Genomic DNA, 114,307 nt, shown 5'->3' on the forward strand with positions numbered 1-114,307 from the left:
GTGCTGGCCACCGGTAACAGCATGCGCCCGATGCCGGTGGCCGGCGCCGATGCGCTGCCTGCCGACGATGTGATCGAGGCCTGGGACTACGACGGCGTACGCACCCTGGCCGGTGAGCAGGCGGTGGCCATTGTCGGTTCCGGCCTGAGCATGGCCGACACCGTGCTGGCACTGGTCGCCGCCGGCCACAGCGGACCGCTGCACGTGATCTCGCGCCATGGCCTGCTGCCGTTGCCGCATGCCCACGGTGGCCTGCCCAGCTTCGACCCGGCCACGTTGCTGCCGATGAACCTGCGCCAGCGCCTGCGCGCATTGCGCCAGTTTGCCGGGCAGGCACAGGCCGAAGGCATGCCGTGGCAGGGCGTGATGGACCGCATCCGCCCGCACGGGCAGGCACTGTGGTGCAGCCTTGATGAGGCCGACCAGCGCCGCTTCCTGCGCCATGTGGTGCGCTATTGGGACGTGCATCGCCATCGCATCGCCGAAGAAGTGGATTCGCAGTTGCAGGCGCTGCAGGACAGCGGCCAGCTGCGCATTCACCGCAGCCGCCTGCAACGCGTCTGGCGCGAGGGCGGCGCCGTGCAGCTGTCCGGCCGCGATGCCTCGGGCAATGAACAGCAGTGGACGATCGGCGGGGTGATCAACGCCACCGGCGTGGAAACCCGTGCCAGCGCGCTGCGCAATCCCTTGCTGCAGCAGCTGCAGACCGATGGGCTGGCCCGCCCTGGCCCGCACGGGCTGGGCCTGGACAGCACAGTGCCGGGTGATCGCCTGTGTGCCACCGGCGGCCAGCCGCAGGCACGATTGGGCGTGCTCGGCAGCCTGCGCATCGGCAGCTTGTGGGAAAGCCTGGCCGTGCCTGAACTGCGTCAGCAGGCGCACGCACTGGCCACCCAGGTGGTCGCAGGAGCCGCGACGGCGATGCCGTAAAATGGGGGCATGGATGTCTCCCACCTGCTTGATGGCCTGAACCCGGCCCAGCGCGAAGCCGTCTCCGCTCCCCCCGGCCACCACCTGGTGCTGGCCGGTGCCGGTTCCGGCAAGACCCGCGTACTCACCCACCGCATCGCCTGGCTGCATGAAGTCGATGGCGTGCCGACCCACGGCATTTTCGCGGTGACCTTCACCAACAAGGCGGCCGGCGAAATGCGCCACCGCATCGACGCGCAGCTGCCCAACGGCAGCCGCGGCATGTGGATCGGCACCTTCCACGGCCTGGCCAACCGCCTGCTGCGCCTGCACTGGCAGGACGCGAAGCTGCCCGAAGGCTTCCAGGTGATGGATTCGGACGACCAGCTGCGGCTGGTCAAACGCGTGGTGCAGGCGCTGGAACTGGACGACGGCAAGTATCCGGCCAAGCAGATCGCGTGGTGGATCAACGCGCAGAAGGACGAAGGCCGCCGCCCGCAGCACATCCAGCCCGAACCGAACGACGCCTGGCTGGAAACCATGCGCCAGGCCTACATCGAGTACCAGGCGCGCTGCGACCGCGCCGGCCTGGTCGACTTCGCCGAGCTGCTGCTGCGCGCGCATGAGCTGCTGCGCGACAACCCGGCGTTGCTGTCGCATTACCGTGCCCGCTTCCGCGAGATCCTGGTGGACGAGTTCCAGGACACCAACGCCATCCAGTACGCCTTCGTGCGCGTGCTGGCCGGTGATTCCGGCCACGTGTTCGTGGTCGGCGACGATGACCAGGCCATCTATGGCTGGCGCGGTGCCAAGGTGGAGAACGTGCAGGGCTTCCTGCGTGACTTCCCGGGCGCGCAGACCATCCGCCTGGAACAGAACTACCGCTCCACCGCCAACATCCTCGGCGCCGCCAACGCGGTGATCGCGCACAACCCCGACCGCATCGGCAAGCAGCTGTGGACCGACAGCGGTGACGGCGAGCCGATCGACCTGTATGCCGCGTACAACGAGATGGACGAGGCGCGCTACATCGTCGAGCGCGCGCGCCAGTGGGTGCGCGACGGTGGCAGCTACACCGAAGTGGCCGTGCTCTACCGCAGCAATGCGCAGTCGCGCGCGCTGGAAGAGGCGCTGCTGAGCGAACAGGTGCCGTACCGCGTGTACGGCGGCATGCGCTTCTTCGAGCGTGCCGAAATCAAGGACGCACTGGCCTACCTGCGCCTGCTGTCCAACCGCAACGACGACGCGGCGTTCGAGCGCGCGGTCAACACCCCCACCCGTGGCATCGGCGACCGCACGCTGGACGAAGTGCGCCGCGAGGCGCGCGCGCAGGGCATTTCGCTGTGGGAAGCGACCATGCTGGTCACCCAGGGCAGCGCGCTGGCCGCACGTGCGCGCAATGCGCTGGCCGGCTTCCTGGTGCTGGTCAACGAGCTGCAGGCGCAGACCCTGCACATGACCCTGGCCGAGCGCGTGGACCACGTGCTGGCCCGCTCGCAGCTGCGCGAGCACTGGAGCAAGGAAAGCCGCAACGCGCTGGACTCCGAATCGCGCACCGACAACCTCGACGAACTGGTCTCGGTGGCTTCGCGCTTCGTGCGCCGCGCCGACGACATCGAGGAAGTGGGCGAGGACATGGACGAGCTGGTCGCGTTCCTGGCCTATGCGGCGCTGGAGGCCGGTGAGGGCCAGGCGCAGGCGGGCGAGGACGGCGTGCAGCTGATGACCCTGCACTCGGCCAAGGGCCTGGAATTCCCGCTGGTGTTCCTGGCCGGCCTGGAAGAAGGCCTGTTCCCCAGCGCACGCTCGCTGGAGGAAAGCGGGCGGCTGGAAGAAGAGCGCCGCCTGGCCTACGTGGGCATCACCCGCGCGCGCCAGAAGCTGGTGCTGAGCTACGCCGAATCGCGCCGCATCCATGGCCAGGACAACTACAGTCTGCCCTCGCGCTTCCTGCGCGAGATCCCACGCGAGCTGCTGCACGAAGTCCGCCCGAAGGTGCAGGTCTCGCGGCCGGCCTCGTTGGGCAGCAGCCGGGTGATGGGCCATGCCTCGATCGAGGCACCGCCGCTCAAGCTTGGCGCACTGGTCACCCATCCCAAGTTCGGCGAAGGCATGGTGACCGACTACGAAGGCAGCGGCGCACACGCCCGCGTTCAGGTCGAATTCGCCGACGCCGGCAGCAAGTGGCTGGTGATGGCATATGCCAACCTGACGGTGATCTGATCACCGTCCTGCTTCATCTGTAGAGCCGAGCCATGCTCGGCTGCTTGCAGCGGGAAAAGTCAGTCGAGCACGGCTCGACTCTACAAAAGCGAGTATCCATGACCCGCAACGTGCTCTTCCTCTGCAGCCAGAACCGCCTGCGCAGCCCGACGGCCGAGCAGGTGTTTGCCGATTGGCCGGGGATTGAAACCGCCTCGGCCGGGCTGCTGGCCGACGCCGATGAAGTGCTCAGCCCGGAGCTGCTGCAGTGGGCCGACCTGGTGTTCGTGATGGAGCGGGCCCACCGCAACCGGCTGTCCAGCCGCTACAAGGCATGGCTGAACGTAAAGCGGGTGATTTGCCTGGATATCCCCGACGATTACGACTACATGGACCCGGTGCTGGTGGAGCTGCTGAAGCGCAAGGTGACGCCGTTCCTGCGCTGAGCGCGGGAGAAAGCAGTCGAGCAAGCTATGCCGGTCGTCCTGACCGGCATCCTTCGGGCCGTCGCAAGCGACGTTGGCAGCGGCTCCTGCCGCTACCTTGGACTCTACAATGGGGCCTGACATCTTCCAGGAACGCCCCCATGACCGAACCCACGCTGCACGTCACCGTGAAGTTGAACGCCCGGCTGCAGCCGGAGCACCGCCATGAACTGTTCGAGGATCCGCTCGATGCGCTGCTGCAGGCGGCCCAGGTGGGCGAGCTGACCGGCGGCGGGACCGCGATGTCCGACCTGGGTGAGGTCGAGTACGGCGATATCGAAGTAGCGCTGGTCGATGCCGCCGGCGTACCGAAGCTGATTGATCTGCTGGAGCAGCTGGGTGCACCGAAGGGCTCGCAGCTGCAGGGTGCGGGCGAGGCCGACCGCAGCTTCGGCGTGACCGAAGGCCTGGGCATCTACCTGGACGGGCTGACCCTGCCGGACGAAGTCTACGAGCAGTGCGATTCCAACCACGTGTTCGAACAGCTGTCGGAGAGCATCGACGGCCTGGGCGAGATCTGCAGCTGGTGGCAGGGCCCGACCGAGACCGCGCTGTACATGTATGGCGAATCGTTCGAGGCAATGCGTGACGCGATCGCTGGATTCGTGGCCAGCTACCCGCTGTGCCAGAACGCACGCGTGGTGCAGATCGCCTGAACAAAGCAACGGTAGAGTCGAGCTTGCTCGACTGCTTCTACCCGCAAAGAAAGCAGTCGAGCAAGCTCGACTCTACGGCAGCCCGTTAGCGGCCGGCCGCCTGCCGCGCGTTGTCGCGCAGCGCCATGTCCTTGCCGATCTGGTAGCCGCCGAACAGCACCGCCAAGGCGATGATCGCGGCGATCAGGATGGATTTCTGGGAACTCCAGGCGGGCGGTTTGTTGTCCTGCATGTCGGTCGTCCTTGAGCGCGGCAGTGCGCCGCCCGCCGAGCATGCGCCGCACTGACCGGCGCGTGCAAGCGGGCGATGCGCACACGCCGCTGCGCGGCGCCGGATTGATCCTGCTCAAGGCACGGCCTGCACATCCGGTGTGCAATGGTGTCGTTCCCATCTGGCAGATCGCTACGGAGCCCCACCATGTACAAGCGCATCCTGATTGCCACCGACGGGTCCGAGCTGGCCGACAAGGGCCTGGCCAAGGGCCTGGAGCTGGCCAAGGACCTCAATGCCGAGGTCGATATCGTGACCGTTTCCGAGCCGTGGGCCGTCGGCATGTACGACGCCATGGGCTGGAGCGTGGGCTACATGAACAGCCCCGAGTACAAGGCCGACCGCGAGGAAGGCGCGCAGAAGGTACTGCAGCCGGCGCTGGCCAAGGCGGCCGAACAGGGCATTACCGCCAATCCGGTGCATGTGCTGGACCGCTATGCGGCCGACGGCATCATCGAGACGGCGGGCGAGCGCAACAGCGACCTGATCGTGATGACCTCGCATGGCCGCCGTGGCGTCACCCGCGTGCTGCTGGGCAGCCAGACCGCCGAAGTGCTGGCGCGCAGCACCCTGCCGGTGCTGGTGATCCGCTGATCCACACCCGTTGATTCAAGCGTTCCCGGGGAGGGGACCCGACGCCGGCCGCAGGATGCGCGCCGGCGTTGTTTTTTGTGGGGGATCGGGAGGGTCATATCCACGCATGGCGTGGATCTACTGAATCGCGGGGATCCGCCCCCCGGTCACATCACCAGCTGTACAGCTTCCAGTACACCGGCGAGACGCCGTCCTTGTCGTTGTCGAAACGGCCGTCGCCGTTCTTGTCGTACATGTAGTACGGCGCGCCGCGCGACGGGGTCACCTTGACCATGCGCAGCTGGCCGGACACGCGGTATTCCTCGATGGTGTCACCGTTGTCCATGGTGCGCTTGGAGACATCGGCGCCCTTGACGTCCACCGGGGGAGCACCTGCACCACCCATGCTGGCGCAGCCAGCGAGCAGGAGCACGGAAGCCAGCATCAGGGTCTTCATCGGCGGGGGCCTTTGCCTGGATAGAGCCCTGATTATGCCCCATCGCCGGGTGCGTGCCGTGTCGTCGCGGTGCAGGCACGGGCGCGTAGAATCGGCGCATGAGCAGATTAGTCCTGATCGACGGGTCCAGTTACCTGTACCGCGCGTTCCACGCGCTGCCGCCCCTGTCCAATGCACAGGGTGAACCCACCGGCGCGCTGTTCGGCGTGGTCAACATGCTGCGCTCGACGCTGAAGGAACGCCCGGCCTACGTCGCGTTCGTGGTCGATGCGCCCGGCAAGACCTTCCGCGATGACCTGTACGACCAGTACAAGGCCAACCGGCCGCCGATGCCCGACGAGCTGCGCAGCCAGGTCGAGCCGATGTGCCGCATCGTCGAGGCGCTGGGCATCAGCATCCTGCGCATCCCCGGCGTGGAAGCCGACGATGTGATCGGCACGCTGGCCCTGCAGGGCCTGGCGCAGGACCTGAAGGTGACCATCTCCACCGGCGACAAGGACTTCGCCCAGCTGGTGCGTCCGGGCATCGAGCTGGTCAACACCATGACCGGCAGCCGCATGGATTCGGACGCGGCAGTGATGGACAAGTTCGGCGTGCGTGCCGACCAGATCATCGACCTGCTGGCGCTGATGGGTGACACCGTCGACAACGTGCCGGGCGTGGAGAAGTGCGGGCCGAAGACCGCCGCCAAGTGGCTGGCCGAGTACCAGCACCTGGACGGGGTGATGGCGGCCGCGCCGACCATGAAGGGCAAGATCGGCGAGAACCTGCGCGCCGCGCTGGAGCGGCTGCCGCTGAACCGCGAGCTGGTGACCATCCGCACCGACGTGGCGCTGGACGCCAGCCCGACCACGCTGGCGCTGCGCGAGCAGGACGTGCCGGAGCTGACCGAGCTGTATACGCGCTACGGCTTCACCCAGGCGCTGAAGGAACTGGGAGCACCGCTGCCGGCGCCCACCGCTGCCAGTGAGGCCACCCCGAGCCTGCGCGGTACCGCCGCCGGCTTCGCCCGTGGCAGCGCCGAAGCGCCGGCCGCCGGCACGCTGGACCCGGCGCTGGCCGCGCCCGGTGAATACGAGACGGTGCTGACCAGCGAGCAGCTGCAGGCCTGGGTCGAGCGCCTGCAGCAGGCCGACCTGATCAGCTTCGATACCGAGACCGATGCGCTGGACGCGATGCGTGCGCGCCTGGTCGGTGTCAGTCTGGCCGTCGAGCCGGGCAGGGCCGCCTACGTTCCGGTCGGCCACGACTACCCGGGGGCGCCGGCGCAGCTGCCGATGCAGCAGGTGCTGGACGCGCTGCGCCCGGTGCTGCAGGACCCGGCGAAGAAGAAGCTGGGCCAGCACGGCAAGTACGACCTGCATGTGCTGCGCCGCCACGGCGTGGACGTGCAGGGCTACCACGACGACACCATGCTCGAGAGCTTCGTGCTCAATTCCACCGCCACCCGCCACGACATGGACTCGCTGGCCCTGCGCTACCTGGGCTACAGCACCATCAAGTTCGAGGACGTGGCCGGCAAGGGCGCCAAGCAGATTCCGTTCTCGCAGGTGGGCATCGACGAAGCCAGCCGCTATGCGGCCGAGGACGCCGACATCACCCTGCGCCTGCACCACGCGCTGCAGCCGCAGCTGCTGGCCGAGCCGGCGCTGGACAGCGTGTACCGCGACATCGAGATGCCGCTGGTGCCGGTGCTGGCCAGCATCGAAGCCAATGGCGTGCGGATCGACACCGACGAACTGCGCCGGCAGAGCCAGGACCTGTCCTCGCGCATGCTGGCCGCGCAGCAGAAGGCCACCGAGCTGGCCGGGCGCAGCTTCAACCTGGATTCGCCCAAGCAGTTGCAGGCGGTGCTGTTCGATGAGCTGAAGCTGCCGGCGGTGGTGAAGACCCCCAAGGGCCAGCCCAGCACCAATGAAGAGGCGCTGGAGGCGATTGCCGAGCAGCACGAGCTGCCGCGGGTGATCCTGGAGTACCGCGGCCTGGCCAAGCTGCGCAGTACCTACACCGACAAGCTGCCGGAGATGGTCAACCCGGACACCGGCCGCGTGCACACCAGCTACCACCAGTCCGGTGCCGCCACCGGCCGCCTGTCCTCGTCGGACCCGAACCTGCAGAACATCCCGATCCGCACCGAGGACGGCCGCCGCATCCGCCGCGCGTTCGTGGCGCCGGAGGGCTGCCAGCTGCTGGCGGCCGACTATTCGCAGATCGAGCTGCGGATCATGGCCCACCTGTCCGAGGACCCGGGCCTGGTGCGCGCCTTCGAGCAGGGCGCCGACGTGCACCGTGCCACCGCCGCCGAGGTGTTCGGGCGCACGCTGGAGGAAGTGACCCCGAACGAACGTCGTGCCGCCAAGGCGATCAACTTCGGCCTGATGTACGGCATGAGCGCGTTCGGCCTGGCCCGCAACCTGGGCATCGACCGTGGCCAGGCGCAGGACTACGTGGCGCTGTACTTCAGCCGCTACCCGGGCGTGCGCGACTTCATGGAGCGGATGCGCCAGCAGGCCCGCGACCAGGGCTATGTGGAAACCCTGTTCGGCCGCCGCCTGTACCTGAACGATATTCATGCCCGCAACCAGGGCCTGCGCGCGGGGGCTGAACGCGCGGCGATCAATGCGCCGATGCAGGGCACCGCCGCCGACATCATCAAGCGCGCGATGGTGGACGTGGACCAGTGGCTGCGTGACAGCGGCGCACCGGCACGGATGATCCTGCAGGTGCACGATGAACTGGTGTTCGAAACCGAAAGCAGTTTCGTCGAAGACTTGCGTTTGCAGGTGGTGGAACGCATGTCGCAAGCGGCCAAACTGCGGGTGCCGCTGGTGGTCGATACCGGTATCGGCAGCAACTGGGACGAAGCGCACTGACCCCGTTTCAGGCCGAAAACGACGTGAATTTGTTCATCAGTCGGAGGTTTCTGACTCGATCATGAATGTTCCCCCGATTGAAGTTCATTAAATTGGGCCCCTTCACGAACCGTTAGTGTTCGGAGTGCTTCTATAACTCTCGACAGGCGCAATGCCTGTTGTGGATCTCTCCCATCCCCTGGAGCAGATCTCGGAACGGGGACTCCTCCCCAAGTGCCCGTTCCCCGGCCCCGTTGACCTCCCCCTGGTCAGCGGGGCTTTTTATTTGTGCCGTTGCCAGACGCAATCGTCTGCGCCACGCTGGGCCACCGCTCCGCAGGGGAAAACGATGCCCGATCTGTTCGCACTGGCGATGCCGTGGTGGGAGTTCATCCTGCGCGCGGTGGTGGTCTATGTCGTAGTGCTGGGCATGGTCCGGCTCAGCGGCAAGCGCGCGCTGGGGCAGATCACGCCGTTCGACGTGCTGCTGATCGTGCTGCTGGGCAATGCCGTACAGAACGCCCTGCTGGGCACTGACACCTCGCTGGGCGGCGGCCTGCTGCTGGCGGCGACCCTGATCCTGCTCAACTACGGGGTGGGCTGGGTCAGTACCCGCAACCGGCGGATCGAGCGCCTGGTGGAGGGAGAGCCGGTGGTGATCGCGCGCGATGGCCGCCTGTTCGACACCGTGCTGCGTCGCGAGCAGGTCACCCGCGCCGATTTCGAGGCGGCCATGCGCCAGCAGGGCTGCCTGGGTGTTGAGGATGTCGAACTGGCCCTGCTGGAGATCAACGGGCACATCACCATCATCCCCAGGAAGAGCACCTGACCTGGTAGCGCCGAGCCTGGGCCCGGCTGCACGGTGCATCAGCCGGGCGGGGGACCGGTGCTACCCAGCCCCGGTCATGGCGTGCAGCGGTCGTTGCCCGCCGCAGGCTTGCGCTCGTAGTAGGCGAAGCGGTTGCCACCGTCGATACCGGCCAGGTTGCCGTTCTGCAGCAGCTGCAGCACGAAGTCGCTGCCGAGTTCGCGATGGATGAGGATGCGGCCGTCGCGCAGGCTGGCGCGTAGTGGCTGCTCGCGGCCCCCGGCTTCGACCACGCCATCCTGGAGGAAGCGCAGCTGCGACAGCACGCTGCGTTCGGCTTCAAAGCTGCCGCAGGGCAGCGCGCTGGCCGTGACCGGTGCCAGCGCCGTGCCGGGAGCGCTGGCCAGCACGCCGAGGTCCTTGGCCGGCCTGCAGGCCGGGGCATCCGCGCGCTGCGCACACGACAGCTGCAGCGCCTCGCGGGCCTGCTGCAGGCGGCCACTGCTCCACAAGGTCTCGGCGGTGTCGGCGCAGAACGTTTCGCCCTGCTGCACGCGGCACAGGGCGATCAGTTCATCCAGCTGTGCCGGCGGCAGCGGCGCATCCACCGAATGCTGCAGGCCGAGCAGGGCCTTGCCCATCATTTCCGAGGCGACCTGCCTGGCCACCGCCGTGCAGCCCTCGGCGTCGAACGACGGTGACTCCTCCTTGCAGATCTCGGGCATCGGCGGCTCCGCCGGGCCCGGCGAAGCGTCCTCGGCCTGCTGCTGGTAGGTTTCCAGCAGGCGCATGCAGGCGGCGCCCACGCCCTCGGCGCACCAGGCATGCAGCTTCTGCGGCTCGGCTTCTGGCAAGGCCTCCAGGCACTCGAAGGTGTTCATCACGCAACCGTCTTCGATGGGCTCTGGCATCACCTTGCATGCGGCGGAGCGCTCACGGGTGAACTCGCGGTACGGGGTGCTAAGGGTGCGGTCGTTGTCGGAGAAGTACCAGTTCTCCAGGCGGCCCGTGGACAGGTTGCCGGTGCCGAGCACGTCGTCCTGGCGGGCGATGCGCAGTTCCTCGGTGGCCTGGTAGGGGCCGGACAGGAAGCCGTGGCCCTCGCTTTCAAGTGTCAGCGTGGTGTTGCCGCTGCTGTCCTTGTAGGTGCCGCAGGCCATCGATTGCGCGGCGGCCGGCAGGCTGGCCGAGGCCAGCACGAGCAGCAGCAGGGAGCGCCAACCCGCAGCGCCAACCCGCAGCGCGGGGACGAAGGGAAGCAGACGCGGGCATGACATCATCCTTGAGGAAAAAAGACGATCTGTCCGGTGCACGACGCACTGCAGGCGTGGGGATGGCACCACGCGTCAGGCGTGGTGCCGGAAGATCAGAGCCAGTCGCGCGGCACCAGGTAATCAGCCAGGCGTGCCTCGGCACTGCCGGCGTCCGGGTTGAAGCCGTATTCCCAGCGCACCCGCGGCGGCAGGCTCATCAGGATGCTTTCGCTGCGGCCACCGCTCTGCAGGCCGAACAGCGTACCGCGATCGTAAACAAGGTTGAATTCCACGTAGCGGCCACGGCGGTACAGCTGGAACTCGCGTTCGCGCTCGCCATGGGGCGTGTCCTTGCGCTGCTGCACGATCGGCAGGTACGCCTCCAGGAAGCCATCGCCGACCGCGCGCAGGTAATCGAAATCGCGCTCGAAGTCGCCATGCAGGTCGTCGAAGAACAGGCCGCCGACGCCGCGTGTTTCGTTGCGGTGGCGCAGGAAGAAATACTCATCGCACCAACGCTTGTGCGCGGCGTAGCGTTCCTCGCCGAAGGGTGTGCACAGGTCGCGTGCGACCCGGTGCCAGTGCTGCACGTCCTCGTCGAACGGATAGAACGGGGTCAGGTCGAAGCCGCCGCCGAACCAGCTGGCCACCACTTCGCCGTCGCGCTGTGCCTGGAAGAAGCGCACGTTGGCGTGGGTGGTCGGCACGTAGGGATTGAGCGGGTGGAACACCAGCGACACGCCGGTGGCGCGCCACGAGGCGCCAGCCAGTTCCGGGCGGTTGGCCGAGGCCGACGGCGGCAGGCGGCTGCCAGCCACGTCGGAGAAGCCGATGCCGGCCTGTTCGAACACCGCACCATCGCGCAGCACGCGGGTACGCCCGCCGCCGCCCTCGGCCCGCTGCCACAGGTCTTCCTGGAAGCGGGCCTGGCCATCGACGGCCTCGATCGCCGCGCAGATGCGGTCCTGCAGGTCGGTGAGGTAGGCGCGCACGCGCTCGAATTCGTTCATGGCGCGTACTTTACCGCAGCGCCCGGCCAGGCAAGCTCCCTTACTGCTTGTGGTTGGGGGTGCGTGGGGTGGGGCGGGCCTGCCCGTCGTCAGTGGAGGACTCCCGCAGGGCACGTTCAAGGGCCTGGGCTGCCTCAAGCAGTTCCCAATTGCGGGTGGCCAGCACGTCGCACGCCACGTGGCGGCCACTGCCATCCGCTTCACAGAGCGTCTCAAGCATGGAGCGGACGTTCACGCGGCTGCTGTTTTCCATCACGCTGGCCAGGTTTTCACAACCTTCGCGGATGCCGGCCCGGCAGACCTTCTGGTAGTGCTCGCTGGCCTCGACCCACCTTCCGCTCAGGCCGGCGCGACTGCCCAGCACGTTGCAACCCTGCATCCTGCCCGCCGCGCAGCAGGCTTCGGCTTCACCGTCGATGGGCGCACGCGGGCAGTCCTGTGGGAACGGTACTTCATTGAACTCCCGCGGCGCACTGCACTGCGCATCGCCCGGCTGCCGCTGGAAGCGCTCGAAGCGCATCGATTCGTCCAGCCCAAGCAGATCGCCGTTGGGCAATGACTGCAGCACGTAGTCGCCACCGCGCTCGTGGCGCATGCGAATCTGGCCGTCCTGCACGCGCGCACGCACCCGCGAGCCGAAGCCCACCTCCACCATTCCACCATCGCCGAACGTCAGTTCGTCCAGCAGCCCGCCGGAGGCCACGTAATGGCCACAGGGTACAGCGCTGGAGGCCTGCGGCACCAGGTCCGCGCCCAGCTGCAGCAGCGCAGCTGCCTGCCGACACGAACTTCCGTCGCCGCCGTCGCAAACCATCTGCAGGGCCGCCCGGCCTTCCTGCAGATGGCCGGCGTCCCACTGCAGCGTGGCGACCTCCATGCAGAAGCCACTTTCACCTACCTGCGTGCACAGCTCCTGCAGGCGCTGCAATCGCGCGTCGGACAACGCGGGCTTGGCGGCAGGCGAGAACACTTCAACCATGCTGGCCGCCATCGAGGCCGTGCGAATGGCAGTGGCGACGGCCTCGGCGAGCTCCGGCCGCTCTTCCAGAATGGCCATGCAGGCCTCGGCATCGGCCGCAGGGTCATCGTCGCGACACTGGCGGGGGAAATCCACCTCGGCCATCGCCTTTTCCATGGTGGCTTGTATCACCGCGATCTGTGCTTCGGTCGGCGTATCGCTGCCGGGGGCCTGGTCGGCCTTGCGATAGCGATCGGGCAGGCGCTGGCAGAGGTGCGGAACGCCTTCGGCGCAGCCCGATTCCAGTGCCGGAAGGCTCAGCTCATGGTGGTTGTAGAGACACTGCCGGGCGTCTGCCAGGCAGCTGCCGGGTGCATGCTCGACCGGGGGCAGGCACGCGGCCGGCTGGGTCAGGCGGTAGCGTCTGCTGTCCTTCTGCAGGGCGCGACCCTCGCGCTGGACCTCCAGTTCAGAGACGAGGCCGAAGGTGAGATCAACCAGGCTGAGGCTGCCTTCGCTGCGCTGGACAACGAAGGGCCGATCGGAGATGTAGCTGCCTTTCTCGACCCCGCGGTCAGGCCCATCCACGCGCAGCTGGTTGTCGCCGCCCTCGGCCTCGAAAACGCCACAGCGTGGCAGGCCGGATGCGGCCGCGTGCTGGGCGCAGGGCAGCAGCAACACCAACGTGATGAAGGCAGCAATCAGGCGGCGCGGAGCGAAAGCGGACATGTCGGGGCCACAGCAGAAAGACGCGGGCCACGATAGCCGGCCCATGCCGATCCGCAATCAAACCCGCCAGAACGCGCGAGCTGTCGTGGCGGCTTCAGCGCCGGGCAGGTCGTTAGCGACAAAACTGTGGCGTGCCCGGCGTGCGCCGGTATCGCTGGTACCCGGTCCATGCGTCCAGCCCCAGCAGATCGCCATTGGCCAGCAGGCCCAGCGCGTAGTCGGCGCCATTGTTCTGGCGCAGCTGAAGAGTGCCGTCCTGCAGCAGCGCCCGCACGTCCTGCGTACCGACCCTGGCCCAGCCGGCATCGCCGAACGTGAGCGTGTCCAGGCTGCCACCGTCGGCCTGGTAGCGGCCACACGGCACCCGCTGCAGCGGCACCAGGCGCAGATCGGTACCGAGTTCACGCAGCGGCGCGGTACGTTCGCATGCACTGACGCGGCCGCCATCGCAGGTGACCTGCAGGGCCTGCACCGCCAATGCGGGCTCCAGCGCGATCAGCTGCTGCGCGGCCACTTCGACGCAGAAGCGGCCACCCCGGTGCTGCAGGCACAACTGCTGCAGGAGATCGCGTGCAGCGGCCGGAAGCGGCGAATCCAGCGTATCTTCGTCTTCCTGTGCCAGCCGTTGATCCACCCGCCGCATGGCGATGGCCAGTGCATCGTCGGTCATGGCTTCGCAGGCCTGCCGATCGTGCCCGCCGGTGTGCTCGCGGCACGGCGGCGGGCGCTCGAAAACGGCCGGGGCTGCGTCATCGGCTGCATCCACCGCACCACCCTCACGCATCAGCCGCAGCAGCGTCGAGCAGCCTGCACCCACGCTCTCGTCGCAGGCGCGCCGGGCCTGGCCGGGCGAGGCCGTTGGCAGCTGCACCATGCAGTAGCTGCCAGCGGCGCGGCAGCTGCCGGCCACCGCGCTGGGTTCGGCGGTGCAGGCCCGGGACTGGCGCAGGGTGTAGACCACCGTCACGCTGTCCTCGATGCGCTGCCCATCGGCGCTGATCCGGATCGGTTCCGCGACGCCATCGTCGAGCATGACCAGGCGGGTCTGTTCCGCACTGCGATCGACCCACAGCGGCTCCGGCTCACCGATGCCGTTGTGGCGGTAGCCGCTGCTGGGGCTGGTGAACACCAGTGCCATGCCGTCATCGAGGCTGCGATACTCGCCGCAGCGCAGGGCATCGGCGCTGGCAGGCAGCGCGGCGAACAGCAGCAGGGCAGGGAAAAGAGCCAGCAAGCGCATGCGACGGTCCTTGTCGTGCGAGAAGGGGGATGGGGCTCAGCGGAAGCGCGAGCGGATATCGGGCCGCAACAGGCGCCAGGCCAGCCAACCCTGCAGGCCCAGGAACAGCACTGAAGTGCCGAGCAGGGTGAAGGTCATCATCCAGCGACGCGGCTGCAGCGACTGCTGCATCTCCGGCCCGTCGGCGAGCAGCACGATCATGTCGCGCATGAACACGTCCCACCACCAGGTGATCGCGAAATTGGCCAGCGCGCTCAACAGCAGCATCACCACGAAGCTCCATAGGCCCCAGTAGCGTTCGCGCAGCAGCCCCCAGCTGGCCACGGCCGAGACCAGGCAGAGCAGTGCGGCGATCATCGAGGCAACCACCGGGTGCGCCAGCAGCCAGGCCAGGCTGTGCATCTGCCGATGCTGTGCTTCACCCGCCAGCAGCTGCCAGAGTGGAACGTCGTGCAGCGGCCAGGCCAGCAGCCCCTGCAGCACGAAATAGCCGGCCAGCAGCGCGGACAGCCAGAACGACGCCTGGACCAGTGGCCGGATCCACGCGTGGTAGGGCGAAGGCTGCAACGAGGGCGGCGGGAGCGGCACTGACATCCGGTGTCCTTGCAATCGGCACCCGCGCGGTCAGCGGGCCGTCACCCGGGTGGCGACGGCCGGCAGGATATGGTGTTCGCTCAGCGGTGCCAAGGGCAGGCCGTGTGGCGGCTGCAGCGGCACCCAGGCCAGTTCGGCAATCTCGGCGCGCGCCTGCGGGGTACCGTCCACCTGCACCCACCACGCCTGCGCCCGCACGCGATGGCCGGGCTCGTTCACCGCCCAGTCTTCGAAGGCGCCCAGCGCGAGGGCGGCATCGGCGCGCAGCTGCACGCCCAGTTCCTCGTCCAGTTCGCGGGCCAGCGCCTGCAGCGGCGCTTCGCCGGGTTCGGGCTTGCCGCCCGGCTGGATGAAGCGGTGGGCGCGGTGCTTGCGCACCACCAGCGCCCGGCCACGGTCATCCAGGATGACCGCGGCCACGATCTCTATCGTGGCCGCGGCAGTGCTCACTTCAGGTTCTGCTCGAACAGCTTGAGGATGCGCTTGTACTGGTCCAGCCAGGAATCGGCACGGACATAGCCGTGGCGCTCCAGCGGGTACGGCGCGATCGACCAGTTGTCCTTGTGCAGTTCGATCAGGCGCTGGGTGAGGTTCACCGAGTCCTGGAAGAACACGTTGTCATCCATCATGCCGTGGGCGATCAGCAGGTTGTCCTGCAGGTTCTGCGCGTACTCGATCGGCGAGGAGACGCGGTACGCCTCCGGATCGATGTCCGGGGTGTTGAGGATGTTGCTGGTGTAGCCGTGGTTGTACTGGTGCCAGTCGACCACCGGACGCAGCGCGGCGCCGGCCTTGAAGGTGCCCGGCGAGCGGAACAGCGCCATGAAGGTCATGAAGCCGCCGTAGGAACCGCCGTAGATGCCGGCGTGGTCGCGGTCACCCTGCTGGGTGTCGACCAGCCAGTCCAGGCCGTCCTTGTAGTCTTCCAGTTCCGGGTGGCCCATGTTGCGGTAGATCGCCGTACGCCAGTCGCGGCCGTAGCCCTCGCTGCCGCGGTAATCCATGTCCAGCACGATGTAGCCCTTCTGCACCAGCAGGTTGTGGAACATCTGCTCGCGGAAGTAGGCCGGGTAGCGCTGGTGCACGTTCTGCAGGTAGCCGGCGCCGTGCACGAACATCACGATCGGGTACTTGCGGCCCGGCTCCTTGTTTTCCGGTTCGTAGTACTTGGCCCAGACCACGCCGGCGCCATGCTTGGACGGCACCGCCACCAGCTTCGGCTGGATCCACTGGCGGGCCTTGTAGTCGGCGGTGCGGGTATCGGTCAGCACGCGCGCCTGGCCGCCGGCACTGGGCAGCACCGCCAGCTGCGGCGGCAGGTAGGCGCCGGAGTAGCGCACCAGCAGCTGCTGGCCATCCGGCGACAGCGAGAAGTCTTCCACGCCGTTGAGGCTGGTCAGCTCGCGCACCTGGCGGCTGCCGGTGTCGACCGCGCAGACTTCATAGTCATGCGGGGCCTGCTGGTTGCACAGGAAGTAGAAGCCCTTGCCATCGGCCGACAGCACCGGTGCCGAGGTCTCCCACTTGCCGCTGGTCAGCGCCTGCGGCTTGGCGCTGCCGGCCTGGGTGTACAGATGCGAGAAGCCCGATTCCTCGGACAGCAGCCACAGCGTGCGGCCGTCGGCCATCCAGCCGAAATCGTTGAAGCCCCAGTTGATCCAGGCGTTGTCGGTCAGCCGGTGGCGGTTCTGCACGCGGCCGTCGGCGGCATTGACGCTGATGATCCAGCGGTCCTTGTTGTCGTTGGCACGCAGCATTACTGCAGCCTGCTGGCCGTCGGCACTCCAGCGGATGCCACCGCCCATGAAATCGCTCATCACCTGCAGGCTGCGCTCGCCCTTCAGCGCGTCCTTGCCGGCCTTGCGGCGCAGCTCGGCCAGCGGATCGGTGTTGATGCCGGGCAGGCCGGCCAGCGAGAGCTTCTCAACCTTGCCGGTGCGCACGTCGACGTACCACAGGGTGTGCGGCTCGAAGCCGTTGCGGCCAACGCGGGTGCGGGTGTCCTCGGTTTCCTCGTAGCCCGATTCGGTCACGTACAGCGGCATCTTGCCGCCACGGCCGTCGTCGAAGTCCTTCGGCTTGGTCACCACGATCAGGTGGCCCAGGTCCGGCGACAGCACGCTGTCGGCAATTTCCACATCGGCGCCCAGGTACACCGGGCCCGGCGCGCGGGTCGGGTCGGCCTGGCGCCAGCGCTGGTCCTGGTCCTTCAGCGCCTCGCGCTGGTCGCGGTCGCGGCGCAGGGTTTCCAGCGTACGCAGCTGCTGGTCGCGCAGCACGTCGGCCTTCGGCGGCGTACGCGGGTCCTTCTCGGCCTTCAGGCTGGCCACCTGCTGCACGCCACTGGCGGCAGTCCAGTGGAACCAGTTCTGGCCGACGCGCCAGATCACGCCGTTGTCGGCCGCGAAGTTCACGTTGCCCGCGCGCTCGTTGCTGCGGGTCAGCTGGGTCAGCGCGCCGCTGCGCAGGTCGCGCACGAACACGTCGCCATTGCGGACGAACGCACTGCGGCTGCGGCTGCGGTCGTAGACCGGCTCGGCCACGTCCAGGGTGCCGCGCTGGTCATCGGCCACCTGCGCGGCCACGCCACCGGCCACCGGCTGGCGGAAGGTGTCGCGCACCGGGCTGCCGTTGCGCTTGAGCTGGTACTCCACCTGCTGGCTGTTCCACGACCACCAGGCCTTTTCGACCGGCGGCCCGATCCAGTCCGGGTCGGCCATGGCCTGTTCGATGGTGATCGGCGTCGGCGCGGCATGCGCGGCCGGTGCGGCCAGCACGGCCGACAGCAGGAGGGACAGGGGCAGCACTCGGGACATGGGCGGACGGCACCGGAAGAGGAAACCGGGCAAGGGTAGCAGCCGCCCCGGCTGCGGGCAGGGGCCACAGGTCATGGCAGCGGAATCGGCAAACTGCTGCAACCGGTTGCCGGGCTCGCGCATCCATTGTCCTGAACCCGCATCATCCACCGAACAGGAGCCCGACCATGCAGGAACTGATCCCGATCACCCTCTTCATCTGCATCGCCTACGCGATCCATGCCATTGCCGATGCCCGCGCCCGCAGCAAGCTGGTGGCCCCGCACGTGCCGGAGGAGGTGATCCGCTCGCTGGCCGTGCTGGAAGAAGAGCGCCGCCGCCAGGGCGCGCTGCGCTGGGGCATCAGCCTGGTCTGCCTGGCGCTGGCGATGGCCCTGCTGGAAGCCATCGGCGCCCGTGACCTGACCTTTGGTGCCGCCGCCGCGCTGGTTGGCAGCGCCGGTCTCGGCCAGCTGCTGGCCTGGCATTTCACCCGTCCTGCGGCGCGCAAGGGCTGAGCAGGAACATGCCACGGGCACCGGGGGCGCCCCGTAGATGAGCCTGCTCGGCGAAGCATTGTCGGCACTGCGGGGCCGTCGCCGCCAGAACATGGCGGCGATCGCAGCGCCTGCCGAGCCACTGGATGCGGATCAGGCCCTGGTGCGGGCGATCATCGATGGCTCGCAGGCGGCCTTCGCGCACCTGGTGGAGACCCATCAACGCACCTGCGCGCATGTGATCGGGCGCATGGTCGGCGACCGCGACCAGGTCGCCGACCTGCTACAGGAGACCTTCCTGGCGGTGTTCCGCCAGCTGCACCGGTTCCGCTTTGAATCCTCGCTGCGTACCTGGGTTTCACGGGTGGCCTACACCACTGCGTTGCAGCACCTGCGTCGGCGGCGGCTGGAGGCGCAATGGATGGTGGCGGTGGAGGTGCCCGAGGAACTGGGCATCGGCGATGAAGGCCCCGGGCCGGCTGAATTCAGCGAATCGCTGCAGGCCGGTCGCCAGCTGGGCGCGGCACTGGAGCGATTGAGTGCGCCGCAGCGATTGATTGTGGGCCTGCATTATCTGGAGGACTTCGATCTGGCCGAGATCGAGCAGGTCACCGGGCTGGCGCGCGGTACCATCAAGAGCCACCTGTACCGCGCGCGGCAGATCCTGAAGCAGGAGCTGACGCGGCACGCCACCGCCGGAGAACTGCTGTGAGCCAATCGACCGACCCTCGCGATGCGGACGAGCGCGCGCTGGCACAGGCGTTGCGTGAACAGGAACAACGGCACGCCGTGCCTGATGTGAGCGAGGCGCTGCAGCAGCGGCTGCACGCGGAAACGCACGACAGCGGTGTGCTGTACGTGGTGGTGCAGGTGCTGTTGTTCGGGGCGCTGCTGGCTGCCGCGGCCTGGTATTTCTGGCTCTGACAGCCCCCGCCGGGCATGGGGCGCGCCAATCGCTGTTGGTAGATGCCGACCTTGGTCGGCGCTTGGACGCGTGCCAACCAAGGTTGGCAGCTACCAGAGCGGTTGATCCCTGCGACAAAGTGAAGCAGCGCGTCACCCGGTCGCATCCCGGCTTAACCAAATCCTCCTAAAGTGGTCCGGTATCCCACCGGTCGCAGGCAGGAGGCGTCCCTTGGACGCGTTGTTGTTGTCCCGGATCCAGTTCGGATTCGTCATCAGTTTCCACGTGCTGTTCCCGGCCTTCACCATCGGCACGGCCAGCTGGCTGGCCTTCATTGAATGGCGCTGGCTGCGCACGAAACTGCCCGTGTGGCGCGAGCTGTACTTCTTCTGGCAGAAGATCTTCGCCGTGTCATTCGGCATGGGCGTGGTCAGCGGCATCGTCATGGCCTTCCAGTTCGGTACCAACTGGCCGCGGCTGAGCGAAGTGGCCGGCACGGTCATCGGCCCGCTGCTGACCTATGAAGTGCTGACCGCCTTCTTCCTGGAAGCCAGCTTCCTCGGCGTGATGATGTTCGGCTGGGGCCGGGTGTCGCCGCGCCTGCATTTCCTGTCCACCTGCATGGTGGCGTTGGGCACGCTGTTCTCCACGTTCTGGATCCTGTCGTCCAACAGCTGGCTGCACACGCCGGCCGGCTACGAGATGGTCAATGGCATCGTGCACCCGGTGGACTGGTGGCAGGTGGTGTTCAACCCCTCGTTCCCGTACCGCCTGGCGCACATGGCGCTGGGTTCGTTCATCACCACCTGTTTCGTGATCGGTGGCGTCGGCGCGTGGTACCTGCGCAAGGGCACGCACGTGGAAGCCGGCCGGCGCATGCTGGTCGCGGCGGTAGCGTTCGCGGCGCTGACGGTGCCAGTGCAGATCTTCGTCGGCGACATGCATGGCCTGAACACGCTCAAGCATCAGCCGATGAAGATCGCGGCGATGGAAGCGCACTGGCATGAAACCAGGGAAGGCGAGGGCGTGCCGCTGGTGGTGTTCGCGCTGCCCAACGAAAAGGAAGAGCGCAACGATTTTGAAGTGGCGATCCCGAAGCTGGGCAGCGTGATCCTCACCCATTCGCTGGACGGCAGCTTCGATCCGCTCACCTCGGTGCCCGCCAGCGAACGGCCGCCGGTGACGCCGGTGTTCTTCGCCTTCCGCATCATGGTCGGGCTGGGCACGCTGATGCTGCTGCTGGCCTGGGTCTCGGCATTCCAGCTGTGGCGCCGGAAGCTGCTGGATTCGCCGTGGCTGCTGCGCGGCTGGAACTGGATGTTGCCGAGTGGCTTCATCGCACTGCTGTCCGGCTGGTTCGTCACCGAAATGGGGCGCCAGCCGTGGGTGGTATATGGCGTGCTGCGCACCGCCGATGCGGTCGGCCCGCAGAGCGCGTGGATGACCGCGCTGTCGCTGGGTGTCTACGTGGTCGGCTATGCCTTCGTGTTCGGCTGGGGTATCTGGTACCTGGTGAAGATCCTGCGCCATGGGCCGCAGCCGTATGCCGAAGGGCCATCGCTGGACCACGGCAGCCACACCCCGGCGCGCCCGCTGTCGGCAGCCGACGAACCGCTGGAGGATCGCTGACATGGACCTGATGACCTGGCTGCCGGTGGCGTGGTTCGCGGTGATCGGTTTCGGTGTGCTGATGTATGTGGTGCTGGATGGCTTCGTGCTCGGCATCGGCATCCTCGCGCCGTTCGCCGAAGACGAGGAGCAGCTGGACCTGATGATGAACACCGCCGCGCCGATCTGGGACGGCAACGAAACCTGGCTGGTGCTGGGTGGCGCCGGCCTGCTGGCGGCGTTCCCGAAGGCGTACGCGGTGCTGCTGTCGGCGCTGTACCTGCCGGTGCTGCTGCTGGTGGTGGCGCTGGTGTTCCGTGGCGTGGCCTTCGAGTTCCGCTTCAAGGCGCACCGCTCACGCCGGTTGTGGAGCGTGGCGTTCGCACTGGGCTCGCTGCTGGCCACCTTCGCCCAGGGCGTGATCCTCGGCACGCTGGTGCAGGGCCTGCCCCTGCAGGACGGCGTCTATCACGGTGGCCCGTTCGCTTGGTTCAGTCCGTTCGCGATGTTGACCGGCGCCGCGCTGGTGGCCGGCTACGCGCTGCTGGGCAGTACCTGGCTGATCCTGAAGACCGAAGGCCGGGTGCAGGCGCTGGCGCGGCAGATGACCCGGCCGCTGGTGGTGGCGGTGATCGCGGCGATGGGCCTGGTCAGCAGCTGGCTGCCGTTCCTGCAGTCGCGCCTGATGGACCGCTGGTTCAGCGATGGCAACTTCTGGTGGCTGTCGCCGGTACCGCTGCTGACCCTGGCGGTGGCGGCCGCGTTGTGGCGCAGCGCCACCCATCCGCGCCGTGACCTGCCGCCGTTCCTGCTCAGCCTTGCCCTGTTCGTGCTCGGGTTCCTCGGCCTGGTGCTGGGCATGTGGCCGTACCTGCTACCGCCATCGATGACCTTGTGGCAGGCCGCTGCGCCGGCATCATCGCTGGGCTTCACCCTGGTCGGGCTGGTGATCCTGCTGCCGGTCATCCTCGGCTATACAGCGTGGTCCTACCGGGTGTTCCGCGGCAAGGTACACGCCGACGCCGGCTATCACTGAGCACCGGGCCAAGGCTGAACGCCGTCGCCACATTGCTGAACCTCGTCGGGGAAACACCGTCGATCACGCCGCCATCGTCGGCTGACGGCTTTCCCCGGTGTCGGCTTTCCGACACAATCATGGCTCTTCCCGGGTTATTGTCCCGCGGACATGCACGCCTACGTCTATAAAAGCCAACTCAAGCCGGACACCTACGTCTACGTTCCCCGACGCGAAGATTTCAGCGCGCTGCCTGCGCCGCTGCTCAAATCGCTGGGGACGCTCACTTTCGTGCTGGACGTTGCCCTGGATGCCCAGCGCCGCCTGGCGCAGGCCGACCCGGACAAGGTCCGCAGCGAAATGAGCGAACGCGGCTTCTACCTGCAGGTGCCGCCGTCGGTGGCCAGCCTGATGCCGCGGCACTATGACTGATCCTTCCCGTCCGCGCGCGCTGTCGATTGCCTTCACTGTTGGCGCCGTGCTGGCGCTGGGCGCTGCCGTGGGCGGCGTCCCGGGCGCCCTGCTTGCCGCACTGGCGCAGCCTGCGTTCGCGCTGGGCGTGTCGTGGTGGCGGCGCAGCCGCGCGCTGCTGCCGTTGAAGGTGGTTGCGCGCCAGGACCTGCCCGCGCTGCTGGCGCTGTGGGCGGCCGCACCGGTCCTGCTGGCGCTGCTGCTGGCCTGGCCGCTGGCCGCGCTGCGCGATAGCGGCAGCCTGGCGGCGGTGCTGGGCCTGAGCGTGCTGGTCAGTGCCGGCCTGCTGGCGGCCTGGCGCACCTGGCCGTTGTGGAACGATGTCGAACGCCTGGATGGCAGCCTGGCCCAGCACTGGCAGGCGCTGGCCGGGCGCGACCTGACTGCCTGGCGCGGCCTCGGCGTGGCCGCGCTGGTGATCGCGCTGGCGGCACTGGTGGTGCTGCCGGCCTGGCCCGACCTGCTGCCTGAAAGTGCTCGCTGGCCGGCCGCGCTGGCGGTGGTGGTGCTGTCGCCGCTGCTGCACCTGCTGCTGCAGCGGGTGGCGCCCGCACCGCTGGTGTCGTTGCGTACTGGCGCGTTGAACGCGACCAGCCACGAACACGAACCGATGTTCGCCGCCGCGGCCGAGACCGCGCCGCTGGAGGCGATGGCGCCGCAGGAACTGACCCCGGCCCTGTACGAAGCCGCCCGCCATGGCCGCATCGACCGCGGCCTGCAGCTGCTGCAGGCCGGTGCCGATCCCTATGCATTGCCGGACCCGAACTGGCGCGACCAGCGCAGCCTGGCGGTACTGGCCGCGGTGCTGCCGGACCTGCGCCTGCTGCGTGAGCTGATCGCCCGCGGCGTCGACGTGAACGCGCCGCACCGCGGCATGACCCCGCTGCTGGCGGCGACCCGTGACAGCTGGCATGGCCGCCCCGAAGCGGTGATGACCCTGCTCGCCAACGGCGCCGATTCGCGCGCCACCGACAGCGACGGCAACACGCCGCTGCACCATGCTGCGCGCAGTTCCGACCCGGGCGTGGCGGCGCTGCTGCGCGATGCCGCGGCCGAAGTCGATGCGCTGAACAGTGATGGCTGGTCGCCGCTGGCAGTGGCCTGCCAGGTCGGTAACTGGCGCCTGGCGCGTTTCCTGCTCGAACGCGGTGCCCGCAGCGAGCCGGCCGAGGGCACCCCGGTGCTGCTGGCTGCCGCCGCCACCGAGGACGACGATCCGGCCGGCGTGCAGCTGCTGCTAAAGCACAAGGCACGCGCCGACGCGCGTGATCGCCAGCGCCGCAGTGCGCTGCACGAGGCGGCATTGGCCGGCCACGTGGAGATCATCGGCGTGCTGCTCGGTGCCGGCGCCAACCTGGAAGCGCGCGATGCGCTGGGCCGTACGCCGTGGCTGGAAGCGGCCCGTGCCGGTCGCGCTGCGGTGATCGAGCACCTGCTGCCACACAAGCCGGACCTGGTCGCCGTGGACGGCGAAGGCCGCAACGCGGTGCAGCTGGCGGTGATGGCCGAGGATGTCTCGCCGCTGCTGATCAAGCGCCTGGTTGAGCTGGGCATCGCCGCCGATGCCGCCGATCCGGTCGGCCGCCGCGCGGTGGACTACGCCGCCGAAGCGGGCCGCTGGGCAATCGTGGCCCTGCTGGACCCGTCCTATCCGTTGCCGGCCGCCGTCAGTGATGGGCTGGCCGAGCGCGGCGAAGCGGCCATGGCCAGCGGCCTGCTGCCGGACCGTCCGCCGCTGACCCTGCTGCGTGAAGCGTTGGGCTTCGGCAACACCGAAGGCATGGCCGCGCTGGCGAGGCTGTGCCAGCCGGAAGAACTGGGTGGCCTGCTGCTCGATCCGGAGCTGGCGCTGGAACCGCGTGCGGTCGACTGGCTGCTGGGCCACGGCGCCGATCCCTATGTGCGTGACGCCTGCGCCGACACGCCGATGTTCGCCCTGCTGTCGCGCGGCATTGATGCGGTGCCGGCGCTGCAGGTGATGCTGCAGCGTGGCCTGTCGCCGGCCGGGCGCGGTGGCCTTGCGCGCTTCCTCGCCGCCTGCGCCCAGCACGACCAGGCCGCCCGAGGGCTGGAACAGCTGGCGCTGGAATTGCTGGAACGCGGCGCCGATCCGTTTGCGGCCTCGCCGGCCGGTGATCCGCCGCTGTCGCTGGCGGTACGCCTGGGTTGGCTGCGCCTGCAGCAGGCCCTGTTGAAGGCTGGCGTCGATCGCGAAGCGCGCGACAGCCACGGCATGACCGCCCTGCATCTGGCCACCGCGCTGGCTCGCGAAGGTGCGTTGAAGCTGCTGGTGCAGCACGGCGCCTCGCCGGAAGCACGCGCCGCTGATGGCCAGACGCCGCTGGGCGTGGCGCTGTCGATTGGACGCCGTGACCTGGCCGACTGGCTGGACTGGCGGGTGTGGCCGTTGCCACGCCGCACCCTGCGCGAGGCCGATCTACCTGCCGCCGCGATGGCCGGTGATGTGGACGCCGTGCGCCGCCTGATCGATCTGGGATTCGCCGTCGACGCCGTCGATGCACAGGGCTGCACCGCGCTGCTGCGTGCGGCCGGTGGTGGCCATCTGGCAGTGACCGATCTGCTGCTGGCGCGTGGCGCCGATCCGCAGCACGCGGCGGCCAGTGGTGCCACGCCGTTGTCGGCGGCGGTCAGCATGCGCCAGGTGAACATCGTCTCGGCCCTGCTCGATGCCGGTGCCAAGCTGGAACATCGCCTGCCGGGCGGAGTGACGGTGCTGATGCTGGCCTCGGCGCTGGGCCTGCCGGACATCGTCGCGCGCCTGCTCACCGCCGGTGCCGACGTGCACGCCGGTGACGCGCAGCAGCTGGGTCCGCTGCACTGTGCCGCGCTGTATGGCTTCAGTGCCCGTGACCGCTCGCGCCTGCTGGCCCTGCTCGACACCCTGCTGCTGGCCGGTGCGGAACCGGACCAGGCTGCTGCCGGTTCGGTTACGCCGTTGCTGCTGCTGCTGGGCGCACGCGCCGAGCCGGGTACCGCCTGCGACGAGCAGGTGGTGATGGCTGCGGTGGAGCGCCTGCTGGATGAGGACGTGAGCCTGGACGTGCGCGACCCGCGCGGCTTCGGCCCGCTGCACCTGGCCGCCCTGCACGGTTTGCCGCTGCTGGTGCAGCGCCTGCTGCGTGCCGGTGCCGATCCGGAAGTGCGCGACAGCCTCAACCGCAGCCCCCGCGAGATCGCCGTGATGCGCGGTTTCATCGACGTGGCCGGTGAGTTCGAGCCGCGCGTGCCGGGCGTTTCCTCGATGGCCCGGTTCCTGCGCGACAACGGCTGATCCCTGGAAATGGGTAGTGCCGGCCGCTGGCCGGCAACTGATGAAATCACCGGAATTCCGAGGTTGCCGGCCAGCGGCCGGCACTACCGGGTTCGCCATCCATCGGGTGGGTGCCGACCGTTGGTCGGCACGCCTACGTGTCGTCGCTTTCCGCGTCGGCCTCGAACAGGTGCATCAGGTCGTTGCGCGCATCGCGCGAGGTCTGGATCACCGCCGCCTCGTCGTCGTAGACCAGGTACTGGTCGCGCAGCAGCTGTTCGTCATGTTCGCGGAAGCGCTGCACATGGCGCTCGGCCACGTTGGCCGCAATACCCAGCGCGGTCAGCACACGCCCGCTCATCTCCAGGCTGGTGCCGAATACTTCGCGGAACGGCTCGGCCGACATGTCCATCAGGCGCCACGCATGCTGGCGGTTGCGCGCTCGCGCCAGCACCGTCGCATCCGGATACAGCCTGCGCACCATGCGCACCGCGCGCAGGTTGGTCTCCGGGTCATCCACGGTGATCACGAACACATCGATGTGCTCGCCACCGGCCGCGCGCAGCATCTCCGGCCGGGTCGGGTCGCCGTAGTACAGCTGGTTGCCGAAGCGGCGCAGGTCGGCCACGGTGTCCGGGTTCGCCTCCAGCGCTACGAACGGCACCTTCTGCGCGGTCAGCAGGCGCGCGATCACCTGGCCGAAGCGGCCCATGCCGGCGATCAGCACCTTCGGCCGGTTGTCCGGTGCCACCTTGTCAGCCTCGGCGGCCTGGCGCGGTGCGGCCTTCTCCTGGCCGAGCAGCTTGAGCAGCGCGATCATCAGCAGCGGCGTGATCGCCATCGACAGGCCGACGATGGCCACCAGCCGGTCATGGTTGGCGTTGCCCAGCAGGTGCGCGCGCTGCGCTTCGTTGAACACCACGAAGGCGAATTCACCGCCCAGCCACAACACACTGCCCAGCAATAGCGACTGCCGCGAACTGAGCCTTGCGATACGCCCGATCACGTACAGCAGGCCGAACTTGACCACCAGCAGGATGCCGACGCCTGCAGCGATCAGCCACGGTTCGGCGGCGATGCGGTCGAGGTCGATGCCCATGCCCACCGCAATGAAGAACAGGCCCAGCAGCAGCCCCTTGAACGGCTCGATCTGTGCTTCCAGTTCGTGCCGGAACTCCGAATCGGACAACAGCACGCCGGCCAGGAAGGCGCCGAGGCTGGGGCTGAGGCCCGCTTCCTGCATGAACCAGGCGGTGCCCAGCACCACCAACAGGGCGGTGGCGGTGAACACCTCCGGGCTGCGGGTGCGCGCAATGATGCTGAACACCCTGCGCAGCACCGGCCGCCCGCACAGGATCACCACTGCCAGCGCGCCCAGCGCCACGGCCGCGTCCTCCCAGCGCAGCGTCTCGTTCTTGACCCCGCCCAGCAGCGGGATGGCCGCCAGCAACGGGATCGCGATCAGGTCCTGGAACAGCAGGATGGCAAAGCCCAGCCGGCCATGGTCGCTGTTGATCGCCTTGTGCTCGGACAGCAGCTGCAGGCCCACCGCGGTGGACGACAGCGCCAGCGCCACACCCACCACCAGCGCGCTTTTCCACTGGAAATGATCGAGCAGCAACAGCCCGCCCAGTACCAGCCCGGACAGCGCGACCTGCGCCGCACCGGCACCGAACACCGAGCGCCGCATCACCTTCAGGCGTGCCGGTGACAGTTCCAGGCCGATCACGAACAGCAGCATCACCACACCGATCTCGGCAGCGCCGAGGATGCGGTCGGCGTCCTGCACGAAGCCCAGCCCGTCCGGGCCCAGCACCACGCCGGCCGCCAGGTAACCCAGCACCGCGCCAAAGCCGAACTTCTTGAACACCGGCACGGCGATGACCGCCGCCAGCAGCAGTACCAGCGCCAGTTCCAGACCGCCGCTATGCATGGGAATACCTGGTCATCGGGGAAACCGGCCGCGCGTCCGTTCGGAGGAGGAAAGGCATGGCGAACGCCACCGCGACATTATGCGCGCCGGTACGTGTACGCACGAGGACACGCGTGCGGGCAACGCTGCCGGCTGGCCCTGGGTTGACCTGCATGCCCGGCAGGTCCAGACTCCCCGCCGCTGGCGGCGCGTCCGCCGGCACACGCATCCCGGAGTCCCCAACCCATGTCCAGCGACAGTAGAAGTCGACCTCGTTCGACGCCAGCGATGGCCACCGCCTGACATCGGGACGGTTTGCCTGCGTTGGCGTTGCGCGAGGTCGCACCCCACAAGGCAGAACCGATGAACCAGAAGCAATTGCTGCGCGCAGGGGCCGATGCTGCTGCCCTGGCCGCACCCCTGGCGAACTACAACACCGCCGACGCGGTGGAGTTCCTCAATACGCTGGAGCTGACCCGCGCCGCGGACACGCTGGCGGCGCTGCCGTTGCCGCGTGCGGTGAAGATGCTCGAAGCGCCGGAACTGCACCGCAGTGGCGAGCTGGTGGCCGCGTTGCCGCCGGCGCGCGCCGCCGCCCTGCTCGGGCTGATGGCCGACGACCGCGCCACCGACATCGTGCACGAGCTGGACGAGGACGAGCGCGCGCGGCTGATCCCGCTGCTGGGCACCGATGCCCGCCAGGCCATCCAGAAGCTGCTGAGCTACCCGCCCAACACCGCCGGCGCGCTGATGACCACCGAGTACGTGGCGGTGCCCGCCAGCTGGACCGTGGCGCAGACCCTGCAGCACATCCGCCAGGTCGAGCGCACCCGCGAAACGGTGTACGCGATCTACGTGCTGGACCCGGCCAGCCAGCACCTCCAGCAGGTGGTGACCATGCGCCGGCTGATCACCGGGTTGCCGGAGGAATCGATCCTGGACGTGGCCCAGGTCAATCCGCCGGTGACCGTTGACGCGCTGATGGACCAGGAGGAAGTGGCGCGGCTGATCCGCCGCCACGATTTGCTGGCGATCCCGGTGGTCGATGCGCAGCAGCAGATGCTTGGCATCGTCACCGTCGACGACGTGCTGGATGCACTGATCGAGGAGTCCACCGAGGACGCGCACAAGTTCGGCGGCATGGAAGCGCTGGACAAGCCGTACATGCAGATCGGCTTCCTCGAGATGCTGCGCAAGCGCGCCGGCTGGCTGAGCGTGCTGTTCCTGGGCGAGATGCTCACCGCCAGCGCGATGCAGCATTACGAGGACGAACTGGCGCGCGCGGTGGTGCTGACCCTGTTCATTCCATTGATCATGAGTTCGGGTGGCAACTCCGGTTCGCAGGCCACCTCGCTGCTGATCCGCAGCCTGGCGCTGCGCGAACTGCGCCTTCGCGACTGGTGGAAGGTGGCCCTGCGCGAGATCCCGACCGGCATGGTGCTCGGCGCCATCCTCGGCTGCCTGGCCATCGTGCGCATCGTGATCTGGCAGCTCGGTGGCCTGCACGACTATGGCGAGCACTGGATCCTGCTGGCGATCACCATCGGTGCGGCGCTGGTCGGCATCGTCACCTTCGGCTCGCTGTCCGGCTCGATGCTGCCGTTCATCCTGAAGCGCCTCGGCTTCGACCCGGCCAGCGCCTCGGCCCCGTTCGTCGCCACCCTGGTGGACGTGACCGGCCTGGTGATCTATTTCAGCATCGCCGCGATGATCCTGCACGGCACGCTGCTGTAAGCCGGAACCACCGTGCTGCGGTAGGTGCCGACCTTGGTCGGCACGCAGAACAGAAAGGGGACGGAGGGGATTAAGTCGTTTGTGGCACAAACGACTTAATCCCCTCCGTCCCCTTTTTGGGTACCGTAGGCGCATGAGTACCTACCATCTGCAGTCTGTGTTCCGTCCGCAGTCGGTCGCGGTGATCGGTGGCAGCCCGCGCGAGCGCTCGGCCGGCCGTGCGGTGATGCGCAACCTGCGTGGTACCGGCTTTCCCGGCAAGGTGGCCTGGATCAACCCGCGGCATGCCGAGATCGATGGCATCCGCACGGTCAAACGGCTGAAGGACCTGGACTGGGTGCCTGACCTGGTGGTGATCACCGCGCCGGCGACGATCGTGCCGCAGGTGGTGCGCACCGCGGCCGAACGTGGCGTGCAGGCGGCGATCATCCTCACCGCGCACCTGGGCGAAGGCCCCGGCTCGCTGTCGGCGCAGGTGGAGGCGGTGGCGCGCACGCATGGCCTGCGCATCCTTGGCCCGCACTGCCTGGGCGTGATCGCGCCGCATGCACGGCTCAACGCCAGCATCGCCGCGCATTTCCCGCAGGCCGGCGACCTCGCGCTGATCTCCGAATCCTCGGCCATTGCCGCCGCACTGGTGGAATGGGGCGTGGCGCGCTCGGTCGGATTCTCTGCCGTGGTCTCGCTGGGCGACACGATGGATGTCGACTTCGGCGATCTGCTCGATTACTTCGCCACCGACTACCGCACTCGCGCCATCCTGCTCTATGTCGAGCAGATCAAGGACGCGCGCAAGTTCATGTCGGCCGCGCGCGCCGCCGCCCGTGCCAAGCCAGTGGTGGTGGTGAAGTCGGGCCGCGCCGAACGCGTGCAGCCGGGCAGCCGCGATACCCACGTGCAGGCACTTGCGCGCGCCGACGATGTCTACGGCGCGGCGTTCAACCGCGCCGGCCTGCTGCGCGTCGGTGCGCTGGACGAACTGTTCACCGCCGCCGAGTCGCTGGGCCGGCTGGGCACCTTCCCCGGCCGCCGACTGGCCATCCTCAGCAACGGCGGCGGTGTCGGCCGCCTCGCGGTGGACCAGCTGATCGCACTGCGGGGCACGCTGGCCAACCTGTCCGACAGCACCATCGAGAAGCTCGACGCGGTGCTGCCGCAGGGCTGGTCGCGCAGCAATCCGGTCGACATCGTGGTCGATGCCGACGGTGACCGCTACGCCTCGGCCATCGAAGCGCTGCTGGCCGACAACGAGAACGACGCGGTGATGGTGGTCAACGTACCGACCGCGTTCACCTCGTCCGCCGATGCAGCGCAGGCGCTGACCCGCACGCTCGGCCTGCGCCCGCGCCATCACCGCGACAAGCCGGTGTTCGCGGTGTGGCTGGGCAACGACGACCAGGCTACCGCCACGCTCAACGCGGCGCGGGTGCCGACCTATCCGACCGAGGCCGAGGCCGTGCGTGGCTTCCAGCATCTGGTGCGCTACCGCGAAGCGCAGAACGCGCTGATGGAAACGCCGCCCAGCCTGCCACAGGATTTCAACGTCGATGCGGCGGCTGCGCGCGCGCTGGTCGATGCCGCGCTGGCCAACGGCCAGCAGTGGCTGGACCCGCTGGCCACCCACGAACTGCTCAAGGCCTATGGCATTCCGTCCGCGCCGGTGATGCACGCGCGCGATGCGCACGAGGCGATGGACCTCGCGCAACCGCTGCTGGAGCGCGGCGCCAGCGTGGCGTTGAAGATCCTGTCGCCTGACATTCCGCACAAGTCGGAAGTGGATGGCGTGCGCCTCAACCTGGGCACGCTGCCGGCGGTGCAGAGCGCGGCCAATGCGATCCTGTCGCGTGCCCGCCAGCTGCGGCCGGACGCACGCATCGATGGCCTGCTGGTACAGCCGACCATTGTCCGCCCGAAGGCACGCGAGCTGATCGTCGGCATCGCCGACGACGCCACCTTCGGCCCGGTGATCGTGGTCGGCCGTGGCGGTACTGCGGTGGAAGTGATCAACGACAAGGCGCTGGCGCTGCCGCCGCTGGACCTCCGCCTGGCCCACGAACTGATCGGCCAGACGCGTGCCTCGCGCATCCTCAAGGCCTACGGTGACGTGCCGGCCGCCGACGAGCGTGCACTGGCGCTGGCATTGGTGAAGCTGGCCCAGCTGGCCGCCGACATTCCCGAAGTGCGCACGCTGGACATCAATCCACTGCTGGTCGATGGCAAGGGCATCCTCGCCCTGGATGCGCGCGTCGCCATCGCGCCCTCGCGCATCCTGCACAAGGGCCGCGGCCATCCTCGTTTCTCGGTGTTCCCGTATCCGAAGGAGTGGGAGCGCACCATCGAACTGTCCGACGGCGGCCGCGCCTTCGTACGGCCGGTGCGGCCGGAAGACGACGCGCTGTTCCGCGCGTTCTTCGCCCGTGTCAGCGACGAGGACCTGCGCCTGCGCTTCTTCCAGTCGGTGAAGCACTTCAGCCACGAATTCATCGCGCGCCTGACCCAGCTCGACTACGCGCGCTCGATCGCACTGGTGGCGATTGAACCGCGCAGCGGCGAAATGCTCGGCGCGGTGCGCCTGCACGCCGACGCCGATTACCACCGTGGCGAGTACGGCATCCTGATCCGGTCGGACCTGAAGGGCCACGGCATCGGCTGGCGGCTGATGGCGATCATGATCGAGTACGCAAAGTGGCTGGGCCTGGATGTGGTCGAAGGCCAGGTGCTGCGCGAGAACAGCACCATGCTGGCGATGTGCCAGAGCCTGGGCTTCAAGACCAAGCTGGACCCGGACGACCCGACGGTGATGATGGTGACCCTGCCGGTGCAGCAGGTCGAGGTGCCGGCGGCACCGCTGTAGAGTCGAGCTTGCTCGACTGCTTGTCATCCAGGAACAGTCGAGCAAGCTCGACTCTACGACCAGGTTACCGCAACGGTTCCACCACCACCGCCGTGCCGTAGCACAGCACCTCGGTCAGCCCGGTCATCACATCGGTGGCGTCGTAGCGCATGCCGATGATCGCATTGGCGCCCAGTTGCCGTGCGTGCTTGACCATGTCGCGGTAGGTTCCTCGCGGGCCTGTTCGCACAGTTCGGTGTAGATGGTGATGTTGCCGCCGAACAGGGTCTGGATGCCGCCCAGGAAGTTGCCGACGATCGAGCGCGAGCGCACGGTGATGCCACGCACCACGCCGAGGTTGCGCGCCACACGGTAGCCGGGCAGCTCGAAGGCGGTGGTGACCAGCGAATCGTCGAAACGCAGCGCCGGAGGGGAGGGGATGCCGCTGTTGTAGGGGTCTGCCATGGTCGCGTCCGTGTCGTAGAGTCGAGCTTGCTCGACTGCCAGCCAGACAGTCGAGCAAGCTCGACTCTACGGCGGGAAGCAGTCGAGCTTGCTCGACTCTACAACCCAACGGCCCGATGCGGCATGGCTCTGTCACCGTACTGGCGCGACAATACCGCCATGACCGACCGCATTCCCTTGCTGCTGCTACCCGGCCTGCTCAACGATGCCGAGCTGTGGCGCGCCCAGCTGGCCGACCTGGCCGATATCGCCGACTGCACGGTGGGCGACCAGACCCGTGGCGAAACCCTGCAGGCGGTTGCCGAAGACGTGCTGGCGCAGGCACCGGAGCGGTTTGCGCTGGCCGGCTTCTCACTGGGTGGTTTCGTCGCCCAGCAGATCCTGCGTATCGCTCCGGAGCGGGTACTGCAGCTGGCATTGATCGACACCTCGATCCATGCCGATTCGCCCGAGCGCGCCGAACAGCGGCGCAGCCAACGTGCCAGCGTGCGCCTACCGGGGAAATTCCATGGCTTCGGTGATGCACTGATGCGCAGCTACATCGATGCCTCGCGGCTGGACGACTACGTGCTGGTTCAGCGGGTGCGCGACATGACCGCGCGGCTGGGCGCCGAAGTGTTCCTGCGCCAGAGCGCGCTGGAGCGCCGCGATGGGCATGACGTGCTGGCGAGCTACCGTGATCCGTTGCTGATTGTGTGCGGTGCCAACGATCGCATCACGCCGCTGGCAGTGAGCGAGGAAATGCACGCGCTGGTGCCGCACTCGCAGCTGGTGGTGGTGCCCGATTGCGGGCACCTGGCGCCGATGGAAAAGCCGGATGAAGTGAGTGCCGCCATGCGCGGCTGGTTGTTGCAGGACGAGGGATAACCCCGCCTTCGGTAGGTGCCGACCTTGGTCGGCACGCCGTGTCATCGACCGACCAGAGGCCAGCGCCGACCAAGGTCGGCACCCACCGATTCGGTGCCGCAAACACGGTCGGGATCAATCCCAGGCCGGGGCGATACCTTCCGGATTGGCCAGTCGATGGCCGCGGTCGAGCTTGGCGATCTGCGCCATGTCTTCGTCGGTCAGGCGCACGGCCGCCGCTTCAAGGTTGGCCGCCAGGTTGTCGCGCTTGGTCGACGACGGAATGACCGAGAAGCCCTGCTGCAGCGCCCAGGCCAGCGCAACCTGCGCCGGGGTGGCCTGGTGGCGGCCGGCAATGGCCTGGATCACCGGGTCCTTCAGCACTTCGCCATAGGCCAGGCTCATGTAGGCGGTGATGTGGATGCCATTGTCCTGCAGGAACTTCACCAGCAGACGGTTCTGCAGGTACGGATGGATCTCCACCTGGTTGGTGGCGATCGCCTCGGCACCGACGATCTCGATCGCCTTGCGGGTCTGCGCGATGGTGAAGTTGGAGATGCCGATCTCCCGGGCCAGCCCCTGCGCCTTGGCTTCGGCCAGTGCCGGCAGGTATTCCTCCATCGGCACGTCGACCTTGTCGTTCGGCGACGGCCAGTGGATCAGCGCCAGGTCGACGCGGTCGGTGCGCAGTTTTTCCAGGCTGGTGCGCAGGCTGGCCAGCAACGCATCGTGCTTGAACTCGGTGATCCACACCTTGGTGGTCAGGTACAGATCGTCGCGCGGCACACCCGATTCGGCGATGGCCTGGCCGACTTCGGCTTCATTGCCATAGATCTGCGCGGTGTCGATGGCGCGGTAGCCGACCTCCAGCGCGTTGCGCACCGAGTCGATCACGGTCTGGTCCTTCAGGCGGAAGGTGCCGAGACCAAAGGCGGGGACAGTCATGGGAAGCTCCAACGGGGGGAAGGGAGTAGCAGGAGAAGAGGGTAGGGCAGGCACCGTATGCATGCCGGCAACGGTGCATTGCATGGATCAATGCGCGGTGGCGGCAATGCCGTCGGCGCGCGGATCGATACCATCGCGACGGTCGAGGCGACCACTGAGCGCGGTCAGCGCATAGGCGCCAACCACCACCAGCGCACCCAGCCACGGCGTATGCATCAGGCCGATGTGCTCCACCACCAGCCCACCCAGCGAGGCGCCCAGGGCGATGCCGATGTTGAACGCGGCGATGTTCAGGCCCGAGGCCACATCGGTGGCCTGCGGCGCATAGCGCTGCGCCTGCTTGACCACGTAGACCTGCAGGCCTGGCACGTTGCCGAAGGCCACGGCCCCCAGCGCCAGCACCGTCAGCAGCATCAGCACGCTGTTGGAGGCGGTGAAGGTGAGCACGAACAGCACGATGGCCAGCAGCGCGAAGATGCGCTTCAACGCCGGTACCGGGCCCAGGCGGTCGGCCAGTCGACCGCCCCACAGGTTGCCGATTGCCACCGACACGCCGTACACCAGCAACACCAGGCTGACCGCATTGGCCGAGAAGCCGGTGACGTCCTGCAGGATCGGCGCCAGATAGGTGAAGGCCAGGAAGGTGCCGCCGTAACCCAGTGCGGTCATTGCATAGACCAGCAACAGGCGCGGCTGGCCCAGCACCGCCAACTGCTGGCGGAAGCTGGCCGGTGCGCTCTGCGGCAGGTTGCGCGGAACGAACAGCAGTGCGCCCAGCAGGGCGATCACGCCGAGGGCGGCCACGGCCAGGAAGGTGGCGCGCCAACCCAGATGCTGTCCGATGAAGGTACCCAGCGGCACACCGGTCACCAGCGCCACGGTGAGCCCGGTGAACATGATCGCGATGGCACTGGCGGCCTTCTCCTTCGGCACCACCGCGGTGGCGATGATCGCGCCGATCGAGAAGAACACGCCATGTGCCAGGCCGGTGAGGATGCGTGCGGCGATCAGCGAGCTGTAGCCCGGTGCCATGAAGGCGATGACGTTGCCGAGGGTGAACAGCACCATCAGCGCCACCAGCAGGGTCTTGCGCGGCACGCGGCCGGTCAGCGCGGTCAGCACCGGCGCACCGATGGCTACGCCCAGTGCATACAGGGAAACCAGCAGGCCGGCCGAGGGCAGGCTGACCTGCAGGTCGGCGGCGATGGTCGGGATCAGGCCGACAATGACGAATTCGGTGGTGCCGATGGCGAACGCGCCGAGGGTCAACGCCAGCAGGGCGAGGGGAATGCCACGGATCATGACAGGGTCCAGCAGGGGAAGAGGCTGTGCAGTCTGCGCCGCCATCTCTGGCCGAAAAACCGGTCTTCACGCCAATCACTCTTGCCGTACAGTCAATAATGGCGGCATGAAGACGACGCTTGATGAAATGCAGGCCTTCCTGGCGGTGATCGACAGCGGTTCGATCAGCGCCGCCGCCGAGCAGCTGGGGCAGACGCCGTCGGGCGTGAGCCGCGCGCTGGGGCGGCTGGAGGACAAGCTGGGCACCACGCTGCTGACCCGCACCACCCGCCGCCTGCACCTGACCGCCGAGGGCGAGGCGTACCGGCGCCATGCGCGCGCGATCATCGATGCGGTGGAGTCGGCGGAGGAACAGATGGCGGCGCGCCGCGAGCGCCCGGCCGGGCGCCTGCGCGTGGACGCGGCAATGCCGTTCGTGCTGCACGTGATCGCGCCACTGGTGGCGGGTTATCGAGAGCGCTACCCGGACGTGCAGCTGGAGTTGAACAGTTCCGACCGCTACATCGATCTGCTGGAGAGACGCACCGACCTGGCGATCCGGATCGGGCCGCTGGCCGATTCCACCCTGCATGCACGGCCGCTGGGCCGCTGCAGGCTGCGGCTGGTGGCCAGCCCGGCCTATCTGGACAGGCTGGGCGAGCCAAGCACGGTCGCAGCGCTGGGCCAGCACACCCTGCTTGGTTTCAACGAGCCGGAATCGCTGAACCGCTGGCCGCTGCCCGGGGAGTCGGAGGGATTGCTGCTGGTGCGACCGGACATCGCCGTGTCCAGTGGCGAGACGCTGCGCCGGCTGGCGGTGGAAGGGGTGGGCATCACCTGCCTGTCCGACTTCGTCACCGATCGCGACCGTGCCGCCGGCACGCTGGTGCCGGTGCTGGCCGCGCAGACGCTGGAGGTGTACCAGCCGATCCATGCGGTGTACTACCGCAACACGGCGGTGTCGGCGCGGATCAGCTCGTTCCTCGATTACCTCGGTGAAGCGATGGCGCAGAGCGATTACCTGCGCTGAGCGTTGCCGCCGGGTTGCCGGCCAGCGGCCGGCACTACCGCAGGCTCCGGTGGGTGCGGACCGTGGGTCCGCACCGATCCTTCCGTCGCCCGACCCACGGTCGGGCGCCACCCGTGTCCGCGTTCCACGGTAGAGCCGGCCGCTGGCCGGCAACCGGATCAATCAGGCCGCGTGTTGCAGCGCATCCTTCGCCGCCGCCGTGGTCGACAGATCGAACACATCCACGGCATCGATCAGGCGGTTCGCCTGCTGCTCCAGGCTGCGTGCAGCGGCGCTGGCCTCTTCCACCAGCGCAGCGTTCTGCTGGGTGGTGCCATCCATCTGGATCACGGTCTGGCTGACCTGCTCGATGCCCGCGCTCTGCTCCTGCGACGCGGCGGAGATCTCGGCCATGATGTCGGTGACACGCTGCACCGAGGCCACGATCTCGGCCATGGTGTCGCCGGCCTCGCGCACGCGCTGCGCACCGTGCCCGACCTGTTCCACCGACGCTTCGATCAATGACTTGATTTCCTTCGCCGCAGCGGCCGATCGCTGCGCCAGCGTGCGCACCTCGCTGGCGACCACGGCGAAGCCACGGCCCTGTTCGCCGGCACGCGCGGCTTCCACCGCAGCGTTCAACGCCAGGATGTTGGTCTGGAACGCGATGCCATCGATCACGCTGATGATCTCGGCGATCTGCCGCGACGAGGTCTCGATCGCGCCCATCGTCGCCACCACCTGGCCAACCACGCTGCCGCCCTGCGAGGCGACGCTGTGCGCGCCAATCGCCAGCTGGTTGGCCTGGCGCGCGTGCTCGGCGTTCTGCCGCACGGTGGAGGTCAGTTCCTCCATCGACGCGGCGGTCTCTTCCAGGTTGGCGGCCTGCTGCTCGGTACGACGCGACAGGTCGTTGTTGCCGGCGGCAATCTCCGCCGCAGCCGTGTGGATGTTGCCGGAAGCGTGCTTGATGTCGGTGACAATGGTCGCCAACTGCGCGGCGGTGGTGTTGGCGTCGCCGGCGATGCGGGCGAACACGCCCTGGAAATCGCCGTGCATGCGTGCGCCGAGGCGGCCATCGGCAATCGCGCGCAGCATGCCGGAGACCTCACCGAGGTTCAGTTCGGTGGCCTGCATCAGGCGGTTCAGGCCGTGGACCATCGCGCGGAAGTCATGTTCGAAGCGCGCGCTGTCGCCGCGCTGGCTGAAGTCGCCGGCGGCGGCAGCTTCGGCCAGGCGGCGGATCTCGCCATTGATGGTGCCCAGATTGGCCTTGGCGGTATCCAGCGCTTCGGTGATCACCGCCTTCTCGCCGGGCAGGCGTTCCATGTCCTGGCTGAGGTCGCCGATGGCATAGCGGCCCATGATCGCGATCGCGCGCATCTTCACCTGGATGTGCGCGTCCACCAGCGCATTGCTGTCGGCCACCATCTCGCCGAACGCGCCGGGGAAGGCGCTGGCATCCATGCGATGGCTGATGGTGCCGGCCTCGTGCGCCTGCGCCATCGCGCCCTGTGCATCCAGTACGCCGCGCAGCGTGGATTGCACCGCCTGCATCGCCTGCGCAAGGCGGCCGATCTCATCGCGGCTGCTCACCCGTACCACGTGCTGCAGGTCGCCAGCGGCGACCGCGCGTGCGGCAGCTTCCACCGCCAGCACCGGCTGCACCACCGCACGCCGCAACCACCAGGCCAGGCCGATCAGCAGCAGCACCGCGGCCAGCACGGTCAGCGCCGCGCACAGCAGCAGGGTCTGCCGCGCCTGCTGCGAACGTGCCGCCAGTGCCACTTCGGCCACCTGCGTGGCCTGCGTGCTCAGCGCATCCAGTGCGGTGGCCACCGGACGATCCTTGCCACGCACCAGGGTGTCGCCAGCGGCGGGATCGTAGCCGGCGGCGGCGAACGCCTGCAGCGCGGCGTGATAGTCCTTCTGCAGCTGCGCATGCAGTCCGATGAAGGCCTGCGCCTGCTCGCGCGTGCGCGCATCCGGGCTGCTGGCGAGGCCCTTGGCCAGTTGTTCGACCAGACGGCCTTCGCTGTCGAAGGCCTCCAGGTGATGCTGACGCAGCGCGTCGTCATGCCCGCGCAGCAGTACGTTCTTCCATTCCTGCACCTGGCCGCGGAACTCGCGCTGCAGGCGCTCGGCATCGCGGCTGTGCGCGACTTCGGGCGGGACATCGGTGGACAGCTTCAACCAGGCGGAAGCAAGACCTGCCAGGGCGCACAACAGGACTACGGCCAGGCCAACGGAAACCGCGCCGAGCAGCTTGGACTGCAGGCGGGGTGCACGGACAGACGCATTCATCGGAAGGGGCTCTCGGGAAGGGGCGATGCGGTATCGACCGGTTTCGATCACCTCTGAAGTGCGACGTTGATCACATTCGCGTTTCGTTTAGCGAAGTGAAGGAAACATTTCATAGGACAAATGTGTCCATATGGAACGAAAGCAGACTCTGGACAGGGGATTTAAATGTAACTATTGTTGTTACATGAAGTCCGCGAACCCGCTTTCCGATGCCCTGCACGTGATGGCGCACCTGGTCGGCCAGAGCGCACCGCGCACCTCCGAACAGCTGGCGTCGTGCCTGCCGACCCATCCGGTGGTGATCCGGCGCCTGCTGGCGCAGCTGCACAGGGCCGGCCTGGTGCACACCGCACGCGGCCACGGCGGCGGCAGCCAGCTGGCCCGCGACGCCGCCACCATCACCCTGCACGACATCTATCTGGCCGTAGGCGCGCCGCCGCTGGTACAGGTCGGTGCCCGCGATTCCGGCGGCGGTTGCCCGATCCAGCACCTGGTCAACAGCGCCCTGCTGGAGGGCGCGCGCGAGGCCCAGCGGCTGCTCGAACAGCGCCTGCAGGCAGCCACGCTGGACCAGCTCGGTGCCGAATTCGCCCGCCATCTCGCCCATCACCGTTCCCTGGAAGGTCAGCATGAATCCTGATGTGCTCATCGTCGGCGGCAGCTATGCCGGCATCGCCGCCGGCCTGATCCTGGCCCGCGCCCGTCGCCCGGTCACCGTCATCGACGCCGGTTCGCCGCGCAACCGCTTCGCCAGCCATTCGCATGGCGTGCTGGGGCTGGATGGTGTCAGTGGCGCCGAGCTGCTGAAAACCGCACGCCAGCAGCTGCTGGACTACCCCAGCGTGCGCTGGGTGCACGCCGAAGCGGTGCATGCCCGCAGCACCCGCGATGGGGTTGAAGTGGAGACCGCCGACGGCCAGGTGCTGGCCGCGCGCAAACTGCTGCTGGCCAGCGGCATCGCCGATCAGCTGCCGGAGCTGCCGGGCCTGGCCGAGCGCTGGGGCAGTACCGTGCTGCACTGCCCCTACTGCCATGGCTATGAAGTCGGTGGCGGTGCGATCGGCCTGCTCGGCGGCCACCCGATGTCGGCCGCCAAGGCGCCGCTGTTCGCCGACTGGGGCAATGTCACCTTCTTCAGCCAGGGCCTGCCGATCACCGATGACGAACGCGCCGCCATGCAGCAGCGCGGGGTGCAGATCGAGACCTCGCCGGTAATGGGCGTGCAGGGCGACCAGCCGAGCTGGCTGGAAGTGGAACTGGCCGATGGCCGTCGCGTCGCGCAGCGGGCACTGTTCGTTCCGGCCACCCAGGCGATGGCCACGCCGCTGGTGCAGCGGCTGGGCTGCACGTTGGCCGAGAGCCCGCTGGGCGTTCTGATCGAGGTCGATGCGATGAAGCAGACCTCGGTGCCGAACGTGTATGCCGCAGGCGATGCGACCACGGTCGGCAACATCACCCTGGCCACCGCCGAAGGAGTGCGCGCGGGAATCGGCATGCATCATGCGCTGGTGGCCGAAGACAGCGTGCCGCGCTGATCGGGCTTGTTCTGTAGAGGCCGACCCTGGTCGGCGCCGCTGCATCCACGCATGGCGTGGATCTACTGCAGGGTGGTCGGGCACCATTGAGGCACGGTGGGTGCCGGCCTTGGCCGGCACCGTTCCCTCATCCCTTCACGCACAGCACCTGGTGCAGGGTGTGCACCACGTCGACCAGGTCCAGCTGTGCCGCCATCACGTCATCGATCGACTTGTACGCCGCCGGTGACTCGTCCAGCACGCCGCTGTCCTTGCGGCATTCCACGTGCGCGGTGGCTTCGCGGTGCTGGGCCAGGGTGATCTGCTGGCGTGCGCTGCCACGGCTCATCACCCGGCCGGCGCCGTGGCTGCAGCTGTGGAAGCTCTCCGCGTTGCCCTTGCCACGCACGATGTAGCTGCGCGTGCCCATGCTGCCGGGAATGATGCCCAGCTCGCCTTCGCGGGCACTGACCGCCCCCTTGCGCGTCACCAGCAGCTCCTGCCCGTTGTGCGTCTCCTTCTGCACGTAGTTGTGGTGGCAGTTCACCGCCATCGCCGCCAGCTGGAACTTCGGCAGCCGGTGGCGCATCTCGGCCAGCACCCGCGACATCATCGCCTCGCGGTTCTGCCGGGCGTAGTCCTGCGCCCACGACACCGCCTCGACGTAGTCATCGAACAGCGGCTCGCCTTCCATGAAGAACGCCAGGTCCTTGTCCGGCAGGTGGAAGCCGAGCACGCGCCGGGCCAGCTCCTCGCGCGCCTTCTCGATGAAGTAGGTGCCGATCAGGTTGCCGGTGCCACGCGAACCGCTGTGCAGCATCACCCACACCGCGTCCGTCTCGTCCAGGCACAGTTCGATGAAGTGGTTGCCGCCACCCAGCGTGCCCAGCTGGCGGTCAAGCTTGTCGGTGCGGATCCGGTGGTGCTTGTCCTTGATCTTCTCCAGCCCGGCCCCCAGCCCGGACTGCACCAGCCGGGTGTGGATGCTGTCGGGCATGCGCTGGTGCTCGCCGCCGCGGCCGTTGCCGACCGGGATGCTGCGCTCGATGCTGTTGCGCAGCTGCCGCAGGTCATCGGGCAGGTCATTGGCGCGCAGCGTGGTACGCACGGCGGCCATGCCACAGCCGATGTCGACGCCGACCGCGGCCGGGATGATCGCGCCGCGGGTCGGGATCACCGAGCCCACGGTCGCGCCCTTGCCCAGGTGCACGTCCGGCATCACCGCCACCCACGGCCCGACGAACGGGATCGCGGCGATGTTGCGCAGCTGCTCATGCGCCTGCGCTTCCAGCGGCACCCCGTTGACCCAGCCCTTGATTGGCGTGGTGCCCTCGGCGTGCAGCCATTGATAGTTGTGTTGAGTGTCCATGTCTTCGTGTATGTCCTTGATGGGCCGGTGGCGCGTCCCTGCGCCACTGCTACCCCTTACCTGATCGTCACCAGCTGCTTCAGCACGCCGTCCAGGCCGCCGAACACGGTGAGCGTGTCGATCTTCTCGGTGACCTTCTCCAGCGCCTCCAGCTCCTTCAAGCGCATCAGCACCGGGTTGTCCTCGATCAGCTTTGCGGTGTTGAGCTGCGAACGCGTGGCATTGGCCTCCTCGCGCCGGCGGAACACGCTGGCCTGGGCCTGCTTCTCGGCCAGCACCACGCCATTGAGGATCTCCTTCATCTCGCCCGGCAGGATCACGTCCTTGATGCCGACGCCGAGCAACCGCACGCCGTGGCCCTCGATCGCCGCCTGCACATGCGCGGCGATCTCGCCGTCCAGTGCCGCCTTGTCGCCCAGCAGCTCGTCCAGGCTGCGCGCGGCGATCGCCTGGCGCAGGCCGAACTGCAGTTGCCGGTAGACGAACTCGTCGGCATTGCTGAGCGTGCGGTGTGCGCGCACCGGGTCAACCACCTGCACGGTCGCGGCCAGGTTCACCCGCAGGGTCACCTTGTCGCGGCTCAGCAGTTCCTGGCCGGACACGTCCAGCGAACGCGCACGCAGCTCCACGCGCTCCACCGACACATTGCCGTTGAAGTTCCAGAACGCGTGCAGGCCGGCGTCCAGCGTCTGCCGCAGCGTGCCATCAATGAACAGCAGGCCGACCGACTCGCTCGGCACGGTGCTGATCACCGCTACACGCGGCAGCACGCCCAGCTGGCCCAGGCGCTGCTGCACGTCCGCCGCAATGCGCGGCTCGTCACCCAGCGCCATCACGCGCACCTGGGTGTCGACCGAACCCCGCCAGTACAGACGGCGGCTGCCCGGCGGCAGGACTTCATCGATGCGGCCATTGCGCAGCAACAGGCCGACCTCGGCAGCACCGACGTTGGCCAGCACGAAGTGCGTGTCCAGCCGTGCGCCCAGTGCCTCGATCAGGCTGTCCTGGTCGCTGCCGGTGTAGGCCGCGCCCTTCGATGCGGTGTGGATGTCCACCTGCGGGCGGCCGCCGAAGGGCGACAGGCGGTGCACGCCCGGCAGCAGGATCTGCTGGAAACGACGGTTGCGATACACCAGGCCGCGCTCGCCGTCGCCGATCACGACCTTGATGGTCCAGAACATGGGATTCTCTCCTTGTATGGCTCTGGTGGTTCGACCCGATGGGATGAAACGTCATGACCCGGGCCGATCAGGTCGTGGCGTGGCCGGCTGCACAGCGTGTGCAGCCCGCGGAAGAGGGCGGCCATCGCCGGACGGTCCGCACGCGGAGCCTGCGGCGCGTCATCACCCGTGCCATCGTCGTTGCCGGCAGGCAGCACCGGTGCGGAGCGGGGCAATGGGTGGCGACGGGCCAGGGCCCGGCGTGTGGTCCGTTGCCTTCCTGGCCGCGCCCGAAGGCGGTGGCAGGGACGGCGACGATGGCCGCTGGGGCTTGCGCCCCGGGTGTTGCTTCAAGTCATGACGTGACAGGTCATGTGGTTGGAGTGGGAATCGAACCCACGACAGACGGAATCAGGATCCGTTGCTCTGACCAAGCTGAGCTATCCAGTTGGGAACCGCGCGGAATCGAACCGCGTACCGGCGAACCGGTGCCTGCGTCCAGCAGGCGATCCAGGCGATGGCCTGTCCGCGACCTCCGGCATACGCCACGGCAACGCCGCGCGCACCAGCCCGTGGTGGAAACGGGACCGTTGGAAAATCGAGGGTGCAGGCCGCCGACATTATCGCGAGCGATAATGTTTGGGTGCGATGCAGATAATGTCCAGGCGTCGCCGTTCGCGCGAAGTAAATCCTTCGGCGGGGCGGAAAAACCTGGGTCAGTGAGCGGCGGGTTGCCGCGCGGGGTGCAGTTCTGGCATCGCGGGTCCTTGTGCCGACGCAAACGAAAACGCCCCCGGGACTTGCGTTCCGAGGGCGTCGTCAGGCCTCGGAGATCGGGGTGGCCGATCTCCGCAGGGCGGGTATCAGGCCGTTGTCAGCTGGACTTCCTTGCCGAACGCGCGCGCCAGCACGTCCATGCGCAGGCATGGCAGCAGTTTGGCGGTGGCGACGGAATGCGCGTTCAAGGGAAGTTTCCAGTGGTTGTTGAAACGAGGTGCGCACGATAAACCACGATTTAGTCGTGCGCAACCATTTTGTTCAATTATTTTCTTCGCTGTTGTGCGATGCCGGCCAGCGGCCGGCACTACACCTCAGCCCTCTTTGCTGGCGGCATCGAGTTGCGCGACATCCTGCAGGCTCAGCGACACGTTGGCCGCCGCCAGCAGGTCGTGCAGCTGCTCGACGCTGGTGGCGCTGACGATCGGCGCGGTGATCGACGGCCGCGCGATCTGCCAGGCCAGCGCGATCTGCGCGGCGCTGGCGTTGTGCTTGCTGGCCACGTCATCCAGTGCTTCCAGGATGCGCAGGCCGCGCGGGTTGAGGTAACGCTTCACCACGTTCTCGCCCCGCGCCGGGCTCTTGGCCGCATCGGCCGGTGTGCGGTACTTGCCGCTGAGGAAGCCACTGGCCAGCGCGTAGTAGCCGATCACGCCGATCTGCTCGCGCTGCACCAACGGTTCCAGCTCCTTCTCGTAGCCGGCGCGGTCGTACAGGTTGTACTCCGGCTGCAGGGTTTCGTAGCGCGGCAGCTTGTAGTCGGTGGACACCTTCAGCGCATCGGCCAGGCGCGTGGCGCTGTAGTTGGAGGCACCGATGGCGCGAACCTTGCCGGCTTCGATCAGGCGGCCGAACGCGGCCAGCGTGGCTTCCAGCGGCGTCGACTCGTCATCCTCGTGGGCCTGGTACAGGTCGATCACGTCGGTCTGCAGGCGGCGCAGCGAATCCTCGATGGCAGCATTGATGTTGTCCGGGGTCAGGCCGGGGCGCTCGGCCCACTTGGCCACCTTGGTCGCCAGCACCACCTTGTCGCGCTTGCCGCTGCGGGCAAACCATTTGCCGATCAGCGTTTCCGATTCGCCGCCGGCATTGCCCGGCACCCACGCCGAGTACACGTCGGCGGTGTCGACCAGGTTGAAGCCGGCGTCGACGAAGGCATCGAGCAGGGCGAAGCTGGCCTTCTCATCGGCGCTCCAGCCGAACACGTTGCCACCGAAGGCGAGCGGACGTACATGCAGGCCGGAACGGCCCAGTTCGCGGGTTGCCGTCATGGGCACGGACTCCTTGGGGGAAGTGCTCCAGAATAGAACGCGTTGTGTGACCGCGCTGCGGCGGCGACCACAAAACAGTGTTCCGCCGCACGCCTCCGGCTAACGTTTTGTGAACACCTGGGGCGCTGCGACTGCTAGTCTCGCCGCATCTTCCGCTGGAGTCGCCCCGATGATGCCTGCTTCGTCCCTGCGTGGTTGCCGCCTGCTGCTTGCCTCGGCCCTGCTCGCCGCTGTTCCCGCATTCGCCGCACCGGCCACGGTGGCGCCGGCGAAGATCCAGGTTTCTCCGGCCATCGATGCGGCGGTGAAGGCGCCCACCCGCGATGCCAACAACGTCAAGCGCGACACCTATCGCCATCCGGCGCAGACGCTGTCGTTCTTCAAGGTCGCGCCTGACAAGACCGTCATTGAGATCACCCCCGGCAATGGCTGGTACTCGGAAATCCTGGCGCCGCTGCTGCACGACAAGGGCCACTACGTTGCCGCCGTGGTCGATCCGATGGCGGTGCCCGAAGGCCGCGGCCGTGACTACCAGCAGCGCAGCCGCGACAGCCTGGAAAAGAAGTACGCCGCTGCACCGGCAGAGTTCGGCAAGACCGCCGTGGTCGCCTACGATCCGGCCAAGCCGGTGTTCGGCCCGGCCGGTTCAGCCGACGTGGTGCTGACCTTCCGCAACGTGCACAACTGGCGCAAGGCCGGCCAGGCGCAGGGCATGTTCCAGGGCTTCTTCAACGTGCTCAAGCCGGGTGGCGTGCTGGGCGTGGTCGAGCATCGCGCCAAGGCCGATGTGGCCGACGACGATGACACCGGCTACGTCGGCCAGCAGCAGGTGATTGCGATGGCCGAGGCGGCCGGCTTCAAGCTGGATGCACGCAGTGAGGTCAACGCCAACCCGCGTGACACCAAGGACCACCCGAACGGGGTGTGGACGCTGCCGCCGACCAACCAGCACGACAAGGCCGACGACGCGAAGTACCAGGCGATCGGCGAAAGCGACCGCATGACCCTGCGCTTCATCAAGCCGTAAGGCGGCACGCCGCATTGCCCGCGCGGAGTGCCCACCATGGAGCCGGGCCCATGCCCGGCTCACCGCGCGCGCCGGGGTTCAATCGCATTCAAGGACATGGACTGTTGAAGAAGATCCTTTACATCGCCGTCGCGGTACTGGTGCTGACGCGGCTGATCGATTTCGTGTTCTACGGCGGCCACGCCCACGACCTGGTCGGGACTGTTGGTTTCGGAGTGCTGTTCGCCGGCGTCCTGCTGGAGGATCGTGCACGCAGTGCCCGCCCGCCCTCCTCACGCCTGCGGCGCCGCGCCAACATCATCGCGGCGTGCGGCATCGCGCTGGTGCTGGGGTCGTTCCTGCTGGAATGGAAGGTGTTCGGCTGAGCCGGCGGTGATCGCGGCGGCGGCGCGGGAATGGGACAATGTCGTACCCGCCGCCTGCCGCACCCGCAATGCTGATTGCCTTCAACAAGCCCTTCAACGTGCTCTGCCAGTTCACCGACCGCAGCGTGCCGCCGCGGCCGACCCTGGCGGGATTCGGCCTGCCGCCGCGGGTGTATGCCGCCGGCCGCCTGGACCACGACAGCGAAGGCCTGCTGCTGCTGACCGACAACGGCACGCTGGCGCACAAGCTCACCGACCCGAAGCACAAGGCCGACAAGACCTACTGGGTGCAGGTGGAGGGAACGCCCAGCGACGAGCAGCTGCAGCAGCTGCGCGACGGCGTGCTGCTCAATGACGGGCCGACCCTTCCGGCGAAGATCGAACGCCTCGATCCAGCACCTTCGCTGTGGACACGTGATCCGCCCGTGCGCTTCCGCAAGACCGTGCCCGATGCGTGGCTGGCGATCACGATCCGCGAGGGCCGCAATCGCCAGGTGCGGCGGATGACCGCGGCGGTGAACCTGCCGACACTACGGCTGGTGCGGATGGCGATGGGGCCGTACCGGCTGGACGACCTGCAACCGGGGCAGTGGCGGCAGATCGGCTGAACACACCCGCAGAAACGGAAAAGGCCGGAGCGCCTCCCGTGGAAGCGGTCCGGCCCTGGCAACGCGCAATGCCTCAGGCGTCGCTGCCGATATCGCTATGCTCGTCAACCACGGTGGCATTGCGGCGGTCACGTGCGCTGATGCGCTGCGCCTGCCCATTCACCACGTGGCCATTGGCGGCCTTCTTCTTCTGCTGCTTGCGGTACAGCGCATAGCCCAGCAGGCCGACACCCACCGCGGCTGCGGCCACGGCCACTGCCGGGTTGCGGCGCACGAACTTGGTGGCGGCCTTGCCGCCGGTCTTCACTGCGCCGATGGCGGCACCGGTCTTGATCCAGTCCGCATTGCGCAGGCTGCCACCGGCGCTCTTCAGGCCATCGCCGGCGGTGTGGGCCAGCTCCAGGGCGCGCTCCAGGGCGCGGTCGGTGATTACAGTCAGCTTGCTCATGCGGGGGTCCTTTGCCTCGGGTCGAAGTCCAGTGTCGCGTGTTGCCCGTAAACGGTATGTCAGGTGGGGCGGTGCGTGGCGTGACTCCAGCGCAGCCATTCAGGATCAGGAAGGGTCTGCAGCCGGCACGACCGGTCAGGTCCCGCGCGGCTTGGCCCGGTGCGTCGCGGTGGCCGTCCATGGATCATCCGGCCACGGATGGCGCGGGTAACGGCCCTTCATTTCCTTCTTCACTTCGGCGTAGGTGTTTTCCCAGAAATTGCGCAGGTCCTGGGTGACCTGCAGTGGGCGGCCGCCAGGCGAGAGCAGGTGCAGGGTCAACGGCACGCGGCCATCGGCGATGCGTGGGGTGTCGGCCAGGCCGAACAGTTCCTGCAGTTTCACCGCCAGCACCGGCGGCAGCGGTTCGCCGTTCTCGCTGTCCAATGCATAGGTGATCGGCCGCTCCAGCCCGGAAGGCACGGTGATGCGGGTCGGCGCATGACGTTCAACCAGTTGCCGCTGCGACCACTCCAAGGGCGACTTCAGCGCCTCGCCGAAACTGGCCTCGTCCAGCGCATCCAGGCGGCTCTTTCCGGCGAACGCGGGTTGCAGCCACTGCGCGCGGTTGGCCAGCAGGGCGGCGTCGCTGCAATCGGGCAGTTCCAGTTCCGGCATCCAGCGCCGCAGCGATTCCACCCGTGCCTGCCACTGGCGCAGGCCTTCGGTCCACGGCAGCGCCTGTAGGCCGAGCTCGGCCACCGCGTCGGTCAGCGCTTGCGCAGCCTGCTGCGGATCGACACGGCCGGCCGAGCGGCTGTCCAGCACGATGCGGTCGAAACGGGTCTCGCGCAGCGCCACCAGGGCGCGACGCTCGCTGTCCCAGCGCACTACATCTTCGGTCACGAAGCGTTCCGGCCACGCCGTGCGCAGCTGGCCTTCATCCACCGGTGCAGCACGCAGCAGCAGCGCATCGCGCGCCTCGAAGCGCAGCTCGCTGGCTACCAGCCAGGGCTCGCCGCGCAGGCCGCTCAGTTCGTGCAGGCGTGCACTGCGGCCATTGGCCAGCAGGTAGCGCAGCGGATCGTTGGGGTGCTGGACGCCAATGCGGTCTGGGAAGGCATGCGCAAGCAGGTCACCCAGTTCATGCGCTTCGATGCTGGAGGGCGGGGTGGCCTCGCAGCGCAGGCGTCGGCGCCACTGCTTGGCGGCCACATCGATGGCGGCCAGCCCGCTGCGGTTGGCATCGCCCGGCGCACGGCCATTGCGGAACGCCGCCAGCGCCCGCCAGCGTGCCGCCAACGCGTCACCGCCCTGGCGCAGCGGATCGCGTGCCTCCAGCAGTGCGGCCAGATCGGCGGCCAGCGCCTGCGCACGTGCATCCGGCGCGGCCAGCAGCATCGCCGCCATGCGTGGATGCGTGCCCAGCGCCAGCACCCGGCGACCGAGCGCGGTGATCGCGCCGGACTCGGACAGCGCGCCCAGTCGTTGCAGCAGTTCGCGTGCCGCGCCCATCGGGCCAGCCGGCGGCGGGTCGAGGAAGCGCAGGTCGCTGCTGCCCCAGGCTGCCAGTTCCAGTGCCAGCCCGGCCAGTTCCACCTGGTCGATCTCGGCGCGACGCTGTGGTTCCAGCCGCTGCGACTGCGGCCACAGCCGCCAGGCCACGCCCTCGGCCACGCGCCCGGCACGGCCGGCGCGCTGGTCGGCCGAGGCCTGCGCAATGGCGACCACATCCAACCGGGTGAAGCCGCTGTTGGGGTCGTAGCGCGGTTCGCGTGCCTGGCCGCTGTCGATCACCACGCGCACACCGGGCAGGGTCACCGAGGATTCGGCCACGTTGGTGGCCAGCACCACGCGGCGGCGGCCATCGCTGGCGGCCTGCAGTACGCGCGCCTGCTGCTCCACCGGCAGTTCGCCGTGCAGGGCCAGCACCTCGATACCTGCATCGAGAGATTCCTGCAGGCCGGCCTGCACCCGCGCGATTTCGCGCTGGCCGGGCAGGAACACCAGCAGGTCACCGGGATGTTCTGCCAGCGCCTGCTGCACCGCACGGCGCACCTGCAGTTCCAGTGCTTCGTCGCGACGCGCCGGGAAATGGCTGATCGCCACCGGGTAGCTGCGGCCCTCGCTGCTCAAGCGCGGTGCATCGAGGAAGCGCGCCAGTCGCTCGCCATCCAGCGTGGCCGACATCACCACCAGGCGCAGGTCGTCGCGCAGCTGCGCCTGCACGTCCAGCGCCAGTGCCAGGCCTAGGTCACCACTGAGATGGCGTTCATGGAATTCATCGAACAGGATCGCACCGACGTCTTCCAGCATCGGGTCGTCCTGCAGCATGCGGGTCAGGATGCCTTCGGTGACGACCTCGATGCGGGTGCGCGCCGAGACCTTGTTCTCGAAGCGGATGCGGTAGCCGACCGTGCCGCCCACCTCTTCACCCAGCTGCCGCGCCATGAACAGCGCCGCGCTGCGTGCGGCCACCCGCCTCGGTTCCAGCAGGATGATCTTCCGCCCCTGCAGCCACGGCGCATCCAGCAGCGCCAGCGGCACCTGGGTGGTCTTGCCGGCGCCCGGCGGGGCTTCCAGCACCAGCCGCGGCTGTGCGGCCAGGTGCTGCTGGATCTGTGGCAGCAGTGGGGAGATCGGGAAGAGCGGGGCGTTCATGTGCAAAGGATAAGGGGCCACGACGGGCGCAGGTACAATGCGCGGGCACTTTTCTCCCGCGATGACCATGCACCTGATCGATATCGGCGCCAACCTGACCCACGACTCCTTCGACCGCGACCGTGACGCCGTGCTGGACCGCGCGCGCCAGGCCGGCGTGGTGCAGATGGTGATCACCGGCGCCAGCCGCGAGCACTCGCCGCTGGCCCTGCAGCTGGCGCAGCAGCATCCGGGTTTTCTGTATGCCACCGCCGGCGTGCACCCGCATCACGCGGTGGAGTACACCGAAGAGTGCGACGCCGAGATGCGCGCGCTGCATGCCCATCCGGAAGTAGTGGCGGTGGGCGAGTGCGGGCTGGACTACTTCCGTGATTTCTCGCCGCGCCCCGCCCAGCACCGCGCGTTCGAACGCCAGCTGCAGCTGGCCGCAGACAATGGAAAGCCATTGTTCCTGCACCAGCGCGACGCGCATGCCGATTTCATGGCGCAGATGAAGAACTTCGAGGGGCGCATCGGCCCCGCGGTGGTGCATTGCTTCACCGGCGAACGCGATGAACTGTTCGATTACCTGGACCAGGACTGGTACATCGGCATCACCGGCTGGTTGTGCGATGAGCGCCGGGGCGCGCACCTGCGCGAGCTGGTGAAGAACATCCCGGCCAACCGCCTGATGATCGAAACCGATGCACCATACCTGCTGCCGCGCACGCTGAAGCCGCTGCCCAAGGACCGCCGCAACGAACCGATGTTCCTCTCGCACATCGTGGAAGAACTGGCACGCGACCGAGGCGAAGACGTGGTGGTGACCGCCGCAAATGCCACCGCCGCCACGCGGGCTTTCTTCCGCCTGCCCGACGCCGGTTGATCGGGTGGTGCCGGCCGCTGGCCGGCAGCAGCATGAACGCCGCAAACATCGCGCGATTGCCGGCCAGCGGCCGGCACTACCGGAGCAGGTCGCGCAGGCCCTCACGGTAGCTGGGGAAGCGCGGCTCCCACCCCAGCGCTTCACGCGTGCCACGGCTGTCGATGCGCTTGTTGCCTTCGTAGAAGCGCCGCAGCGTCGGGCTCAGCGTTGGGTCGTCCCACGCCACGGCAGGCGGCATCGCAAACCCGCCCAGCTGCGCGGCGAAGGCCAGCACGTCCTGCGGCGGTGCCGGCTCGTCATCGGCCGGCAGGTACGTGGCGTGGGGCGTGGGCCGTTGCATCGCAGCGATGATCGCCGCCGCCAGGTCCTGCACGTGCAGCCGGTTGAACACCAGGCCAGGTCGCACCACATGGCGGGCACGTCCTTGCGCCAGCTGCAGCAGCGCATTGCGTCCAGGCCCATACAGGCCGGGCAGGCGCATCGCCGCCGACGCGATGCCGCGTTCCTCCGCAAGTGCACGCCATTGCGCTTCGGCGAGCCGGCGCTGCACGCCCGCGATCCCCGTGGCGTCCGCTATGCTGGTTTCGTCGATCCAGCCGCCGGCCCGGTCGGCGTACACCGAGGTCGACGACAGATAGCCAACCCAGCGCAGCGCAGGACTGGCCTGCAGTGCCGGCAGCAACAGGCGCAGTGCAGGATCGCCTTCAGCATCGGGTGGCACGCTGCACAACACGGCGTCGGCCTGTGCGACTTCGTCGAGCAGGGCCGGTGACAGCGGGGCATCGGCCCGCAGCTGAAGCCGGTGCACGCCGTCGTGCGGCGCCGACGCCGGATCGCGCACCGTGCCGGCCACGTGCACGCCCCGCGCCTGCAGCTGCGCGGCCAGCACGCGCCCGCTCCAGCCCAGCCCGAGGATCAGCACCCTGGTGGGCAAGGCACCCGCAGGCGAGGCGAGGCTCACGCGCTGCGCAGCGCCTGGTAGGCCTGCAGGCTGCTGTAGGCGACCTGCAGCAGCAGGGCTTCCTGGTCGGCCTTGCGTGCGCGCGCCAGCATGTCACCGACGATCTGTTCGGCTTCCACCTGCTGGCCGGCTTCCAGGTCGCGCAGCATCGATGCCTTCAGCGCTGAACCGGCCTGGGTCAAGGTGCCGCGCGCTGTCTCCTGCGCAGCATCGGGAACCGGCTCACCGGCCGCTTCGGCCACCGCCAGGCATTCGTCGTACAGGCCACGTACGATGGCCTGCCCATCATCGGTGGCAACGATGCTGCCGATATCCGCGCGCAGCAGGCAGGTGGCCGCGGCCAACGCGGTCAGGAAGGTGTACTTGATCCACTGCTCCTGGCCGATGTGCTCGCTGGCCAGATGCTCGAGGCTGGCCTGCGCACAGGCGGCGGCGAAGGCCTGCACGCGCGCGGAGATCGTGCCGCCATCACGCTCGCCGAACGTCAGCTTGGCCGGCTTGCCCAGATGCAGCACCGCGCCATCGGGCGCCTTGGTGGCGCTGATGAAGCAGAGGCCACCGAGTACCGCCTCGCGACCGAAGCGCGCGTCGAGTGCGTTGTAGTGATGCAGCCCATTGAGGATCGGCAGCACGGTGGTGTCTGCGCCCACCGCAGGGGCGATCGCGTCAATCGAGCTGTCCAGGTCGTAGGCCTTGCAGCTGAGGATGACCAGGTCGAACGGTCGTTGCGCGGCGAGCGCGGGCAGGGCATCGGCAGTGACATGCTGCACCGGGAAACTGGCATCGCCCAGCGGGCTGCGGATGACCAGTCCGTCGCGGTCCAGCTGGGCGGCGCGTGCTGGGCGGACCAGGAAGGTCACGTCCACGCCAGCCTGGGCCAGCCGACCGCCGAAGTAACCGCCGGTACCGCCGGCACCGAGAATCAGGATGCGCATTGCACGTTCACCGTTTCTGGGGGAATCAGGCCTGCGATTGTGCCGGAGATTGCAGGAAAAAAGAGCCGAGCATGGGCTCGGCTCTACGGGTAATGCCTTGTCCACGCAGGACGTGGATCCATCGTGTCGACCAAGGTCGACACCCACCAGGAGCGTGTCATGCCATCCAGAGAGGTTGCGGAGACATGCCATCCAGACAGATCGCAAAGAACTGTCGAAGGCGGGGTGGGTCCGGTTGCGGGGGCGTGAGCCGCATGGATGCGGCGACCGAGCTTACATGGACGTACTTGCAGCGCCCCCCGCAACCGGACCCACCCCGTCATCCCACGGATAGTCAGCTTTTGCCGTTGCCGTTGAAGTTGATTCGGCGGGTGCAGGGCCGCAGGCCCTGCGCGCAGAACTCAACTACGCATGCCCACGCCACGGCGCAGCAGCCACAGCGCCAGCGCCGTCAGCACCACCACGAAACCGATCATCAGCCCGTAGGCCATCGGCAGAGGAACGTCGCTGCTGCCCAGCAGGCCATAGCGGAACGCATTGACCATGTAGAAGATCGGATTCGCGTGCGTGGCCGCCTCGGCCCAGCCCGGCAGCAGTTTCACCGAATAGAACACGCCACCCAGATACGTCAGCGGGGTCAGGATGAAGGTCGGCACGATCGCCACGTCGTCGAACTTCTTCGCGTATACCGCGTTGATGAAGCCGGCCAGCGAGAAGATCGTCGCGCCCAGGATCACCGTGGTCAGCATCACGATCGGGTGCGGGATGCGCACCGGGGTGAAGAACATCGCGATGATCAGCACGATCACGCCCACCATCAGGCCGCGCAGCACGGCACCGGCTACGTAACCCCACAGGATCACCCAGTTCGGCATCGGGCTGACCAGCAGTTCCTCCACGTGGCGGCCGAACTTGGCGCCGAAGAACGAGGAGCTGATGTTGCCGTAGCTGTTCTGGATCACGCTCATCATCACCAGGCCCGGCACGATGAACTGCATGTAGGTGTAGCCGCCCATGTCACCCACGCGCGACCCGATCAGGTTGCCGAAGATCAGGAAGTACAGGGTCATGGTGATCGCCGGCGGCACCAGGGTCTGGCCCCAGATGCGCATGATGCGGGCGACTTCGCGGCGCACGATGGTCATCAGCGCGACGCGGTTGCGCTGGCCGTCGGTCAGCTCGGTGGTGCTCATGCGGAGGTCTCCAGGTTGCCGGTGAGGCGCACGAACAGCTCCTCCAGGCGATTGCTCTTGGTACGCATCGAACGCACGCGGATGCCGGCCTCGTTGAGCGTGGCGAACACACGGTTGAGGTCCATCGCGCGCGGCATGTCGATGTCCAGCGTATGCGGGTCCGGTGCGGTCAGGGTCGCGCCCTCGATCACCGGAAGCTGCGCGGGCAGCTCACCGTCGATGTCCAGCAGGAAGCCTTCCACGTCCAGTTTGGCCAGCAGGGCGCGCATCGGGCCCTGCTCGACGATCTGGCCGTGGTTGATGATCGCCAGGTGGCGGCACAGGTACTCGGCTTCTTCCAGGTAATGCGTGGTGAGGATGATCGTGGTGCCGGCCGCGTTGATCTCCTTGAGCACGCGCCACATGTCGCGGCGGATCTCGATGTCCACGCCGGCGGTCGGCTCGTCCAGGATCAGCAGGCGCGGGCGGGTCATCATCGCGCGCGCGATCATCAGCCGGCGCTTCATGCCGCCGGACAGCGTGCGGCTCATCACCTGGGCCTTCTCCCACAGGTGGGCCCGCTTCAGCTCCTCTTCGGCGCGCTGCTCCGCTTCCTCGCGCGGCACGCCATAGAAGCCGGCGTAGTTCACCAGGATGTCGAAGGGCTTCTCGAACAGGTTGAAGTTGATCTCCTGCGGCACCAGCCCGATCAGGCGCATGGTGGCGCTGCGGTTGCGCACCAGGTCGCTGCCGAACACCTCCACCTGGCCCTCGCTGAGGTTGACCAGGGAACTGATGATGCCGATCAGGGTCGACTTGCCGGCGCCGTTGGGGCCGAGCAGGGCGAAGAAGTCGCCCGGGGCCACTTCCAGGGAAACCCCCTTCAGGGCCTGGGTGCCGTTGTCGTAGGTCTTGCGCAGGTCGCGCACGCGCAGGGCGGGCGCCATATCGTTCTGGGATGCCAAGCTCGAAGCCTTCGCGCCCATGGGCTGGCGCTGGAGAGGGGGCGGGGAGGGGCTATTATAGAAGACCCCGAGGGCTTGCCCCGGCTACACACTGTCCCGAAAAGTCGTGCCTGTTCAATTCCCCCTCAAGCTGGTCGGCCGCCGCATGCTGGCCCCGACCGTCGGCCACTACCAGTTCGTGCGTGATGACGGACAGCCGCTGGATTTTCAGCCCGGCCAGTTCATCCAGGTCCATTTCAGCTACGCCGACGGCACCGAGACCAAGCGCAGTTATTCGCTGGCGACCATCCACGACCACGCGCTGGGCCCGGGCGAGGCGGTGGATATCGCGGTCAGCTTCGTGCCCGGCGGCGCCGCCACGGCCCTGTTCGAGGCACTGGAGGACGGTGGCCAGATCAGCGCGTCCGGCCCCTACGGCCGCTTCTGCCTGAATCCCGGTGACCACAACGGCCGCTACCTGCTGATCGCCACCGGCACCGGCGTCACCCCGTACCGCTCGATGCTGCCGCTGCTGGAAACGGCGATGGCCGAGCGCGGCGTGCAGATCGTGCTGCTGCAGGGCGCGCGCAGCCCCGGCGAACTGCTGTACAGCGAAGATTTCTACAGCTTCGCCGAAAAGCACCCGAACTTCCGTTATGTTCCGTGCCTGTCGCGCGAACTGCCGGCCGATCCGCATCCGGACGTGCAGCACGGTTACGTGCAGCAGGCGCTGGCTGGCTTCACCCCGGACCCGGCCACCGACATCGCCTACCTGTGCGGCAACCCGGACATGGTCGATGCCTGTGCCGAGCTGCTCAAGGCCGCCGGCCTGGGCAACCCGCAGATCCGCCGCGAGAAGTACGTCAGCAGCAAGTAAGTAAGGTAGTGCCGGCCGCTGGCCGGCAACCTCATGGCGCCTTGAAATGCCCACCGGAGGCGGCATCACGCCGCCCCCGGTGCCGTGACTCAGTACTCGATCCAGGCATCACGCCAGGCAGAGCCGGTGCCCGGACGGTAGGCCTCGGCATTGATGTTGCACCAGGCGCCTTCCGGGAACGGGCGGCAGGCGTACAGCTTGCCATCGGTGCCCTTCACCACGGTCTGGCCGGGGATGTAGCTGCCAATACCCGCCGGGTACACGAAGTCGTAGTCGCCCGGCGGCGGATCGACCGGATCCGGATCCGGCACCCGGGTATCGAGCTGGAACAGATGGCCTGGCGTCAGGTACACGCGGTTCTCGGTAGCCGATGCCACCGGCGTGATCACGCCATTCTTCAACACACCCACGCGGGCATGCTGGGCGCTGGCGTTGACCTTGCGGGCCAGGGCCAGCGGCCACTGCGTCGCGCCGGTCTGGCCGGCAGCCAGGGTGATTTCCGGGCGTTCGAGGTCGTTGCCGTTGCCATTGAACACGCGCAGGGTCAGGGTCGTGCCCACTTCCAGCGCGCCACGGGCGGTGACCGGGCCGGCGTCCTGCCACTGCGGGGGCGGGGTGACGCCGCCACCGTCTTCAAAGCGCACATCCATGCAGGTGTAGAACGCTTCGGTCGAATCGGAGCGCTGCCAGGTGTTGTAGATCACGTGCTGGCCGCTGCGCTTGGGCAACGGGCAGTCCAGCTTGTAGACGTCGCCGGAAATCGGCACGTTGCCCAGCGTGCAGAACTCCTGCAGGTCGGCCCAGCGCAGCGGGCTGCCCGGTTGCCAGCCTTCGCGGGTGACGAAGAACTTCCAGTCCCGGGTGGCGTGGGGTGCCGGCGCCTTGAATTCGAAGGTATAGCGACCGCGCGCGTCGGCACGGATCGGTGAGGTCTGCCAGTCAGTGCGGTTCAGGTCCAGCCCGCGGTACTTGCTGTTGCCACCGCTGCACAGCTCACCATCGGGCACCACGGCCTGGTGGTTGCCATTGGCGTCGGCCTGGTTGATGCCGGCCCAGTCGTAGAACGGCTGCGCGCCCCCGATGGCCTTGGCCGCCGCACAGGCTGGATTGGTCGGGTTTTCGGGGTTGCCCTGGTAACAGGAATAGACGCGGCTGGAGGGTTTGGACATGGTGCCGTGGGCGAACGCGCTGCCTGAAGCGGCTACGCCGGCGATCACGGACAGCGCGAGGACGGCCCGGTGGGACAGATGCATGGAGATCTCCTGTGGGTGGTGGAACCCGGTGAAGTCTCGGTATGCCGGCTGCCTGTATCCATCGGATTACTTTGAAAAAAAAGCTGCGTGATCTCGAGTGGGAACGGCTTCACGCTTGCAAGCCAGTGCGTTTCAAGATTTGCAGGGAACGGTGCTTCGGCACCGTTCCCTGCATCCGGTCTCAGTACGCGATCCACGCATCGCGCCAGGCCGCGCCCACGCCCGGCCGGTACGCCTCGGCATTGACGTTGCACCAGGCGCCTTCCGGGAACGGGCGGCAGGCATACAGCTTGCCGTCGCTGCCCTTCACCACGGTCTGGCCGGGCAGGTAGCTGCCGATGCCGGCGGGGTACACATGATCGAAATCGCCGCCCGGCGAGGGCGTGCCCGGGTCCGGTAGCTGGGTGTCGAGCTGGAAGCGGTTGCCGTTCTTCAGATACACCCGGTTGCCGGTGGCCGACGCAGCGGGTGTGATCACACCGTTGCTGAGCACGCCCACGCGCGCATGCTGCGCGCTGGCATTGACCTTGCGCGCCAGCGCCAATGGCCATTGCGCGGGCGCGGTCTGGCCACTGGCCAGCGTCGCCTCCACGCGCTCCACATCGTTGCCGTTGGCGTTGAACACCCGCAGGGCCAGGGTGGTTCCGACCGGCAGTTCGCCACGTGCGGTCACCGGGCCGGCATCCTGCCATTGCGGCACCGGCGTGGTGCCGCCGCCGTTGCCTTCAAAGCGCACGTCCATGCAGGTGTAGAACGCTTCGGTCGAATCCGAGCGCTGCCAGGTGTTGTAGATCACGTGCTGGCCGCTGCGCTGCGGCAGCGTGCACTGCAGCTTGTAGGTGCCATCGGCCGACAGCGGCGTGTTGCCCAGTGTGCAGAACTCCTGCAGGTCGGCCCAGCGCAGCGGGCTGCCCGGCTGCCAGCCGTCGCGGGTGACGAAGAAGCGCCAGTCACGCGTGGCGTGCGGCGCGGTCGCCTTGAACACGAAGGTGAACTTGCCGTTGGCATCGGGCTGGATCGGCGTGGTCTGCCAGTCGCTGCGGTCCAGATCCAGGCCGCGGAAGGTCGGGTTGTTGCCGCTGCACAGCTTGCCGTCGGGGACCACGGCCTGGTGGTTGCCGTTGGCGTTGGCCTGGTTGATGCCGTTCCAGTCGTAGAACGCCTGCGAACCGCCCACTGCCTTTGCGGCGGCGCAGGCCGGGTTGGTCGGGTTCTCCGGGTTGCCCTGGAAGCAGGCATAGACGCGGCTGACCGGCGTGGTCATGGTGCCGTGGGCGGACGCGGTGCCGGCCAGGGCCAGGCCTGCAGCAGCGAATGAGGTGGCCAGCAACAGCGGTGTGGATCGGAATGACATGGCGCATCCTTGTGGTCGTCGAAAGGGAGCGGTGACCGCAGGAACTGCGCTGCGCGGCGGACTTCCGGCGCCACCCCGGCGAGTATCGAGTCGCGCTGCAGGGTGTGGAACCCTGGACGCTCCGATCCGTGACTGCGCATGTGAAGCCCTTCCCGCAGGCTTCACGTGGGGCTGAACGGATGCGCTGGGCGTCACGCGATCGGCGTGGCGCCGATCACGTCGTGGAGGCCACGCTACGCGGCCTGTGCATCGATCCTGTCCGCCTGGCACGAGAAGCAGCCATGCGCGGCGTTGTGCAACTGCACGAACGCCACCGCCGCGTTGGCGAACAGCGCATCCAGCTGCGCGGCGACGTCGGTACCCGCACAGACCTGGGCACCGAGCATCAGCGCAGACCGGTCGTAGGCACGCACCGAGATCATCCGCCGCTGCACGTAGGGCGGCACCACGCCGGGTGGCAGCACGCACCGGGTCACGCCGCGCTGTACGAAGATCGGGCCGGACGCGTGATAGGGCGAGTGCAGGGGCAGATGGACATGCGACAGCAGGAGCAGTTCGCTGCCACTGGGCGGGTCGCTCAGGCTGATCCGGCAGGGATGGCCGCCGCCATCACCGGCCCAGCGGCGCTGGATGCCCAGCGCGGCAAGCGCAGTGTCGTTCTTCTCGAACAAGTGCTGGAAAGGGCGGTGGTCGAGGCCACCGAGGTACCACGCGTGCATGGGCAGCTCCTTGGTTTTCCGCGGATTCTGCGCGTGCATCGGTGGCATTGCTCGCCGTTTTCCGACCTCGCATCCACGCCAGGCCAAGCAACACCGCAGGCATCGCGCGGCAAGGCGCTAAGATGCGCGCGCCTGCCCCGGCCGACGAGCGCCGCATGTCCCTGGATTTTCCCACCATCACCGTGCTTGGCTTCCTGCTCTGCATCGGCATCGCCGTCGGCTTCTCGCTGCTGCTGATGGTGCTGCGCGGGCAACCGGTACTGCGGCAGTGGACCATCAGCCTGTGGCTGCTGACGCTGGGGGTGACCCTGCTGGCACTGCGGCCCTACCTGCCGCTGGCGCCTGCCGTGCTGGCCGGCAATGCAGCGGTGGCCGGCTGTGGCCTGATGATGCTGCGCGGGGTGGCGCTGCATTTGCAGCAGCCACTGCCGCTGTGGCGGCCGCTGCTGATGGCGGCGGCTTTCATGGCCTGCATCTTCGCGTTCCTGGTGCTCTGGCCGGACCTGCACATGCGCCTGCAGGTGTTCAGTGTGTTCGCACTGATCGTCGATGGCTGGATTGCCTGGCTGCTGCTGCGCCATGCACCGGCGCAGCAACGCACCAGCTGCCGGCTGGCGGCGGTGGTGTTCCTGGCCGAAGCCACGCTGTATGCCGTGCGCCTGTTCCTGCCGGTGGCGCCCGACGCCGGCGAGGACATCATGCGCACCGGCTCGCCGATGTTCGTCACCTACATTGCAGGGGTGATGCTGGAGCTGGCGCGCTGCTTCGCCATGGTGCTGCTGCTGGTCGAGCGCATGCTGGTCGACCTGCGGCACGCGGCGCGCACCGATGGCCTGACCGGCCTGCTCAACCGCAGCGCGGTACTGGCCGATGGCCAGGCGCAGTTGCAGCGCGTCCGTCAGCAGGGCCGCCCATTGGCGCTGTTGCTGGTCGATGTCGACCATTTCAAGCAGATCAACGACCGTTGGGGGCACCTGGCCGGTGACCAGGTGCTGCGCCACTTCTCTGCCGTGCTGCAGCACTGCACGCAGGGAAGGACGCACCTGCTGGGCCGCTATGGGGGCGAGGAATTCGTGCTGGTGCTGGCGGGCAGCACGTCGAGCGACGCCGTCATGCTGGCGGCGGTGATCCGCACCCGCTTGCAACGGCACCCGGCGGTGCTGGTGACGGGGCCGGTTGCGGTCACCGCCAGCGTGGGACTGGCCATGGACGAGGGCCAGGGTGACCTGTCCACGCTGCTGGCCGCCGCCGATGCGGCGCTGTACCAGGCCAAGGCCGCCGGGCGCGATCAGCTGGCCTGCGCACCGGCAGCGGCGATTTCGCCGTTTCCCATCGCCGTCGAGGCCGTGCCCGTGTAAGTTGGGTCACATCTTCCGCGGCAGCCCGTCGTGGTCGACAGGAACGCCTCCAGGGGAAACGAGCACGATGCAAAGACACCACCTCGCGCTGGCCGGAATGCTGGCCAGCCTGATGCTTGCCGGTTGCAGCCAGCCGCCGTCAGCCGACACCCAGGGCGCCAGCGACGCCCCAAGCCGCCGCTTCGGCGCCATCGATTTCCAGCCCTGCACGCTGTCCACCGAAGGTGCCAGCGCCAATGTCGAAGCCCAGTGCGCGACCCTGCAGGTGCCGGAGGACCGCGCCCACCCCGGCGGCCGCCAGATCGACCTGCGCATCGCCTGGCTGGAATCGGGCAGCAGCGGAGCCGGCCAGCCTGATCCGGTGTTCTTCCTGGCCGGTGGCCCCGGGCAGGCCGCCAGCGAAGTGGCGGTCATCGTCGACAGCGCGCTGCGCCAGGTGCGCAAGCAGCGCGACGTGTTCCTGATCGACCAGCGCGGTACCGGCGGTTCCAACCCGCTCAGCTGCCTCGGCGCGGATGGCAAGGAACTGCAGATGGACGAGGACGCGGCCCCCACCGAGGCCTCGCTGCGTGATTACGCGCAGCGCTGCGCAGCCTCGCTGCAGGGGCGCGCCGATGCACGCTTTTACACCACCGCCGAGGCCATCGCCGATCTGGACGCCGTACGCCAGGCGCTGGGCGTGGACAGGCTGAACCTGGTCGGTGGTTCCTACGGAACGCGCGTCGCCCAGCGCTACGCGATCGCCTATCCGCAGCACACCCGCAGCCTGGTCATCGATGGCGTGGTGCCCAACGACCTGGTGGTCGGCGGCGAGTTTGCCCGCACGTTCGACAACGCGATCACCCTGCAGTCGGCGCAGTGCCGCAAGGACGCCGTCTGCAGCAAGCGGTTCCCGGTCGATACCCGGGAACAGCTGCGCGCCGTGGCCGAGACCCTGCGGCGTGCGCCGGTCACGGTCGATTACCGCGATCCCGGCACCAATGCACCCCGCCAGGACGTGCTGTCTCCGGACAGCGTGGTCGGCCTGGCCTTCGCATTCTCCTACGTGCCCGAATATTCCTCGCTGCTGCCGCTGGTGCTGGATGAAGCGGCGCAGGGCCGATACGCACCGCTGGCCTCGCTGGTGCGCGGCGCGACCCGCAGCATGGATTTCCAGATCAACCGTGGCATGCAGTGGTCGGTGATCTGCAGCGAGGATGCGCCGCGCTTCCAGGCCCCGGCAGAGAGCGATGACGCCCTGTTCGGTGCCGAAGCGGCACGTGCGTTCTTCGCGGCCTGCCCGGTGTGGCCGCACCAGCCGGCACCGGCCGCGCTGACCGCGCCGCTGAAGTCGGACCTGCCGGTGCTGCTGCTCTCCGGTGAACTGGATCCGGTCACCCCGCCGCGCTATGCCGAACAGGTGCTCAAGGGCCTGCCCAATGGCCGTGCGCTGGTCGCCCGCGGGCAGGGCCATGGCACGCTCAACGCCGGCTGCATGCCGCGGCTGCTTGGCCAGTTCATCGACACCACCGATGCCAAGGCGCTCGATGCCAGCTGCCTGGATACGCTGAGCTACGTGCCGGCGTTCACCTCGTTCAACGGATGGACCCCATGATCGTCGCCGACAACCTGCACAAGGCCTTCGACACCCGCACCGGCCGCATCCAGGCGGTGTCCAACGTCGGTTTCCGTGCCGCCGATGGCCAGATCACCGGCCTGCTCGGCCCCAATGGCGCCGGCAAGACCACCACCATGCGCATGCTGTACACGCTGATGACACCCGACCAGGGCAGCATCAGCGTCGACGGCATCGACGCCGCCCGCGACCCGGTGGAAGTGCGGCGCCATCTTGGCGTGCTGCCCGATGCGCGCGGCGTCTACAAGCGCCTGACCGCGCGCGAGAACATCGCCTACTTCGGCGAGCTGCACGGCCTGTCCGCGCAGCGCATCCGCGAACGCATCGAAGTGCTGTCGCATGCACTGGACATGGGTGACATCCTCGACCGCCAGACCGATGGCTTCTCGCAGGGCCAGCGCACCAAGACCGCTATCGCCCGTGCGCTGGTGCACGACCCGCGCAACGTGATCCTCGATGAACCCACCAACGGCCTGGACGTGATGACCACGCGCGCGCTGCGCCGCTTTCTGCTGGGCCTGCGCGAGGAGGGCCGCTGCGTGATCCTGTCCAGCCACATCATGCAGGAGGTGGGCGCGCTGTGCGACCACATCGTGATCATCGCCAAGGGCACGGTGATGGCCGCCGGCAGCGCCGATGAACTGCGCGCGCAGTCCGGCGAATCCAACCTGGAAGACGCGTTCGTGAAACTGATCGGCAGCGAAGAGGGCCTGCACGCATGAGCATGATGTCGACCCTGATGACGGTGATGCGCAAGGAGCTGCGTGACCTGTCGCGCGACCGCCGCACACTGGCGCTGACCCTGCTGTTCGGCCCGCTGCTGTATCCGCTGCTGATCCTGGGCATGGGCAAGCTGTCTGAAAGCCGCGTGCGCACCCAGATCGAGCGGCCGCTGCAGATTCCTACCATCGGTGCCGAGCACGCACCGAACCTGGTGCGCTTCCTGGCCGCCCAGGGACTGAATGCCACTGCCGCGCCGAAGGACCTGGCCGAGGCCATCCGCTCGCAGGAGATCGATGTGGCGCTGCGCATCAGCCCGGAGTTCGGCCGCAACTGGGCCGACGGCAAGCCGGCGCTGGTGGAGGTGATCCGTGACAGCACGCGGCGTGCCGCCGAGGTGCCTACGGCACGCCTGCAGTCGGCATTGGCCACCTACAACGGCCAGGTCGGTGCGTTGCGGCTGATGGCGCGTGGCATCGACGCCCAGGTTGCACGGCCACTGGACATGGCCAGCCAGGACATGGCCAGTGCCGAAGCCAAGCGCGGCCTGATGCTGTCGGCACTGCTGCCGATCCTGTTGACCCTGACCTCGTTCCTGGGCGGCGCCTATCTGGTGATGGACACCACCGCCGGCGAGCGCGAGCGGCAGTCTCTTGAACCGCTGCTGGCCACGCCGGGGTCGCGCAGCGCCATCGTCAGCGGCAAGATCGCCGCCGCCTGCATGGTCGGCTTCGCGTCGCTGCTGCTGACCCTGATCGCGTTCAAGGTCAGTGCCCAGATCGCGCCGGGCAACATCGGCCGCCAGCTCAACATGAACATCATGGCGATGGTGCAGATGCTGCTGGTGATGCTGCCGATGCTGCTGATCGGCACCTCGCTGCTGACCTTCCTGGCCGCTGCGGCCAAGAGCATGAAGGAAGCCCAGAGCCACATGACCTGGCTGATGCTGTTGCCGATGCTGCCGGGTTACGCGCTGATCGCCTATCCGGTGAAAAGCCAGCTGTGGCAGTACGCGGTGCCGTTCCTGTCGCAGAACCAGATGTTGCTGAAGGTGATCCGCCACGAGACCATCACCCCCTCGGTGTGGGCGATCTACCTCGGCGCCAGCCTGGGCCTGGCCGCCGTGCTGTGGTTCGCCGCGGTTCGCCGCTACCACAACGAACGCCTGGCCATCTCCAGCTGAGCCGCAAAAAAGGGGACGGAGGGAATTAAGTCGTTTCTGCCTCTCCCGTCCCCGCCTTGCGCGGACGCCCCCGCTTGCGCAGCACCACGGATCTGCCCAGCGTCTGCTCCACCATCCGCAGGAACGCGTTCTCTCCCAAAGGATGTTGTCCCGCGCTGTGGGCACGGATGGCCGGCAGGTCCGCCGGTGCATCCAGGTCGTGCAGGAATCGTGCATAGAGCTTCGCGCGCTGTTTTCTTTCCGATGCCAATGCGTGGAACGCCGGATGCTCCGTCAGCATCGGATCATCACGGCGTTGCAGGTTTCCGTGCACGCTCGACCATGGATGGTCTTCCGGATCGGTCGTCATGCCGGCGCGGACCGGATTGAGCTCGATATAGCGATACACGCTGAGCAGGTAGCTGTCGCTGTCAACCATGGAAGAATGGAAGCGCCCCTGCCAGAGCGGGCCGCTGCGCGCATGCCGTTGATTGAACGCCTGGACATAGCTGTTGCCTTGCATGCGCATTGCATTGGCCAGGCCCAGTCGGGTGGATGGCGTGGCCAGCAGATGAACATGGTTGCCCATCAGAACGTACGCATGCAGCGCGACGTGATGTTTCACGAAGGCGTTGTGCAGCAGGTGCAGGAATAGTTGACGGTCAATATCGTCAACGAAGATGGCGCCCTTGTTCACACCCCGCTGCGTTACGTGGTACGGCTGGTCAGCCAACATCAGGCGCGCTTGTCGAGGCATGGGATTCCACGCGTGCGGAGATCGTCCAGAGTGCCGCCGCCGTGCCTGTGGAGGACATCAGGCATTGCCGCGAAGTTGTGTGGGGCGCGGCAGAAGTGACTTAATTCCCTCCGTCCCCTTTTCCGTAGCGCGCGGGTGTCACCCCCATCTCGCGCTTGAACACACTGATGAACGCGCCGGGCGTGTCGTAGCCCATCGACAACGCGACGCTGATCACCGGCTCACCCGCTAGCAGGTGCGGCAGTGCAAGCAGGACGCGCAGGCGCTGCCGCCAGAGGCTCAGTGTCATGCCGGTCTCGGCCAGCCACCGGCGGGCGAGGCTGCGGCTGGATAAACCACTGGCGATGGCCCACGCCTCGATGCTGCGGTTGTCGTATGGCGCGCGTGTCAATGCAGCGGCGATCCGCCGCAGGCGACGATCGCGTGGCTGGGCCAAGGCCAGCGGCAGCGGTGTGCTGGCAGCGATCTCATCGGCGATCACACCGGCCAGTCGCGTTTGCACAGCATCCAGTGGTGGGTGGGGCCATTGCAGCGCACGCGCCGTCGCAGCCTTCAGAAGCGCGTTGGGCTGAAGAATGCGTGGCGTGACGGGCAGGCCCAGGCAGGCCTCGGCACTGAAGTACAGGCTCCAGCCATCGAACCGCTCCGCGCTCACCAGTGCGTGGGGCAGTGAGGGCGGTATCCAGGCCACATGACCCGCCGGCAGCAGCCAGTGCAGGTGGCCAACGTCGATCCGCAACAGGCCCTGATGCGCGCCCAGCAGCTGCCCGCGTGCGTGCTGGTGGCGGGAGGTGCGGCGCGGACCGTGCAGGCGCAACTGTGCCGCCCACACCACCGGTCCGTCGGCGGCATCGGCCAATGTGGGGTCGATCAACGCGGTGGATGTCTGATCTGGCATATCGAATGGCCGTTATACGGCAGAACCGTCATCATCAGGTGCACAGACTGGAGTCCACTTCAACGGAGTACGCCGCCATGCAGCCACAGGACATCCTTCCCGACCACCAGAACGACGTCCAGATCAACGGTCTCACCGTGCGCAAGGGCAGCGTCGGTGCCTTCCTCGCCAGCGTCCGCGACTGGCAGGACCCTGCCGCTGACGCCGTCGTTCGTGCCACCGCCGAGGCCGACCTGCGTGCGCTGTTGCCGGGTCTGCACGCACTGGGGCTGTTCCAGGTGCTGGCTGCGCGTGATCCAGCGTTGCAACGCCTGATCGATGGCATGGCCTGAAAAGGAGAAGGCCCGGACAAGCCGGGCCTTTGCGTCAATGTGGGGCGGAAGCGACTTAATCCCCTCCGTCCCCTTTTTGCGGTCAGCCGCCCGGCGCAAACACCAGAGTACGGCGGGTGGTAACCGGGGCGCTGACCGGCTCGAAGCGCCAGCGCTTCACTGCGTTGAGGGCTTCGCGGTCGAATACGCGGGCGGGTGTCGCGCGCAGCACGCGTGCGTTCACCACCGAGCCGTCGGTGCCGACGGTGATCTCCACCAGCACTTCGCCCGAGGTGCCCGAGCGCAGGGCTTCGCCCGGATAACGCGGCGCCGGCGTGCTGACCGGGCGCAGGGTCGGTGCAGCCGGGGCCGCAGCCTGGCGTGCGGCGCTGGCCTGCTGCGCGGCAGCCTGCTGCTGCTTCTGCTCGGCTTCACGACGGGCGGCGGCCTGGCGCTCGGCCTCCTGCCGTTCGTTGTCGCGGCGTGCGGCATCCTGCTGCGCGGCAATCTGCTTGGCGGCATCGGCTTCCTTGGCGCGTTGCTCGGTCAGACGCTGCTGCTCGGTCTGCTGCTTGCTGCGGTCCTCGGCGTCCTTCTTCGCCTTTTCGGCTTCCGCTTCGGTGCGCTTGGCGGCGTTCTGCACGCCCTTGGCCAGGCCTTCCTTCAGGCGCGGCAGGGCCGGCGCGGACGCATCCACTTTCTCGATCAATGCCACCAGGCGCTGCGCCTCGGTGTAATCCTCGCGCGCCAGATGCTGCTCGGCGGCGATCAGGGTGTAGGGCAGCAGGTCGGTCAGCGCACTCTTCACCGAGGCGTCGTCTGGCGTCTTGTCACGCAGGGCGAGGTAGTACTCGATGGCGTTGTCACCGGCCGGCGCGTACATGCGGTTCTCGCGCAGCGCCTGGCTGGCCGATTCGCGCAGCTGTTCGGTACCCATCGACTGCACCTTGGCAGCGACCACCGGAGCGGCCGGTGCAGCAGCGGCGGGTGCCTTGTCCGGCGCGGAAGCCGGAGCTTCCTCCTTGCCCGAGCAGGCGGCCAGCGCCAGTGCCAGGGCAACCGGCAGCCACCGGCGCGCGGCGGTGATCATTGAGACGTGCGACATCCTGCTCCCCTCTAGAAGACGACGTGACGTAAATCATTGATATGCATGGCCGGGACCTGTGGTCCGGCGCGGCTGGGTGACGTTTCCCGACGCCACCGCCGGCAACGGCGAGGGTGCAATCTAGCATCCCGGCCACCGCCGCGTACAAGGGGCGGTGGCCGGGACAGGCAGCGGCAACCCGGCCGCTACCGGCGACGACATCAGTGGTCGTGCGCCTTGTCGTGCGGCTTGCTGTGGCTGTTGGACATCAGCTTGTCGGTCCAGGCGATGCCGATCGCCGACAGGATGAACACGCAGTGGATGATGGTCTGCCAGAGCACGCCTTCAGGGGTCAGCATCGAGCAGCGGGCGATCCCGATGTTGGCGGCGGCCACGCTCATCTGCTCCGGCGTGCACAGTGGGATGCCATTCAGTGCGCCACTGGCGATGAAGGTCTTCAGCAGGTGGATGGAGGAGATGCCGATGATCGCCATCGCCAGCTTCACCTTCAGCACGCTGGCGTTGACGTGGCTCAGCCACTCCGGCTGGTCCGGGTGGCCTTCCAGGCGCAGCCGCGAAACGAAGGTCTCGTAGCCGCCAACGATCACCATCACCAGCAGGTTGGAGATCATCACCACGTCGATCAGGCCCAGCACGATCAGCATGATCTGCTGTTCACCCATCGAGACCGAGTGCGAAATCAGGTGCCAGAGTTCCTTGCCGAACAGGAACACATAGACGCACTGCGCCACGATCAGGCCCAGGTACAGCGGCAGCTGCAGCCAGCGCGAGGCGAAGATCAGGGTGGACAGGGGGGAGAGCGGCGGTCGGTTTGCACTCATGCGGGGGATGCTGCGTTTCGGGGGAGCCGCGAGGTTACCGGCCCGCCATGACGGTGCCAACCCAACTCACGCACTAGACTCCAGGTTCCTTTCCGCACCCGAGCCGCCGCCATGATCGACCTGTATTACTGGCCCACCCCGAACGGCCACAAAGTGACCCTGCTGCTGGAGGAAACCGGCCTGCAGTACCGCATCCACCCGGTCAACATCGGCTCGGGCGACCAGTTCAAGCCGGAATTCCTTGCGATCTCGCCCAACAACAAGATGCCGGCCATCGTCGACCAGGCCCCAGCCGATGGCGGTGCCCCGCAGAGCGTGTTCGAGTCGGGTGCGATCCTGCTGTACCTGGCCGAGAAGACCGGCCAGTTCCTGCCCAGCGACCCGCGCGGCCGCGTCACCACCCTGGAATGGCTGTTCTGGCAGATGGCCGGTCTGGGCCCGATGAGCGGCCAGATGGGTCACTTCAATGTGTACGCGCCGGAGAAGATCCCGTATGCGATCGAGCGCTATGACAACGAGGTGCGCCGCCTGCACGGGGTGATGGACAAGCGCCTGGCCCAGCACGCCTTCCTGGCTGGTGATGAATACACCATCGCCGACATGGCCAGCTACCCGTGGATCGGCGCCTACGACAAGATCCCCGTCGATTTTTCCGCGTTCCCGAACCTGAAGCGCTGGCATGAAGCGATCGCCGCGCGCCCGGCCACCCAGCGCGCCTACGCCCTGCGCCAGCAGGTGAATCCGAACGCCGGCAAGCCGCTCAGCGACGAAGAGCGCCGGCACCTGTTCGGCCAGCGTTGACCCGGGACGGTGGGTGCCGACCGCTGGTCGGCACCCCATACGGGCAGGCCTTATGGGCAAAAGGTCATGCTGTCTTCCTGCACGGGCTTGGTTAGGATGGGGGACGACCGCCCTGCATCCATCGTGGTGGGCGGACCTGCCGTTTGCCGGGATTCTTCATGCGCCACCTGTTCGCTTCGCTCGCCCTCATGCTCGCCACCAGTACCGCCGCCCACGCTGAAAAGCTGACCCTGGAAGCCATCACCGGCCCGCTGCCGTTGTCCGGCCCGACCCTGATGAAGCCCAAGGTGGCGCCGGACGGGTCGCAGGTCAGCTTCCTGCGCGGCAAGGACAGCGACCGTAACCAGCTGGACCTGTGGACCTACGACATCGGCAGCGGCCAGACCCGCCTGCTGGTCGACTCCAAGGTGGTGCTGCCCGGCACCGAGACCCTCAGCGATGAGGAGAAGGCCCGCCGCGAGCGCCAGCGCATCGCCGCGATGACCGGCATCGTTGATTACCAGTGGTCGCCGGACGCGCAGCGCCTGCTGTTCCCGCTCGGCGGCGAACTGTATCTCTATGACCTGAAGCAGCAGGGCCAGGCCGCGGTACGCCAGCTGACCCACGGCGAGGGCTTCGCCACCGACGCCAAGCTGTCGCCGAAGGGCGGTTTCGTCAGCTTCATCCGCGGCCGCAACCTGTGGGTGATCGACCTGGCCAGCGGCAAGCAGCTGCAGCTGACCCGCGACGGCAGCACCACGATCGGCAACGGCGTGGCCGAATTCGTCGCCGATGAAGAGATGGACCGCCACACCGGCTACTGGTGGGCGCCGGACGATTCGGCCATCGCCTTCGCGCGCATCGACGAGTCGCCGGTGCCGGTGCAGAAGCGCTACGAAGTCTATGCCGACCGTACCGACGTGATCGAGCAGCGCTATCCCGCCGCGGGCGATGCCAACGTGCGCGTGCAGCTGGGCGTGATCGCGCCGGCCGCCGACGCACAACCGCGCTGGGTCGACCTGGGCAAGGAACAGGACATCTACCTGGCCCGCGTCGACTGGCGCGATGCGCAGCACCTGAGCTTCCAGCGCCAGTCGCGTGACCAGAAGCAACTGGACCTGGTGGAAGTGGCGCTCGATTCCAACCGCCAGCGCGTGCTCGCCCACGAAACCAGCCCGACCTGGGTGCCGCTGCACAACAGCCTGCGCTTCCTGGAAGACGGCAGCGTGCTGTGGTCGTCCGAACGCACCGGCTTCCAGCACCTGTACCGCATCGACAGCAAGGGCAAAGCCACCGCGCTGACCCGCGGCAACTGGCCGGTGGACGAGCTGCTGGCGGTCGATGAGAAGGCCGACAAGGCCTATTTCCGCGCCGGCATCGAGACCTCGCGCGAAAGCCAGATCTACGCGGTGTCGCTGCAGGGCGGCGAGCCGCAACGGCTGTCGAAGGCGCCGGGCATGCACAGCGCCAGCTTCGCCCGCAACGCCAGTGTCTATGTCGACAGCTGGTCCAACAGCAGCACGCCGCCGCAGATCGAGCTGTTCCGCGCCAATGGCGAGAAGATCGCCACCCTGCTCGAGAACGACCTGGCCGATCCCAAGCACCCGTATGCGCGTTACCGTGACGCGCAGCGCCCGATCGAGTTCGGCACGCTCACCGCCGCTGATGGCAAGACGCCGCTCAACTACAGCCTGATCAAGCCGGCCGGTTTCGATCCGTCCAAGCGCTACCCGGTGGCGGTGTACGTCTATGGTGGCCCGGCCAGCCAGACCGTCACCGACAGCTGGCCCGGCCGCGGTGATCACCTGTTCAACCAGTACCTGGCCCAGCAGGGCTACGTGGTGTTCTCGCTGGACAACCGCGGCACCCCGCGTCGTGGCCGTGACTTCGGCGGCGCGCTGTACGGCAAGCAGGGCACGGTGGAAGTGACCGACCAGCTGCGCGGCGTGGCGTGGCTGAAGCAGCAGCCGTGGGTCGACCCGGCACGCATCGGCGTGCAGGGCTGGTCCAACGGCGGCTACATGACCCTGATGCTGCTGGCCAAGGCATCGAACCAGTACGCCTGCGGCGTGGCCGGTGCGCCGGTCACCGATTGGGGCCTGTACGACAGCCACTACACCGAACGCTACATGGACCTGCCGGCGCGCAATGAAGCGGGCTACCGCGAAGCGCGCGTACTGACCCATATCGAGGGCCTGCGTTCGCCGCTGCTGCTGATCCACGGCATGGCGGACGACAACGTGCTGTTCACCAACTCGACCAGCCTGATGAGCGCGCTGCAGAAGCGTGCCCAGCCGTTCGAACTGATGACCTACCCGGGCGCCAAGCATGGCCTGTCCGGTGCCGATGCGCTGCATCGCTACCGCGTGGCCGAAGCCTTCCTGGGACGTTGCCTGAAACCCTGAACCACAGCCGGGAAGGAGCCCGCCGATGACCCTGCCACCGCCGATTCCCGCTCATCAGCAGCGATCTGCTGGCTGGTGGTGCCGCCACTGGCGCTGGGCGATGCCGTTGACCGTGGTGCTGGTGCTGGGCACGGTCGGTGGCGTGGTGGCCTGGAGCGTGCTGGGTTGGAGCGAGGCGGCGCGCGAGAGCCCGCCGATGCGCGAAGCACTGCGCCGCGCCGGCTGCAGCATCGAGCTGGTGGACGCGTTCGGCGAGCCGCTGCGTGCCGGGTCGATGCCGCTGGGCAGCATGCAGACCGCGATCAACGGCCAGCGTGATGTCGGCCTGACCGTCTCGCTGGAAGGGCCGCACGCGCACGGCCGGTTGTTCGTGAAGGGCACCCGCAGCGATGACGTGTGGGATTACCCGGTGATGTACGTGCTGGCCGAGGACAAGCAGACCTTCGACCTGACCGCGCTGGATGATGATGAAGCGGCGCACGAATGCGCGCTGCAGGCCTGCCGTGATCGTGGCGAGTGCCCGCTGACCGCCGCATTGTGACCTCCGGCCGATTGTCGCCGCCGCACTGAACGCGTAGGGTGCGGGCAACCCTGTCCTGGAGTGCACCATGAAGCCGATCGCGTTGGCCGTTGCCCTGGCCCTGACTGCCGCCCCGCTGCTGTCCGCACCGCCGGCCCTGGCCGCACCCGCCGCCAAGGCCACCACCCCGGCCAGCCCGGCCTGGGTCGCCCGCAGCAATGCGCTGGCGCAGATCCTGCTGGATGCGCAGGGGCCGTTCCAGCCGGAAGAAACCGGCTTCTTCGGCGTGCCCGGCTACGACGACAAGGTGGCCGACCTGGGCCCCGACAACGGCAAGCGCTACCGCGCCGCGATGGCCAAGGCACGTGATGAGCTGAAGGCGAAGCTGGCCACCGAGCAGGATCCCAACGTCCGCCAGGACCTGGAGATCATGATCCATGCCGCCAGCCAGAACATCGAAGGCAGCGAGCTCAACGAGAAGTACCTGCTGCCGTGGAGTGATGCGCCGCAGACGGTGTTCAGCGGCCTCAACCTGCTGTTGTCCGACCAGGTGCCGGCCGAGCGCCGCGCCAAGGCGATCGACCGCCTCAAGGCCTATGCCGGCCTGCAGCCGGGTGGCACCGCCTTCACTACGCTGGCGCGCCAGCGCTACGAAGAGCGGCTGAAGGACAGCACGCTGCTGCAGCCGACGAAGATCGAAGTGCAGCAGTCGCTGGACAACGTCGAGACCTACATCACCGGCATCGAGTCGCTGCTGAAGAAGTACCAGATCGCCGGTGCCGACGAGGCGATGAAGACCCTGGCCGGGCAGATGAAGGACTATGCGGCCTGGACCCGCACCGAGGTGCTGCCGAAGGCACGTGCCGACGCGCGCCTGCCGGCGCCGCTGTACGCCTACCAGCTCAAGCAGGTCGGCATCGACATCGACCCGAAGCTGCTGATGCAGCGTGCGCAGCTGGAGTTCATGGAAACCCGCTCGGCGATGCAGCAGCTGGCGCCGCTGGTGGTGAAGGACAAGGGCCTGAAGGTGGCCGATCCGAGTGACCCGGTGGCGGTGATCCGCGCGCTGAAGGCCGACAAGATCGCTGACGATCATCTGGAAGGCCATTACCGCAAGGTGATCGATGCGATCGATCCGCTGATCCGCGAGCACGCCATCGTCGACGTGCCCAAGCGCGCGATGCAGATGCGCCTGGGCTCGGCCGCCGAGAGCGCGGCCAGCCCGGCCCCGCACTTCCTGCCGGCACCGCTGGTCAACAACACCGGGCAGCAGGGCACCTTCGTGCTGCCGCTGGGCAACCCGGCCGCGGGCCCGGGCGCGCAGTACGACGACTTCAACTTCGGGGCAGCGGCATGGACGCTGAGTGCGCATGAAGGCCGCCCGGGCCACGAGCTGCAGTTCACCGCGATGGTCGAGCGCGGCATCTCGCTGGCGCGCACCATGTTCGCGTTCAATTCGGTGAACGTGGAAGGCTGGGCACTGTACGCGGAAGCCGAGATGGTGCCGTACGAGCCGCTGGACGGGCAGATGATCGCGCTGCAGTTCCGCCTGCTGCGCGCCGCACGCGCGATGCTTGACCCGATGCTCAACCTCGGCCTGACCGACCGTGCCAACGGCGAGCGCGTGCTGATGGAGCAGGTCGGTCTGTCCAAGGCGATGGCCACCCAGGAACTGGATCGCTACATGGTGCGCATGCCGGGCCAGGCCGGCAGCTATTTCTATGGATATACCCGGATCCTGGAGCTGCGCATGCAGACCGAACTGGCGCTGGGCGCGAAGTTCGACCGCCTGGCGTTCAACAACTTCCTGCTCGACCAGGGCCTGCTGCCGCCGGACCAGCTGGCCGACGCGGTGAACAAGGTGTTCGTGCCGAAGTACAAGCGCTGAGCATCGCCGGGTAATGCCGGCCACTGCCCGGCAATCGCCGTCTGTAGATGCCGACCTTGGTCGGCGCCGTGGGTTTCGTGCCAACCAAGGTTGGCACCTACCAGAACGATGCGTCGTCTGTTGCAGGGGTAGTGCCGGCCGCTGGCCGGCATTCCCTTGGCGCAGGAAGCATTCCTGAGGTTGCCGGCCAGCGGCCGGCACTACCGGCGCTGACCCGGGAAGGTCACCGCTGCGGCGGCGGAGGCGTGATCACCTGCGTCGGCAGCCGTGCCGGCGGCTGCGGATTCGGTACCCAGATCGCGACACCGGCGGCGCGCTTCTGCGTGGTCGGAATGCCGATGCCGACGCCGCCACCGACATGCGAGCCGAACGTACCGGCGCCCACCGACATGCCCACCGGCGAACCGCTGCTGCCCACGCCCACCAGCACCACACCATTGGCACCCAGCGCCGCAGCCTCGCGCTTCAGGCGTGCCACGGCGGCATCGGTCTGGCCCTGGGTGCCGAAGCCCACCGCGGATGCCGATTCCAGCTGCGCGATTTCCTGGGAGCCGGCCGGCGGCGTCGAATAGATCTGCACCTGGGCCGGGTCGATCGGCGCGCGGGCACGGCCCAGCATCACCTTGGACGTACTGGCACAACCGGCGGCGGCCAGCAGCATGGCCGCCAACGCGGCCCAACGAATGTTCATGGCATCACCCCTGCAGGACTGGTTGCGATCATCGGCGGGCCACTCTGAATCGGGGCCAACACCCGGGCCAGGGCACGCTCCACCGAACGCTAGCACGGCCCTGGTGACAGCCCCGCCAATGGCAGTAGGCGGCAGCGGCGGGAACGTCTATGGTGGGCCCAGGAACCAACGGCGGGAGAGCGGCATGGGTGTGATCAGTCTGTTGTGGGGCGTACTGGCGCTGTTGTGGATGATCCTGGCGCTGATTCCGCTGCTGGGCTGGGGCAACTGGTTCCTGATCCCGTTCGCTGCCGTCGGCGCGGTGATCGCCGCGCTGGGCATCCTGTTCACCCACCCGAGCAAGCGCGGCCGGGCCTGGGCCGGACTGGTCCTGAACGGCATCGTGGTGGTGGTCGGCATCCTGCGCCTCGGCCTGGGCGGCGGCGTGATCTGAGCCCGTCCCCGGGTGCGACAGGGCGTCGCAGGCACACGGCCCACAGCCGGGCAGGGGCGTACAATGAATGGCTGCGCGAGCCCCCCGCGTGCCTGTGAATCCGCGCCCGGCGCGGCTGCCCCATGATCATCCGACCCCGTCCCCACGGCTGGCAACTGCTCTACATCCTGCGCGGTTCGATCGTCAAAGCGATCGCCCCCAAAGTGCTGGCCATCCTGGTTCTGTCCATTGCCGTGGCCGCGGTGGTGGAACTGGCGCCACCGACCGGCATCGAGCGCGTTTCGGTCACGCCGTTCACCCTGCTCGGCCTGGTGCTGTCGATCTTCCTCAGCTTCCGCAACAGCGCCTGCTATGACCGCTGGTGGGAAGGCCGCAAGCTGTGGGGCCAGCTGGTCTTTGAATCGCGTTCGCTGGCCCGCCAGGTCAATCTGCTGCTGGCCGATGACCATGGCCGTCGCCGCCGCATCGCCTATGTCACCACGGCCTTCGCCCATGCCCTGGCCGGGCGCCTGCGCGGGCGCATCGTGGCCCTGATGGCCCTGCCGTGGCTGGACAAGCGCCAGCGTGAACAGCTCGGCCAGCGTGAGAACGTGCCTGACGCGCTGCTGTCGATGATCGCCGCCGAACTGGCCCAGGCCCTGCGCGCCGGTGACCTCGACCCGATCCTCTACGCCCAGCTGGAGGAGCGCCTGCACGCGATGTCGTCGATCCAGGCCGGCTGCGAGCGCATCCTCACCACACCACTGCCGTTCGCCTACACCCTGCTGCTGCACCGCTGCGCGTGGATGTTCTGCGTGCTGCTGCCGTTCGGCCTGGCCAGTTCGCTGGGCTGGGGTACGCCAGTATTGTCGGCGGTGCTGGCTTACGCCTTCTTCGGCCTGGACCAGCTGGGCGAGGAAATGGAAGACCCGTTCGGCCTGGAGCCGAACGACCTGCCGCTGGACGCGCTGGTGCGCACGATCGAGATCGACCAGCTCGACGCGCTCGGCGAACGCCCCTTGCCCGAACCCCTGCTGCCGCAGGGCTACCTGTTGCAATAGCCACTCCTCGGAGCCTGCCATGTCCCACCCGCTTTACCGCCCGCGCCGCATGCGCCATGACGAGTTCTCGCGCCGCCTCATGCGCGAGAACACGCTGACCACCGACGACCTGATCTACCCGGTGTTCGTGCACGAGCTTGCCGGCCGCACTGCGGTGCCGTCGATGCCGGGCGTGGAGCGGCTGTCGATCGAAGAACTGCTGAAGGTGGCCGAGGAAGCGCTGGAACTGGGCATTCCGGTGATCGACCTGTTCCCGGTGATCGACCCGTCGCTGAAGTCGCTGGACGCGTCGGCGGCGTGGGCCGAGGACGGCCTGGCGCAGCGGGCGATCCGCGCGCTGAAGGCGCGTTTCCCGGAACTGGGGGTGATGACCGACGTGGCGCTGGACCCGTACACCACGCATGGCCAGGACGGCATCATCGATGACAAGGGCTATGTGCTGAACGACATCACCGTCGACGCACTGGTCAAGCAGTCGGTGTCGCATGCCGAGGCCGGTGCGGACATCGTCTCGCCGTCGGACATGATGGACGGCCGCATCGGTGCGATACGCCGCGGGCTGGATGTCTCCAACCACATCAACGTGCGCATCATGGCCTACTCGGCCAAGTACGCTTCGGCGTTCTATGGCCCGTTCCGTGATGCGGTGGGCAGCGCGGCCAGCCTCGGCAAGGCCGACAAGAAGACCTACCAGATGGACCCGGCCAACGGCGACGAAGCCCTGCGCGAAATCGCGCTGGACCTGGAAGAGGGCGCCGACATGGTGATGGTCAAGCCGGGCATGCCCTACCTGGATCTGGTACGCCGGGTCAAAGAGACGTTCGGCGTGCCGACCTTCGCTTACCAGGTCAGCGGCGAGTACGCGATGATGAAGGCCGCCTTCGCCAACGGCTGGCTGGACGAGCGCGCCTGCGTGATGGAGTCGCTGCTGGGCTTCAAGCGGGCCGGTGCCGATGGCGTGCTGACCTATTTCGCGCCGCAGGTGGCGCGATGGCTGCGCGAGCGCTGACAATGGCGCGACGATAGACGGAGGAAAGCGCGATGGGACCCGAACTGGGATGGATGCAATGGCTGATCTGGGGCATCGGTACGCTGGTGTTCGGCGCCATCATTGTCGGTGTCTTCATCGCGGCCTGGCGGGCCGGCAAGCGCCCGCCGGAGCAGCTGTCGGCGGCCCGCCACGTGGCCCGTGAGCAGGCCCTTCCGGACAGCGTGCAGGCCGAACTGGCCGCGCTGAACCAGCGCAAGGACAATGGCCAGCTGAGCGAGGTCGAGTACGAGCAGCAGCGTGCCAGGGTGTTGTCGCGCTGACGGCGATGCTCTGGTAGTGGCCAACCTTGGTTGGCGGTTTTGCTTCTGTGCCGACCAAGGTCGGCACCTACCAATCGATCATCCACGCTGGGTGCCAACCTTGGTTGGCACCTTCCTGCATGCCAACCAAGGTTGGCATCTACCAGACGGCCATCCACGCATGGCGTGGATCTACTGCACGCACCCGGGCACCGCCGCCACCTTCGGCACCGCCAACCGGTACACATCCACGCCGCCGGCACGCGGCGCCTTGGCCGCACTGCTGGCGACCAGCATCTCGCCGGGCTTGGCGTTGTCGATCACCGGCGCACCGGTCCAGCCGCCGGGCTGGTTGAACGACAGCCCCAGCGGCTGCAGCGCCACGCCGCTCCACGCGCAGCCGCTGCTCCAGACCTGCGCGGTCGCGCCGCTGCCGCGGCTGAACACCACCGCGCCATCATTGCCGAGCCAGTCAGCGTCGGTCTCGTCCTCGGCGCTGTTCAACGCGCCCAGTGCGGTGGCCCGGCCACGCACGCCCTGCGCGTCCAGCGGCGCCACGAACAGATCCCAGCCTGCGCCACGTCCCTGCTGGCGGGCAAACAGCAGGCGCTGGCCATCCGCGCTCAGGGCCGGCCCGCGCTCTTCCCGGCGCCCGCCATCGCCGGCCAGGGCCTGCGCAGCGCCCAGCCGGCCATCGGCGGACAATGCCGCGCGATACAGCGCCAGCGTGCCTTGGCGGCCGGCCGCGAACAGCAGCCAGCGCCCATCGCGGCTGAGGTAGGGATCGCGGGCCTCACCGGCCACGTCCACCGGCAGGGGCTGCGCCTGCTGCCAGCGGCCATCGGCCACGCGCGCTTCCCACAGGCCCCAGCCGGACTCGCTGCGGCGGGCGAAAACGATGCGCTGGCCATCGGCACTGATCGTGGCGCGGCCCTCGTCGGCGCGGGTCGAGACCATGCCCATGCCTTCGATGCCGTACTCGTTCAACGCCATCGCCACGGGGGCAGAGAGTAGACTGGCGGCGAGCACCAGCAGGGGCGGGGTGATGCGCATCATCCGGGTCCGTGCACGAAAGAGCATCAGTCTAGCCAGCTTGAGGATTCCATGACCGACCGTTACGCCGTCTTCGGACACCCCGTTGCCCACTCGAAGTCGCCGCAGATCCATGCGACGTTCGGTCGCCAGGAAGGCATCGCGGTGGATTACCGCGCAATCGACCTGGCCCCGGATGCATTCCTGGCCGGTCTGGAGGCGTTCGCCGCCGAGGGCGGTGTCGGCGCCAACGTCACCCTGCCGCACAAGGAAACCGCGTTCTCGGTGTGCACCACGCTGACCGCACGGGCGCGCCGCGCCGGCTCGGTCAACACCCTGCTGCGCAAGGGCGACCGCTGGCACGGTGACACCACCGATGGCATCGGCCTGGTGCGCGACCTGACCGACCGCCACGGCCTGGACCTGCGTGGCCGCCGCATGCTGCTGATCGGTGCCGGTGGCTCCGCACGCAGCGTCGCCCCGGCGCTGCTCGATGCCGGCATCACCGAGCTGGTGGTGGTCAACCGCACGCCGGAACGCGCCGATGAACTGATCGATGCGATGGGCGAACCGGGCCGCGCGATCAGCCGCTACTGGGAAGACCTGCGCGACCTCGGCGACTTCGAGCTGATCGTCAACGCCACCTCGGCCGGTCGCGACCGCAATGTCGAGTTCAAGCTGCCGCTGTCGCTGGTCAATTCGATGACGACGGCCGTCGACCTGAACTACGGCGAGGCCGCCATCGCCTTCCTGGCCTGGGCGCGCGCGGCGAACTGCCGCAATACCGTCGATGGCCTCGGCATGCTGGTCGAACAGGCCGCCGAGAGCTTCCTGCAGTGGCACGGCGTGCGCCCGCAGACCGACGAGGTCTACCAGTCGCTGCGCCAGGGTGCGGCCGTGCTGACCGGCGAGGACTGAGCCATGGACAGCACCGCCTTGCTGGTGACCGTACTGAGCATGGTCGGCGTACGCCTGCCGGTGCTGATCGCACTGTGCGTGGGCCTGGTCTGGGTGGTCGGCGCGCCGCGCGATGCCACCCGTACCGGCGCGCTGGTCGGCCTGCTGCTGTTGCTGCTGTCCTGCCTGGGCGGCCTGGCCGCCGGCATCCTGCCGATGTGGCTGGTCAGCAGTGGCAACTTTGGTGCCGTGTCGGGCATGGGCGCCGTGCTCGGCGTGCTGCACTTCGCGCTGGCGTTGGTCGAGGCCATCGGCGTGGTGCTGCTGGTATGGGCGCTGGTGCGCCTGCTGCGGCTGCGCGGCAACCCGGTGCAGTGACACCCCGGTGACGGCCCTGGGCCGTCGCCTGTAGCGCCCGGCGTGTTCATCCCGCTGCTCGGCGTCGTCGCTGCCCCGTTCAGGGTGCCAGCGGCGGCGGACGTGGCCGGCCATGCGACAATGACCGGCCTGATCCAGCCACGGTACTTCCCGGCGTGACCGAAACCGTCGCCGCTCCGCGCACGCTCGATGACCCCTTGAAGGACGCGATCCGCAAGGCGTACACGACGCTGCAGGCCAATACCCCCGGCTTCTCCACCCGCCGCTCGCAGAGCCAGATGATCGGCGTGGTGTCGCGTGCGCTGTCGAAAAGCGGTGGCGTCGGCGTGGTCGAGGCGCCGACCGGCGTCGGCAAGAGCCTGGGCTACCTCACCGCGGGCGTGCCGATCGCGCTGGCCAGCAAGAAGAAGCTGGTGATCAGCACCGGCACGGTGGCGCTGCAGTCGCAGCTGGTCGAGCGTGATATCCCGAATTTCCTCAAGGCCACCGGCCTGGAAGCGACGGTGGCGCTGGCCAAGGGCCGTACCCGCTACCTGTGCACGCGCAATGCTGCCGAGGCGCAGGGCGAGGGCTCGCAGGGCGGCATGTTCGAGGATGACGCGCCGCTGTTCGACCGGCCGCTGGCGCCGATCGAGATGGACATCGCCAAGCGCCTGACCGATGCCTTCACCGGCGGCAGCTGGGATGGCGACATCGACAACGCGCCGGAAACCATCAGCCCCGGCCTGCGCAGCCGCATCACCACGCCGGCTTCGGGTTGCGCCGGGCGCCGCTGCGCCTATTCGGCGCAATGCGCGGTGCTGCGTTCGCGCAATACCGTGCGCGACGCACAGATCGTGGTCACCAACCATGCGCTGCTGCTGTCGGCGTTGTCGATCGGCGACAGCGACAACGGCCAACCGTTGATCGCGGCGCCGTCGGACATGCTGCTGGTGCTGGACGAAGGCCATCACATCGGCAACGTGGCGATCGACCAGGGCGCGGCCAGCCTGGCGCTGGACGAGATGGCCAAGCGCACCGGCCGCCTGCAGATCCTGATTGCCGGCGCCTACCGCGCGGTCGACAAGGACCGCCTCGGCAACCTGCTGCCCAACGAAGCGATCGAGATGGCCAGCAACGTGGCCAAGCAGCTGCGTGCCTTCCGTGACCACATCGAACGGGTGTGGATGCCGGCGCCGGCCGACGAGGAACCGATGTGGCGCGCCGCCAACGGTCGCCTGCCCGAGGCCTGGCGCGAGCCGATCGAAGCGCTGGCCGACGATACCCGCAGCCTCTACAACTGGGCGCATGCGGCCACCGCGCAGGTGGCCAAGGGCAAGCCGGACGATGCCGCGCGCGAGCGCCTGCAGCGCAACCTGGGCATGGCGTTGGAGATGATCGAGCAGCAGTACAACCTGTGGCAGGCGTGGCGCCGCGAGGACAAGGACGGCGCGCCGCCGATGGCGCGCTGGGTCACCGCCACCCGCGACGGCGACCTGGTGCTGCACGGCTCGCCGGTGTCGGCTGCGCACGTGCTGCGCAAGCTGCTGTGGGACGAAGTGGATTCGGTGGTGATGACTTCGGCGACGCTGACCGGCGGCGGCGATTTCCAGTCGCTGGCGATCGACAACGGCATTCCTGAAGAGGCCGAGATGGTCTCGCTGTCCTCGCCGTTCGACCTGCCCAACCAGGCCGAGCTGATCGTGCCGAAGTTCCCGGTCACGCCGGACGACCGCGAGGGCCATCCGCGCGAAGTGGCGCGTTACCTCGACACCGAGCTGGACTGGGCCAAGGGCTCGATGGTGCTGTTCACCTCGCGCTGGAAGATGGAGAAGGTGGCCGGCCTGATGCCGGCCGCGCGCCGCAAGCAGGTGCTGGTGCAGGGCGAGATGTCCAAGACCCGCTTGATCGACGAACACCTGCGCCGCGTCGCGGCGGGCGAGGGCTCGGTGCTGTTCGGCCTGAACTCGTTCGGCGAGGGCCTCGACCTGCCCGGCGAAGCCTGTACCACGGTGGTGATCACCCAGGTGCCGTTCGCGGTGCCGACCGACCCGCAGACCGCCACGCTCAGCGAGTGGTTCGAAGGGCGTGGGCTCAACGCGTTCAACCTGATCGCGATTCCGCACGCGCTGCGCACGCTGACCCAGTTCGCCGGCCGCCTGATCCGCACTTCCACCGACACCGGCCGCGTGGTCATCCTTGATTCGCGGCTGCTGACCCGCCGCTACGGCAAGCGCATCATCGACGCGCTGCCGCCGTTCAAGCGCGTGATCGGCTGACCGGTAGTGCCGGCCGCTGGCCGGCAAAACGGGGACGGAGGGGATTAAGTCGCAAATGGCACAAACGACCTGATCCGCTCCGTCTCCGATCGCTACCGACGCAGCGGCAGCCATTGCCCTTCGCTGGCGCTGCGCCACAGCCATTCCACCGGACCGAAGCGATGGTCGCGCAGCCACCACGCACTCGCCCACAGCTGCAGCGGGAACACCACCGCTGCCACCAGCAGCACCGGCCACAGCCCGTGCTGCGGGCCGATACCCCACCCGAAGCCGGCAAACAGCGGCACGCAGATGGCGCTTTGCAGCAGGTAGTTGCTCAGTGCCATGCGCCCGGCCGGGACGAACACGCGCAGCATGCGTTCGGCCCATGGGCGCAGATAGAGCAGGGCGAAGATGGCGGCCGCAGCGATGCCCAGTGCCAGCGGCGCAACGCGGTACGCCACGCGCAGCAGGTAGCCGGGCACGCCCGCACGCAGCACTGGCCATGCCTGCTTGAGCGCATCGGCGTGGGCATCGATCCACAGGAACGCGGCCGTCAACAGCAGCCCACCGAGGGCAATCGAGCGCAGCAGCGGCCGGTGTGCCTGCGGCTGCTGAAGCAGGCCGCGACGGCCGGCCCAGTAGCCCAGCAGGAAGCGGCCGAGCACGAAGAACAGCAGTGCCCAGTTGCTCAGCTTCAGCCATGCCGCCAGCTGCAGGTTGTGCCACCACGCCTGCGCCAGGTTGCCGTGCGCCAGTGCCTCGAGCGCTGTGGCGTTCATCTGCGCGCGCGGTGTGAGCAGGGCCACCCATTCGCGGATCCACGGCGACAGCAGCGGCGGCAGCAGCAGGGCGATGAACAGGCCACTGCACAGCAGGGCACGATCGCCCAGGTGCCGGAACAACGGCATCAGCAGGCCGACCAGTGCGTACACCAGCAGGATGTCACCCCACCACAGCAGCACCGAATGCAGCAGGCCGATCACCAGCAGCACCGCCATCCGCCGCAGGTGGGCGGCCATGCTGCCGGGCGCATGGCCGTCCATCTGCATCGCCACGCCCATGCCGAACAACAGCGAGAACAGGGTGATTGCCTTCATGTCCACCAGCCATTCCATGCCGGTGCGGATGGCCTGGTCGAGTGCCGCGCTGGGCAGCGCCTGCTGCGCGGCCTCGGTCATCAGCGCATCGAGCGAGAAGAAGCGCAGGTTGACCAGGAACACGCCGAGCAGCGCGAATCCACGCAGGGCATCGATGAGGGGCTGTCGCGGCGGGCGGTGGGTCATGCCCTGCAGCGTACCGGATCGGTAGTGCCGGCCGCTGGCCGGCATGCGCCTACAAGCACGCGGCAGATGCCGGCCAGCGGCCGGCACTACCACACAGAGGTCAATCGCCGAGCAGGGCGGTGTTGCGCACGGCGCCCTTGTCGGCGCTGGTGGCGAGCAGGGCGTAGGCCTTCAACGCGCTGGTGACCTTGCGCGGGCGCGGCGCGCGTGGCTTCCAGCCACGCGCGTCGGCGTCGGTGCGGCGCTGGGCCAGGGTGGCGTCATCCAGCAGCAGATCGATGCGACGGGCCGGGATGTCGATGCGGATGCGGTCGCCGTCTTCGACCAGGCCGATGACCCCGCCGCTGGCCGCTTCCGGCGAGACGTGGCCGATCGACAGGCCCGACGTACCGCCGGAGAAACGACCATCGGTCAGCAGTGCGCACTGCTTGCCCAGCCCCTTCGACTTCAGGTAGCTGGTCGGATACAGCATCTCCTGCATGCCCGGGCCACCCTTCGGGCCTTCGTAGCGGATCACCACCACCTCGCCCGGCTGCACTTCGTCGGCGAGGATGCCGGCGACGGCAGCGTCCTGGCTTTCGTAGACGCGTGCCGGGCCCTCGAACACGTGGATCGACTCATCCACGCCGGCGGTCTTCACCACGCAGCCATCCACGGCCAGGTTGCCGCGCAGCACGGCCAGCCCGCCTTCCAGCGAATAGGCGTGCTGCAGCGAGCGGATGCAGCCCTCGGCGCGGTCCACGTCCAGCGTCGGCCAGCGCGTGGCCTGGCTGAAGGCCTCCTGGGTAGGAATGCCGGCCGGGCCGGCCTTGAAGAAGGTGTGCAGGGTGTCGTTGTCGCTGCGCACCACGTCCCAGCGTTCCAGTGCGTCGGCGAGGCTGGCGCTGTGCACGGTCGGCACGCCGGTATCGAGCAGCCCCGCGCGGTCCAGTTCACCGAGGATGCCGAACACGCCGCCGGCGCGGTGCACGTCTTCGATATGGTACTTCGGCGTGTTCGGTGCCACCTTGCACAGCTGCGGTACGCGACGCGACAAGGCATCGATATGGCTCAGGTCGAAGTCGACCTCCGCTTCCTGCGCAGCGGCCAGCAGGTGCAGGATGGTATTGGTCGATCCGCCCATGGCGATGTCCAGGGTCATCGCATTGGCGAACGCGGCCTGGGTGGCGATGCCGCGCGGCAGCGCGCTCGGGTCTTCGCCGCCATACCAGCGGTGGCAGAGTTCGACGATCAGGCGGCCGGCGCGGCGGAACAGCGCCTCGCGATCGGCGTGGGTGGCCAGCGTGGTGCCGTTGCCGGGCAGCGACAGGCCCAGCGCTTCGGTCAGGCAGTTCATCGAGTTGGCGGTGAACATGCCCGAGCACGAACCACAGGTGGGGCAGGCACTGCGCTCGAAGGCCGCCACCTTCTCGTCGGAGGCGCTGTCATCGGCGGCCACCACCATCGCGTCGACCAGGTCCAGCTTGTGCTCGGACAGCTTGGTCTTGCCCGCTTCCATCGGTCCGCCGGAGACGAACACCACCGGGATGTTCAGGCGCAGTGCGGCCATCAGCATGCCGGGAGTGATCTTGTCGCAGTTGCTGATGCACACCAGCGCGTCGGCGCAGTGCGCGTTGACCATGTACTCCACGGCGTCGGCGATGATCTCGCGGCTGGGCAGCGAATACAGCATGCCGTCATGGCCCATCGCGATGCCGTCGTCCACGGCGATGGTGTTGAATTCCTTGGCGACACCGCCAACCTGCTCGATCTCGCGTGCGACCAGCTGGCCGAGGTCCTTCAGGTGCACGTGGCCGGGCACGAACTGGGTGAAGGAGTTGGCGATGGCGATGATCGGCTTGTGGAAGTCGCCGTCCTTCATGCCGGTGGCACGCCACAGGGCGCGGGCGCCGGCCATGTTGCGGCCGGCGGTGGAGGTGCGGGAGCGGTATTCAGGCATGGCTGGCGGAACGGGCGGGCCGTACAACGTGGGGGTCGCCCGATCATGGACAATTTTTTCGGTTGCTGCTGCAACCACCTTCACCGCTTGCAGCGGCTTGGTGGTCCACGCATTTCCCCTTATCCCCGCGCCTTCGGCGCGCCCCCTTGAACAACAAGGGGGCTTCTCGCCGGAGACTTGGCTGTGCGCGCTGGGCATCGCCGGGCGCCGCCGGGTGTGTGCCAACCCAGGTTGGCACCTGCCAGAGCGGTGCGCCGTCCGGAGTCGGATCCCATCGTGGCGCGATGGCCTCTGACCCCAATGCCCGACGAAAATGAAAGTCCGTTCATCTTTCGGACTTTGCCGATTCCGGTTGCTGGCCAGGATTTGGCATCATTGGGGCATTGATCCGTCGACAGGGCATGAGGCCATGAAACGTTCCCGCACCACCGCGCTGCTGCTGATGAGCGCCGCGCCGCTGCTGTTCACCGCCTGCCAGAAGGAGCCGGAGGTGAAGGTGCAGGAAGGCCTGTATACCTCGGTGGAGGCCTGCACCGAGGCCACCGGCGATCCGTCCTCGTGCCGCAACGCCTTCGCCGAAGCGCAGAAGCAGGCCGCCGATGCGGCGCCGAAGTACGCCAGCAAGGAAGCCTGCGAGAAGGACTACAAGCCGGAACAGTGCGTGCAGCAGCACACGTCGGCGGGTACCTCGTTCATCGGCCCGATGATGATGGGCTTCTTCATGTCGCAGATGCTGAGCAACCGCGGCGGCCTGGCCCCGCAGGCGCCGGCGGCGTCGCCGGCCTACCAGGACAAGAGCGCTGGTTGGGCGCGCCCGGCCCCGGGCGGTAGCGGTGGTCTGAACACCGCCAGTGGCATCGGCGCGGGCAAGGCCGGCCTGGCCCCGGTCACCAGCGAACCGAACCGTGCGGTCACCGCCAGCCGTGGTGGCTTCGGCAACACCAGCGCGCGCCGCAGCACCAGCGGCAGCTACGGCGGCTGATCGACCCATGCAGCGCATCCGGATTGCCGAGCGTGCCCAGTGGCGGGCACGCGCGGAAGAGGCGGGTTTCCGCTTCCACACCATCGATGGCCAGCCGTACTGGGATGAAAGCGCGTACTACGCCTTCACCCTGCGCCAGATCGAACAGGACATCGAAGACCCCAGCGCCGAGCTGCACCAGATGGCGCTGGACCTGGTCGGCGATGTCATCGCCAGCGAGCGATTGATGGACCAGCTGGCGATTCCGTCGCACTACCGCGACTGGATCGCCGACAGCTGGCGCCAGCGCCAGCCGCATCTGTACGGGCGCCTGGACCTGGCCTACGACGGCACCGGTCCGGCCAAGCTGTACGAACTGAACTACGACACGCCGACCTCGCTGTTCGAGGCCAGCTTCTTCCAGTGGCAGTGGCTGGAAGACCAGCGCAACGCCGGTCGCCTGCCGCAGCACGCCGACCAGTTCAACGCGATCCATGAAGCGCTGGTCGAGCGCTTCGGCGAACTGGCCGCGCAGTTGCCGCCGCCGCTGTACTTCAGCGCCGTGGGCAGCTCGGATGAAGACCGCGGCACCGTCGATTATCTGCGTGACTGCGCCTCGCAGGCCGGCCTGCATGGCCAGGCCATCGCCATCGAGGACATCGGCCTGTCCGAAGACGGCCGTTTCACCGCGCTGGATGATTCGGTGATCGGCACGCTGTTCAAGCTGTACCCGCTGGAAGACCTGATGGCCGAGGAATTCGGCCGCGCGCTGCCCGGCTCGGGCGTACAGCTGCTGGAGCCGGCGTGGAAGGCGGTGCTGAGCAACAAGGGCATCCTGCCGTTGCTGTGGCAGCGCAATGTCGGTCATCCGAACCTGCTGGAAGCACACTTCGATGACGGCAGCACGCTGGCCTCGGGCTGGGTACGCAAGCCACTGTTCTCGCGCGAAGGCGCCAACATCGAGATGCACCTGGCCGACGGCAGCACGCAGCGCAGCGACGGTCCCTACGACGGCCCAGCGATCATCCAGCGCGCGCATCCGCTCACCCGTTTCGAAGGCGGTTACCCGCTGATCGGCAGCTGGGTGATCGGTGACCACGCCTGCGGCATCGGCATCCGCGAGGACGACAGCGCGATCACCCGCGACAGTGCGCGCTTCGTGCCGCACGCGATCGTGGACGAGGCGCCGACGCGGATCTACGTCTGATGGCGGTACGGCCCACAGGGCCGTCGTGCCAACCAAGGTTGGCATCTACCAAGGCGACGTGCCGGGTAGTGCCGGCCGCTGGCCGGCACCGTTGTTGGTAGATGCCGACCTTGGTCGGCGCTGTGGGTTCGTGCCAACCAAGGTTGGCACCCACCAGGGCGATGTGACGGTAGTGCCGGCCGCTGGCCGGCACCGTTGTTGGTAGATGCCGACCTTGGTCGGCGCTGTGGGTTCGTGCCAACCAAGGTTGGCACCTACCAGGGCGATGTGCCGGTAGTGCTGGCCGCTGGCCGGCACCGTTGTTGGTAGATGCCGACCTTGGTCGGCGCTGTGGCATTGGTGCCAACCAAGGCTGGCACCCACCAGGGCGATGTGCCGGTAGTGCCGGCCGCTGGCCGGCACCGTTGTTGGTAGAGGCCGACCTTGGTCGGCGCTGTGGCATTGGTGCCAACCAAGGTTGGCACCTACCAGGGCGATGTGCCGGTAGTGCTGGCCGCTGGCCGGCACCGTTGTTGGTAGATGCCGGCCTTGGTCGGCGCTGTGGCATTGGTGCCAACCAAGGTTGGCACCCACCAGGGCGATGTGCCGGTAGTGCCGGCCGCTGGCCGGCAGCCGCTGTGGGCATCAGAGCAACCCTTCGCGCTTCACCGCCAGGTAGCGCTCCACCAGCGCAGCGGGCAGCGCGTCGGCGGTCACGTCCAGCACCATCACCTTCTCGCTGCGCAGCGCTTCGTGTGCCTTCGCGCGCTGCTGCAGGTACAACGCAGCGGCGCCGGCCTGGGCGGCGTCCTCCAGCGTCTGCACCTCGTCCTCCAGCGCAGCGTCCAGCTCGCGCTCGCGCAGGCTGGCCACGCACACCAGGTGGCGTTGCTGCAGCAGGCGAACGGCTGCCAGCAGGTCCTCGATGTCCTCGTCGCGCACGTTGCTGACCAGCATCACCAGGGCGCGCCGGCGCTGGCGCAGTGATACCTCGGTGGCGGCAGCCAGATAGTCGGTGGCCACCGCGCGCGGCTGCAGGTCGTAGCTGGCGCGCAGCAGGTGCTCGACCGTGCCCATCCCGCGCTGCGGCGCCACCCAGCGGCGCTCGCCACCAGCGGCGAACAGGCCGGCGGCATCGCCCTGGCGCAGGGCCAGGTAGGCCACCACCAGCGAGGCGTTCAATGCATGGTCGAAGTGCGAGAGCCCGCCTTCGCTGGCCAGCATGCGCCGGCCACTGTCGAGCATCAGCAACAGCTGTTGGTTCTTTTCGTCCTGGTATTCGCGCGAGATCAACTTGCGCGCACGCGCGGTAGCCTTCCAGTCGAGCTGGCGCAGGCTGTCACCGACGCGGTACTCGCGCATCTGGTGGAAATCGGTGCCTTCACCGCGGCGGCGTTTGACGTGCGCACCGACCAGCCGCGAGGCCTGGTCGGCACTGAACAACGCAAACCGGGTGAGCGGCACGAAGTTCGGATAGACGCGCACGTCCAATGCCGGTGGCACGGTGCGCTGCTGCCACCACAGCCGCCACGGCGAGCGCATGCGCAGGTGCACGCCTTCGAAGCGGAAGAGCCCGCGCTGCAGCGGTTGCAGGTGGTAGTGCAGGGTGGAGGCGCTGCCGGCCTGCAGCTGCACACGCTGTGGCAGCGATTCCAGCGGCCAGCCACCGGGCACCAGGTCGAACACCTGCACCGTCATCGATGCGTCCGCCTGCAACCGCAGTGCGGCGTCGCGACGTACGCCCAGCGCCAGCGCCTCGGGCAGCTCGCGCTGCACCTGCGGCGAAGGTCGTCGCGCCTGCCGCCACAGGTCCCACAGCGCCGGCAGGGCGATGGCCAGTGCGGCCAGCGCCCAGCCCCCGCGCGGCAGCAGGCCGCCCAGCACCAGGCCGCCCAGCACGGCCCAGGCCAGCAGCAGCACCAGCAGCAGCGGGGACGGCCTCATCGGCGCGGTGCTTCCACCTTGGCCAGCAGGGCACCCAGCACATCGTCGGCGTCCTGGCCTTCGATCTGCAGTTCCGGGGCCAGCGCGATGCGGTGTCGCAGCGCCGGGCGAGCAATGTCGCGCACATCATCCGGAGTGACGAAATCACGACCGGCCAGCACCGCCTGCGCGCGAGACGCACGTACCAGTGCGATGCTGCCGCGCGGCCCGGCACCGACGGCGATCCCCGGCCACTGCCGGGTGGCCGCCACGATCCGCACCGCATAATCGATCACTTCATCATCGACGGTGATCGCGGCAGTGGCGCGCTGCAGTTCCAGCAACTCGCCGGCACCAAGTACGCGCGGCACCTGGCTCAGGTCGAAATCGCTGGCGGCGCGGCCGCTGGTGATCGCAGTCACCATGCGCTTCTCGTCTTCCAGCTGCGGGTAGTCGATCAGCACCTTCAACAGGAAGCGGTCCAGCTGTGCTTCCGGCAGCGGATAGGTCCCTTCCTGCTCCAGCGGGTTCTGCGTGGCCAACGCCATGAACGGCGGCGCCAGGGTGAACGCCTTGCCTTCGATGGTCACCTGGCCTTCCTGCATCACTTCCAGCAGCGCCGACTGGGTCTTGGCCGGTGCGCGGTTGATCTCATCGGCCAGCAGCAGGTTGGTGAACACCGGGCCGCGGCGGATCTTGAAGCTCTCGCTCTTCGGGTCGTACACCGCGTGGCCGCTGACGTCGCTGGGCATCAGGTCGGGGGTGAACTGCACGCGGCCGTAATCCAGTTCCAGGGCCTGTGCCAGCGCACGCACCAGCAGGGTCTTGCCCAGCCCGGGGACGCCCTCGATCAGCACATGGCCACCGGCAAGCAGCGCCACCAGGATCTGGTCCAGCACATCGGCCTGGCCGATGAAGGCATGGCCAACGGCATCGCGGATGGCATCGACGCGTTCGATCAGGCGGGCGTTGGCGGCCGCCGGCAGCTCGGGCACTTCGGTCATAGCAGGGATCTCATCTGGAGCAGCAAGCGGATGCGCTCGCGCAGGGCGGAGGAATCGTGCGGCGGTGGGGGTGTGAGCGCGCTGGCGACGCGGCCCTGCGGCCACTTCAGCAGCTCGGCGATGGCCTGCTCGCGCGGTGCGCCGTCGAGTGCGGCGGCGACCGGCGCGCGCAGGCGCAGGCGGTGCAGGAACAGGGCGAGCACGGCGTCGTACAGGCGCGCGCCGTGGCCGAAGCGCAGCAGCAGTTCGCCGCTGGCACGCACATGCTCCAGCAGCGAGCGGCGTTCCAGCAGCGGCGACGGCTGCAGGCTGCCGAAGCGCTGCGAGCGGCCCCACAGCCAACCCAGCAGGGCCAGCAGCAGCGGCACCCACAGCGGCCAGCCATGGTAGAACAGGCGTGCCCACAGCGACGGCGGGCGTCCGGCGTAGACCAGCCAGACCGCACCCTTGCCGTAGTTCGGATCGAGCAGATAGCGGGTCAGGTCACGGTGGGCCGGATCGTGCAGGCCATCGCTGGGCGTGCCCGCGGCGGCGCCCAGCCGTGCGGCGGGTGTGTCGACCTCGCCACGCATGAACTCCATGTCGGCCAGTATGCTCACCTTGCCCTGGCCATGGCGCAGGCGCGCGAACACCAGGTCGCGGTCACTGCCCCAGCGACGTTCGGCTTGCGTGCGCGCAGCAAACCCCAGCGTGAAGCGGCGCCCCCCGCAGAACTCGCTGTGACCGCTGTCGTCGTCGATATGGAATGGCTGGCAGTCGCTGCGCTGGAACAGGCTGTCCACGCCCAGCTGGTCGAGCAAGGGTCCCTGCGTGCTGCCGGCATCGTCCTCCGCCGGTGGCGGTGTGCGCACCAGCAGGTGCCCGCCGCGGTCGACCCAAGCCAGCAGCGGTTTCACGCTCGGTGCCGGCAGCTCGCTGCTGTCCTGCAGCAACACCACCGTGTCGCGCGGCCCCAGCGCCATCTGCTGCAGGTCCAGCCGTGGCCGTGAATGCACCTCGATGCCGTCGGCGCGCAGCGCCTGGCCCAACACGTACAGCGGGTTGTAGCTGGCCTCACCCTGCGGCGGCAGGGTGAGCGTCTCGGTCACCCGTTCGTGGGTGCGCAGGTAGAGGATCGTCAGTGGCACGCCGATCAGCACCAGCAGGCCCAGCAGCAACGACCAGAACAGGCGCGGGCTCATGCCTGCCACCCGTACTGCTGGCGCAGCATGTCGGCCAGCGTGTCGAAGTCGCTGCGGCTGGGCAGGCGCCCACCATAGGCGGCGTACTGCCACATGCGCACGATGCGCGCGAACAGGTCACGGTCGGCCGCCTCCGGCATGCGCCGCGAGGCACGCAGGCACTGCGCCTCGGTGGCGCCGGGAGGCAGTGCGATGCCGCTGCGCTCGCCCACGGTGCGCACGCTGGCGCGGTAGAGCAGGGCCAGCGCCTGCCGTGGCCGGCCCTGGTCCCACAGCAGGCCGGCCTGGGTGGCCACGTCCGGTGGCAGCACCGCGGGCAGTTCCACCGCCTCTTCAATCACCGGGGCCGCAGCGCCGGCCTTGCGCCGGCCGCTGCCACGCAACCAGGGCAGCCACACCCGCGCGGTCAGCAGCAGCACCAGCAGCAGGATGCCCAGGAGGCCCCACAGGCCCCATTCGGCCAGCCGCGCCAGCCAGGCAATGCCGTCCTTGCGTGCCTTGCGCTCGCCCTTGTTGCCGCTGTCGCCTTGCAGCTGCTTGTCTTCCTTCTTCGCCTCCTCGGCCTGCTCGATCGGCTTCCAGTGCGTGACCTGGCGGGTCGGGTGCTGCAGCGGGTCTTCATAGGCGCGGTTCACCGCCTGGCGGAACCCGGCGGTGTCCACTGGCGTGCTGCCGAAGATGGTGGCCGGGGTGTTGGCGGGGTCGTTTGCGGCGGTGGCCGGTTCCTCCGCGCTGTCTTCGTCCTCGCCGGCAGTGTCGGCGTCGTCGGTGATCGACGGCGCGTCCTGCGCGTGCACCGGTGCGCAGGCCAGTGGCAGGGCCAGGCACAGCAGCAGGGCCAGTGTCGACGCCGCCGGCAGCAGTCGATCACGCAGGCGGCGCAGGGCGATTTCCACATCCCAGGCTTCCATCTGCGTGCGCCGGTTCAAGTACAGGCCAAAGCCGGCACCGACGAAGAACGGCCCGACCAGCACCGAGGCCAGCCAGCACGCCAGGTTGAAGCCAAGCCGTGCCCACGCCGGCGTGTCCCGGCCGATCATGTCCCAGGCCGCACGCCACGATTCGGACATCAGGTCCAGTGGCATGAACATGAACACCGCACCGATCGCGCCGGACACCAGCACCGCTTCGAATGCCAGGCAGGTCACCGTCAGCACCGTCGCTGCACCTGCGGCGCCGGCCGCGACCGCGCGACGGCGCGGGCCGCGCTGGCCCGGTGCGTTGCCTTCCAGCAGGTTCACCGGCAGGCACAGGCTGCGCAGCACGCTGAAGCGGCGCCAGCCCAGGTAGCCCCAGAAGCCGGTACCGCCCCAGTGGCGCTGCGCGCGCAGCGCCGCCAGCGTGCCCACCGGCTCACCAAAGATGCCGCGTGACAGCACGTACAACGGCGCGCGTTCGAACAGCGGCTTGCACCACCACATCGCCAGCCAGGCCCAGCCGAACGCATCCAGCCACCAGCCCAGCGCGTTGAAGACCACGAACAGCGGCGCGCTGGCCAGCAGCCAGCTGCCCCACACCGCACGCGCGTGACGGCGGGCGAGGGCGCTGCCCAGCTCCATGGCTTCCCAGCTGCTGCGTGCGCGCAGCACCACGTCCAGGTGGTCAATGCGCATCGCCGGCTCCGCGTCCGCCACGCCACAGCCACAGCAGTACGCCAGCCCACAGCACGCCGGCCACGCTGAACTTGCCCCATGCCGGCACTTCGGCGATCGATGACCAGAACGCTTCGATGAAGGCGGCGACCAGCAGCATGAAGGCTACGCCGAGGCACAACCGTGCACCGATGCGGCCGCCGTCAACCAGCGCATCCAGCCGGCTGCGCCGGCCCGGTGCCAGCAGCTTCATGCCCAGCTGCAGTCCGGCGCCACCGGCAATAACGATGGCGGTCAGCTCGAACGCGCCATGCCCGGCCACGAAGCGCCAGAACGGGCCGCCGTAGCCGATGTGCTGCAGGTGGCCCGCCACCGCACCGATGGTGACGCCATTGAAGGACAGCACCAGCAGCGTGCCCAGCCCGGCCAGCAGGCCACTGGCGAAGGTGCGCAGGGCGATGCTGATGTTGTTCATGACGTAGTGGCCGAACATCATCCAGTCGGTACCGCTGTCGCGGCCCAGGCGCTCGGCGGCGGGGTCGTACATGCGCTCCATCGCGGCGATCTGGCGGTTGTCCATCAGCATGTGGATCAGGTCCGGATAGACCTGGGCCAGCACGAAGCAGGCCAGTGCCGGCAGCGCGAACATCGCCAGCGCCACCCACATGCTGCGCGCCTGGCTGCGGACCAGCAGCGGGAAGTCGGCCACCAGGAATTCCAGCGCGGCGCGCCAGCGCGTTGGACGCGTGCGGTACAGCACGCTGTGGCCCTGCTGCATCAGCTGCTGCAGGCGCTGCACCAGCTGTGGGCTGTAGCCGCGCTCGCGGGCCAGCGCCAGCTGCTGGCACAGGCGCCGGTAACGCTGCGGGAAGGCAGTGTCATCCAGTGCCAGGCCGCTGGCCTTGCGGCGGGCGCGGCGCGAGGCACCGGCACGCAGCAGCAGCCACTGCTCCAGGTCCTGCCATTCCTGCTGGTAGCGGGCGACGAACTGTTCCTGCTTCATCGCCGCCCCAGCAGCCAATTGGCCATGGCATACAGGCGCAGCACGCCGATCTGGCCCTGCGCACCGGTCAGCGGCTCGGCGATTCCGGCCAGTTCCTGCTGGCGCGCCGCCGACAGCCGCGGCGCGCGTTCGGCGAAGGCCATCAACGCCGCCTGTTCATCCGGGCGCAGCGGCTGCGGCGGGGCCAGCACGCTGTCGATGGTCGGCGGCGGCGGCAGGTACAGCGCCGGCGCATGCACCACCACCGTGCCGGCGACCAGGTCGCCGAGGCGGCGGCCATGGGGGTCGAACAGGCTGCTGACGAGGCCCAGTGCATAGCCGAACGGCAGCATGTCCACGGTACGCAGCAGGTTGCGGGTGATCGATGCCATCCAGCCGACCGGCGCGCCATCGCGCGACAGCACGCGCAGCCCCAGCGCGCGCTTGCCGAGGGTGCGGCCCCACAGCGCCTCGCAGACGATCGGGTAGGCCCAGTAGACCAGGAACATCAGCACCAGGTAGAGGCCGGAACCGAACGTGTCCAGCAGCGCCAGCGGAATCGACATCAGCACCAGCACGGCGACGCGCACGCCAAGATCGACCAGCCAGGCCATCGCCCGCGGCAGCGGGCCGGCCGCCGGCAACTGCAGCAGCACGCCCTCCGGCGTCACCACCTCGCGGTAGGTGTCGAGCATCGGTGCGGCCATCAGCGCGATGGCCTTCGATGTGGGCGCCGGAGTCCTCTCCGGCAGGCAGCCACAGGCATGGGGGTCTCGACAGATCCTGGTCGGGCCCAGACTTTAGCAGAGCCGCATGGCGGCGTTGGCCGCTCAGCCCAGGTATTCGTCCTTCAGCCGCACGTAGTGGTCGGCCGAGTAGTGCAGCGACTCGATCTCCTTGTCGCTCAGCGTGCGCGCCGGCCGCGCCGGGTTGCCGACCCACAGTTCGCCCTCGCCGACCACCTTGCCCGGGCCGATCACGGCACCGGCACCGACGAAGCCGTGGCGCTCCACCCGGGCCCCGTCGAGGATGCAGGCGCCCATGCCGATCAGGCTGTAATCACCGATCGTGCAGGCATGGATGATGCAGCCATGGCCGACGGTGACGCCCTCGCCGATCAGCGTCGGGTAGCCGGCCTTGTTGTACGGGCTGTGGTGGCTGACGTGGATGATGGTGCCGTCCTGCACGTTGGTGCGTGCACCGATACGCACGTAGTTGACGTCGCCACGGATGACCGTGCCCGGCCAGATCGACACGTCGTCGGCCAGTTCCACGTCACCGATGACGGTGCAGGCCGGATCGATGTACACGCGCTCGCCGAGGACGGGCATCTTGTCGCGGAAGGGGCGCAGCGGGTTCATCGGTGTCTCCGGAAAGCAGGGCATTCGCGACGATGATACGCGGCAGAGGCACCGGTAGTGCCGGCCGCTGGCCGGCAACCTCATGCGCGCACCTGGATTTCCGTGGTTGCCGGCCAGCGGCCGGCACTACCCGTTTGCTAGGGTTCGTAGCTGTAACCCATCCCGTACACCGATCGGATCGGTTCGCCTTCCATGCCGGCATCGGCCAGCTTGCGGCGCAGGTTGCGCACATGGCTGTCGACGGTGCGGTCGACCACCACGCGGTGGTCCAGATAGAGGCGGTCAAGCAGTTCATCGCGGGCCCAGATCCGGCCGGGCGTGGCCAGCAGGGTGCGCAGCAGGCGGTACTCCACCGGGGTCAGGTCCAGGCCCTTGCCGTTCCAGGTGGCACGCGCGGCCGGTTCGTCGATGTGGAGGCCGCTGTTGGTGCGCGCGGCCGGGTCCGGCCTGTAGCGGCGCAGCACCGCCACCACTCGCGCCACCACTTCGCGCGGACTGAACGGCTTGCAGATGTAGTCGTCGGCGCCGATCTCCAGTCCCAGCAGGCGGTCGATCTCCTCCACCCGCGCGGTGACCATGATCACCGGCACGTTGCTGCTGGCGCGCAGCTCGCGGCACAGATCCACGCCATCGCGCTGCGGCAGCATCAGGTCCAGCAGCACCAGATCGGGCTGGTAGCGCGCGAAGGCCTCGATCACCTGGCCGCCATCATCCACCCATTCGCTGACCATGCCCGCCGCGGCCAGGTAGTCGCGCAGCACGGCGGCCAGGCGCGGTTCGTCCTCAACGATCAGGATCTTCGCCGGTGCGGCGGGCGATGTGCTGGCGGGGGAGGTGCTCATGCAGGCTCCGGCAGGGTGATGACCACGCGCAGCCCACCCAGCGGCGAGGGCTCGGCGTGGATCTGGCCATGGTGGGCAAGAACGATGTTGTGGCTGATGGCCAGGCCCAGTCCGCTGCCACCGCTGGCACGATTACGCGAGCTTTCCACCCGGTAGAAGCGCTCGAACAGCAGCGCACATTTTTCCGCCGGCACGCCCGGTGCGGTGTCTTCCACGATCAGCTGCACGCCGGCAGGCACCCGTGCGGCCTGCACGAGTACGCGGCCGCCGGCATGGGTGTAACGCAGCGCGTTCTCCAGCAGGTTGGCCAGCACCTGCTGCAGGCGCCGCTCGTCACCGGCTACCTGCAGCGGTGTGGAGGGCAGCGTTGCTTCCAGTGCCAGCCCCGCCGCGGAGAAGCGCACGCGCATGCCATTGAGCTCGCTGCGCAGCAGGGCCACCAGGTCCAGCGGGGCGAAACGGTAGGCCAGGCCGCCGGACTGGGTCATCGACAGGTCGTGCAGGTCGTCGATCAGCTTGCCCAGCTGGCGGATCTCGCCCTGCAGGGCACCAAGATTGGCGCGGTCCAGCGGGCGGATGCCGTCCTCGATCGCCTCCAGTTCGGCACGCACCACCGCCAACGGCGTGCGGAGTTCGTGCGAGATGTCGGCGATGAAGGCACGGCGGTTGCGCTCGGTATCGTCCAGCGCCTGCGCCATCCGGTTGAAGTCGTTGACCAGTGCATCCAGCTCGTCATCGCTGGTGCGCTCGATGCGGGTGGCGTAGTCGCCGGCGGCGAGCCGGTGGGTGGCCGCCGCGAGCTTGGCCAGGCGCTGGCGCAGCGCGCGTGACACCAGCCAGGCCAGCAGCACCGTCACCAGCAGCAGCGAGATGCCGATCACCCACCAGGCGCGCATCTGGGTGTTGTAGAAGTTCAGGTCGTTGGTGGCGATGACGGTCTGGAACGGCACCATGCCCAGCCAGCCCACCGTGTGCCCGTCCACCTGCACCGCGTGCGGCTCGTCATCGCTGGTCGCGTCGGGATTGCCTGCCACGTAGCGGTGCTGTGCATCGAACAGGCCCAGCCGCGACGGAACGCCGGTCTGGTCGGACAGCGGTGGCACCGGCCCTTCATGCCCATGCGCCAGGTCCGGGCGCAGCATCCGCGCCCAGCGATCGCTGTCACCGCGCAGGTGGTCCCAGCCGCCGTGCTCGCGGAATTCGCGCTGCAGGTGCGGCATCAGGCGCTGCATGCGCAGGTCGCCCTGATCGTTGAGGTAGTCCAGGAAGCCGGTCTGGAACGCCACGCGACTGGCAATGCCGTTCACTGCCAGCACCAGCAGGCAGGCAGTGAAGATCGCGAGGAAAGTCTTCGCGGTCAGGCCGAATTTGAGTCGAATCTTCGCCATCGCGGGGGCCATTAGCGGCGCATGCGGCGCCGAAAGCAAGCGCCAGCTGAGCCGGTCGCACAATCTCCATATTCTCTGCACAGTTCCACGGCAGCGTGCCCGGGTCAACGCAAGGCCCCCACGCCCCCATGTCACTCCCGCGCCCGCTGTCCCGTTCTTCCCATCCCCTGCTGCTGCCGCTGCTGCTGGCCCTGGCAGCCTGTTCCGCCGGCAGGACCGAAGCGCCGGCCGCGCCTGAAGTGGGCATCATCACCGCCAGCGCGCAGCCGCTGGCGCTGCAGCAGACCCTGCCCGGCCGCGCAGTGCCGTTCGAAGTGTCCGAGGTGCGGCCGCAGATCGGTGGACTGATCCGCCAGCGGCTGTTCACCGAAGGCCAGCAGGTCAAGGCCGGCCAGCTGCTGTACCAGGTCGACCCGGCGCCGTACCAGGCGGCCTTCGACACCGCGCGGGGCCAGCTGGCCCAGGCCGAGGCCAGCGTGCTGTCGGCGCAACCGAAGGCCGAGCGCACCCGCGCGCTGGTGAGCATGGACGCGGCCAGCAAGCAGGATGCCGATGATGCGACCTCGGCATTGAAGCAGGCGCAGGCCAATGTGATCGCTGCGCGCGCTGCGCTGCAGGCCGCCCGCATCAACCTTGACTACACGCGGGTGACCGCACCGATCGACGGCCGTATCGGCACCTCCAGCGTCACTGCCGGCGCGTTGGTCGCCGCCGGCCAGGACGCCGCGCTGACCACCATCCAGCGGCTGGACCCGGTGTACCTGGATGTCACCCAGTCCAGCACGCAGATGCTGGCGCTGCGCAAGCAGCTCGATGCCGGCCTGGTGAAGGCCATTGATGGCAAGGCACAGGTGCAGGTCGTGCTGGAGGATGGCAGCACCTATGCCCATGAAGGCACGCTGGAATTCGTCGGCAGCGCGGTCGATCCGGGTACCGGCAACGTGGTGCTGCGCGCGGTCATTCCGAACCCGGATGGCCTGCTGCTGCCGGGCATGTACCTGAAGGCGGTGCTGCCGATGGCCACCGATGCGCGCGCGCTGCTGGTGCCGCAGAAGGCGGTGGTGCGCAATGAGCGCGGCGAGCCGCTGCTGCGCCTGCTCGACGCCAAGGACCACGTCATCGAGCGTCGGGTCAGCACCGGCCAGGTGGTGGGCAACCAGTGGCAGATCACGCAGGGCCTGAAGGCCGGCGAGCGGGTGATCGTCAGCAACGGCAGCGCGGTAGCGCTGGGCCAGCAGGTGAAGGCGGTGGCGGCCACCCCTGCGCAGCTGGCAGCAATGCCGGCGATCGACCCGAACGGCAACACCGACGAAAAGTCGCACTGAGGTTGCCGCGCATGGTTCGTTTCTTCATCGACCGGCCGATCTTTGCCTGGGTGATCGCCATCGCGGTCAGCCTGCTCGGCCTGCTTGCGATCCTGATCCTGCCGGTGGACCGCTACCCGCAGATCGCCCCGCCCACCATCACCATCCGCGCCACCTACACCGGCGCTTCGTCGCAGACCGTGGAAAACGCGGTCACCCAGGTCATCGAGCAGTCCCAGCAGAGCCTGGACCACCTGATGTACATGACCTCCACCAGTGCTTCCGATGGCTCGGCGCAGGTCAACCTGGTGTTCGCCACCGGCACCAATCCGGATACGGCGCAGGTACAGGTTCAGAACCAGCTGCAGGCCGCGATGGCCACGCTGCCGCAGGCAGTGCAGCAGAACGGCCTGACCATCACCAAGTCCAGTGGTTCGATCTTCGAGGTGCTGTCGTTCACCAGCGAAGACGGCAGCATGGACAACTTCGATGTCGCCAACTTCATGGAAGCGCGCATCGATGACCAGATCAGCCGCGTCAGTGGTGTTGGCAACATCCAGCCGATCGGCCAGGAATACGCCATGCGTATCTGGCTGGACCCGGAAAAGATGCGCCAGTACGCACTGATGCCGTCGGATGTCGAGACCGCACTGCAGGCGCAGAACACCGACGTGTCGGCCGGTGAGCTGGGGGGCCAGCCGGCACTGAAGGGCCAGCAGCTGGACGCGACCGTGACCGCGCGCAGCCGCCTGCACACCCCCGAGCAGTTCGCGCAGGTGGTGCTCAAGGCCGATGCCAACGGCAGCGTCGTGCACCTGGGCGACGTGGCAACGATCGGCCTGGGACCGGAGAGCTACGACAGCATCAGTACCTTCAACGGCAAGCCGTCAGCCTCGCTGGGCATCGAGCTCAATGCCGGTGCCAATGCCATCGCCGTCTCCAAGGCCATCGATGCACGGCTGCAGCAGCTGCAGAAGTACTGGCCGCATGGCTACACCGCCCACGTGGCCTTCACCACCACCCCGTTCGTGACCATCTCGCTGAAGGAAGTGGTGATCACCCTGATCGAGGCGATCGTCCTGGTGGTGCTGGTGATGTACCTGTTCCTGCAGAACTGGCGGGCCACGTTGATCCCGACCATCGCGGTGCCGGTAGTGCTGCTGGGTACGTTCGGTGTGCTGGCCGCGTTCGGCTATTCGATCAATACGCTGACCATGTTCGCGCTGGTGCTGGCCATCGGCCTGCTGGTGGACGATGCCATCGTGGTGGTGGAGAACGTGGAGCGGGTGATGACCTTCGAAGGGCTGGCCCCGAAGCCGGCCACGCTGAAGGCCATGGGCCAGATCACCGGCGCGCTGGTCGGCATCGTGCTGGTGTTGACTGCAGTGTTCCTGCCGATGGCGTTCTTCAGCGGTGTCACCGGCGTGATCTATCGGCAGTTCTCGGTGACGATTGCTGCGGCGATGATCCTGTCGGTGCTGGTGGCGATGACCATTACGCCGGCCCTGTGCGGCAGCATCCTGCACCAGATTCCCAAGGGCGGGCATCCGCACGGCGACCACGGCGGCGAACCGAGCCTGCTGGGCAAGTTCTTCATCTGGTTCAACCACCGCTTCGAGCGCACCTCCAACGGCCTGCGTCGCCGTGTGGATGGTTTCCTTGGCCGGCGCACGCTGGGCGTGGTGTTCTACCTGGTGCTGAGCGTGGTCACCGGCTTGCTGCTGTGGCACCTGCCGGGTGCGTTCCTGCCCGATGAAGACCAGGGCATGCTCAATGCGTTGGTGAAGCTGCCGGCCGGGTCCACCCTGGAGCAGACCCGTGCAGTGATGGATCGCCTCAGTGCCGCCGCAGTGAAGGACGACAGCGTGCTCTCGATCCAGGCCACCGCTGGTTTCAGTGTCACCGGCAGCGGCCAGAACGTCGGCCAAGCCTTCATCCGCCTGAAAGACTGGGACAACCGCAAGGACGATGCCGATACCATCGCCGCGCGCTTGACCGCGGCCATGGCCAGCGTGCCCGATGCACAGGTGTTCATCACCTCGCCGCCGGCCATCCTCGGCCTCGGCGATGCCGGCGGTTTCACCCTGGAACTGCAGGACGAGGGCGGTGCCGGCCATGCCGCCGCCGTGGCCGCACGCAACACGCTGCTGAAGGAGGCTGCCAGGGATCCGAAGCTGGTCAATGTGCGCTACGCCAGCCTGGAGGACGCGCCGGTGTACGCGGTGAAGGTGGACGATGCCAAGGCACAGGCCATGGGCGTGAATCCGCAGGACGTCAATGACACCTTGAATGCGGCGCTGGGCGGCGATTTCGTCAACAACTTCATCTACAAGGGTCGCATCAAGAAGGTGTTCATCCAGGGCACGGCCGAAGCGCGCATGCAGCCGCAGGACATCGAGCGCTGGAGCGTGCGCAACCAGGCAGGGCAGATGGTGCCGCTGTCGTCGCTGATCAGCACGCACTGGAGCAGCGCACCGGCTGCGCTGCAGCGCTACAACGGTTTGTCGGCGATGGAAATCACCGGCCAGCCAGCGCCGGGTGTCAGCTCCGGCGAGGCGATGGCCGAGATCGCGCGCCTGGCCGACACCTTGCCGGAAGGCTTCAGCCATGCGTGGTCGGACATGGCCTATCAGGAACAGCTGTCGGGCAACCAGGCGCCGATGCTGTACGCCATCTCGCTGCTGTTCGTGTTCCTGTGCCTGGCCGCGCTGTATGAAAGCTGGGCGGTACCGTTCGCGGTGATGCTGGCGGTACCGGTGGGCGTGTTCGGTGCGGTACTGATGATGAACCTGCGCGGCCTCAACAACGACGTGTACTTCCAGGTCGGCCTGCTGACCACGATTGGGTTGGCGGCGAAGAACGGCATCCTGATCGTCGAGTTCGCGCGTATCCTCGAGCAACAGGGCAAGAGTACCCGCGAGGCGATCCTGCAGGCGGTCTACCTGCGGCTGCGGCCGATCGTGATGACCTCGCTGGCGTTCCTGATGGGTGTGCTGCCGCTGGTGTTCGCCACCGGTGCCGGCTCGGCCGCGCGCCGTTCGCTGGGTACCGGCGTGGCCGGCGGCACGGTCGCCTCGATGGTGCTGGGCATGTTCTTCGTGCCGTTGTTCTACCTGCTGGTGCGCCGCCTGTTCCCGGGCCGCGCGCCGGCCGAAGCCACTGCCCCGGAGGCAAGCCCATGAAGCCGATGCTGCTGCGCGCCCTGGCGGCCGCCACCATGACCACCGTGCTGGGAGGCTGCGTGAGCATGGCGCCGCGCTACCAGCGCCCCGAGGCGCCGGTGCCGGCGCAGTTCGGCAATGCTGCAACAGGCGAGGCCGATGCGGCGTTGGCGATGCCGGCCTGGCGCGAGGTGTTCGTGGAGCCGCGCCTGCAGCAGGCGATCGCGCTGGCGCTGCAGAACAACCGCGACCTGCGCGTGGCGGTGCTGCAGGTGGAAAAGGAACGGGCGCAGTACCGTATCCAGCGTGCGGCATGGTTGCCGTCGGTGGATGCCAGTGGCAGCGTCACCCGCTCGCGCGTGAGCGATGCCAACAGTGAGACCGGGGCCACCCAGTTAACCGAAGCCGATACCGTGCAGGTCGGTATCAGCAGCTGGGAGCTGGACCTGTTCGGGCGCATCCGCAGCCTGAACAACGAGGCGCTGCAGAACTGGCTGGCCAGTGCCGAGAACCAGCGTGCAGCGCGTACCAGCCTGGTGGCCGAAGTGGCGACGGCCTGGCTGGCACTGGCCGCCGATGGGCAGTCGCTGGCATTCACGCAACAGACCCTGGACAGCCAGCAGCAGACCCTGCAGCGCACCGAGGCCCGCCATGCGCAGGGCCTGGCCTCGGGGCTGGACCTGTCGCAGGTGCAGACCAGCGTGGAAGCTGCGCGCGGCGCGCTGGCCAGGCTGCAGACCCAGCAGGCGCAGGATCGTGATGCGCTGCAGTTGCTGGTAGGGGCACCGCTGGATGCCGCGTTGCTGCCCAGCGCGCACGTATTGGATGGCAGCGTGGCACTGGCACCGTTGCCGGCCAATCTGCCGTCGAGCGTGCTGCTGCAGCGCCCGGACGTGCTTTCCGCCGAACACGCGCTGCAGGCGGCCAATGCCGATATCGGAGCAGCGCGCGCTGCGTTCTTCCCGACGCTGACCCTGACCGCCAACTACGGCCACAGCTCCAGCGCATTGTCGACGCTGTTCTCGGCCGGCACCCGCGGCTGGTCGTTCGCACCCAGCATCACCGCACCGATTTTCCACGCCGGTGCATTGAAGGCGTCGCTGGATGCCTCGAAGATCGGCAAGGACATCGGCATCGCGCAGTACGAGAAGGCGATCCAGCAGGCCTTCAGTGAAGTGGCCGATGCGCTGGCCGTGCGCGATCACCTGGCCACGCAGATGGACGCGCAGCGGGCGCTGGTGGCCGCCAGCCAGCGCAGCTTCACGCTGGCCGATGCGCGCTACCGCACCGGGCTGGACGGCTACCTGCAGGCGCTGGATGCGCAGCGCAGCCTGTATGCCGCGCAGCAGGACCTGATCGCCCTGCAGCAGCAGGAGGCAGGCAACCGGGTGACGTTGTTCAAGGTGCTGGGCGGGGGCGCCGACGCGCGATAACGCGCTAGCGCGGGTGTGTGCGTCTTCCGCTCCGGTGGGTGCCGACCTTGGTCGGCACAAGTGCCTTCATCCACGCGTGGCGTGGATCTACCGGGGCGGGAGGCCTTGGTAGGTGCCGACCTTGGTCGGCACAAAGGCATGCAGCATCGTGACCGGATGATTCGTGCCGACCGAGGTCGGCACCCACCAGGGCAGAGTCATGTGCCGACCAAGGTCGGCACCCACCAGAAGCGGACGGTGCTGCCTACGCTACGCGGCCGCGGCGGGCGCGCTCCAGGTGCACCAGCAGCAGCGAGATCGCCGCCGGGGTCATGCCCGGGATGCGCTGCGCCTGGCCGATGGTCTGCGGGCGCACGCGCTCCAGCTTCTGCAGCGCTTCGGCCGACAGCCCGCGCACCGTGGCGTAATCGAAGGCTTCGGCAATCGGCGTGGCTTCATGCCGCTGCTGGCGCTCGATCTCCTCGCGCTGGCGGTCCAGGTAGCCGGCGTACTTCACGCCGATCTCCACCTGCTCGGCCACCTTGCCGTCGGCCACGGCCGGGCCCAGCGACGGCACCTGCATCAGCTGCGCGTAGTCCAGCTCCGGGCGCTTGATCAGGTCCAGCACGTTGGTTTCGCGGCTGACCGCCACGCCAAGCGTGTCCTGCACTTCGCGGCCCAGCGCATTGGCCGGGGTCGCCCACAGTGCGCCCAGGCGTGCGCGCTCGGCGGCAACCGCGGCCTGCTTGGTCTCGAACGCGTTCCAGCGGCGGTCGTCGACCAGCCCCATCTCGCGGCCGGCCGGCGTCAGGCGCTGGTCGGCGTTGTCCTCGCGCAGCTGCAGGCGGTACTCGGCGCGGCTGGTGAACATGCGGTACGGCTCGTTGGTGCCGTGGGTGATCAGGTCATCCACCAGCACGCCCAGGTAGGCCTCGTCGCGGCGCGGGCACCAGCCGTCCAGCCCGCGCACCTGGCGTGCGGCGTTGAGGCCGGCCAGCAGTCCCTGTGCAGCGGCTTCTTCATAGCCGGTGGTGCCGTTGATCTGGCCGGCGAAGAACAGCCCGTTCACCAGCTTGGTTTCCAGCGAGGCCTTCAGGCCGCGCGGATCGAAGAAGTCGTACTCGATCGCGTAGCCGGGGCGGGTGATGTGCGCGTTGCTGAAGCCGCGGATGCTGCGCACCATCTCCAGCTGCACGTCGAACGGCAGCGAGGTGGAGATACCGTTGGGGTAGATCTCGACGATGCCCAGGCCCTCGGGTTCGACGAAGATCTGGTGGCTGGCCTTTTCGGCAAAGCGCACCACCTTGTCCTCGATGGAGGGGCAGTAGCGCGGGCCGATGCCTTCGATCTGGCCGCTGTACAGCGGCGAGCGGTGCAGCGCGTCGCGGATGATCTGGTGGGTCTGTTCGGTGGTGTGGGTGATCCAGCAGCTGACCTGCTGCGGATGCTCGTCCACCGAGCCGAGGAAGGACATCACCGGGCGCGGCGTGTCGCCGGGCTGCTCGTCCATCACGCTGTAGTCCAGCGAGCGGCCGTCGATGCGCGGCGGCGTGCCGGTCTTCAGGCGGTCCACCTGGAACGGGCGCTCGCGCAGGCGCGCCGCCAGCGTGGTGGCCGGCGGGTCGCCCATGCGGCCGGCGGCGTACTGGGTCGGGCCGACATGGATCTTGCCGGCCAGGAAGGTGCCGGCGGTCAGCACCACGGCCTCGGCGTCGAAGCGCAGCCCGGTCTGGGTGATGACCCCGCGCACGGCGTCGCCTTCGATGACCAGGTCATCGACGGCGGCCTGGAACACGGTCAGGTTGGCCTGGCCTTCGACGATGGCGCGGATCGCCATGCGGTACAGGTTGCGGTCGGCCTGGCAGCGGGTGGCGCGCACGGCCGGGCCCTTGGAGGCGTTGAGCGTGCGCCACTGGATGCCGGCCCGGTCGGCGGCATGCGCCATCGCGCCGCCCAAGGCGTCAATCTCCTTGACCAGGTGGCCCTTGCCGATGCCGCCGATGGCCGGGTTGCAGCTCATCGCCCCCACCGTTTCGATGTTGTGGGTCAGCAGCAGGGTGCGCACGCCGGTACGGGCTGCGGCCAGCGCGGCTTCGGTGCCGGCGTGGCCACCGCCGATGACGATGACGTCGTAACGATGGAAGGACGGGTTCATGGGGGGCTGTTCAGCTGGGGGCGGGCGCGGCCGGGGCGGCGCCGGGGTGGCGATTTTAGCGCCATTCGGGGCCGCGGCGCCGGCGCCGGCCGGCCGGCGTCGAAATCAGCCCTAAAGTTGGCAGGATTTTTGCAGATAACCCAATAGCACCCACCGTGGCTGGCGCCGCAGGCGCCGGTGACCGGAATTGGAACAGGGGCCGGTACAGGCGCACGGTGGGGAAGCAGGGGGCCGGCAGTCGGGGGACTGTCCGGCCCTGTTTTTTTGCGGCTGCCGGGAAAGCTCCATCCACGCATGGCGTGGATCTACGGATGCCTCCCCTCCACAAAACAGACGGCCCCGCATTGCGGGGCCGTCTGCCTTCAGAGGTGCCGACATCCGACAGGGCCGGAACAGGGGGGATCCAGATGTTCCTGTCGGATATCGACGTAGAGCTTTTTGCGGCGGCCCGTGTCGTTTTTGTCACATTGTGACGCGGGCCGTCACTGCCCGCGTAGAGTGCGGCTTGGACCGTGTGAAATGCAAGATGGTTCAGCGCTCAAGTGTGCGCTGCGTCGCACGATCCATGTTGCGCCAAGGGGAGCCGTTCATCCTCGGCGCGCTCGGCGCTGGGGCTGGCCGGGCCTGCGGCGCGGGCGCGGACGGCTGCACGCTGGACTGCGGCGGGCGACGCATCGAGTCCATGTTCCGCCACGGCGAGCCACCGTTGTACGACGGACGCGATGGCGGCGGCGGGCGGTTCTCGCCACCGTTGCCAGGCGGGCGCGACGGCGGCCGATGGTTGTGCGGCGGCCGGTAGATCGGGCGCGAGTAGTACGGATTGCCATAGCCGCCGTAATAGCCGCCGTAGCCGCCGTAGTACGGGTAACCATAGTTGTAGGGATAGCCGGCCGGGTAGCGGTACTCCACCGACGGCGCACCGTGGTAGTAACCGCCGCCCCGGCCACCGCCGACATAGTCGTAGGTGGCGCAGCCGGTCAGGGCCAGCATCAGGCCACCGGCAAGCATCAAGCGCATTTTCATGGTGGGTCCCCCCAGAGGACGGGTGTGCAGTCAGCTTCGTGCGCGGGCATTGAATCGGCCCTTAATTCCGCTGGCCAGGATGAATGGAGGTGAAGGGCTGCATGCTGGCATGACGTGTGCCCCGGTCGCCAGCGCGGGGGCATACGTTAATCTTGCGTCATGAGCGATTCACTGTTGCCCCGCGCCGACGACGTCCTGCTTGCTGCCGCGAGGATCGCCCCGCATGCCAGCGTGACCCCGGTGCTGCGCTCGCGCACGCTTGACGCGATGGCCGGCGCACCGCTGGCGTTCAAGGCCGAGCACCTGCAGCGCGGCGGCGCATTCAAGTTCCGTGGTGCCTGCAACGCGGTGTGGTCGCTCGATGCCGATCGCGCCCGTGCCGGCGTGGTCACCCATTCCTCCGGCAATCATGGCGCCGCGCTGGCCCTGGCCGCGCGCACCCGCGGCATTCCCTGCCACGTGGTGGTGCCCGAAGGTGCGGTGGCGGCCAAGCTGGCCAACATCGCCCGGCACGGTGCCACGCTCTGGCGCTGCCCGCCGACCATCGCCGACCGTGAGGCCACCTGCGCCAAGGTGCAGGCCGATACCGGCGCAACCCTGGTCCACCCCTATGCAGATCCGGCAGTGATGGCGGGGCAGGGCACCGCGGCGCTGGAACTGCTGCACAGCGACGGCCCGTTCGATGTACTGGTGGTGCCGGTGGGGGGCGGTGGCCTGGCCAGCGGTACCGCGCTGGCGCTGCAGCATGCCAGCCCGCAGACCCGGCTGGTGCTGGCCGAACCGGCCGGCGCCGATGACACCGCACGCTCGCTGGCCGCCGGCGCGCGCCAGGGCGCGTTCACCCCGGATACGATCTGCGATGGCCTGCGTACCCTGATCGGCGCCCCCAACTTCGAGCTGCTGCGCGCGGCGGGTGCGGAAGTGATCGTGGTCGATGACGCGGCCACGCTGGCGGCGATGCGCCTGCTGTGGGACGTGCTCAAGCAGGTGGTCGAGCCTTCCTCGGCGACCGTGCTGGCCGCAGTGCTGGCGGAGCCGCAGCGGTTTGCCGGGCTGCGCGTGGGCCTGGTGTTGTCCGGCGGCAATGTCGACCTGCCAGCGCTGCGCTGGGGGACGCCTTGAGCCGTGACCGGCAGCGGCATCGCACCGGCCTGCTGGGCTGGTTGTGGCGGCTGTTCGTGGTGCTGGTGATCTGGCTGCTGGGTGTCACTGCCTGGATCGTGTGGGTGGGCGAGCGTGACCAGGCGGCCAAGGCCGATGCCATCATCGTGCTCGGTGCAGCGGCCTATGACGCCAAGCCGTCCCCGGTGTTCGAAGAACGCATCCGCCATGGCCTGGATCTCTATGAGGCCCAGTACGCGCCACTGCTGATCTTCACTGGCGGCTATGGCGGCACCGGCGCGCGCTTTTCCGAATCGCAGGTGGCGCGGCGTTATGCGCTCAAGCATGGCGTGCCGGACGACGCGATCCTGATCGAGACCGCCTCGCGCAACACCGTGCAGAACCTGGTCGAAGCCAAGCGGTTGATGGATCAGCGCAACCTGCACCGGGTGATCATCGTCAGTGACCCGCTGCACATGGCGCGCGCGCTGCGCCTGAGCAAGGCGCTGGGTATCGATGCACTGGCCTCGTCCACGCCCAGCACGCGCTTCCGCAGCTTCCATACCAGCTGGCGTTTCCTGGTGCAGGAAATCTATTTCTTCCACCGCGACCTGGTGCGCCCGCCGCTGAGTTCGCCGGCCAATACCTGAGCGGCTGCCTGCTTCTGGTGGGTGCCGACCTTGATCGGCACACGGCTGGCGGCACCGCGATCTGATGGGTTGTGCCAACCTTGGTCGGCACACGGCTGGCGGCACCGCGATCTGATGGGTTGTGCCAACCAAGGTTGGCACCTACCAGAGCAGTGCGCATGCATGAATTGGTAGAGGCCGACCTTGGTCGGCACACGGCCGGCGGCACCGCGATCTGATGGGTTGTGCCAACCAACGTTGGCACCTACCGGAGCAGTGCGCGTGCATGAATCGGTAGGTGCCGACCTTGGTCGGCACACGGCCGGCGGCACCGCGATCTGACGGGTTGTGCCAACCAAGGTTGGCACCTACCGGAGCAGTGCGCGTGCATGAATCGGTAGGTGTCGACCTTGGTCGGCACACGGCCGGCGGCACCGCGATCTGATGAGTTGTGCCAACCAGGGTTGGCACCTACCAGAGCAGTGCGCATGCATGAATCGGTAGGTGCCGACCTTGGTCGGCACACGGCCGGCGGCACCGCGATCTGACGGGTTGTGCCAACCAAGGTTGGCACCTACCAAAAAGCAGATTCGCGGTCGCGTGATCAGGTCTGCTTGCGCCGGATCGGAATCGCCGACACCGGTACCGAAGCCACGTCATGCCCGCCTTCGCGGATCGGGGCACCCGGGTCCGGCGCCCAGGCGTGGGCATAGATCACTTCCCAACTGCTCGGCAGCTTGCCGTCGGCGCGGCGCATCGGCTCGTACGCGGCGGCGGCCGCAGCGAAACGGCCACGCCCGGTCAGCGTGTGGCGGCGGTCCGTCCTCGCGTTGGTCGCACCCATCGCGCGCAGTTCGCGCATCAGCGAGGGCAGATCGTCGTAGGTCAGGGTGAACAGGTCGCGGTCCAGCACCGGGTCGCGGAAGCCGGCCATCATCAGCGCATCGCCGAACTGGGCAATCTGTGCGAAGCGGCTGACGTGCGGGCGATCGTCGGCGGCGGCAAAGGCTTCGTTGAGTTCGACCAGCGTCTCCGGGCCGAAGGTCGAGCACAGCAGCAGGCCACCGGGCTTGAGCACGCGGCGGAACCCGGCGAACACCGCGGGCAGGTCGTCCACCCACTGCAGGCACAGGTTGCTGAAGATCACGTCCACGCTGTTGTCGGCCAGCGGCAGCGCGGCCGCATCGCCGCACAGGCGCTGGAACGGCTTCCACCAGCCGGCCTGGCGCTTGGCCTGGTCCAGCATCGGCAATGCCACGTCCAGCGCGATCACCTGTGCCTTCGGCCAGCGCTTCTTCATCAGCGCGCTGGCATGACCGGTACCGGCGCCGATGTCCAGCACCACCTCGGGCTTGCGTGCCTCCAGGTAGTCCAGCGACTCGATCAGCCGCGACTGCACCTCGCGCTGCAGGGCGGCGGCGGCGTCATAGCTGTTGGCGGCACGGGCGAACGCGCGGCGGACGTGGCGGGCATCGAAGTGGGACGGCATTGCGAAAGTCTCTTAGAACGTACCGGGGTAGGCGCCGCCGTCGATCAGCAGGTTCTGCCCGGTGAGGTAACCGGCCTGTACGCTGCACAGGAAGGCGCAGGCGGCGCCGAATTCGTCCGGCGTGCCGAAGCGGCCGGCGGGAATCTGCTGGCGGCGGCGCTCGGCCACTTCGCCGGCGTCGCCATCCTTGCCCGCACTGTGGGCGAAGTTGGCGCGCAGGCGGTCGGTGTCGAACTGGCCGGGCAGCAGGTTGTTGATGGTGACGTTGTGGGCCACGGTGCGGCGCGACAGGCCGGCGACGAAGCCGGTCAGGCCACTGCGCGCACCGTTGGACAGCGCCAGGATGTCGATCGGGGCCTTCACCGCCGAGGAGGTGATGTTGACGATGCGGCCAAAGCCGCGATCGATCATCGCGTCCACGGTGGCGCGGATCAGTGCGATCGGCGCCAGCATGTTGGCGTCCAGCGCGGCGATCCAGTCGTCGCGCTCGAAGCTGCGGAAATCGCCCGGCGGCGGGCCACCGGCGTTGGTGACCAGGATGTCCACCTGCGGGCACGCGGCCAGTGCCGCAGCGCGACCGGCCTCGGTGGTGACATCGGCGGCGACCGAGCGGACATCCGCAGCGCCGGGCAGGGCACGCAGTTCCTCGGCCGCGTGCTGCAGCGCCGCCTCGCCACGGGCCACGATCACCACGTTGACGCCCTCGCGCACCAGCGCACGCGCGCAGCCCAGGCCCAACCCCTTGCTTGCGCCGCAGACCAGTGCCCAGCGGCCGTTGATACCCAGATCCATGCGTCAGTCCTGCGCGGTTCGGAAGGCGCTCATTGTCCGCCATCGGCCGGTGACAGGCCGGCAACGAAGTGTTGCAGGGCAGCGGCGACCTCGTCGGCATGGCCGAGGAACGGCGCATGGCCGCCATGGGCGATGGTCAACGCCTGGCTCTGCGGGGCCAGCGCCGCAGCGGCCTGCATCGCGGCCGGCGACACCAGGCGGTCGCGCTGCCCTGCGATCCACAGGCTGGGTTTGCCCAGCGTCGGCAGTGCGCCGCGCAGGTCGGTGTTTTCCAGCAGGCGCAGGCCCTCCAGCAGCGCGCGCTCGGTGGGCGCACCGCGCTCGACCAGGCGCTGGCGCAGCGTGCGCAGCTCCTCGCGGGCGTGTGCCGAGCCCATCACGTCCAATGCCAGGAAGCGTTCCAGGGTGCCGCCGAAGTCGGTGGCCAGCTCACGCCCGAACTGCTCGAACACCGCCGGTTCCACCGCATGTGGCCAATCCTCGCCGCGCACGAAACGCGGGGTGGCCGCGATCATCGCCAGCCCGCGCACCTTCGGCAGCGTCGCTGCCGCATGCAGTGCGAACAGCCCGCCCAGCGACCAGCCGCACCACACCGCCGGCGGCGTGGCCGCGGCAATGGCGTTGACCACGAACGGCAGGCGCAGCGGCGTGGTGTCGTCGCGGCTATGGCCATGGCCGGGCAGATCGACCCGATGCAGGGTGAACCGGTCCGCCAGGCGCTGCACCAGCGGTGCGAACACGCCGCCCTGCAGGGCCCAGCCATGGATCAGAACCAGGTCCGGCCCACGGCCGGTCACTTCAATATGCATGGGCAACGACGCGGAACTCAGGCAAAGGCGGGCAGCGGTGGCGGGGCGCTCTCACGTGCGGACAGGGCGACGTGGTCACGCGCGCTGGCGATGGCGTCGACCAGGCCGCGCACCTGGTCCGGCGAGTGCAGCGCGGACAGGGTGACGCGCAGGCGTGCCTTGCCCTCCGGTACCGTCGGCGGTCGGATCGCACCGACCAGCCAGCCGGCCTGTTCCAGCGCCCGCGACATCGCCACGGCCGAGTGGTCGTCGCCACACAGCAACGGTTGGATCGGGGTCTCCGAGGCCATCAGGTCCAGTCCGTGGCGACGCGCTTCGCTGCGGAACAGCGCGATCAGATCGGCCAGTTTGGAGCGGCGCCAGTGGTCGCGGCGTGCCAGGCGCACCGCTTCCAGTGCCGCCGCCGCCATCGCCGGTGGTACGGCGGTGGTGTAGATATAGGGGCGTGCGGTTTCGGCCAGATGCTCGACCAGGTCGTCGCGGCCCAGCACCAGGGCGCCGGAACCACCCAGCGCCTTGCCCAGCGTGACCAGCTGCAGCGGCACATCGTCCACGCCCAGTCCGGCCGCCGCGACCGCGCCACGGCCATCACCGACCACGCCTACGCCGTGCGCGTCATCGACGTAGAACAGCGCCTGCTGCAGTCGTGCCACCAGCGACAGTGCACGCAATGGGGCGATGTCGCCATCCATGCTGAAGACACCATCGGTGGCCAGCATCGCCGCGCCATCGGGCGCATGCTTGAGCTGACGCATCGCACCTTCCGCATCCAGATGCGGATAGCGGCGCAGGCGCGCGCCGGCAAGCCGGGTCGCATCCAGCAGGCTGGCATGGTTGAGCCTGTCCTGCACGCACACATCGTTCTCTTCGCTCAACAACGCCTGCTGCACCGCCAGGTTGGCGGCGAAGCCACTGCCGAACAGCAGCGCACGCGGATAGCCCAGCCACTCGGCCACCTCGCGCTCCAGTGCATCGTGCATCGCGTGGTGGCCACAGACCAGGTGCGAGGCACCGGCACCGGCGCCTTCGCGTGCGGCCGCGTCCTGCAACGCATTGACCACGCTGAACTGCTGGGCCAGGCCCAGGTAATCGTTGCTGCAGAAGCCGGTCAGCCACTGGCCATCCACCTCCAGGCGCACGCCATCACGACGGCTGACCGTGCGTCGCGGGCGGCGACGCCCCTGGGCATCGCGCAGGGCGCGCTGGGCATGAAGGCGAGCGGTCAGGTCGGGGCGGGCCATGGCGGCTGAATGCGGCGACGGGGCGGCTAGGGTAGCGCGTTGCCGCGACGCCTGCCTGCATCCCGTCTCAGGCCGCGTGAGCGCAGCCGCAGCCGGGCGCATCGGCGCTGATGTCGGCGTGCACGGTGCCACCGTGGTCGTGGCCCTCGGCGTCCACCTGCACCGCCATCGGCTGCAGCCCCAGCCGCGCGAACAGGGCCAGGTCGCGCTCGCTTTCCGGGTTGCCGGTGGTCAGCAGCTTGTCGCCGTAGAAGATCGAATTGGCACCGGCAATGAAGCACAGCGCCTGCAGTTCGTCGCTCATGGCCTCACGCCCGGCCGACAGCCGCACCATCGAGCGCGGCATGGCGATGCGCGCCACGGCGATCATGCGCACGAACTCGAACGGGTCCAGCTCGGCACTGCCGTGCAGCGGGGTACCCGCCACCTGCACCAGCTTGTTGATCGGCACCGAATCGGGATGGGCCGGCAGCGTGGCCAGCGCCAGCAGCAGGCCGACCCGCTGCGCGCGCGTCTCGCCCATGCCGACGATGCCGCCGCAGCAGGTTTTCAGGCCGGCGTCGCGCACGTGCTCCAGCGTATCGAGGCGGTCCTGGTACTGGCGCGTGTGGATGATCGAATCGTAGTAGTCCGGCGCGGTATCGAGGTTGTGGTTGTAGTAGTCCAGGCCGGCATCCTTCAGCGCACGCGCCTGCTCGCCACTGAGCATGCCCAGCGTGGCGCAGGTCTCCAGGCCCAATGCCTTCACCCCGGCGATCATCGCCGCCACCTTCGGGATGTCGCGGTCCTTCGGCGAACGCCATGCGGCGCCCATGCAGAAGCGCGATGCACCGGCGGCCTTGGCCTGGCGCGCCTTGGCCAGCACCGCGTCGGTGTCCATCAGCTTCTGCGCGTTCACCCCGGTGGTGTAGCGCTGCGCCTGCGGGCAGTACGCGCAGTCCTCCGGGCACCCGCCGGTCTTCACCGACAGCAGCGTGGAGACCTGTACCTGCGACGGGTCGAAATGCTCGCGGTGGACCGCTGCGGCGCGGAACAGCAGCTCGGGGAACGGCAGATCGAACAGCGCCTGCAGTTCGTCGTGTTGCCAGTCGTGGCGGATGGCAGCAGCCATGGCGGGACCTTGGGTACGAATGGAGCGAGGGCGGCAGTGTGGGTGGGCGTGCCCAGACTGTCAACTATCATGTAGGTCAGGTGGTTTACAGTTTGATCATGCAATCGAAGTCGATCAATGCGCCGTATTTCACCGCATCCTGCAAGACTTCCGGCCACAGTGGCCGCTGCCCAACGCAAGCGCTGGCGCGCAGACTCGTTCCCATGATTGATCTTTACCGCCTCCGTGGCCGTATCACTGCGCTGGTCCTGAGCGAGGCCTGGCGCCGCCGCGCCGCGCTGTGGGGCGGTGCCGTGGCCGTAGCGCTGGTGGCGATCCTGTTCGCCAAGGCCAGTGATGCCGCCTTCCACCTGTTCCAGCGCATCACCTCGCACTCGCCGTGGTGGGCCTTGCTGCTCACGCCTGGCATCTTCGCGTTGCTGGCCTGGCTGACCAGTGGCGTGCTGAAGCCCACACGCGGCAGCGGCATTCCGCAGGTCATTGCCGCCCTGGACAAGCCGGACACATCGTTCCGGGAGGCCAACCTTTCGCCTGCCGTGTCGGCCGGCAAGCTGCTGCTGACCTCGCTGTCGCTGCTGGGCGGTGCGTCAGTGGGGCGCGAAGGCCCCACCGTGCATGTGGGCGCCAGCCTGATGTACCTGTTCGGCCGCTGGTTCGGCTTCAAGGATCCGCGTGAGCTCTCGCACTTCCTGCTGGCCGGTGGCGCAGCCGGTATCGCCGCCGCCTTCAACACACCGCTGGCCGGCATCGTCTTTGCCATCGAAGAGCTCAGCGGCCGTTTCGAGCATCGGTTCTCCGGCACCCTGCTGACCGCGGTGATCGTCGGTGGCGTGGTGTCGCTGGGCCTGCTGGGCAACTACACCTACTTCGGCCATGTAAGTGCGCGGTTGCCGCTGGGCCAGGGCTGGCTGGCGATCCTGCTGTGTGGCGTGGTGGCCGGGTTGCTGGGCG

The 114,307-nt window shown here is 68.2% G+C and carries 98 protein-coding genes, 1 tRNA gene and 1 pseudogene (2 of these 100 only partly in view); 49 read left to right on the plus strand and 51 right to left on the minus strand.

Annotated features, from left to right (window positions below; genetic code table 11):
* From N5C18_RS06200 to N5C18_RS06215, 4 genes are all read left to right on the plus strand, one after another.
* A protein-coding gene (locus N5C18_RS06200) for an FAD/NAD(P)-binding protein (RefSeq protein WP_279944067.1) crosses the window boundary here: on the plus strand, positions 1-930 show its 3' portion. Its footprint begins 492 nt before the window's first position; only the last 930 of its 1,422 coding nucleotides appear in the window; its start codon lies off the left edge, out of view; the stop codon is at positions 928-930.
* Positions 931-939: 9 nt separating this feature from the next.
* Positions 940-3,132, plus strand: coding sequence for a DNA helicase II (uvrD, locus tag N5C18_RS06205; RefSeq protein ID WP_053451155.1), 2,193 nt, complete (start codon positions 940-942; stop codon positions 3,130-3,132).
* 98 nt (positions 3,133-3,230) lie between these two features.
* Positions 3,231-3,557, plus strand: a complete 327-nt coding sequence (locus tag N5C18_RS06210; RefSeq protein ID WP_279944068.1) for a low molecular weight protein tyrosine phosphatase family protein — start codon at positions 3,231-3,233, stop codon at positions 3,555-3,557.
* A 140-nt stretch (positions 3,558-3,697) separates the two neighbouring features.
* Positions 3,698-4,252 carry a hypothetical protein gene (locus tag N5C18_RS06215; RefSeq protein WP_274511337.1) on the plus strand — a complete coding sequence of 185 codons (555 nt, stop codon included), beginning with the start codon at positions 3,698-3,700 and terminating at the stop codon, positions 4,250-4,252.
* Between the two features lie 85 nt (positions 4,253-4,337).
* Here the strand turns inward: N5C18_RS06215 and N5C18_RS06220 are convergent, their stop codons facing one another.
* Positions 4,338-4,484, minus strand: a complete 147-nt coding sequence (locus N5C18_RS06220) for a hypothetical protein (RefSeq protein WP_195842642.1) — start codon at positions 4,482-4,484, stop codon at positions 4,338-4,340.
* Positions 4,485-4,670: 186 nt separating this feature from the next.
* On the opposite strand from N5C18_RS06220, the gene N5C18_RS06225 reads away from it, so the two are divergent.
* Positions 4,671-5,117, plus strand: coding sequence for a universal stress protein (locus tag N5C18_RS06225; RefSeq protein ID WP_005411629.1), 447 nt, complete (start codon positions 4,671-4,673; stop codon positions 5,115-5,117).
* A 151-nt stretch (positions 5,118-5,268) separates the two neighbouring features.
* On the opposite strand, the gene N5C18_RS06230 is transcribed toward N5C18_RS06225, so the two are convergent.
* On the minus strand, positions 5,269-5,553 hold the full coding sequence (locus tag N5C18_RS06230) for a DUF2782 domain-containing protein (RefSeq protein ID WP_040006855.1): 285 nt from the start codon (positions 5,551-5,553) through the stop codon (positions 5,269-5,271).
* A 98-nt stretch (positions 5,554-5,651) separates the two neighbouring features.
* Here N5C18_RS06230 and polA point away from each other — a divergent pair, with 98 nt between their 5' ends.
* Both polA and N5C18_RS06240 read left to right on the plus strand, forming a co-directional pair.
* A complete protein-coding gene (gene polA / locus N5C18_RS06235) occupies positions 5,652-8,426 on the plus strand; it encodes a DNA polymerase I (protein WP_279944070.1) in 2,775 nt (924 codons plus the stop codon).
* Between the two features lie 328 nt (positions 8,427-8,754).
* Positions 8,755-9,234, plus strand: a complete 480-nt coding sequence (locus tag N5C18_RS06240) for a YetF domain-containing protein (RefSeq protein WP_008266839.1) — start codon at positions 8,755-8,757, stop codon at positions 9,232-9,234.
* A 74-nt stretch (positions 9,235-9,308) separates the two neighbouring features.
* Here the strand turns inward: N5C18_RS06240 and N5C18_RS06245 are convergent, their stop codons facing one another.
* The 7 genes from N5C18_RS06245 to N5C18_RS06275 all read right to left on the minus strand — a co-directional run bounded on the left by N5C18_RS06245 (position 9,309) and on the right by N5C18_RS06275 (position 17,813).
* On the minus strand, positions 9,309-10,490 hold the full coding sequence (locus N5C18_RS06245) for a hypothetical protein (protein WP_279944071.1): 1,182 nt from the start codon (positions 10,488-10,490) through the stop codon (positions 9,309-9,311).
* An 89-nt stretch (positions 10,491-10,579) separates the two neighbouring features.
* Positions 10,580-11,476, minus strand: a complete 897-nt coding sequence (gene hemF / locus N5C18_RS06250; RefSeq protein ID WP_053509354.1) for an oxygen-dependent coproporphyrinogen oxidase — start codon at positions 11,474-11,476, stop codon at positions 10,580-10,582.
* A gap of 40 nt (positions 11,477-11,516) precedes the next feature.
* Complete coding sequence (locus tag N5C18_RS06255; RefSeq protein WP_279944073.1) at positions 11,517-13,163, minus strand: hypothetical protein; 1,647 nt, start codon at positions 13,161-13,163, stop codon at positions 11,517-11,519.
* Positions 13,164-13,275: 112 nt separating this feature from the next.
* Positions 13,276-14,403: a hypothetical protein gene (locus tag N5C18_RS06260; RefSeq protein ID WP_279944074.1), complete on the minus strand. Its 1,128-nt coding sequence runs from the start codon at positions 14,401-14,403 to the stop codon at positions 13,276-13,278.
* Positions 14,404-14,439: 36 nt separating this feature from the next.
* Positions 14,440-14,997 carry a hypothetical protein gene (locus tag N5C18_RS06265; RefSeq protein ID WP_053509347.1) on the minus strand — a complete coding sequence of 186 codons (558 nt, stop codon included), beginning with the start codon at positions 14,995-14,997 and terminating at the stop codon, positions 14,440-14,442.
* Between the two features lie 30 nt (positions 14,998-15,027).
* A complete protein-coding gene (locus tag N5C18_RS06270) occupies positions 15,028-15,447 on the minus strand; it encodes an NUDIX domain-containing protein (RefSeq protein WP_053509345.1) in 420 nt (139 codons plus the stop codon).
* Positions 15,444-17,813: a S9 family peptidase gene (locus tag N5C18_RS06275; RefSeq protein ID WP_279944075.1), complete on the minus strand. Its 2,370-nt coding sequence runs from the start codon at positions 17,811-17,813 to the stop codon at positions 15,444-15,446. The genes N5C18_RS06270 and N5C18_RS06275 overlap by 4 nt, the downstream gene beginning before the upstream one ends.
* Positions 17,814-17,980: 167 nt before the next feature.
* Between N5C18_RS06275 and N5C18_RS06280 the strand changes: the two genes are divergently transcribed.
* The 7 genes from N5C18_RS06280 (at position 17,981) to N5C18_RS06310 (ending at position 25,579) form a co-directional block, all read left to right on the plus strand.
* Positions 17,981-18,310, plus strand: coding sequence for a hypothetical protein (locus tag N5C18_RS06280; RefSeq protein ID WP_005414880.1), 330 nt, complete (start codon positions 17,981-17,983; stop codon positions 18,308-18,310).
* Between the two features lie 37 nt (positions 18,311-18,347).
* Positions 18,348-19,001 (plus strand): sigma-70 family RNA polymerase sigma factor, encoded by a 654-nt coding sequence (locus tag N5C18_RS06285; protein WP_164240788.1) that lies wholly within the window; start codon positions 18,348-18,350, stop codon positions 18,999-19,001.
* A complete protein-coding gene (locus tag N5C18_RS06290; protein WP_053509339.1) occupies positions 18,998-19,213 on the plus strand; it encodes a hypothetical protein in 216 nt (71 codons plus the stop codon). Before N5C18_RS06285 ends, N5C18_RS06290 begins: the two co-directional genes overlap by 4 nt.
* A 211-nt stretch (positions 19,214-19,424) precedes the next feature.
* Positions 19,425-20,822, plus strand: coding sequence for a cytochrome ubiquinol oxidase subunit I (locus tag N5C18_RS06295; RefSeq protein WP_197606998.1), 1,398 nt, complete (start codon positions 19,425-19,427; stop codon positions 20,820-20,822).
* 1 nt (position 20,823) lies between these two features.
* Entirely contained in the window at positions 20,824-21,837 is a 1,014-nt protein-coding gene (cydB, locus tag N5C18_RS06300; RefSeq protein ID WP_006476247.1) for a cytochrome d ubiquinol oxidase subunit II, read from the plus strand.
* A 150-nt stretch (positions 21,838-21,987) separates the two neighbouring features.
* Entirely contained in the window at positions 21,988-22,248 is a 261-nt protein-coding gene (locus tag N5C18_RS06305; RefSeq protein ID WP_006476245.1) for a YcgL domain-containing protein, read from the plus strand.
* Complete coding sequence (locus N5C18_RS06310; RefSeq protein ID WP_279944076.1) at positions 22,241-25,579, plus strand: ankyrin repeat domain-containing protein; 3,339 nt, start codon at positions 22,241-22,243, stop codon at positions 25,577-25,579. Before N5C18_RS06305 ends, N5C18_RS06310 begins: the two co-directional genes overlap by 8 nt.
* 133 nt (positions 25,580-25,712) lie before the next feature.
* On the opposite strand, the gene N5C18_RS06315 is transcribed toward N5C18_RS06310, so the two are convergent.
* Positions 25,713-27,491: a monovalent cation:proton antiporter-2 (CPA2) family protein gene (locus tag N5C18_RS06315; RefSeq protein WP_279944077.1), complete on the minus strand. Its 1,779-nt coding sequence runs from the start codon at positions 27,489-27,491 to the stop codon at positions 25,713-25,715.
* A gap of 342 nt (positions 27,492-27,833) precedes the next feature.
* Between N5C18_RS06315 and mgtE the strand changes: the two genes are divergently transcribed.
* Positions 27,834-29,204 (plus strand): magnesium transporter, encoded by a 1,371-nt coding sequence (gene mgtE, locus N5C18_RS06320; RefSeq protein WP_053451136.1) that lies wholly within the window; start codon positions 27,834-27,836, stop codon positions 29,202-29,204.
* Positions 29,205-29,337: 133 nt separating this feature from the next.
* Positions 29,338-32,058, plus strand: a complete 2,721-nt coding sequence (locus tag N5C18_RS06325) for a bifunctional acetate--CoA ligase family protein/GNAT family N-acetyltransferase (RefSeq protein ID WP_164240785.1) — start codon at positions 29,338-29,340, stop codon at positions 32,056-32,058.
* Positions 32,059-32,122: 64 nt separating this feature from the next.
* Here N5C18_RS06325 and N5C18_RS06330 read toward each other — a convergent pair.
* Positions 32,123-32,502 (minus strand): annotated as a pseudogene (locus N5C18_RS06330) (YbjQ family protein).
* 159 nt (positions 32,503-32,661) lie between these two features.
* On the opposite strand from N5C18_RS06330, the gene N5C18_RS06335 reads away from it, so the two are divergent.
* Complete coding sequence (locus N5C18_RS06335) at positions 32,662-33,369, plus strand: alpha/beta hydrolase (protein WP_279944510.1); 708 nt, start codon at positions 32,662-32,664, stop codon at positions 33,367-33,369.
* Between the two features lie 114 nt (positions 33,370-33,483).
* On the opposite strand, the gene dkgB is transcribed toward N5C18_RS06335, so the two are convergent.
* Together dkgB and N5C18_RS06345 are read right to left on the minus strand one after the other, a co-directional pair.
* A complete protein-coding gene (gene dkgB, locus N5C18_RS06340) occupies positions 33,484-34,293 on the minus strand; it encodes a 2,5-didehydrogluconate reductase DkgB (protein WP_279944078.1) in 810 nt (269 codons plus the stop codon).
* An 87-nt stretch (positions 34,294-34,380) separates the two neighbouring features.
* On the minus strand, positions 34,381-35,595 hold the full coding sequence (locus N5C18_RS06345; protein WP_164240783.1) for an MFS transporter: 1,215 nt from the start codon (positions 35,593-35,595) through the stop codon (positions 34,381-34,383).
* 106 nt (positions 35,596-35,701) lie between these two features.
* Here N5C18_RS06345 and N5C18_RS06350 point away from each other — a divergent pair, with 106 nt between their 5' ends.
* Positions 35,702-36,604: a LysR family transcriptional regulator gene (locus N5C18_RS06350; protein WP_164086432.1), complete on the plus strand. Its 903-nt coding sequence runs from the start codon at positions 35,702-35,704 to the stop codon at positions 36,602-36,604.
* 162 nt (positions 36,605-36,766) lie between these two features.
* Here N5C18_RS06350 and N5C18_RS06355 read toward each other — a convergent pair whose 3' ends face one another.
* Positions 36,767-38,887 carry a methyl-accepting chemotaxis protein gene (locus tag N5C18_RS06355; RefSeq protein ID WP_279944080.1) on the minus strand — a complete coding sequence of 707 codons (2,121 nt, stop codon included), beginning with the start codon at positions 38,885-38,887 and terminating at the stop codon, positions 36,767-36,769.
* A gap of 184 nt (positions 38,888-39,071) precedes the next feature.
* Between N5C18_RS06355 and N5C18_RS06360 the strand changes: the two genes are divergently transcribed.
* Both N5C18_RS06360 and N5C18_RS06365 read left to right on the plus strand, forming a co-directional pair.
* Complete coding sequence (locus tag N5C18_RS06360; RefSeq protein ID WP_164240781.1) at positions 39,072-39,527, plus strand: Rrf2 family transcriptional regulator; 456 nt, start codon at positions 39,072-39,074, stop codon at positions 39,525-39,527.
* On the plus strand, positions 39,517-40,422 hold the full coding sequence (locus tag N5C18_RS06365; protein WP_164240780.1) for an NAD(P)/FAD-dependent oxidoreductase: 906 nt from the start codon (positions 39,517-39,519) through the stop codon (positions 40,420-40,422). The genes N5C18_RS06360 and N5C18_RS06365 overlap by 11 nt, the downstream gene beginning before the upstream one ends.
* 127 nt (positions 40,423-40,549) lie before the next feature.
* On the opposite strand, the gene N5C18_RS06370 is transcribed toward N5C18_RS06365, so the two are convergent.
* The 4 genes from N5C18_RS06370 to N5C18_RS06385 all read right to left on the minus strand — a co-directional run bounded on the left by N5C18_RS06370 (position 40,550) and on the right by N5C18_RS06385 (position 44,978).
* On the minus strand, positions 40,550-41,770 hold the full coding sequence (locus N5C18_RS06370; protein ID WP_164240779.1) for an RtcB family protein: 1,221 nt from the start codon (positions 41,768-41,770) through the stop codon (positions 40,550-40,552).
* A 56-nt stretch (positions 41,771-41,826) separates the two neighbouring features.
* Complete coding sequence (locus N5C18_RS06375) at positions 41,827-42,951, minus strand: slipin family protein (protein WP_279944081.1); 1,125 nt, start codon at positions 42,949-42,951, stop codon at positions 41,827-41,829.
* A gap of 354 nt (positions 42,952-43,305) precedes the next feature.
* A tRNA-Gln gene (locus tag N5C18_RS06380) sits at positions 43,306-43,377 on the minus strand.
* A 644-nt stretch (positions 43,378-44,021) separates the two neighbouring features.
* Positions 44,022-44,978 (minus strand): aldo/keto reductase, encoded by a 957-nt coding sequence (locus tag N5C18_RS06385; protein ID WP_053509307.1) that lies wholly within the window; start codon positions 44,976-44,978, stop codon positions 44,022-44,024.
* A 169-nt stretch (positions 44,979-45,147) separates the two neighbouring features.
* On the opposite strand from N5C18_RS06385, the gene N5C18_RS06390 reads away from it, so the two are divergent.
* From N5C18_RS06390 to N5C18_RS06400, 3 genes are all read left to right on the plus strand, one after another.
* Positions 45,148-46,005, plus strand: coding sequence for a methyltransferase (locus N5C18_RS06390; protein WP_279944082.1), 858 nt, complete (start codon positions 45,148-45,150; stop codon positions 46,003-46,005).
* 104 nt (positions 46,006-46,109) lie between these two features.
* Entirely contained in the window at positions 46,110-46,370 is a 261-nt protein-coding gene (locus N5C18_RS06395) for a hypothetical protein (RefSeq protein WP_279944083.1), read from the plus strand.
* A gap of 68 nt (positions 46,371-46,438) precedes the next feature.
* Positions 46,439-46,978, plus strand: a complete 540-nt coding sequence (locus N5C18_RS06400; RefSeq protein WP_053451402.1) for a pseudouridine synthase — start codon at positions 46,439-46,441, stop codon at positions 46,976-46,978.
* Between the two features lie 73 nt (positions 46,979-47,051).
* Here the strand turns inward: N5C18_RS06400 and N5C18_RS06405 are convergent, their stop codons facing one another.
* On the minus strand, positions 47,052-47,426 hold the full coding sequence (locus N5C18_RS06405; RefSeq protein ID WP_008266133.1) for a hypothetical protein: 375 nt from the start codon (positions 47,424-47,426) through the stop codon (positions 47,052-47,054).
* A gap of 135 nt (positions 47,427-47,561) precedes the next feature.
* Complete coding sequence (hrpB, locus tag N5C18_RS06410; protein ID WP_279944084.1) at positions 47,562-50,066, minus strand: ATP-dependent helicase HrpB; 2,505 nt, start codon at positions 50,064-50,066, stop codon at positions 47,562-47,564.
* A 67-nt stretch (positions 50,067-50,133) separates the two neighbouring features.
* Here hrpB and N5C18_RS06415 point away from each other — a divergent pair, with 67 nt between their 5' ends.
* Entirely contained in the window at positions 50,134-50,931 is a 798-nt protein-coding gene (locus N5C18_RS06415; protein WP_053509358.1) for a TatD family hydrolase, read from the plus strand.
* 76 nt (positions 50,932-51,007) lie between these two features.
* Here the strand turns inward: N5C18_RS06415 and N5C18_RS06420 are convergent, their stop codons facing one another.
* From N5C18_RS06420 to N5C18_RS06435, 4 genes are all read right to left on the minus strand, one after another.
* Complete coding sequence (locus N5C18_RS06420; RefSeq protein WP_279944085.1) at positions 51,008-51,892, minus strand: NAD-dependent epimerase/dehydratase family protein; 885 nt, start codon at positions 51,890-51,892, stop codon at positions 51,008-51,010.
* Positions 51,889-52,827, minus strand: coding sequence for a 2-dehydropantoate 2-reductase (panE, locus tag N5C18_RS06425; protein ID WP_164240771.1), 939 nt, complete (start codon positions 52,825-52,827; stop codon positions 51,889-51,891). Before panE ends, N5C18_RS06420 begins: the two co-directional genes overlap by 4 nt.
* Positions 52,828-53,228: 401 nt before the next feature.
* On the minus strand, positions 53,229-54,020 hold the full coding sequence (locus tag N5C18_RS06430; RefSeq protein WP_008267475.1) for an ABC transporter permease: 792 nt from the start codon (positions 54,018-54,020) through the stop codon (positions 53,229-53,231).
* Positions 54,017-54,985 (minus strand): ABC transporter ATP-binding protein, encoded by a 969-nt coding sequence (locus tag N5C18_RS06435; protein WP_019336751.1) that lies wholly within the window; start codon positions 54,983-54,985, stop codon positions 54,017-54,019. Before N5C18_RS06435 ends, N5C18_RS06430 begins: the two co-directional genes overlap by 4 nt.
* An 85-nt stretch (positions 54,986-55,070) precedes the next feature.
* On the opposite strand from N5C18_RS06435, the gene N5C18_RS06440 reads away from it, so the two are divergent.
* Complete coding sequence (locus N5C18_RS06440; RefSeq protein ID WP_080376010.1) at positions 55,071-55,820, plus strand: ferredoxin--NADP reductase; 750 nt, start codon at positions 55,071-55,073, stop codon at positions 55,818-55,820.
* An 89-nt stretch (positions 55,821-55,909) separates the two neighbouring features.
* On the opposite strand, the gene N5C18_RS06445 is transcribed toward N5C18_RS06440, so the two are convergent.
* The 3 genes from N5C18_RS06445 to N5C18_RS06455 form a co-directional block, all read right to left on the minus strand.
* Positions 55,910-57,073 (minus strand): lytic polysaccharide monooxygenase, encoded by a 1,164-nt coding sequence (locus N5C18_RS06445; RefSeq protein ID WP_053511330.1) that lies wholly within the window; start codon positions 57,071-57,073, stop codon positions 55,910-55,912.
* A gap of 181 nt (positions 57,074-57,254) precedes the next feature.
* A complete protein-coding gene (locus N5C18_RS06450; RefSeq protein ID WP_053511329.1) occupies positions 57,255-58,427 on the minus strand; it encodes a lytic polysaccharide monooxygenase in 1,173 nt (390 codons plus the stop codon).
* A 233-nt stretch (positions 58,428-58,660) separates the two neighbouring features.
* The gene (locus tag N5C18_RS06455) at positions 58,661-59,146 is read right to left on the minus strand and encodes a DUF1203 domain-containing protein (protein WP_164242917.1); all 486 of its coding nucleotides are present in this window, start codon (positions 59,144-59,146) and stop codon (positions 58,661-58,663) included.
* A 155-nt stretch (positions 59,147-59,301) separates the two neighbouring features.
* On the opposite strand from N5C18_RS06455, the gene N5C18_RS06460 reads away from it, so the two are divergent.
* The 4 genes from N5C18_RS06460 (at position 59,302) to N5C18_RS06475 (ending at position 64,022) form a co-directional block, all read left to right on the plus strand.
* Complete coding sequence (locus tag N5C18_RS06460; RefSeq protein ID WP_053511332.1) at positions 59,302-60,504, plus strand: GGDEF domain-containing protein; 1,203 nt, start codon at positions 59,302-59,304, stop codon at positions 60,502-60,504.
* A gap of 67 nt (positions 60,505-60,571) precedes the next feature.
* On the plus strand, positions 60,572-62,098 hold the full coding sequence (locus N5C18_RS06465; protein WP_053511327.1) for an alpha/beta fold hydrolase: 1,527 nt from the start codon (positions 60,572-60,574) through the stop codon (positions 62,096-62,098).
* A complete protein-coding gene (locus N5C18_RS06470; RefSeq protein WP_040006902.1) occupies positions 62,095-62,841 on the plus strand; it encodes an ATP-binding cassette domain-containing protein in 747 nt (248 codons plus the stop codon). The genes N5C18_RS06465 and N5C18_RS06470 overlap by 4 nt, the downstream gene beginning before the upstream one ends.
* On the plus strand, positions 62,838-64,022 hold the full coding sequence (locus N5C18_RS06475; RefSeq protein ID WP_279944088.1) for an ABC transporter permease: 1,185 nt from the start codon (positions 62,838-62,840) through the stop codon (positions 64,020-64,022). The genes N5C18_RS06470 and N5C18_RS06475 overlap by 4 nt, the downstream gene beginning before the upstream one ends.
* Positions 64,023-64,047: 25 nt before the next feature.
* Here N5C18_RS06475 and N5C18_RS06480 read toward each other — a convergent pair whose 3' ends face one another.
* Both N5C18_RS06480 and N5C18_RS06485 read right to left on the minus strand, forming a co-directional pair.
* Positions 64,048-64,758, minus strand: a complete 711-nt coding sequence (locus tag N5C18_RS06480) for a transposase (protein WP_279944089.1) — start codon at positions 64,756-64,758, stop codon at positions 64,048-64,050.
* Positions 64,759-64,858: 100 nt separating this feature from the next.
* Positions 64,859-65,656: a helix-turn-helix transcriptional regulator gene (locus tag N5C18_RS06485; RefSeq protein WP_279944090.1), complete on the minus strand. Its 798-nt coding sequence runs from the start codon at positions 65,654-65,656 to the stop codon at positions 64,859-64,861.
* A gap of 77 nt (positions 65,657-65,733) precedes the next feature.
* Here N5C18_RS06485 and N5C18_RS06490 point away from each other — a divergent pair, with 77 nt between their 5' ends.
* Positions 65,734-65,988 carry a hypothetical protein gene (locus N5C18_RS06490; RefSeq protein WP_279944091.1) on the plus strand — a complete coding sequence of 85 codons (255 nt, stop codon included), beginning with the start codon at positions 65,734-65,736 and terminating at the stop codon, positions 65,986-65,988.
* Positions 65,989-66,070: 82 nt separating this feature from the next.
* Here N5C18_RS06490 and N5C18_RS06495 read toward each other — a convergent pair whose 3' ends face one another.
* Together N5C18_RS06495 and N5C18_RS06500 are read right to left on the minus strand one after the other, a co-directional pair.
* Positions 66,071-67,072 carry an energy transducer TonB gene (locus N5C18_RS06495; RefSeq protein WP_053511323.1) on the minus strand — a complete coding sequence of 334 codons (1,002 nt, stop codon included), beginning with the start codon at positions 67,070-67,072 and terminating at the stop codon, positions 66,071-66,073.
* Between the two features lie 200 nt (positions 67,073-67,272).
* A complete protein-coding gene (locus N5C18_RS06500; protein ID WP_053511322.1) occupies positions 67,273-67,893 on the minus strand; it encodes a TIGR00645 family protein in 621 nt (206 codons plus the stop codon).
* 111 nt (positions 67,894-68,004) lie between these two features.
* On the opposite strand from N5C18_RS06500, the gene N5C18_RS06505 reads away from it, so the two are divergent.
* From N5C18_RS06505 to N5C18_RS06520, 4 genes are all read left to right on the plus strand, one after another.
* A complete protein-coding gene (locus tag N5C18_RS06505) occupies positions 68,005-68,694 on the plus strand; it encodes a glutathione binding-like protein (protein ID WP_053451106.1) in 690 nt (229 codons plus the stop codon).
* Positions 68,695-68,852: 158 nt separating this feature from the next.
* Positions 68,853-71,078 (plus strand): DPP IV N-terminal domain-containing protein, encoded by a 2,226-nt coding sequence (locus tag N5C18_RS06510; protein ID WP_180879452.1) that lies wholly within the window; start codon positions 68,853-68,855, stop codon positions 71,076-71,078.
* A gap of 25 nt (positions 71,079-71,103) precedes the next feature.
* Entirely contained in the window at positions 71,104-71,619 is a 516-nt protein-coding gene (locus N5C18_RS06515) for a cytochrome c oxidase assembly factor Coa1 family protein (protein WP_133935869.1), read from the plus strand.
* A gap of 67 nt (positions 71,620-71,686) precedes the next feature.
* Positions 71,687-73,486 carry a DUF885 domain-containing protein gene (locus N5C18_RS06520; RefSeq protein WP_164086452.1) on the plus strand — a complete coding sequence of 600 codons (1,800 nt, stop codon included), beginning with the start codon at positions 71,687-71,689 and terminating at the stop codon, positions 73,484-73,486.
* Positions 73,487-73,709: 223 nt separating this feature from the next.
* Here N5C18_RS06520 and N5C18_RS06525 read toward each other — a convergent pair whose 3' ends face one another.
* Positions 73,710-74,177, minus strand: coding sequence for a hypothetical protein (locus N5C18_RS06525; protein ID WP_053451104.1), 468 nt, complete (start codon positions 74,175-74,177; stop codon positions 73,710-73,712).
* Between the two features lie 184 nt (positions 74,178-74,361).
* Between N5C18_RS06525 and N5C18_RS06530 the strand changes: the two genes are divergently transcribed.
* From N5C18_RS06530 to N5C18_RS06545, 4 genes are all read left to right on the plus strand, one after another.
* Positions 74,362-74,610, plus strand: coding sequence for a hypothetical protein (locus N5C18_RS06530; protein ID WP_006475755.1), 249 nt, complete (start codon positions 74,362-74,364; stop codon positions 74,608-74,610).
* 122 nt (positions 74,611-74,732) lie between these two features.
* Entirely contained in the window at positions 74,733-75,650 is a 918-nt protein-coding gene (locus tag N5C18_RS06535) for a bestrophin family ion channel (RefSeq protein ID WP_053451103.1), read from the plus strand.
* 19 nt (positions 75,651-75,669) lie between these two features.
* The gene (gene hemB, locus N5C18_RS06540) at positions 75,670-76,659 is read left to right on the plus strand and encodes a porphobilinogen synthase (RefSeq protein WP_180879458.1); all 990 of its coding nucleotides are present in this window, start codon (positions 75,670-75,672) and stop codon (positions 76,657-76,659) included.
* Between the two features lie 32 nt (positions 76,660-76,691).
* Positions 76,692-76,961: a hypothetical protein gene (locus N5C18_RS06545; RefSeq protein WP_040006915.1), complete on the plus strand. Its 270-nt coding sequence runs from the start codon at positions 76,692-76,694 to the stop codon at positions 76,959-76,961.
* Positions 76,962-77,132: 171 nt separating this feature from the next.
* On the opposite strand, the gene N5C18_RS06550 is transcribed toward N5C18_RS06545, so the two are convergent.
* Positions 77,133-77,996 carry a hypothetical protein gene (locus N5C18_RS06550; protein WP_279944093.1) on the minus strand — a complete coding sequence of 288 codons (864 nt, stop codon included), beginning with the start codon at positions 77,994-77,996 and terminating at the stop codon, positions 77,133-77,135.
* Between the two features lie 48 nt (positions 77,997-78,044).
* Here N5C18_RS06550 and aroE point away from each other — a divergent pair, with 48 nt between their 5' ends.
* The 3 genes from aroE (at position 78,045) to dinG (ending at position 81,505) form a co-directional block, all read left to right on the plus strand.
* Positions 78,045-78,890 (plus strand): shikimate dehydrogenase, encoded by an 846-nt coding sequence (aroE, locus tag N5C18_RS06555; RefSeq protein WP_053451100.1) that lies wholly within the window; start codon positions 78,045-78,047, stop codon positions 78,888-78,890.
* Between the two features lie 3 nt (positions 78,891-78,893).
* Positions 78,894-79,247: a hypothetical protein gene (locus N5C18_RS06560; RefSeq protein ID WP_053451099.1), complete on the plus strand. Its 354-nt coding sequence runs from the start codon at positions 78,894-78,896 to the stop codon at positions 79,245-79,247.
* Positions 79,248-79,402: 155 nt separating this feature from the next.
* Complete coding sequence (dinG, locus tag N5C18_RS06565) at positions 79,403-81,505, plus strand: ATP-dependent DNA helicase DinG (protein ID WP_053451098.1); 2,103 nt, start codon at positions 79,403-79,405, stop codon at positions 81,503-81,505.
* A gap of 92 nt (positions 81,506-81,597) precedes the next feature.
* Here the strand turns inward: dinG and N5C18_RS06570 are convergent, their stop codons facing one another.
* The gene (locus N5C18_RS06570; protein ID WP_279944094.1) at positions 81,598-82,770 is read right to left on the minus strand and encodes a DUF418 domain-containing protein; all 1,173 of its coding nucleotides are present in this window, start codon (positions 82,768-82,770) and stop codon (positions 81,598-81,600) included.
* A gap of 100 nt (positions 82,771-82,870) precedes the next feature.
* Positions 82,871-84,709 (minus strand): dihydroxy-acid dehydratase, encoded by a 1,839-nt coding sequence (ilvD, locus tag N5C18_RS06575; RefSeq protein WP_279944095.1) that lies wholly within the window; start codon positions 84,707-84,709, stop codon positions 82,871-82,873.
* A gap of 409 nt (positions 84,710-85,118) precedes the next feature.
* Between ilvD and N5C18_RS06580 the strand changes: the two genes are divergently transcribed.
* Together N5C18_RS06580 and N5C18_RS06585 are read left to right on the plus strand one after the other, a co-directional pair.
* Positions 85,119-85,691, plus strand: a complete 573-nt coding sequence (locus tag N5C18_RS06580; RefSeq protein WP_014038869.1) for a DUF1190 domain-containing protein — start codon at positions 85,119-85,121, stop codon at positions 85,689-85,691.
* A gap of 7 nt (positions 85,692-85,698) precedes the next feature.
* Positions 85,699-86,877, plus strand: coding sequence for a glutathionylspermidine synthase family protein (locus N5C18_RS06585; RefSeq protein WP_279944096.1), 1,179 nt, complete (start codon positions 85,699-85,701; stop codon positions 86,875-86,877).
* 624 nt (positions 86,878-87,501) lie between these two features.
* On the opposite strand, the gene N5C18_RS06590 is transcribed toward N5C18_RS06585, so the two are convergent.
* The 9 genes from N5C18_RS06590 to baeS all read right to left on the minus strand — a co-directional run bounded on the left by N5C18_RS06590 (position 87,502) and on the right by baeS (position 97,141).
* Complete coding sequence (locus N5C18_RS06590; RefSeq protein ID WP_053451094.1) at positions 87,502-88,800, minus strand: DUF58 domain-containing protein; 1,299 nt, start codon at positions 88,798-88,800, stop codon at positions 87,502-87,504.
* Positions 88,797-89,783: a MoxR family ATPase gene (locus N5C18_RS06595; protein ID WP_005411535.1), complete on the minus strand. Its 987-nt coding sequence runs from the start codon at positions 89,781-89,783 to the stop codon at positions 88,797-88,799. The genes N5C18_RS06590 and N5C18_RS06595 overlap by 4 nt, the downstream gene beginning before the upstream one ends.
* Entirely contained in the window at positions 89,780-90,964 is a 1,185-nt protein-coding gene (locus N5C18_RS06600) for a DUF4350 domain-containing protein (RefSeq protein ID WP_279944097.1), read from the minus strand. Before N5C18_RS06600 ends, N5C18_RS06595 begins: the two co-directional genes overlap by 4 nt.
* Positions 90,961-92,577, minus strand: coding sequence for a DUF4129 domain-containing protein (locus tag N5C18_RS06605; RefSeq protein WP_279944098.1), 1,617 nt, complete (start codon positions 92,575-92,577; stop codon positions 90,961-90,963). Before N5C18_RS06605 ends, N5C18_RS06600 begins: the two co-directional genes overlap by 4 nt.
* Positions 92,567-93,559 (minus strand): stage II sporulation protein M, encoded by a 993-nt coding sequence (locus N5C18_RS06610; RefSeq protein WP_053451092.1) that lies wholly within the window; start codon positions 93,557-93,559, stop codon positions 92,567-92,569. Before N5C18_RS06610 ends, N5C18_RS06605 begins: the two co-directional genes overlap by 11 nt.
* Entirely contained in the window at positions 93,556-94,245 is a 690-nt protein-coding gene (locus N5C18_RS06615; protein ID WP_006475444.1) for an RDD family protein, read from the minus strand. Before N5C18_RS06615 ends, N5C18_RS06610 begins: the two co-directional genes overlap by 4 nt.
* Positions 94,246-94,368: 123 nt before the next feature.
* Positions 94,369-94,899, minus strand: a complete 531-nt coding sequence (locus N5C18_RS06620; protein WP_006475442.1) for a gamma carbonic anhydrase family protein — start codon at positions 94,897-94,899, stop codon at positions 94,369-94,371.
* A 137-nt stretch (positions 94,900-95,036) separates the two neighbouring features.
* Entirely contained in the window at positions 95,037-95,741 is a 705-nt protein-coding gene (locus N5C18_RS06625; protein ID WP_008266010.1) for a response regulator, read from the minus strand.
* On the minus strand, positions 95,738-97,141 hold the full coding sequence (baeS, locus tag N5C18_RS06630; protein ID WP_164086465.1) for a sensor histidine kinase efflux regulator BaeS: 1,404 nt from the start codon (positions 97,139-97,141) through the stop codon (positions 95,738-95,740). The genes N5C18_RS06625 and baeS overlap by 4 nt, the downstream gene beginning before the upstream one ends.
* 116 nt (positions 97,142-97,257) lie before the next feature.
* Between baeS and smeA the strand changes: the two genes are divergently transcribed.
* Genes smeA through smeC form a run of 3 tightly spaced genes read left to right on the plus strand, consistent with a single transcriptional unit; the run spans position 97,258 to position 103,027 of the window.
* Positions 97,258-98,454 carry a multidrug efflux RND transporter periplasmic adaptor subunit SmeA gene (gene smeA / locus N5C18_RS06635; protein WP_279944099.1) on the plus strand — a complete coding sequence of 399 codons (1,197 nt, stop codon included), beginning with the start codon at positions 97,258-97,260 and terminating at the stop codon, positions 98,452-98,454.
* Positions 98,455-98,465: 11 nt separating this feature from the next.
* The gene (gene smeB / locus N5C18_RS06640) at positions 98,466-101,615 is read left to right on the plus strand and encodes a multidrug efflux RND transporter permease subunit SmeB (RefSeq protein ID WP_279944100.1); all 3,150 of its coding nucleotides are present in this window, start codon (positions 98,466-98,468) and stop codon (positions 101,613-101,615) included.
* Positions 101,612-103,027, plus strand: a complete 1,416-nt coding sequence (smeC, locus tag N5C18_RS06645) for a multidrug efflux transporter outer membrane subunit SmeC (RefSeq protein WP_279944101.1) — start codon at positions 101,612-101,614, stop codon at positions 103,025-103,027. Before smeB ends, smeC begins: the two co-directional genes overlap by 4 nt.
* Before the next feature lie 244 nt (positions 103,028-103,271).
* On the opposite strand, the gene mnmG is transcribed toward smeC, so the two are convergent.
* Positions 103,272-105,161: a tRNA uridine-5-carboxymethylaminomethyl(34) synthesis enzyme MnmG gene (gene mnmG / locus N5C18_RS06650; protein ID WP_053451085.1), complete on the minus strand. Its 1,890-nt coding sequence runs from the start codon at positions 105,159-105,161 to the stop codon at positions 103,272-103,274.
* A gap of 531 nt (positions 105,162-105,692) precedes the next feature.
* Positions 105,693-106,184, minus strand: coding sequence for a hypothetical protein (locus tag N5C18_RS06655; protein WP_164242975.1), 492 nt, complete (start codon positions 106,182-106,184; stop codon positions 105,693-105,695).
* Between the two features lie 159 nt (positions 106,185-106,343).
* Here N5C18_RS06655 and N5C18_RS06660 point away from each other — a divergent pair, with 159 nt between their 5' ends.
* Together N5C18_RS06660 and N5C18_RS06665 are read left to right on the plus strand one after the other, a co-directional pair.
* Positions 106,344-107,306, plus strand: a complete 963-nt coding sequence (locus tag N5C18_RS06660; RefSeq protein ID WP_164242974.1) for a pyridoxal-phosphate dependent enzyme — start codon at positions 106,344-106,346, stop codon at positions 107,304-107,306.
* Complete coding sequence (locus N5C18_RS06665; RefSeq protein WP_006475275.1) at positions 107,303-107,935, plus strand: YdcF family protein; 633 nt, start codon at positions 107,303-107,305, stop codon at positions 107,933-107,935. Before N5C18_RS06660 ends, N5C18_RS06665 begins: the two co-directional genes overlap by 4 nt.
* 583 nt (positions 107,936-108,518) lie before the next feature.
* On the opposite strand, the gene bioC is transcribed toward N5C18_RS06665, so the two are convergent.
* From bioC to bioB, 5 genes are all read right to left on the minus strand, one after another.
* Complete coding sequence (gene bioC / locus N5C18_RS06670) at positions 108,519-109,403, minus strand: malonyl-ACP O-methyltransferase BioC (protein WP_053451082.1); 885 nt, start codon at positions 109,401-109,403, stop codon at positions 108,519-108,521.
* A 12-nt stretch (positions 109,404-109,415) separates the two neighbouring features.
* On the minus strand, positions 109,416-110,195 hold the full coding sequence (locus N5C18_RS06675) for an SDR family oxidoreductase (protein ID WP_279944102.1): 780 nt from the start codon (positions 110,193-110,195) through the stop codon (positions 109,416-109,418).
* 29 nt (positions 110,196-110,224) lie between these two features.
* Positions 110,225-111,004 (minus strand): pimeloyl-ACP methyl ester esterase BioH, encoded by a 780-nt coding sequence (gene bioH / locus N5C18_RS06680; protein WP_279944103.1) that lies wholly within the window; start codon positions 111,002-111,004, stop codon positions 110,225-110,227.
* 17 nt (positions 111,005-111,021) lie between these two features.
* On the minus strand, positions 111,022-112,245 hold the full coding sequence (gene bioF, locus N5C18_RS06685) for an 8-amino-7-oxononanoate synthase (protein WP_279944104.1): 1,224 nt from the start codon (positions 112,243-112,245) through the stop codon (positions 111,022-111,024).
* Between the two features lie 67 nt (positions 112,246-112,312).
* Positions 112,313-113,356, minus strand: coding sequence for a biotin synthase BioB (bioB, locus tag N5C18_RS06690; protein ID WP_164242859.1), 1,044 nt, complete (start codon positions 113,354-113,356; stop codon positions 112,313-112,315).
* Positions 113,357-113,559: 203 nt separating this feature from the next.
* Here bioB and N5C18_RS06695 point away from each other — a divergent pair, with 203 nt between their 5' ends.
* A protein-coding gene (locus N5C18_RS06695) for a chloride channel protein (RefSeq protein ID WP_279944106.1) crosses the window boundary here: on the plus strand, positions 113,560-114,307 show its 5' portion. It continues 623 nt past the right edge of the window; 748 of the gene's 1,371 nt are visible here — the first part of the coding sequence; it begins with the start codon at positions 113,560-113,562; the stop codon falls past the right edge of the window.

The organism is Stenotrophomonas sp. GD03930, assembly GCF_029839665.1.
GTDB lineage: Bacteria > Pseudomonadota > Gammaproteobacteria > Xanthomonadales > Xanthomonadaceae > Stenotrophomonas > Stenotrophomonas forensis.

Bases quoted from the DNA above. Each gene is read 5' to 3' on its own strand.
- uvrD (WP_053451155.1), top strand. From the start codon at position 940: ATGGATGTCTCCCACCTGCTTGATGGCCTGAACCCGGCCCAGCGCGAA.
- N5C18_RS06210 (WP_279944068.1), top strand. From the start codon at position 3,231: ATGACCCGCAACGTGCTCTTCCTCTGCAGCCAGAACCGCCTGCGCAGC.
- N5C18_RS06215 (WP_274511337.1), top strand. From the start codon at position 3,698: ATGACCGAACCCACGCTGCACGTCACCGTGAAGTTGAACGCCCGGCTG.
- N5C18_RS06220 (WP_195842642.1), bottom strand. From the start codon at position 4,484: ATGCAGGACAACAAACCGCCCGCCTGGAGTTCCCAGAAATCCATCCTG.
- N5C18_RS06225 (WP_005411629.1), top strand. From the start codon at position 4,671: ATGTACAAGCGCATCCTGATTGCCACCGACGGGTCCGAGCTGGCCGAC.
- N5C18_RS06230 (WP_040006855.1), bottom strand. From the start codon at position 5,553: ATGAAGACCCTGATGCTGGCTTCCGTGCTCCTGCTCGCTGGCTGCGCC.
- polA (WP_279944070.1), top strand. From the start codon at position 5,652: ATGAGCAGATTAGTCCTGATCGACGGGTCCAGTTACCTGTACCGCGCG.
- N5C18_RS06240 (WP_008266839.1), top strand. From the start codon at position 8,755: ATGCCCGATCTGTTCGCACTGGCGATGCCGTGGTGGGAGTTCATCCTG.
- N5C18_RS06245 (WP_279944071.1), bottom strand. From the start codon at position 10,490: ATGTCATGCCCGCGTCTGCTTCCCTTCGTCCCCGCGCTGCGGGTTGGC.
- hemF (WP_053509354.1), bottom strand. From the start codon at position 11,476: ATGAACGAATTCGAGCGCGTGCGCGCCTACCTCACCGACCTGCAGGAC.
- N5C18_RS06255 (WP_279944073.1), bottom strand. From the start codon at position 13,163: ATGTCCGCTTTCGCTCCGCGCCGCCTGATTGCTGCCTTCATCACGTTG.
- N5C18_RS06260 (WP_279944074.1), bottom strand. From the start codon at position 14,403: ATGCGCTTGCTGGCTCTTTTCCCTGCCCTGCTGCTGTTCGCCGCGCTG.
- N5C18_RS06265 (WP_053509347.1), bottom strand. From the start codon at position 14,997: ATGTCAGTGCCGCTCCCGCCGCCCTCGTTGCAGCCTTCGCCCTACCAC.
- N5C18_RS06275 (WP_279944075.1), bottom strand. From the start codon at position 17,813: ATGTCCCGAGTGCTGCCCCTGTCCCTCCTGCTGTCGGCCGTGCTGGCC.
- N5C18_RS06280 (WP_005414880.1), top strand. From the start codon at position 17,981: ATGCAGGAACTGATCCCGATCACCCTCTTCATCTGCATCGCCTACGCG.
- N5C18_RS06285 (WP_164240788.1), top strand. From the start codon at position 18,348: ATGAGCCTGCTCGGCGAAGCATTGTCGGCACTGCGGGGCCGTCGCCGC.
- cydB (WP_006476247.1), top strand. From the start codon at position 20,824: ATGGACCTGATGACCTGGCTGCCGGTGGCGTGGTTCGCGGTGATCGGT.
- N5C18_RS06305 (WP_006476245.1), top strand. From the start codon at position 21,988: ATGCACGCCTACGTCTATAAAAGCCAACTCAAGCCGGACACCTACGTC.
- N5C18_RS06310 (WP_279944076.1), top strand. From the start codon at position 22,241: ATGACTGATCCTTCCCGTCCGCGCGCGCTGTCGATTGCCTTCACTGTT.
- N5C18_RS06315 (WP_279944077.1), bottom strand. From the start codon at position 27,491: ATGCATAGCGGCGGTCTGGAACTGGCGCTGGTACTGCTGCTGGCGGCG.
- mgtE (WP_053451136.1), top strand. From the start codon at position 27,834: ATGAACCAGAAGCAATTGCTGCGCGCAGGGGCCGATGCTGCTGCCCTG.
- N5C18_RS06325 (WP_164240785.1), top strand. From the start codon at position 29,338: ATGAGTACCTACCATCTGCAGTCTGTGTTCCGTCCGCAGTCGGTCGCG.
- N5C18_RS06335 (WP_279944510.1), top strand. From the start codon at position 32,662: ATGACCGACCGCATTCCCTTGCTGCTGCTACCCGGCCTGCTCAACGAT.
- dkgB (WP_279944078.1), bottom strand. From the start codon at position 34,293: ATGACTGTCCCCGCCTTTGGTCTCGGCACCTTCCGCCTGAAGGACCAG.
- N5C18_RS06345 (WP_164240783.1), bottom strand. From the start codon at position 35,595: ATGATCCGTGGCATTCCCCTCGCCCTGCTGGCGTTGACCCTCGGCGCG.
- N5C18_RS06350 (WP_164086432.1), top strand. From the start codon at position 35,702: ATGAAGACGACGCTTGATGAAATGCAGGCCTTCCTGGCGGTGATCGAC.
- N5C18_RS06355 (WP_279944080.1), bottom strand. From the start codon at position 38,887: ATGAATGCGTCTGTCCGTGCACCCCGCCTGCAGTCCAAGCTGCTCGGC.
- N5C18_RS06360 (WP_164240781.1), top strand. From the start codon at position 39,072: ATGAAGTCCGCGAACCCGCTTTCCGATGCCCTGCACGTGATGGCGCAC.
- N5C18_RS06365 (WP_164240780.1), top strand. From the start codon at position 39,517: ATGAATCCTGATGTGCTCATCGTCGGCGGCAGCTATGCCGGCATCGCC.
- N5C18_RS06370 (WP_164240779.1), bottom strand. From the start codon at position 41,770: ATGGACACTCAACACAACTATCAATGGCTGCACGCCGAGGGCACCACG.
- N5C18_RS06375 (WP_279944081.1), bottom strand. From the start codon at position 42,951: ATGTTCTGGACCATCAAGGTCGTGATCGGCGACGGCGAGCGCGGCCTG.
- N5C18_RS06385 (WP_053509307.1), bottom strand. From the start codon at position 44,978: ATGACGGCAACCCGCGAACTGGGCCGTTCCGGCCTGCATGTACGTCCG.
- N5C18_RS06390 (WP_279944082.1), top strand. From the start codon at position 45,148: ATGATGCCTGCTTCGTCCCTGCGTGGTTGCCGCCTGCTGCTTGCCTCG.
- N5C18_RS06400 (WP_053451402.1), top strand. From the start codon at position 46,439: ATGCTGATTGCCTTCAACAAGCCCTTCAACGTGCTCTGCCAGTTCACC.
- N5C18_RS06405 (WP_008266133.1), bottom strand. From the start codon at position 47,426: ATGAGCAAGCTGACTGTAATCACCGACCGCGCCCTGGAGCGCGCCCTG.
- hrpB (WP_279944084.1), bottom strand. From the start codon at position 50,066: ATGAACGCCCCGCTCTTCCCGATCTCCCCACTGCTGCCACAGATCCAG.
- N5C18_RS06415 (WP_053509358.1), top strand. From the start codon at position 50,134: ATGCACCTGATCGATATCGGCGCCAACCTGACCCACGACTCCTTCGAC.
- panE (WP_164240771.1), bottom strand. From the start codon at position 52,827: ATGCGCATCCTGATTCTCGGTGCCGGCGGTACCGGCGGTTACTTCGGC.
- N5C18_RS06430 (WP_008267475.1), bottom strand. From the start codon at position 54,020: ATGAGCACCACCGAGCTGACCGACGGCCAGCGCAACCGCGTCGCGCTG.
- N5C18_RS06435 (WP_019336751.1), bottom strand. From the start codon at position 54,985: ATGGGCGCGAAGGCTTCGAGCTTGGCATCCCAGAACGATATGGCGCCC.
- N5C18_RS06445 (WP_053511330.1), bottom strand. From the start codon at position 57,073: ATGCATCTGTCCCACCGGGCCGTCCTCGCGCTGTCCGTGATCGCCGGC.
- N5C18_RS06450 (WP_053511329.1), bottom strand. From the start codon at position 58,427: ATGTCATTCCGATCCACACCGCTGTTGCTGGCCACCTCATTCGCTGCT.
- N5C18_RS06455 (WP_164242917.1), bottom strand. From the start codon at position 59,146: ATGCACGCGTGGTACCTCGGTGGCCTCGACCACCGCCCTTTCCAGCAC.
- N5C18_RS06460 (WP_053511332.1), top strand. From the start codon at position 59,302: ATGTCCCTGGATTTTCCCACCATCACCGTGCTTGGCTTCCTGCTCTGC.
- N5C18_RS06465 (WP_053511327.1), top strand. From the start codon at position 60,572: ATGCAAAGACACCACCTCGCGCTGGCCGGAATGCTGGCCAGCCTGATG.
- N5C18_RS06470 (WP_040006902.1), top strand. From the start codon at position 62,095: ATGATCGTCGCCGACAACCTGCACAAGGCCTTCGACACCCGCACCGGC.
- N5C18_RS06475 (WP_279944088.1), top strand. From the start codon at position 62,838: ATGAGCATGATGTCGACCCTGATGACGGTGATGCGCAAGGAGCTGCGT.
- N5C18_RS06480 (WP_279944089.1), bottom strand. From the start codon at position 64,758: ATGCCTCGACAAGCGCGCCTGATGTTGGCTGACCAGCCGTACCACGTA.
- N5C18_RS06485 (WP_279944090.1), bottom strand. From the start codon at position 65,656: ATGCCAGATCAGACATCCACCGCGTTGATCGACCCCACATTGGCCGAT.
- N5C18_RS06490 (WP_279944091.1), top strand. From the start codon at position 65,734: ATGCAGCCACAGGACATCCTTCCCGACCACCAGAACGACGTCCAGATC.
- N5C18_RS06495 (WP_053511323.1), bottom strand. From the start codon at position 67,072: ATGTCGCACGTCTCAATGATCACCGCCGCGCGCCGGTGGCTGCCGGTT.
- N5C18_RS06500 (WP_053511322.1), bottom strand. From the start codon at position 67,893: ATGAGTGCAAACCGACCGCCGCTCTCCCCCCTGTCCACCCTGATCTTC.
- N5C18_RS06505 (WP_053451106.1), top strand. From the start codon at position 68,005: ATGATCGACCTGTATTACTGGCCCACCCCGAACGGCCACAAAGTGACC.
- N5C18_RS06510 (WP_180879452.1), top strand. From the start codon at position 68,853: ATGCGCCACCTGTTCGCTTCGCTCGCCCTCATGCTCGCCACCAGTACC.
- N5C18_RS06515 (WP_133935869.1), top strand. From the start codon at position 71,104: ATGACCCTGCCACCGCCGATTCCCGCTCATCAGCAGCGATCTGCTGGC.
- N5C18_RS06520 (WP_164086452.1), top strand. From the start codon at position 71,687: ATGAAGCCGATCGCGTTGGCCGTTGCCCTGGCCCTGACTGCCGCCCCG.
- N5C18_RS06525 (WP_053451104.1), bottom strand. From the start codon at position 74,177: ATGAACATTCGTTGGGCCGCGTTGGCGGCCATGCTGCTGGCCGCCGCC.
- N5C18_RS06530 (WP_006475755.1), top strand. From the start codon at position 74,362: ATGGGTGTGATCAGTCTGTTGTGGGGCGTACTGGCGCTGTTGTGGATG.
- N5C18_RS06535 (WP_053451103.1), top strand. From the start codon at position 74,733: ATGATCATCCGACCCCGTCCCCACGGCTGGCAACTGCTCTACATCCTG.
- hemB (WP_180879458.1), top strand. From the start codon at position 75,670: ATGTCCCACCCGCTTTACCGCCCGCGCCGCATGCGCCATGACGAGTTC.
- N5C18_RS06545 (WP_040006915.1), top strand. From the start codon at position 76,692: ATGGGACCCGAACTGGGATGGATGCAATGGCTGATCTGGGGCATCGGT.
- N5C18_RS06550 (WP_279944093.1), bottom strand. From the start codon at position 77,996: ATGATGCGCATCACCCCGCCCCTGCTGGTGCTCGCCGCCAGTCTACTC.
- aroE (WP_053451100.1), top strand. From the start codon at position 78,045: ATGACCGACCGTTACGCCGTCTTCGGACACCCCGTTGCCCACTCGAAG.
- N5C18_RS06560 (WP_053451099.1), top strand. From the start codon at position 78,894: ATGGACAGCACCGCCTTGCTGGTGACCGTACTGAGCATGGTCGGCGTA.
- N5C18_RS06570 (WP_279944094.1), bottom strand. From the start codon at position 82,770: ATGACCCACCGCCCGCCGCGACAGCCCCTCATCGATGCCCTGCGTGGA.
- ilvD (WP_279944095.1), bottom strand. From the start codon at position 84,709: ATGCCTGAATACCGCTCCCGCACCTCCACCGCCGGCCGCAACATGGCC.
- N5C18_RS06580 (WP_014038869.1), top strand. From the start codon at position 85,119: ATGAAACGTTCCCGCACCACCGCGCTGCTGCTGATGAGCGCCGCGCCG.
- N5C18_RS06585 (WP_279944096.1), top strand. From the start codon at position 85,699: ATGCAGCGCATCCGGATTGCCGAGCGTGCCCAGTGGCGGGCACGCGCG.
- N5C18_RS06590 (WP_053451094.1), bottom strand. From the start codon at position 88,800: ATGAGGCCGTCCCCGCTGCTGCTGGTGCTGCTGCTGGCCTGGGCCGTG.
- N5C18_RS06595 (WP_005411535.1), bottom strand. From the start codon at position 89,783: ATGACCGAAGTGCCCGAGCTGCCGGCGGCCGCCAACGCCCGCCTGATC.
- N5C18_RS06600 (WP_279944097.1), bottom strand. From the start codon at position 90,964: ATGAGCCCGCGCCTGTTCTGGTCGTTGCTGCTGGGCCTGCTGGTGCTG.
- N5C18_RS06605 (WP_279944098.1), bottom strand. From the start codon at position 92,577: ATGCGCATTGACCACCTGGACGTGGTGCTGCGCGCACGCAGCAGCTGG.
- N5C18_RS06610 (WP_053451092.1), bottom strand. From the start codon at position 93,559: ATGAAGCAGGAACAGTTCGTCGCCCGCTACCAGCAGGAATGGCAGGAC.
- N5C18_RS06615 (WP_006475444.1), bottom strand. From the start codon at position 94,245: ATGGCCGCACCGATGCTCGACACCTACCGCGAGGTGGTGACGCCGGAG.
- N5C18_RS06620 (WP_006475442.1), bottom strand. From the start codon at position 94,899: ATGAACCCGCTGCGCCCCTTCCGCGACAAGATGCCCGTCCTCGGCGAG.
- N5C18_RS06625 (WP_008266010.1), bottom strand. From the start codon at position 95,741: ATGAGCACCTCCCCCGCCAGCACATCGCCCGCCGCACCGGCGAAGATC.
- baeS (WP_164086465.1), bottom strand. From the start codon at position 97,141: ATGGCCCCCGCGATGGCGAAGATTCGACTCAAATTCGGCCTGACCGCG.
- smeA (WP_279944099.1), top strand. From the start codon at position 97,258: ATGTCACTCCCGCGCCCGCTGTCCCGTTCTTCCCATCCCCTGCTGCTG.
- smeB (WP_279944100.1), top strand. From the start codon at position 98,466: ATGGTTCGTTTCTTCATCGACCGGCCGATCTTTGCCTGGGTGATCGCC.
- smeC (WP_279944101.1), top strand. From the start codon at position 101,612: ATGAAGCCGATGCTGCTGCGCGCCCTGGCGGCCGCCACCATGACCACC.
- mnmG (WP_053451085.1), bottom strand. From the start codon at position 105,161: ATGAACCCGTCCTTCCATCGTTACGACGTCATCGTCATCGGCGGTGGC.
- N5C18_RS06655 (WP_164242975.1), bottom strand. From the start codon at position 106,184: ATGAAAATGCGCTTGATGCTTGCCGGTGGCCTGATGCTGGCCCTGACC.
- N5C18_RS06660 (WP_164242974.1), top strand. From the start codon at position 106,344: ATGAGCGATTCACTGTTGCCCCGCGCCGACGACGTCCTGCTTGCTGCC.
- bioC (WP_053451082.1), bottom strand. From the start codon at position 109,403: ATGCCGTCCCACTTCGATGCCCGCCACGTCCGCCGCGCGTTCGCCCGT.
- N5C18_RS06675 (WP_279944102.1), bottom strand. From the start codon at position 110,195: ATGGATCTGGGTATCAACGGCCGCTGGGCACTGGTCTGCGGCGCAAGC.
- bioH (WP_279944103.1), bottom strand. From the start codon at position 111,004: ATGCATATTGAAGTGACCGGCCGTGGGCCGGACCTGGTTCTGATCCAT.
- bioF (WP_279944104.1), bottom strand. From the start codon at position 112,245: ATGGCCCGCCCCGACCTGACCGCTCGCCTTCATGCCCAGCGCGCCCTG.
- bioB (WP_164242859.1), bottom strand. From the start codon at position 113,356: ATGGCTGCTGCCATCCGCCACGACTGGCAACACGACGAACTGCAGGCG.